The following is a 113,837-nucleotide window of genomic DNA, read 5'->3' on the forward strand; positions in this document are numbered from 1 at the left end:
CGCCAAGACCTCGGACCGAGAGCCGAACGAGGCGCAGTATCTCACCCCCACCCCCGCTGCCGTGCGCACCCTTACGGCGACGGCGGGCGCGTTGCAGGCCGACCGCCTGCCGCCGCGCGGAGACGATCCGCGCGGGCCGTACCTGAAGGAGGTCGCCGCCCCGGCGCCCGCAACCGCAGTGAAGGAACCCGCCTGACATGGATGCGACGACAGCGACACATCTCACCGAGTACGACGACCTGCACGTGGGGATCTTCGATCTCGACGGATTGTTCCGGCACAAGCTCGTGGACGCGAAGAAGGCGGCGAAGCTGATCGACAAGGGCTACAGCTTCTGCGACGTCATCCACGCCTGGGACAGCGCCGAGATGCAGTGGGAGGACGACCGCACCTACATCGACCGTCCCGCCAGGGTCTATCCCGAGACCATCCGCCACTGGCCCTTCGGCCCGCGCGCCGGGGTGGCCATCGCCGATTTCACCGGAGAGTACGGCGAGAATTCGCCCCGCAACCAGCTTGCGCGCCAGCTCGACAGGGCCGGGGCCATGGGCCTCGAGGTGACCGCGGCCTTCGAGTACGAGTTCTTCCTGCTCGACGAGACCGCCGACAGCCTGCGCGCCAAGGACTACCGGGACCTGCAGCATTTCGCCAAGGCCAACCGCACCTATTCGCTGCAATCCGCCGCCTCATACGGCGATCTCTTCGACGGGCTGCGCGCCTGCATGAAGACGCTGGGCATCGGGCTCGACAGCCTCCATACCGAGCTCGGGCCGGGCTGTTTCGAGGCCCCGCTGGCCGCCGTGCAGGGGATCCGCGCCGCCGATGACGCGGCGCTCTTCCGCAACTTCGCGCGGGCCTATTTCGCGCGCGCCGGGCTGACGACGGTGTTCATGTCGAAGCTCGATCCGGGGCTCTCGGGCCAGTCGGGGCATTTCCACGTCTCGCTGCAGCGCGCCGGTGCGCCGGTGTTCCATGATCCCGACGCCCCCGACGGGCTGTCTCAGGACGCGCGGCATTTTATCGGCGGGCTGCTGCGCCTGACGCCCGAGATGCTGGTGCTGACGGCGCACACGGTCAACGCCTACAAGCGGCTGGTGCCGGGGGCCTGGGCCCCGACCTGGGCGAGCTGGGGCGTGCAGAACCGGACCGCTGCGGTGCGCATCATCAACGACAGCCCCGAGGCGACGCGGGTCGAGTTCCGCGTGCCCTCGGCGGATTCCAACCCGCACGCGGTGATGGCCATGTGCCTCGCCGCCGGGCTCTGGGGCATCGAGAACCAGGTCGACCCCGGGCGGCCGCTCGACGGCAGCGCCTACGAGGTCACACCCGCGCCCGAGACCCGCTTCCCCCGCGATCTCGTGGAGGCGGCGGACCGGCTCGAGGCCAGCGACACTGCCCGGACGCTGTTTGGCGATGCCTTCGTCGATCATTTCGTCCGCTCCCGCCGCCACGAGGTCAAGGACTACCTCCGCCAGGTCACCGACTGGGAGATCCGGCGCTATCTCGAGCTGTTCTGACCCCTCACGACACCCCAAATCTACCGGAGTTCCCCATGCTGGATTTCTCTACCCGGCCCGACCGCAACTGGTCGTGGCCCACCGCCATCCGCTTCGGTGCCGGACGCATCGCCGAGCTGCCCGCGGCGCTGGCCGATCTCGGTGCATCAAACCCGCTCTTCGTGACCGACGCGGCGCTGGTCTCGCTCGAACCTGCGCAGCGCGCGCTCGGGGTGCTGCGGGACGCGGGCGTGCCCTTCGGCCTGTTCTCGGAGGTCCATCCGAACCCCACCGGCGCTGCGGTGGATGCCGGCGTCGCGGCGTTTCGCGCCGGGGGCCATGACGCGGTGATCGCCTTCGGTGGTGGCAGCGCGCTCGACGCGGCCAAGGCGGTGGCGCTGATGGTGCGCCAGACCCGCCCGATCTGGGATTTCGAGGACGTGGGCGACAACTGGACCCGCGTCGACACCGCCGACCCGGTGCCGGTGGTGGCGGTGCCGACCACCGCAGGGACGGGCTCGGAACTGGGGCGGTCGTCGATCATCACCGACACCGAGGCGGGCCGGAAGATGATCATCTTTCACCCGATCATGATGCCCGGCGTCGCGATCCTAGACCCCGAGCTGACCGTGGGCCTGCCGCAGGGGCTGACCGCCAGCACCGGCATGGACGCGCTCTGCCACGCGCTCGAGACCTTCATCACGCCCAACTTCCACCCGATGGCCGACGGGCTGGCGCTGCAGGCGCTGCGGATGATCAAGGAGGCGCTGCCGCGCGCCTGCGAGAACGGCGGCGATCTCGAGGCGCGGGCCGACATGCTGGTGGCCTCGGGCATGGCCTGCGTGGCGCTGCAGAAGGGGCTGGGCGGCGTACACGCGCTGAGCCACGCGCTGGGGGCGGTCTACGACCTGCCGCACGGGCTGCTGAACGCCATCCTGCTGCCGCACGTCACGGCCGAGAATATCGAGCACGCGCGCCCGCGGCTGACGGAACTCGCGCAGCTTCTGGACCTGCCGGGGCGGCAGGCGGAAAGCGTGATCGCTTGGCTCGAGGGTCTGCGCGACCAGCTCGGCATTCCGTCGGGTCTGGCCGGGCTTGGCGTCGTGGCCGAACGGCAGGACGAGGTCATCGCGCTGGCGCTCAAGGACCCCTGCGCGGCGGCGAACCCCGCGCCCTTCGACGCGGCGCTGGCGACGCGGATGCTTGCCCGCGCCATGGGCTGACGGGCTGACGGCAGCCCGCTGACATGAGGAAGGCCCCCTCGCAGCAGCGCGAGGGGGCCCTATTTCACGAAGCGGAACGCGTCACTTCACGCCGGGCGTGCCGTCGAACTTCTTCTCGAGGTGATCCCAGACTTCGATGTATTCCTCCTGCATCGGCGCCTCCCTGGCGGCGAATTCGGTGAGGTGCTGCGGGAAGCGTGTCTCGAACATGAACGACATGGTGTTGTCGAGCTTCTCGGGCTTCAGCGCCGCGTTCGACGCACCTTCGAAGGCATCCCGGTCGGGACCGTGCGGCAGCATGCAGTTGTGCAGGCTGATGCCGCCCGGCGCGAAGCCCTGCGGCTTGGCGTCGTAGACCCCGTAGATGTTGCCCATCAGCTCGGACATGATGTTTTTGTGGTACCACGGCGGGCGGAAGCTGTGCTCGGCCACCATCCAGCGCTCGCGGAACAGCACGAAGTCGATGTTGGCGGTGCCTTCCTGCCCCGAGGGCGCAGTCAGCACGGTGAAGATCGACGGGTCGGGGTGGTCGAACAGGATCGCGCCCACCGGCGAGTAGGTGCGCAGGTCGTACTTGTAGGCGCAGTAGTTGCCGTGCCACGCCACCACGTCGAGCGGCGAGTGCCCGATCCAGGTCTCGTGGAACTGGCCGCACCATTTCACCACCACGCGCGAACGCACCTCGCGGTCCTCGTAGGCGGCCACCGGGCACTTGAAGTCGCGCGGGTTGGCAAGGCAGTTGGCGCCGATCGGGCCGCGGCCGGGCAGGTCGAACTTCTGGCCGTAGTTTTCGCAGACGAACCCGCGGCAGGGCCCTTCGAGCACCTCGACGCGATAGACCAGCCCGCGCGGGAGGATGGCGATTTCCTTGGGCTCGATGTCGATGACGCCGAGCTCGGTGCAGAAGCGCAGCCGGCCCTCCTGGGGCACCACCAGGAGCTCGCTGTCGGCGGAGAAGAAGTACTCGTCCTCCATCGAGGCGGTGACGAGGTAGACGTGGCTTGCCATGCCGACCTGGATGTTGACGTCCCCGGCGGTGGTGATGGTGCGCATCCCGGTGATCCAGGTGAGCTCCTGCTCGGGCACCGGGATCGGGTCCCAGCGGTACTGGCCGAGGCTCATGATGTTCTGCCGGTTGGGATCGTGCGGCAGGATGTTGGGCGCGGTCTTCCAGTAGGGCACGTCGATCGGGCTGAAGCGGCCGGTGTGATGCACCGAGGGTCGGATGCGGTAGCACCAGGTCCGCTCGTTCTGGCCGCGCGGCGCGGTGAAGGCGGTGCCCGAGAGCTGCTCGGCGTAAAGCCCGTAGTTGCACTTCTGCGGGCTGTTCTGGCCCTGCGGCAGCGCGTCGGGCAGCGCCTCGGTCTCGAAGTCGTTGCCGAAGCCGGGCATGTAGCCCTCGTGCGTGCCGGTGGTTGCGGTGGCCCGGATCATGCCCTTGGGCAGGTCGTGTGCAGTCATCTGGCGTCCTCCTCGCGAGAGATCATTGCTCTTGCAACGAATATACCGTTGCCGATGCAACGAAGTCAATCCGGGTCTTGCCGCGACACGGTTTTTTGTTGTGATCGCAACGAAATCCTGCCTTTCATTGGGAAAGGAGCCCCGATGACGTTTCAACTCGACGATTTCCTGCCCTACCGCCTGTCGGTGGCCGCCTCTCAGGTCAGCCGCAGATTCGCCGCGCGCTACGGCGCCGAGGCGGGGCTGACGATCCCGGAATGGCGGGTGCTGGCGCATCTCAACCACTCGGGACAGGTCAGCGTGCGCGATATCCATGCGCGGGTGAACCTCGACAAGTCGATGGTGAGCCGGGCCGCGGCGCGGCTCGAGGGCGCGGGCTACCTGCGCAAGTCCGGGCACGAGACCGACCGCCGGCTGGTGGTGCTGGAACTCACCCCCGAGGGGCGGGCGCTGATGGAGCGGCTGGGGCGCATCGCCGAGGCTTTCCAGGCCGAGCTCATGGCCGAGCTGGGGGAGGGGGCGTCTGTCCTCGAGGAGGCGCTGACCCGGCTCATCGCCATGCCTGCCGCCGCCGTCCCTGACGCGGAGGACGACGGCGCGGCGCCCGCGGCATGAGCCCCGCGGCCGACAGCATCGGCGCGCTCGAGCTGATCGACGATTGCCTCGCCTGCTGCGGCCGCCCCGAGTTCCTGCCGCACCTCGCCGAACTGGTGCGCAGCCTCGGGCGGCTGGTGCTGATGCATTTCGAGGGCCTGCCGGCCAGCGCCACCCCTGCGCCGCTGGCCCTGCTCAGCGAGCGCGAGGCCCAGGTCTGCATGGGCATCCTCGACGGTCGCAAGGCCGAGATCATCGCGGGCGACATGGGCGTCACCGTCTCGACCGTCGCGACCTACCGGCGCCGGGCCTACGAGAAGCACCGAGCGTACGCCCTCACGCGCCAGCGCCAGCGCCGCGGTCATGCCGACGGGCCCGGCGCCGACGATGGCCACGGACGCGCCGGGGGCCGGGCGTCGGGCGGGTGTCTCGAACCTGGGGTAGGTGAAATAGAGCGAGTCGGTCTCGCTGCGGCCTGCCGGTCTCATCGCATGTCCTCCCTCGTGCGTCTCGCCGGAGTCATAGCGGGGCAGACGGGGTCGGGTCTGTCCCCCGAAAAGGAGGACAGACCCCTGCGTGCGTGTCCGGCTCAGGCGGCGCGGGCCGCCGGGCGGGCAAGTGCGATGGCCTGGTCGATGGCCTCGCGGTCGCCGATGTGGTTGATCAGCAGCAGCGCCAGCCGCGACCATGTGCCGAGGCTCTCGGCTTCGGTCAGACCCTCGTGCAGGCCGATCAGGGCCTCGTAGATGTCGTCGTGCCCGGTCAGGTTCGGGGTGGTGATCAGTTGAGCCATGTCTTTCCTCCCTTGGCGCGTTGCAGTGCCGCCTCGATCCGCGCCGCGTCGGGCGTCAGCCAGCGCGCCGCCACGTATTGATCGGGCCGCACGAGACAGGCCGCGCCCTCGGGCAGCGCCAGCCGTTCGGCCGCGAGCCCGTCGACCGCGAGCACGCTCACGCCCGCGGGCACCGGCCCCTGCCATGCGTGGGTGATCAGCACGAAGTCGCCGCCCAGCCGGTCGAGCAGCCAGCCGTTGCCATGCGGCGCGTCGAGCACCGGCGCGCCGGGCGCCACGCCGCCCTCCCAAACGTCCTCATCGGGCGTCGAGAGCGCGCTCTGCGGGTAGCTCACCGGGGTCGAGAGCCGTCCGGAGTTGACGAAGGGCCGCGCGAAGGCATGGTCCTGCGCCAGTTCCAGCACCGCGTCGCGCAGCGCCCGGCTGGCGTCGGACTTGGGCGTCAGGAAGTCGGTGGAGCGGGTCGAGTTCAGGATGTTCTCGTCCGCCGTCGCCACCGCCTCGTCGTTGTAGGTGGCGATGAGCGCCTCGTCTGCCTCGCCGCGCAGCACGAGGTCGAGCTTCCAGCCGAGGTTGTCGATATCGGCGAACCCGCCGTTGCAGCCGCGCGCGCCGAAGGGCGAGACCAGATGCGCGCTGTCCCCGGCAAAGATCGTCCGGCCATGCACGAAGCGGGCCATGCGGCGGCACTGGAAGGTGTAGACCGAGTACCATTCGCGTTCGAACTCGACGTCGCCGAGCATCGCACGGATGAAGGGCTCGACGTTCTCGGGCCGGGTCGCCGCGGCGCGGTCGATGTTCCAGCCGAGCTGGAAGTCGAGCCGCCAGACGTCGTCGGGCTGCTTGTGCATCAGCGCCGAGCGGCCGGGATTGAACGGCGGGTCGAACCAGAACCAGCGCTCGGACGGCATCTCCTTCTTCATGCGGATGTCGGCGATGAGGAAGTTGTCCTCGAACACCCGTTCCTCGAAGTCGAGGCCGAGCTTCTCGCGCACGGTCGAGCGCGAGCCGTCGCAGGCGATCAGCCACTCGGCCTCGAGGCTGTAGCGACCGGCGTCGGTCGACACCTCGAGCCGCGCGCCCGAGTCATGCGGCGTCACCTCTTCCACGCAATGGCCCCAGCGCAGGTCGATGCTGGGCAGCGCCTGGCAGGCATCGAGGAGATATTCCTCGATGTAGTATTGCTGGATGTTGATGAAGCCGGGGCGCTTCTGGTCCTTTACCGGCAGCATGTCGAATTGGTAGACCGGCTCCTCGCCGGTGCCCCAGAACACCTTGCCGGTGTTCCAGGTGACGCCCTTCTCGACCGCCGGATCGCCGGCGCCGAGCCGGTCGAGGATATCGAGCGAGCGCTTCGAGAAGCAGATCGCCTTCGAGGCGTGGGCGACGAAGTCGAGCCGGTTCAGCACCGTGACCTCGTGGCCGCGCCGCCCGAGGTCCAGCGCCATCGCCAGACCCACGGGGCCGGCGCCCACGATCACCACCCGGGCGTGGTCCTCGGCCCCGGACGGGGCCGGGGTCGCGCCGATCTCCTTGTAGACAGGAATGCCTGCAACGTTTGCCATGGTCTCCTCCCTTCGCTCCGCTCAGTCCTGAAGCTTTGCCCAGACCTCGCGGTCGCGCTCGGCGGTCCAGATGCGCGGGTGCTCGATGCCGTCGAACTCGTCCCAGAGCCGCTGCACGTCGAAGGGCAGGCAGTGCTCGAAGATCGGCCAGGCGCCGAACTCGGGGGCCAGCGCGTCGCGGGTCGCCTCGAAGGCTTCCCTGAGGCTGCCGCCGGCCTTGTGGACGCGGCCGACGTTGTCGATCATGCCGTTGAGGAACTTGCGGGTCTGCTCGACCGCCGCGTCGGTTTCCTCGGTGCCGCGCGACACCGCCCCGCGGCCGCCGATCAGGTTCTCGGCGCGGTAGGCCTTGACGTTGTCGAGCGTGCCGGTCGCCCAGTCGAAGTGGTAGGCGTCACCGGTGTAGAGCGCGGCCTTGGATTCCACGAGATCGCCCGCGTAGAGCGTCCGGGTCTTGTCGTGCCAGACCGCGATGTCGCCGCCGGTGTGGCCACGGCCGAGGAAGCGGAGCTCGAGCTTGCCGCGATCGCCGCCGAGCTCGATGTCGTAGCTGTCCTTGAAGGTGATGGTGGGCCAGGTCAGGCCGGGCACCTCGTCGGCGTTCTTGGCAAGGCGCGGCATCCGGCCGAACTCGCTCTTCCAGTCCTGTTCGCCGCGCTCTTCCACCAGATCGCGCGAGGCTTCGGACATGATGATGTCGCCCGCGTCGAAGGCCGAGGCGCCGAGCACCCGCACCGCGTGGTAGTGGGTCAGGATCAGGTAGCGCACCGGCTTGTCGGTCTGCTCGCGCAGGATGTTGAGCCAGTCCCGCGACGCCGAAGGGGTGGCACGCGATTCGATGGCGACGACGAAATCCTCGCCTTCGACCGCGCCCACGTTCGGATCGCCCTCGGCGGTCAGCGCGTAGACGCCGTCGCCAAGGATCTCCAGCGTATCGGTTTTCACGGCGGTGTCGGCCGAGGATGCAAAGGGTTTCGACATGGTTCTCTCTCTCCCGATAGGGCTGCTGACGTGCAGCGGATTCGAGTTCGTTTCTAGTGAAACGATCTTGACCTGTATGTCATTAGGCGTATGGACAGAGGTGGAGGAGACGGGGGAGGACGTCATGACAACGGTCGGATTGATCGACCCGGACCGTGCCGCGGTGCTGCTGGACGCGCGGGATCTTTCGGTGTTTTCAGAGCGCCTGCTGGACGCGGCGCATTCGGCGGCGGGGGTCGAGGAGCTTTACGCCTACCGCGCGGGGGAGGGCGCGCCCGAGACGCTGGCCTCGTCGAGCGATCTCGCCGACGTGGCCGAACGCGCCGCCGCCCATGCCCGGCGTTTCCACCGCAGCGACCCGGCGGTCGCGGCTTTGAAGGCGACGCCGCCGGGCAGCGGCTTTCTCTGCCGCATTCCCGCCGACAGCATCGAGCTTGCCGCCTACCGCGAGCTCTGCTTCGTGCGGCCGCGGTTCTCGGAGAAGCTCTGCTTCGGCTGGCGCTTTGCCGATCACAGCCTCGTGGTCACCTTCTACCACCGCGGCGCGAGCGGGGCCGAGATCGACATGGCGCAGCTGGGAGCTCTGGCGCAGCTTGCCATCACCGGGCTCACGCGGCTGACGCGGCGGCCGGCCGAGACGCCGTCGCTGGTGGCCGAGCTCGAGTCGCGCCTGGCCGAGTCGCACCCCATCCTCAGCCGCCGCGAGCGCGAGGTCTGCGCCCGCACGCTCGCCGGGCGCACCGCCGCCGAGACCGGCGCCGAGCTCGGGCTGAGCCACGGCACGGTGCTGACCTATCGCCAACGGGCCTACCAGAAACTCGGGCTCTCGAAGTCCAGCGACCTGCTGGCCGCCGTCCTCGGCTGATCGCGGATTTCATTTCACCTGCAACAAAACTGGTTGCAAATGAAACGAGATCGGGTAAGAGTCACGCCGGACCGGCCCCGCGCCGGCGAGCGCCCCCCGATTGGCGGGGCGCCCAGGAGGACCAGAATACAGGAGGCACGAGATGCCACAGGGCGACATGCCGCGGCGCAGCTGGGTGGCTGCGGCGAACGATCCAGAGTGCGATTTTCCCATCGAGAACCTGCCCTTCGGCGTGTTCTCCACGGGCTCCGACGCGCCGCGCTGCGGTGTCGCCATCGGGGACATGATCGTGGACCTTGCCGCCTGCGAAGCGCGCGGACTGCTGTCGGCAGAGGGCACCTTCGCGGCGCCCCGGCTCAACGATTTCATCGCGCTCGGCCGTCCGGTCTGGGACGAGGTCCGCGCCCGCCTGACCGAGCTTCTGGCCGAGGGTGGCGACGAGACGCTGCCGCTGGTGGCCATGGCCGACGCCACGCTGCACCTGCCGGTGCGGGTCACCGAATTCACTGATTTCTATGCCTCGAAGAACCACGCCTTCAACGTCGGCGCACTGTTCCGCGGCCCCGAGAACGCGCTGCCGCCGCAGTGGACCCACATGCCGATCGGCTACAACGGCCGCGCCTCGTCGGTGGTCGTCTCGGGGACCGACATCCACCGCCCGATGGGGCAGGTGAAGGGCGAGAGCGGGCCGGAATGGACCGCCTGCCGCCGCCTCGACCTCGAGCTCGAGCTTGGCGCCGTCGTCGGCATGGACAGCACCATGGGCGAGCGCGTCAGCGTCGCCGAGGCCGAACGGATGATCTTCGGCTACGTGCTGCTGAACGACTGGTCGGCGCGCGACATCCAGGCCTGGGAATACCAGCCACTCGGGCCGTTCCAGTCCAAGGCGCTCGGCACCACCATCAGCCCGTGGATCGTGACGCAGGCGGCGCTCGAGCCGTTCCGCAGCGAGGGTGCCCCCCGCGAGGTGCCGCTGCTGCCCTACCTGCAGGAAGAGCGCCCGGGCTTCTACGACATGACCATGGGCTGGACCATGAACGGCCAGCCGATGGGCGAGACCAACTACAACGTGATGTACTATTCGAGCGCCCAGCAGCTTGCGCATCACACGGGCTCGGGCTGCCCGATGCGGGTCGGCGACCTGCTGGGGTCGGGTACCATCTCGGGCCCCGCGCCCGAGCAGACCGGCGCGCTGCTCGAGATGACCGAGGGCGGCAAGAAGCCGGTGACGGTGAACGGTGAAGAGCGCGTCTTCATTCAGGACGGCGACGAGGTCGGCCTCTATGCCCATGCGCAGGGGGACGGCTACCGCATCGGCTTCGGCCCCTGCACCGGCACCATCCTTCCGGCCAGGGACTGAGCATGGCGGGGGGGATCGTTCTTCGCGACTACTGGCGCTCGTCGGCCTCCTACCGGGTGCGGATCGCGCTGGCGCTCAAGGGCCTCGCCTACGAGAGCCGGAGCGTCGACCTCGTGGCCGGGGCGCAGCGCTCGGACGCGCATCTGGCGCGCAACCCTCAGGGGCTGGTGCCGGTGCTCGAGACCGACGGCCTCCGGCTGACCCAGTCGCTGGCGATCATCGAGTACCTCGACGAGACCGTGGCCGCGCCCCCCCTGCTGCCCGCCGATCCGGCGGGGCGGGCGAGGGTGCGGGCCATCGCGCTCGCCATCGCCTGCGAGATCCATCCGGTCTCGAACCTGCACGTGCTGAACCGGGTCGGCTCGCTCGGCGGGTCCGAGGCGCGCGAGGCATGGAACCGCGACAACATCGCCGGCGGTCTTGCCGCCGTCGAGGCCCTGCTCGCCACCCCGGCGCCCGAGGGCCCCTACTGCCACGGCGCCCAGCCGACGCTGGCCGACTGCGCGCTGATCCCGCAGCTCTACAACGCGACGCGCTGGGGGGTGGCCTACGACCACCTGCCGCGCATCTCGGCGGTGGCCTCGGCCTGCGCCGGGCATCCCGCCTTCCAGGCAGCTCATCCCCGAAAATTCGATCCCTCGCGGGAGGCGAGGGAGACTGAGGAGGAAAGACCATGAAGACCCTGAAGACCGCGCTTGCCGCGCTGCTCCTGTCCTCGACGCCGCTGATGGCCGAGGAACTGATCATGTCGTCGTGGCTGCCGCCGAAGCACCCGATCGTCGTCAACGCCTTCGAGCCCTGGGCCGAAGAGGTCGAGAAGGTGACCGACGGCCGCGTCACCGTGCGCATCATGCGCAAGCCGCTGGGCAGCCCGCCGGCGCACTTCGACATGGCGCGCGACGGCATCGCCGACGTGACCTACGGCCTGCATTCCTTCACCGAGGACGACCGTTTCAACCGTGCGCGGCTGGGGCAGTTCAGCTTCCTCGGCGATGACGCCATCGCCAACTCCAAGGCCTACTGGAGCATCTACGGCGGCGAACTCGACGCGGCCGCAGAGCACGAAGGCACACACCTGCTGGGCCTGTTCATGCACGGGCCGGGCCTGCTGCACAACAACCTGCGCAAGATCGAGACGCCCGCGGATCTCGAGGGCATGAAACTGCGCGTGCCCGGCGGCTACGTGGGCGACCTGGTGTCGACGCTCGGCGCGGCACCGCTCTTCATGTCCTCGACCGAGGTCTACGAGAAGCTGTCGCGCGGCGTCATCGACGGCGTGGCCTTCACCTACGAGGCGATGACCGCGTTCAACCTCGTTGACTACATCAAGTACTCGATGACGGTCCCGGGCGGCATCTACAACACCACCTGGTTCTTCGTGGTGAACGAGGACAAGTGGAACAGCCTCTCGGAAGAGGACCGCGCCGCCATCGACGCGATCTCGGGCGAGGCCTTTGCCGAGCGCGTCGGCCAGGCGTGGAACGACGCCGACACCGCCGCACAGGACGTGGTGGGCGACAAGGTCGAGTTCTACGCCGCAGGTCCCGAGGTGGTGGGCGCGCTGCGCGACGCCGCCGGCACGCTCGAGGCCTCGTGGGCCGAAGGGCTGGGCGAAGGCTATGACGGCGCCGCGGCGCTGGAAGAGTTCCGCGCGATGACCGGGGTCTCGGTCGAATGACCCAGCCTGACGCAGGCGGCACCGCCCCGTCCCCCGCAAGCTCCGGGGGACGGTGGGGGCACCGGCGGGCGCTCTGGTACCGGCTTCTGGCCGATACCTCGGCGCTGCTGATCCTCGCATTGATCGGCGTGACCTGCGTCGACGTTGTGGGCCGCTACCTCTTCAACCATCCGTTCGGCGGCGCCTACGAGCTCACCCAGATGCTGCTCGCGGCGCTGGTCTTCGCGGCGCTGCCGCTGACCAGCATCGACGGCGGTCATGTCGAGGTCGACCTGGCGCTGCACCTGCTGTCGCGCCCGGTGCAACGGGTGCTCGGGCGCCTCGCCGGGGCGGTCTCGGCCGTGGCGCTCGCCTACTTCGCCTACCGTCTGGTGCTGATCGGCCTCGACCAGATCCACGACGGCACCCGCAGCGCCTCGCTCGCGCTGCCCATGGCACCGCTCGCCTTCCTCGCCGCCGCCAGCTGCGCAGTGTCGAGCGTTGCGATGATCCTGCGCCGGGAGACCCAATGACCATCTCGCTGATCGCCCTCGCCATCCTTCTCGGACTGGTGTTCATGCGCGTGCCGATCGCCTTCGCCATGGCCATCGTCGGCGGCATCGGCTTTGCCCTGCTGCGCGGCTGGGCCCCGGCCGGCGCCATGGTCGGCAACGCCGTGTTCGAGACCGGGCTGAACTATTCGCTTTCTGTGGTGCCGCTCTTCATCTTCATGGGCAACGTGCTCGCGGGCTCCGGCATCGCGCAGGGGCTGTTCTCGGCCGCCGACCGGATCTTCGGGCGGATGCGCGGCGGGCTCGCCATGGCCACGGTGCTGTCCTGCGGCGGTTTCTCGGCGGTCTGCGGCTCGTCGCTCGCCACCGCGGCCACCATGTCCAAGGTCGCCATGCCCTCGATGCGGCGCTTCGGCTATTCCGACAGCCTCGCCACCGGCGCCATCGCCGCGGGCGGCACGCTGGGCATCCTGATCCCGCCGTCGGTGGTGCTGATCATCTTCGGGCTGCTGACCGAGGCCGACATCGGCAAGCTCTTCCTGGCGGGGATCATTCCCGGCATCCTTGGCATTATCGGCTACCTGCTGGCGGTGATGGTGGCGGTGCGGCTGAAGCCTGAGCTCGCCCCAAAGGTCGGCGAGGTCCACCCGATGACCCGCGCGGACGCGATCAGCGTCGCCGCGGTGCTGGCGCTCTTCGTCTTCATCATGGCGGGAATCTACGGCGGCTTCTTTACCCCCATCGAGGCCGCGGGCATGGGCGCCGCCGCGGCGCTGGTCATCGCCTTCCTCACCGGCGGGCTCAGCCGCCACGTGCTGTGGCAGGCCTTCGTCGAGAGCGCCAGCGCCTCGGCGATGATCTTCGCCATCGTGATCGGCGCCGAGATCTTCAGCAACTTCGTGACCTTCGCCGGGCTGCCGGACGCGCTCGCGGACATCGTCGAGGATCAGGGCATGTCGCCCTGGCTGGTGCTCCTGCTGATCGTGCTGATCTACATGGTGCTGGGCTGCTTCCTCGAGAGCCTGTCGATGATCCTGCTCACCGTGCCGGTGTTCTACCCGCTGATCTCGGGGCTCGACTTCGGTGTCGAGATCCTCGCCGATCCGGACGCGCTGGTGATCTGGTTCGCGATCATCGTGGTGGTGGTGACCGAGATCAGCCTGATCACGCCACCCATCGGAATGAACGTCTTCGTGCTGCGCTCGGTGCTGCCGGACGTGTCGCTCGGGACGATCTTCAGCGGTGTCTACGTGTTCTGGGTCGCCGACATCATCCGGCTGGCGCTGATCATCGCGCTGCCGATCCTGTCGCTCTACCTGGTCGCATGACCTGCGGGGCAGCCCCGCCGGGCTGCCCTTCCGCCCGCGTCACGCTTGCCTTTGCGGGCCCGGGCGATCATTCAGGAAGACCATGACCCAGACGAGACAGCCAGACCCAGAAACCAGGACGACGAACCGGACATGCGCCTAGAAAAGTTCTTTCCCTACCGCCTGGCCGTCGTCGCCGAAGCGTTCTCGCGCCAGCTCGTCGCCGTCTATGGCCGCGGTCATGGCCTCTCGCGCGAGGAATGGCGGCTGCTGTTCCTGCTCGAGGATGCCGAGACGCTGGATTCCCAGCGGCTGTCGCAGCGCACCTCTCTCGACAAGGTGCAGGTCAGCCGCGCCGCCTCGCGGCTCGAGGCCAAGGGGTTCATCCTGCGCGAGGTGCTGGGCGCCGACCGCCGCAAGCGCAACTATGCCATCACCCCCGAGGGACGGGCGCAGTTCCGGGCCGTCTTCGGCGATGTCGAGACGCGCGCCAACGAGATCCTCGCGGCGATGCCCGACGAGGACCGGGCCGCGCTCGAGCAGGGCATCGCCGCACTCGACAAGGCCATCGCCACGGTGACCCAGCCCGAGACCGGCCACGGCACCTCGTTTCCCCGGCCCGACCGGGCCGAGACCCGCTGAACCGACGCCTTTGGTTTCTTCACAGGCGCCCGGGGCTCAGCCCGCCGTCCAGACCCGTCCACCCGCAGCGAGCTGCCGGTGACAAGTGCCGAGGCATCGGAGGCGAGGTAGAGCACCGCGCCCATGATGTCCTCGACCTCGCGGGTGCGGCCGAGCCTGATCTTCTCCTCGATCCACGCGAGGCGGTCGGGATCGGTCAGGGTCTGCTCTGGCAGCGGCGTGTGGACCGGGGTCGGGCAGGGCGTGTTGACCCGGATGCCGGGCGGCCGCCATTCGATGGCCATGCCCTTTACCGTGCCATCGAGCCTGTGCTTGGTGGTGCAGTTGACCGCCCGGTCGACGCCGCCGACGTGGCCCATCTGCCCCGCAGCCGCGCCGGCGGAGGGGCTCGTGAGCGCGTTGTCGTGGTGGCGGCCACCGAAAGCAGCCACGCCCGAATGTGCGTCGGTTGAGGGCGCCCGTCCGCCCCGGCCCGGGAAGAGCGTGGCTTGTTTTGACGCGTCACCCGCTCTGTCTTCGCGGATGAGGCGAAGAAATCCCGCGGAGAGCGGAGGTTTGGCGGAACCGGAACCGCTCTTGCGGGGTTCTTCCAACGGTCGGCCCCGCCGGTCCCGTTCTGTTTCTCTCTCTGCCATGACGACCTCGTCGCCTTGCCGACCCGCAGGCCTCCGCTCTCCGACACCCAGACCCCGAGACATGCCCGGCACGCATCGCGACCCAGCCCCTCATCGTGCCCCGACGTCCTGCCCGCCCGAAAGGGTGCGCGGGTGAGCCGCGTGCGCGGGGCGCCCGCGCCGCGCCCAAGAGGGCGCTGGACAGGACTCCAGCCAGGCCGCAGGCTGGCGGCGGCACTGTCCGGCTCAGGGCCGGCTCGGGACCGGCACGGGCCGGGCGCAGGGACCAAACCTGGGCCGAACCAACGGTCCCCGCACGCCCGGCCTCCCGCCGGGCGCCCGACGCAGACGCCTTCTCCCTCCGTTCCCTCATCGCTGGAAAGCTGACATGATCGACCCGCGTGACGTCACCGTAGACCCCTCGAGATCCCGGCCCGACCAGCTTGGTGCGCGCTTCGATGGCGAGGGCACCAATTTCGCGCTGTTCTCGGACCATGCCGAGGCCGTCGAGCTTTGCCTCTTCGACCCCGACGGCCGCGAGGAGCTTGCCCGGATCGAGCTGCCGCGCGCCGAGGGCGGCATATTCTTCGGCTATTGCCCCGATCTCGGGCCCGGTCAGGCCTATGGCTACCGGGTGCACGGGCCGTTCCGGCCCGGGGACGGCATGCGCTTCAACCCCAACAAGCTGCTGCTCGACCCCTACGCCATGGCGATGCGCGGCCACCTGCAGTGGGATGACGCGCTCTACGGCTACCCGGTGGGCGGCTCGGATCTCGACCTCGACCCCCGCGACAGCGCGCCCTTCATGCCCAAGGCGGTGGTGGCCGACCCGGTCTTCGACTGGGAGGCGGACCAGTGCCCCAGCGTGCGCTGGCAGGACATGGTGATCTACGAGGCCCACGTGAAGGGGCTGACCATGCGCCACCCCGGCGTGGTTCAGGCCGACCGCGGCACCTTCCGCGCGCTGGCCTCGGACCCGGTGATCGAGCACCTGCAGAAGATCGGCGTCACCACCATCGAGCTGCTGCCGATCCACGCGATGGCGCAGGACCGGCATCTCGAGGAGCAGGGGCTGCGCAACTACTGGGGTTACAACACGCTGGCCTTCTTCGCGCCAAACCGCAACTACCTTGCGTCCGAGGACGTGCGCGAGGTGCGCGCGGCGGTGAAGCGCTTCCACGCGGCAGGCATCGAGGTCATCCTCGACGTGGTCTACAACCACACCGCCGAGGGCAGCGAGCTGGGCCCGACGCTGTCCTTCAAGGGCATCGACAACGCGAGCTACTACCTGCTTTCGCCCGAGGACCGGCGCCACGGCTTCGACACCACAGGCACCGGCAACACGCTCAACGTCGCGCACCCGATGGTGCTGCGCATGGTGATGGACAGCCTGCGCTACTGGGTCGAGGCCTTCCACGTCGACGGCTTCCGCTTCGACCTCGCCTCGACGCTGGCACGCGCGCCCGACGGCTTCGAGCGCGAGGGCGCCTTCTTCAACGCCATCCGGCAGGATCCGGTGCTGGCCCATGTGAAGCTCATCGCCGAGCCCTGGGACGTGGGCGACGGCGGCTATCAGGTCGGCGGCTTCCCCTGGCCGTTCCGCGAGTGGAACGACAAGTACCGCGACGACGTGCGCGCCTTCTGGCGCCGTGACCCGGGGCTGCTGCCGAGCCTCTCGGAGCGGCTGATGGGCAGCCCGGTGCAGTTCGACCACTCGCACCGGCCCGCGACATCGTCGGTGAACTTCATCGCCGCTCACGACGGCTTCACCATGTGGGACACGGTCTCCTACGACCACAAGCACAACGAGGCCAATGGCGAGGACAACCGCGACGGCCACGACCACAACCTGTCGGACAACATGGGCCACGAGGGCGCGACCGAGGACGCCGGCATCCTCGAGGCGCGGGTGCGGCGGGTGAAGGGCATGCTGGCGACGCTCTTCCTGTCGCACGGGGTGCCGATGCTGCTTGCGGGCGACGAGATGGGCCAGACCCAGGGCGGCAACAACAACGCCTATTGCCAGGACAACGAGACCACCTGGATCGACTGGGAGGCCGCCCGCCCGGAGCTGGTCGAGGCGGTGGCGGCGCTGACCGCGCTGCGCCGGGAGTGGCGCACGCATCTTGCGCCCTACGGCTTCTGGCCGCGCCCGGAGGCCACCGAGACCATCTGGCTGCACCCCGAGGGCCGGGACATGTCGCAGCAGGACTGGCGCGACGGCGGGCTCTTCGCGGTGGGCATGCGGCATCACCAGGAGGAGGGGCCGGACATCCTGGTGCTGGTGAACGCCGGCGAGGACTGCACCTTCACGCTGCCGTCGGGCGGATGGGAGCTGATCCTCGACACCGCGCGCGACCCGGTGGCCTGCGCCGAGGATCCCGGCGCGCGGCTGACGGTCGAGGCGCAGTCGGTGGCTGTGCTGCGGGCGGTGTGAGCCGGTTGTGCCGTTTGAGCGGGTCCGGGATGAGGGTCCGGGGTGGCGCTTGTTGCGAGGTCCGGACCGGGGGTTTCACACCCCCGGACCCCCGTGGAGTTTAGGGGCAAGATGAAGCCCGGGCGTGGCGCCCTCGTGCTGGGGTTGGGTGGTTTCGCTTTGCGTCCGGGTTTGGCCTGGATGGGGCCGGGTTGCGGCGATCTGGTCTGCGGTGAGAGTCAGCCCAGCAGCGCGACGTAGGCTTGCTGGTTGGAGACCAGCGTGTCGTGGTTGCCGATCTCGACGATGCGGCCCGTGTCGAGCACGACGATGCGGTCGGCATGGCGGATGGTCTCGAGCCGGTGGGCGATGATCAGCGTGGTGCGGCCCACCGCCAGCCGGGCGAGCGCCGCCTGCACCTCGCGCTCGGTGGCGCGGTCGAGCGCCGAGGTGGCCTCGTCCAGCAGCAGGATCGGCGGGTTGCGCAGGAACACCCGCGCGATCGCCACGCGCTGGCGCTGGCCGCCCGAGAGCATCACGCCGCGCTCGCCCACCATGGTGTCGAGCCCCTGCGGCAGCTCCGAGACCAGCGTGTCGAGCCGGGCGTTGCGCACCGCCTCGAGGATCTCGTCCTCGCCGGCGTCGAGCTTGCCGTAGGCGATGTTCTCGCGCAGCGTGCCGCCGAACAGGAACACGTCCTGGCTCACCAGCCCGACCTGGCGGCGCAGCGAGGCCAGCGTCATGTCGGTGAGCGCGACGCCGTCGATGCGGATCTCGCCGCCGGTCGGATCGTAGAAGCGCGGCACCAGCGCCATCAGCGTCGACTTGCCGGCGCCCGACGGGCCGACCAGCGCCACGGTTTCGCCCGGGGCGACCTCGAGCGTCACCCCGCGGAGCACGCCGCGGGCGCCGTCGTAGGTGAACTGCACGTCCTCGAAGCGGATGCGGCCGGAGAGCGCGGGGGCGTCCTGCGCGCCGGGGGCGTCGGCGATGTCGGGGCTCTGCGCCAGCAGCTTCTGGTAGCGCTGGAACCCCGCGATGCCGCGCGGATAGGTCTCGACCACCGCGGCGATCTTTTCGAGCGGGCGGAAGAAGACGCCGACCAGCAGCAGGAAGGCCACGTAGTCGCCGGTGCTGAGGCTGCCGCCGAAGACGAAGGCGGCGCCGGCCACCATCACCACCACCTGCACCGAGCGCATCCCCATGTATTGCAGCGCCGAGACCGTCGCCATGATCCGGTAGGCGTCGAGCTTGGTGGCGCGGTAGCGGGCGTTGTCCTCGGCGAAACGGGCGCGCTCGTGGGCCTCGTTGGTGAAGGCCTGCACCACGCGGATGCCGCCGATGCTCTCCTCGAGACGGACGTTGAAGGCGCCGACGCGGGCGTAGATCGCCTGCCAGTTGCGGGTCATCCTGCCGCCGTAGACCCCCAGCAGCCAGGCCATCAGCGGCACCACCACCAGCGTCATGAAGGCGAGCGGCGGGTGCAGCCAGAGCATCAGCGCGAAGGCACCGGCAAAGGTCATGATCGCGATGAACAGATCCTCGGGGCCGTGGTGGGCGACCTCGCCGATTTCCTCGAGATCGCGGGTGACGCGGGCCACCAGCTTGCCGGTCTCGGCGCGGTCGAACCAGCCCCAGCTCAGCCGGGTGAGATGGGCGAAGGCGCGGGCGCGCATCTCGGTCTCGATGTTGATGCCCAGCATGTGGCCCCAGTAGATCACCACCACCATCAGCAGGGCGTTGACGATGTAGACGCCCACGAGCCCGGCGGAGGCCAGCACCGTGAGCCCCCAGTCGCCCTGCGGCAGCAGGTGGTCGATGAAGCCCGCGACCGCGAGCGGGAAGGCGAGCTCGAGCAGGCCCGAGAGCACGGCGCAGCCGAAGTCGAGCCAGAAGAGCCCCATGTGCGGGCGGTAGTAGTCGAAGAACTGGCGGAGCATCGGGTCTCTGACCTTTCAGGTGCGGGCAGGCGGGTGTCAGGCGGCGTGCGTCGGGTGGCGATGGGTGGTGCCAGAGCGATGGCACGCGGGGCGGTCTGTGTCACGCCCCGGCGGGACCGGGGGGCGGCGGATGGGTCGGGGCGCTTCCGGGGAACGCAGCGGGCGCCACGTGGTGCGGTGAGCGGCGCCTGAAACGGCGGAGCGGAGCGCCGCGCAGGAGGGCGCCAAGGGAGCGGAGCGGCCGCTGCAAAATGCGGCGGCCGGGGGGGGGACGGCGCGCCGGGGGTCGTGTCGCGGCAGCGGGGCAGGTCACCACTTCCACGTCAGGCGCGCCTGCACCGTGCGGCCGTCGCCGTAGTAGCAGCCGAAGGAGCCGCAGGTGGCGACATAGGTCTCGTCGAAGAGGTTCGACACGTTGACCGAGAGGCCGAGGTCCTCGGTGATCGCGTAGGAGGCCTGCAGGTCGACCAGCGTGACGTCGTCGAGGTCGTAGCTGTTGGCCGCGTCACCGTAGTGCTCGCCGATGTAGCGCAGGCCGCCGCCGAGCTGCAGCCCCGCCAGCCTGTGCCCCGGCGCGAAATCGTAGTTCAGCCAGAGGCTGGCGTTGTGCTCTGGCGCGTTGGCGAGCTGGTTGCCTTCGTTGTCGCCGTCCAGCACCTCGGTGTCGTTCCAGGTGTACTGGCCGCGCAGGTTCCAGCCCTGCGCGAGGTCGGCCGAGGCCTCGAGCTCGAGCCCGCGCGAGCGGACCTCGCCCTCCTGCCGGAAGTCGCCGACGCCGTTGGCATCGGTGTAGGCCGAGCGCACGTTGGTCTGGCGCAGGTCGTAGAGCGCCGCCGAGAAGAAGCCGTCGAAGCTCAGCGGCTGGTACTTCACGCCCACTTCCCACTGCCGGCCACGGGTCGGCTCGAAGGCCGAGCCGCTGTTGTCGGTGCCGATCTCCGGGTCGAAGGAGGTGGCATAGCTGACGTAGGGCACGAGGCCGTTGGCGAAGAGATAGGACAGCCCGGCGCGGCCGGTGGTGGCCTCGTCGTCCTGGTCGATCCCGGAGCGGTTCACGGTGCCCAGATAGTCGGTGAAGCTGGTGCCCTTCTGGCGGGTCCAGTCGTGGCGCAGCGCGAGGTTGGCGCGCCAGTTGCCGAAGGCCATCTCGTCCTGCACGTAGAGGCCGATCTGCTCGAGCGTCACGTCGGTGGCTTCGAGATACCACGGCTCGCTCAGGTTGGCGCCGTCATGGCGCGGGTTCGAGAAGCTGATGTCGTCGGCATAGAGGAAGCCGGTCCGCTCCTCGACGCCGTAGCGGCGGGCGTCGAGCCCGACCATCAGCCTGTGGTCGACGGTGCCGGTCTGCAGCCGGCCGGTGAGCCGGGCGTCGAGGTTCTGGGAATAGCTGTCCTCGTCGGTGACATTGGCGCCGCGGGTCACGGTGTCGCCGTCGGCCACGCCATTGTTGACGTAGAAGCCGGTGTAGTCCCAGTCGAATTTCTGGTGGCGGAAATTCACGTCGAGGGTCCAGTCCGGGGTCAGCTCCTGGCTCAGGTTGAAGCCGAGGTTGAGCATCTCGCGGTCGCTGTCGTCATCCTTTGGATCGCCGCCGTAGAAACTGCGCAGGTCGTCGTCGTTCTTGTCGCCGATCAGGTCGTAGGGCACGCCCGCGGGCGTGATCGGGCTGTCCTTGAGCCACGAGCCGAGGACTTCGAGCGAGGTGCGCTCGGTCGGCTGCCAGCGGGTGGCAAGGCCGAGGTAGCTGCGGCTGTTGGTAAGCTCTTCCACGTCCTCCTCGGTGTCGCGGGCGACAGCGGTGACGCGGGCGGCGAAACTGTCCGAGAAGGCGTGGTTGTAGTCGACAAAGCCTTCGGTGGCCTTGGGATCGCCCACGCCGACGCCGAACTCGCCGAAGCTGAGGAACTGCGCCCGCTTCTGGATCTGGTTGATGACGCCGCCGGGCGTGCCCGCGCCGTAGAGCGCCGAGGACGGGCCCTTCAGCACCTCGACCCGCTCGAGCGAGTAGATCTCGAAGGCCGGCGCGCCGAAGTCGCGCATCAGGCGCAGGCCGTTCAGGTACTGGGCGTCCGAGCCGTTGAAGCCGCGGATCGTCGGGCTGTCGAAGCGCGGGTCGGTGCCGAAGGGCTGCGCGGTGAGGCCGGCGGTGTAGCCCAGCGTGTCGCCGAGCGTGGTGGCGCCCTGATCCTCGATCTGCTCGCCGGTGATCACCGAGACCGACTGCGGGGTCTCGAGGATGGGGGTGCCGCTCTTGGCGGCGGTAGCGGCGGTGGTGGCGACGTAGCCCGCCACCGGGTCCGAGGGATCGGGGGCCTCGCCTTCGACGTAGAGCGTGCCGAGGTCGTAGAGGTCTGCTGTGGATTGCGCCTGCGCGGCGCAGGTCAGCGCCAGCAGGCTCGCGCCCGTGGCGAGGGCGCTGCGAAGGGGGAGGGTCATGTCACTGTCCGCGTTCTGATGGATTCCCGATGGTTTATCTCGGGATTTGCCGCGTGGCTTGAACGGAACCGGCGGGATTTGAAGGGTCCGGGACAAAACGCTGCCGCCGCCAGTCGCCGGGGCTTTGACCGTGGCGGGCGCGGAAGGCGCGGCTGAGGTGGGCCTGGTCGGCGAACCCGGTGGCGGCGGCGATGTCGGCGAGGCTGCGCCCGGCGTCGGGCATCAGCGCCTGTGCCGCGTCGAGCCGCAGCCCCATGAGCCAGCGCTGAGGCGTCTGCCCGAGGCTTTGACGGAAGCCGCGGGTGAGCCAGCTTTCCGACAGGCCCGCCAGCTCGGCCAGTTCGGCGGTGGGGATGCGCCGCCCCAGCGCCTCGCGGGCATGGGCCTCGAGCCGGCGCAGGATGCGCGGCGGCACGCCCCCGCGGTCGGCGTCGGGGGCGGGGGCGTCGCTGGGGGCGGGCAGGTCGATGACCTCGGCCAGCAGCGCCGACAACAGCCCGTCGGTGGCAAGGTCGGGCCGGCCAGGGTGCTGCACCTCGTCGGCGATCATCGCGGCCAGCGCCTCGATCCGCGCGGCGCTGGCGATCAGCCGCGGGGTGGCGAGGTCGCGCGGGGCGGCCAGCCCGTGCAGCCGCTGCGCCAGCGGGCCCGCGTCGAGATGCAGGTCGAGATGGGCATAGCCGCCGGCCCGGCCGAGCTCGCTCCAGAGCGGGACATGGGCGGGGATGTAGAACACGCCGACGCCATCGCGCCACGGCTCGGTCTCGGAGGTGCGCAGGCGCAGGCTTTCGCCGCCGCCGAGGAAGACCACCAGCCGCGGGTCGGGCGCGCTGTAGAAGCCGCCGCCGCCGGCCTCGCCATGCACATGCCAGACATCGGCGATGACGCCGGGCCAGCGCCGCCACGACAGCGGGCGCAGGGTGCGGATGGCGCGGGTTTCGGCGGTCATGCGGGGCATGAAGGTCATGAAGGACGCTCGCGTGGCAGGCCCGGGGGCAGGGGTAGGGGTGCGGAGGATCGCGGGCGGTGCAAGCTGCTGGCGGGGCATGTGCCGCGCGTGTCTCCGGGACCTGGCGGGCCGGGAGACCGGCTTGCTGAGCATCGCGGATCATGCCGCAAGGCCGCGCGGGGGTCAAGCAGGACAGGGGTTTCGCGGGTCTTGGCGACCGGCGCGGCGGTCGCGTGGACGGTTGGCACGCGGTGGGGGTTGCATTATCCGACTAAATTAGTCAGAGAAAAAGGGCGATGCCAGCCGGGGCGACCCTCGCAAGCTTTTCTTCATGTGTTCACTTGCGGGCGACGTCCCTCTGTCGCCCGCATCTTTCCTGACGAAAGGCCCTGCGATGACAGCGACAGGATCCCACGGCTGCGGCCGTCCGCACCACGGCGGCTATGACGGCATGGGCATCGGGGCGCTCGAACCCCGGATGCTCTGCACCCTCACCGTCGCCCGCTATTTCTTCCAGAGCTTCGCGGTGCCGCAGCTCGAGGGCTGGACCCGCGCCCTGAGCGGGGCGGAACACCTGCTTGGCCGTGACGCGGCCCCGGGGTTTGCCTGCGCGGTGCTGCGGGTGGTGCAGGCGATGCGGCGCAGCCGCAAGAGCGTGTTCCACTTCTCGAACCCCGATTGCAGCAACTGCGCCGCAAGGCTGAGCGGCCACGAGCGGCTGCTGCTGAACGCCCTGCGCGCCACCCTCCAGGACCGCCCCGACAATGCCGAGGGCCACGCCATGCTGCTCTGCGAGGGCAACGATACCTCGGAATTCCTCGAGGAGGTGGAGGCGCTTGCCCGGATGATGGAGGCACGGCCGCACCGCGTCCTCAACTGACGGATCCCGTGGCGGGGCCGCCGCCCGATCCTCCCCGGCGCCGGATGCCGACAGGCTGCCAACCGGCGTATCCCCCCCGCGCGGTCCGGCACCGTGCGGGGGTTTTTGCTTCGCCCCGGGGGGCCTGGCGCTCGCCGCCGCGGCGCGACAGCAGGATCACCGCCAGAAGCAGCACCACAGTCACGCCGACCGGCAGGGACGATACCGCCGCGATGGTCGGGTCGACCTGATCGCGCAGCCCGCTGAACATCCTCTCGGTGAGCGTGGTGTTTTCGCCCCCCGAGATGCAGCTCGGGATTACCACACCGTCGAGCGAGGTGATGAAGGCGAAGAGCGCCCCGAAATCACCGCCGGCCGGATCTGCGGCAGGGTGACGGTGAGAAAGGCCTGCGCCTCGGTGACGCCGAGGTTGCGGGCGGCCTTCTCGAGGTTGAGTCCGAACGGCGCCGGCGCCGGGCTCGTGGTCCCCACGACGAAGAGGATGGCCAGCACCACGACCTGCAGGAGGCGCTGCCGGAGATCCCGCTGCGGTCCGAGCTGATTCACGGCGAGCCCTGTGGCCCGCTCGAGAAGGCAGATCTCGGGCTGCGCCTCGCGGCGAGGCCCCGCGCCGGGCTCGCCATCACGCCGCTGGTGCCCGAGACGGTGATCCTGGTCTGACCCCGGTGCCCTGCGGTCAGTAGACCGGCGGCGACACCACCCAGATCGCCACGGCGGGCTCGGGCCCGTCGTTGCGCCAGCCATAGGCGCGGCCGGAGAACTGGAAGCTGTCGCCCGGGTGCAAATCGAAGCTCTCGCCATCGACGAACAGCGTCAGATGCCCCGAGACCAGCACCGCGCCGTCCTCGCGCCCCGCCCGCGGGCGCATCTCGTCGCGGCTGGCACCGGGGGCGAAGACCGACCGCATCATCTCGAAGGCGCCGTCGAGCGAGGGCGAGAGCAGTTCCTCGACCAGCCCGCTCTCGTCGGAGCCGATGGGCATCCGGTCCTCCTGCCGCAGCACCAGCCCCTGCTCGCGCTCGGCCCGTCCGGCGGAGCGGAAGAAGAACGAGATGGTGAGTCCGAAGAGCGCGGCGATCTTTTCGAGATCGCGGATCGAGGGCTCGGCCTGCCCACGCTCGATCAGGCTGAGCCAGCCCGCCGAGCGGCCGGTCGCCTCGGCCAGCGCCTGAAGCGTCAGGCCGCGCGACTTGCGCAGCGCCCGGATGTCGGTGCCGACCTGTCTGTTCAAACCGCGCGTCCCCGTCGTTCCTGTACGGGCAGACGCTAACGGCTCGCGTCGTTCTGCGCAACATTGTGGCGTTTTTTCCGGCATATCGAATTGTGACTAAAAAAATAAATTCAAATTTTAGGTGGCTGTGGAATGGTGCGGGTATCGAATCCCCGCCGGGCGCAGATGCACTCCGGCCAAGTCGAAGGATCCCCGCAGATGGTTGCCATCCCCTCCAAGGCCCGCGTCGTCATCATCGGCGGCGGCGTCTCGGGCTGCTCGGTCGCCTATCACCTCGCCAGGCTCGGCTGGACCGATATCGTGCTGCTCGAGCGCAAGCAGCTCACCTCGGGCACCACGTGGCACGCGGCGGGGCTCATCGGGCAGCTGCAGCCGAGCCAGAACCGCACACGGCTGGCCAAGTATTCCGCCGACCTCTACGCCCGGCTTGAGGAAGAGACCGGGCTCGCCACCGGCTTCCGGCAATGCGGCTCGATGACCGTGGCGCTGAGCGAGGAGCGCCGGGAAGAGATCTTCCGGCTGGCGGCGCAGGCCCGTGCCTTCGGCGTCGAGGTCAACGAGCTGACACCGGACGAGGTGCTGAGGCTCTATCCGCATCTCAACCCCGACGGCGTGGTGGCGGGCGTTCACCTGCCGATGGACGGGCAGGCCGATCCGGGCAACATCGCGCTGGCGCTGGCCAAGGGCGCCCGTCAGAACGGCGCGCTGATCGCCGAGCGGGTCAAGGTCACCCGCGTGACCGAGGCGGACGGCCGCGTCACCGGGGTCGATTACGAACAGGACGGCGCGCCGGGCCACATCACCGCCGAGCACGTGGTCAACTGCGGCGGCATGTGGGGGCGCGAGCTTGCGGCGCAGAACGGCGTGACCCTGCCGCTGCACGCCTGCGAGCATTTCTACATCGTCACCGAGGGCATCCCCGGCCTTTCCCGGCTGCCGGTGCTGCGGGTGCCGGAGGAATGCGCCTATTACAAGGAGGATGCGGGCAAGATCCTGCTGGGGGCCTTCGAGCCCAAGGCCAAGCCCTGGGGCATGGACGGCATCCCCGAAACCTTCGAGTTCGACCAGCTGCCCGAGGATTTCGACCATTTCGAGCCCATCCTCGAGGCGGCGGTCAACCGGATGCCGATGCTGGCCGAGGCGGGCATCCACACCTTCTTCAACGGCCCCGAGAGCTTTACCCCAGACGACCGCTACTATCTTGGCGAGGCGCCGGAGCTGAAGAACTACTGGGTGGCGGCGGGCTACAACTCTATCGGCATCATCTCCTCGGGCGGGGCCGGCATGGCGCTGTCGCAGTGGATGGACAGCGGCGAGCCGCCCTTCGATCTGTGGGAGGTCGATATCCGCCGCGCCCAGCCGTTCCAGCGCAACCGCCGCTACCTCAGGGAGCGGGTGACCGAGACTCTGGGGCTGCTCTATGCCGACCATTTCCCCTACCGGCAAATGGCCTCGGCGCGGGGGGTGCGGCGCTCGGTGCTGCACGATCAGCTGAAGGCCCGCGGCGCGGTCTTTGGCGAGGTGGCGGGCCACGAGCGCGCCAACTGGTTCGCCGAGCCGGGGCAGGAGCCCGAGTATCGCTACAGCTGGAAGCGGCAAAACTGGTTTGCCAACCAGCGCGCCGAGCACATGGCGCTGCGCGACGGCGTCGGGCTGCTCGACATGAGCAGCTTCGGCAAGATCCGCGTCGAGGGGCGCGATGCGCTGTCCTTCCTGCAGACGGTCTGCGCCAACGACATGGACGTGGCGGCGGGGCGCATCGTCTACACCCAGATGCTGAACGCGCGCGGCGGCATCGAGTGCGACCTGACGGTGACGCGGCTTTCCGAGACGGCGTTCTTCCTCGTGGTGCCGGGCGCGACGCTGCAGCGCGACCTCGCGTGGCTCCGGCGGCACGTGGGCGAGGGCTTTGTCGTCATCACCGACGTAAGCGCGGCCGAGACGGTGCTGCCGCTCATGGGTCCCAAATCGCGTGAGCTGCTGTCGCGGGCATCACCCGCCGATTTCGGCAACGAGCCGCATCCGTTCGGCATGGCGCGCGAGATCGAGATCGGCATGGGCCTCGCCCGTGCCCACCGGGTGACCTACGTGGGCGAGCTTGGCTGGGAGCTGTATGTCGGCACCGATCAGGCCGCGCATGTCTTCGAGACGCTGCTCGAGGCGGGCGAGGATCTCGGGCTGAAGCTCTGCGGGCTGCACGCCATGGACAGCTGCCGCATCGAGAAGGGCTACCGCCATTTCGGCCACGACATCACCGACGAGGACCACGTGCTCGAGGCCGGGCTCGGGTTTGCGGTGAAGACCGGCAAGGGCGCGTTCATCGGGCGCGAGGCGGTGCTGCGCAAGCGCGAGGAGGGGCTGTCGCGGCGGCTGGTGCAGTTTCGGCTGAAGGACCCCGAGCCGCTGCTCTTCCACAACGAGCCGGTGCTGCGCGACGGGAAGATCGTCGGGCACGTGACCTCGGGCAACTACGGCCACACGCTCGGCGGCGCCATCGGGCTGGGCTACGTGCCTTGCCGGACGCCCGGCGAGCCCGCCGCCGAGATGCTGGCGTCCAGCTATGCCATCGAGGTGGCGGGTCAGGTCTTCGAGGCCGATGCAAGCCTGCGGCCGATGTACGACCCGGCCTCCGAGCGCGTGAAGCTCTGAGCGTCCGAACCGGCGCCCCCGGAACTGACGTCCGGGCGCGCCTGAGGCGCGTCTATTCCGCCGCGGTGCCGTAGGCCACGTTGCGCCCGCCGTAGCGCCGCACCCGCAGGTTGGCCTGTTCGGCGTGGCCGACGAAGCCTTCGAGCATGCAGAGCCGCGAACAGTACTCGCCGATCTCCGCCGCCGCCGCGTCGGTGGTGACCTTCTGGTAGGAGTGGGTCTTGAGGAACTTGCCGACCCAGAGCCCGCCGGTGTAGCGCCCCGCCTTCCTGGTCGGCAGCGTGTGGTTGGTGCCGATCACCTTGTCACCGTTGGCGACATTGGTGCGCGGCCCGAGGAACAGCGCGCCGTAGCAGGTCATGTTCTCGAGGTACCAGTCGTCGCGGTCGGTCATCACCTGCACGTGCTCGGAGGCGATGTCGTCGGCCACCGCCAGCATCTCGTCGTAGCTGTCGCAGAGGATGACCTCGCCGTAATCCTCCCAGCTCTTGCGGGCGGTCTCGGCGGTGGGAAGGATCGAGAGGATGCGCTCGACCTCGGCCAGCGTTGCGGTGGCGAGGCTTTCCGAGTTGGTCACCAGCACCGCGGGCGAGTTGTAGCCGTGCTCGGCCTGCCCGAGCAGGTCGGTGGCGCACATCTCGGCGTCTACGGTGTCGTCGGCGATCACCATGGTCTCGGTCGGTCCGGCGAAGAGGTCGATGCCGACGCGCCCGAAGAGCTGGCGCTTGGCTTCGGCGACGAAGGCGTTGCCGGGACCCACCAGCATGTGCACCGGCTCCATGGTCTCGGTGCCGATGGCCATGGCGCCGATGGCCTGGATGCCGCCCAGCACGTGGATCTCGTGGGCGCCGCCGAAATGCATCGCCGCGATCACGCCGGGGTTTGGCTTGCCCTTGAAGGGCGGGGTGCAGGCGACGATGCGGGGCACGCCGGCCACCGCGGCGGTCAGCACCGACATGTGCGCCGAGGCCACCATCGGGAACTTGCCGCCGGGCACGTAGCAGCCCACCGACTGCACCGGGATGTTGCGGTGGCCGAGGATCACGCCGGGCAGGGTCTCGATCTCGATGTCGAGCATCGACGCCCGCTGCGCCTCGGCGAAGGCGCGGACCTGGGCCTGGGCGAAGTGGATGTCCTCGATCTCGCGCGGGGTGAGCTGGGCGATCAGCGCGTCGATCTCGTCCTGGCTGAGGCGGAAGCTCTGCGGTGCGTAACCGTCGAATGTCTCGCTCAGCTCGCGCACGGCGACGTCGCCGCGTGACTCGATGTCCTTCAGCGTGGCCTCGACCGTGGCGCGCACCTTCTCGTCGTCCTCGTTGCGCAGATCGGCCGGGCGGCCCGTCTTGAGATGGCGGATGGCCATGTCGTCTCCTCCGTTGGGGTATGACGCATGGAAGACCCTGCGCGGGTCCGGCTGCAATATTTCAGCGAAAAACTGAAAATCTTTCATGACCTGCGTTTTGCTGTAGGCTTCGGGTCGAATCGGAGGAGAGATGCCCAAGGTCACGGCGAAACTGGTGGCAGAGCGGGCCGGCGTGTCGGTCGCGGCGGTGAGTCGCGCCTTTCAGCCGGGCGCGCCGCTGGCGCCCGAAAAGCGCGCGCTGGTGTTGCGTATCGCGCAGGAGCTCGGCTACGTGCCGCCCGCCGCGCGCAGCCTCAGCCAGCTCGGGACGCGGAGCGTGAGCCTCGTCGCGGGCGATCTCACGAACCCGTTCTACTCGGGCGTGCTCGAACTGCTGTCGCAGGAACTGCACAAGCGCGGGCGGCGGCTGACCCTGCACGCGGTGCCCCCGGGCGAGACCGTGGACGTGGCGATGGAGCAGGTGCTGGGCTATCGCGCCGACGCCGCTATCGTGACCTCAGCGCACATGTCCTCCGAGCTGGTGCGCCGCTGCCGCGAGGCCAACCTGCCGGTGGTGCTGCTGAACCGGGTGCAGCCCGACAGCCGGATGACCGCGGTGACCTGCGACAACCACGCGGGCGGGCGGCTGATCGCGGCGCGGTTCCTGACGTCGGGTCGGCAGCGCATCGGGCACATGACCGGGGTCCCCGACACCTCGACCCATATCGAGCGGTCGCGCGGGTTCCTCGACCGGCTGGCCGAGGCTGACCGCGTGCCCGTCGTCAGTGCCTGCGGCGGCTTCTCCTACGCCGGTGCTATGGAGGCGGCGGCCGATATGCTCGACGGCGGCCCGCGGCCCGACGCGGTGTTCTGCGAGAACGACGTCATGGCGCTGGCGCTGATCGATGCGGCGCGGGCGCGGGGGCTGCGGGTGCCCGAGGATCTGGCGGTGATCGGCTTTGACGATATCCCGATGGCGGGGTGGCAATCCTACCGGCTGACCACCGTGCGCCAGCCGATCCGCCGCATGGTGGCCGAGGCGCTGACCCTGATCGAGCAGCTGCAGAGCGACGGCGCGGGCTGCGGCGCGATCCGGGTGCTGCCCGTCGACCTCGTTGCCCGCGACACCGGCTAGAGCGGCGGCCTAGCGCAGGCCGCGCCGGCGCTCCTCGAGCGTGGCGGCGGCCGAGAGGATGTGCACCCGCATCGCCGCCTGCGCCAGCGGCCCGTCGCGCAGACGGAAGGCGCGCATGAGCAGCCGGTGGTCGCCGTCGCTGCGTGCCGTGTCCTCGTCCGAGAACTGCCGGTAGGTCATCGTCAGGATCGCAAGGTCGGTCAGCTGGGTGACGATCTTCTCTGCATGCGCCACGCCCGAGATCCGCAGGATCCGCATGTGCAGCGTCCGGTTCAGGCCGCTGCGCAAGGCGGCGTCGTCGCTGGCCTCCATGCCGTCGCAGAGCTGCTCGAGCTCCAGCAGGTCATGGGCGGTGATGCGCTCGGCGCAGCGATAGGCGGCGGTGCCCTCGATGTCGGCGCGCACCTCGAAGCTGCTGTTGACCTCGTCGGGATTCCAGCGCCGCACCATGGCGCCCGCGTGGGGCCGCACCTCGATGTAGCCGTCGGCGGCGAGGTTGCGCAGCGCCTCGCGGACCGGGGTGCGGCTGACGCCGAGCTCGGCGGCGAGCGCCGCCTCTCCCAGCTTGTCGCCCGAGCGCAGCGCCCCCGAGATGATGCCGTCGCGCACGTGCAGATAGACCCGCGCCACGTTGGTGCCCTCGGTCAGGTGGGCGGGAAGGTCGGGAAGGTAATCCTCCATCGCGGGCGCTCCGTGCTCATGAAAATTTTTCACTCCCTGTATGCTGCATTGACGAGATGTATGCAATGATGCTGAAAAGACGCCAGAGGAGACCAATAATCAGCATCGTTGTATGCAATAAGGGAGGAAAGCAATGACCTACACACGCAGAACACTGCTGCGCACCGCACTGGCCGCGCCGGCGGTGCTCGGGCTCGGGACGCTGGGGGCGAACGCCTATCCTGCGCGCAAGCTGTCGCTGGTGGTGCCGTTCGACGCGGGTGGCTCGGCGGACCGCATGGCGCGCGCCATCGCGCAGTTCCTGCCCTCGGAGCTCGGCGAGACGCCGGTCACCGTGGTGAACCGCTCGGGCGGTTCGGGCGCGCTGGGGCACAGCTGGTTCGTGCGCCAGCCCGACGACGGCAGCTTCGCGCTGGTCTCGCCGGTGAACCCCTACCTGATCTCGAACGTCCTGCGCGGGCAGGGCGGCCTGAACTGGGAGGACTTCCACCACATCAACGGCCAGTGGCAGGATTACTACGCCGTCTTCGTGAACAACGAGCAGCCCTACCAGACAATGGCCGAGCTGGTGGCCGACATCCGCGACAACCCCGGCAAGGTGAGCTGCGCCATCATCCCCGGCGACGGCGGCCACATCTCGGCGCTGATCCTGCTCGAGACACTGGGCATCCCCGAGACCAACGTGAACTGGGTGACCTATGACGGTGGCGGGCCGATGCGCACCGCGATCGCCGGCAACCAGGTGACGATGACCTTCACCGCGGCACTCGGCAGCAACGTCATCAAGGATCAGGTCCGCGCGCTCGCCGTCTACCGCAACGAGCCCGATCCCGACCGCTGGGACGCGCCGGTGATCAACGAGGCGCTGACCGAGCTCGGCGTCGAGGTGCCGGTGCTGGCCGCCGACCTGCGCTGCCTCTCGGTGCAGTCGAGCTTTGTCGAGAAGCACCCGGACGTCTATGAAGAGCTGGTCGCGGCCTACAAGCGGATGCTCGAGCGCGACGACTTCAAGGCGTTCATCGCCGAGGGCCAGATCGGCGGCGACTGGCTGGGCCCCGAGGCGACCGCGGCCTCGCTCCAGCAGAGCTACGACGTGTTCTCGCGCTACATCTCGCAGATGTAATCCGATGAACCTGACTGCGAACAGAGCGGGCCATTTCGGCCTGCTCGCCCTTCTTGCAGGCTTCACCCTGTGGTTCACCGCCTCCGCGTGGGAGGCGGACGCGACCCTGGTGAACATGATCCTGATTGGTCCGGTCGCGTTCCTGGCGCTGGGGCTGATCGCCGCCATCGGCATCGGCCTGCTGCTGAACCCCGAACGCGATGCCGAGCCCGCAGAGCCCGCCGAGACCGACACGTTCCGCGAGCGCTGGGGCGTGGCCATCGGCTGCCTTGCGCTGGCGCTCTACGTGCTCAGCCTCGAGACCATCGGCTTCGACGTGGCGGGCGTGATCTTCTGCGCCGCCTGCATGGTGCTCATGGGGCGCCGCAACTGGCTGGTGATCGCGGCTTATTCGCTCTTCGTGGGGCTTGCCCCCGTCTGGATCCTCGAGGGTCCGATGGGCATCCCCGTCCACACGCTGATCCTGGAGTAGACCGATGCTGGACCTCGCCGCCATCTGGGATGCCTTCGGCATGCTCTTCGCGATGCCCATGGCCTGGGTCGTGGTGCCGCTGGGGCTGCTGATCGGGCTGGTCTTCGGCGCCGTGCCGGGGCTCTCGGTGCCCATCGCCATGGCCGTCTTCCTGCCGATGACGCTCTACATGGAGTTCACCGAGGCCATCCTCTTCCTCACCGCGATCTTCACCGGCGGCGGCTTCGGCGGCTCGATCCCGGCGATCCTGATGAACGTGCCCGGCACCTCGGCCGCCATCGCCACCTGTTTCGACGGCCACCCGATGGTGCGCCGGGGCGAGCACAACCGCGCGCTCGGCCTCGCGCTCGGCGCCTCGACGGTGGGTACGGCGGTGGGCTACCTGCTGCTCTTTCTGGTGCTCGAGCCGATCTCGGGCTTCGTGCTCCGGCTGGGCCCTTCCGAGCTGTTCCTCGTCGCCGTCATCGGCCTGCTGCTGATCGGGCTGATGACCGACGGGCGCTTCGCCCGGGCGGTGGTCGCGGGCTGCATCGGCGTGCTGCTGTCGCTCATCGGCATGAGCAGCGCCGGCATCGAGCGCGGCACCTTCGGCAGCATCTACCTGCTCGACGGAATCGACGCCAACGCCGCCATCATCGGCATCTTCGCCGCCTCCGAGCTGTTCCGGCTGGTCAAGCACGACTACCTCGTCGAGGCGCAGGACAAGCGGTCGGTGTCGATCCGCGAGATCGCCCGCGGCTTCGCCGACATCCGCCACAACCTGCCGACGCTGGGCCGCGGCTCGCTGCTTGGCGCGGGGCTGGGCGTGATCCCGGGCATCGGTTCGTCGATCGCCAACCTCGTGAGCTACACCATCACCAAGCAGCTCTCGAAGGAGCCCGAGAGCTTCGGCAAGGGCAACCCGAACGGCGTGGTCGCGGCAGAATCCGCCAATTCCTCGTCCGAGGGCGGCTCGATGGTGGGCCTGCTCGCGCTCGGCATCCCGTCAAGCGCCGCCACCGCGATCATGCTCTCGGCCTTCTCGATGCACAACATCACCGGCGGGCCGCGCTTCATCTCGGACCAGAAGGATGTGGTCTACGCGATCATCGCGGGCAACCTGATCCAGGCGGTGATGCTGGGCATCATCGGGCTGCTCTTCATCCGCATGATCGTCTACCTCGTGCGGGTGCCGCTCAGCTACCTGCTGCCGCCCATCGTGATCTGCACCGTGCTGGGCAGCTACGCGCTGACCTCGAGCCTCTCGGGGCCGGTCACGCTGGTCGCCTTCTCGTTCCTCGGCGTGGTGCTGAAGCGCTACAACTACTCGGTGGTGGCGACCGTCATCGGCCTGCTGCTGGGCCTGATGATGGAGGGCAACCTCGTGCGGACCTGGCAGCTCGGCGGCTCGAGCCTCAGCCCGATGTTCACCCGCCCGGTCTCGCTCGTGCTGATCGCGCTGATTGTCGCCTCGGTGGCGCTGGCGCTCTGGGTCACGGCCCGCCGCAAATCCTCGCAACCCTTTAGGCAAACCGGCGAACCGCACCGCGGCGACGCCTGATCCCAAGAACGGAGACAAGACACATGGCTGACGCAAGACTGAAGCAGGCCATCGCCAAGAAGGAATTCGTCGTCGCCCCGGGCGTCTTCGACCTGATCTCGGCGCTGATGGCGAACTCGATGGACTTCAAGGCGCTCTACGTTACCGGCTACGGCACCGTGGCCTCGTATCTCGGCGTGCCCGATGCCGGCATCGCCACCTACCGCGACATGCTCGAGCGCATCGCGCAGATCTGCAAGCGCACCGAGCTGCCGGTCATCGCCGACGCCGACACCGGCTACGGCGGGCTTCTGAACGTGCGCACTACCGTCGAGGGCTACGAGGCGGCGGGCGTCACCGCGATGCAGATGGAGGACCAGGAGTTCCCCAAGAAATGCGGTCACACGCCGTTCCGCAAGGTGATCCCCACCAGCGAGATGCAGCGCAAGATCGAGGTCGCCGCCAAGGCGCGCAAGTCCGACGACTTCCTGATCATCGCCCGCACCGACAGCCGCACCTCGCTCGGCATCGACGAGGCCATCGCCCGCGGCAAGGCCTATGCCGAGGCCGGCGCCGACGTGGTCTTCATCGAGAGCCCCGAGTCCGAGGTCGAGATGCTGGCCGTGGCCGAGGCGGTGAAGGCGCCGCTCTTTGCCAACATGGTCAACGGCGGACGCACGCCGCTGCTCTCCGCCGACCGGCTGGCCGAGATGGGCTATTCCATCGCCATCCACCCGGCGGTCGGCTTCCTCGCGGTGACGCGGGCGCTTCAGAAGGCCTATGGCGACCTGCTGGCCCATGGCGAGACCACCGACGCGGTGGACCTCTATTCCTTCGCCGAGATGAACAAGCTGCTGGGCTTCGAGGACATCTGGTCCTTCGAAAAGGAATGGGCCGAGGCCGTCTGATGACAATCCTGCCCCCCGAGCGGCCCAGGACGCTCTATGCAAAGCTCTGGGACAGCCACGTGGTGCGCGAACGCGAGGACGGCTCCACGCTGCTCTATGTCGACCGCCACCTGCTGCACGAGGTCTCGACCCCGCAGAGCTTCGTGGCACTGGACCGCCGGGGGCTGCGCCCGCACCGGCCTGCGGCCAATCTCGCGGTGCCGGACCACGCGGTGCCAACCCGGGGTCGCGACAAGCCCATCGCCGATCCGATGGCGCGGGCCCAGACCGCGCGGCTGGTCGAGAACGTCGACAGGCACGGCATCCCCTTCATTCCGCTCAGCGATGCGCGGCAGGGGATCGTGCACGTGGTGGGACCCGAGCAGGGCTTCACCCTGCCGGGGATCACTTTGGCCTGCGGCGACAGCCATACCTCGACCCACGGCGCCTTCGGGGCGCTTGCCTTCGGGGTGGGGGCCTCGGAGTGCGGCATCGTCATGGCGGCGCAGGCGCTGGCACAGCGCCGGGCCCGGACCATGGTGGTGCGGGTCGAGGGCACACCCGGGCCCGGCGTCACCGCCAAGGACCTCGCGCTTGCGCTGATCGCGCAGCTGGGGGCCAACGGCGCGGCGGGCCACGCCATCGAGTACCAGGGCGCGGCGATCCGCGCGCTGTCGATGGAGGCGCGCATGACGCTCTGCAACATGGCCATCGAGGCCGGCGCCCGGGTGGCGCTGATCGCCCCCGACGAAACCACCTTCGCCTTCCTCGAGGGGCGTCCCATGGCGCCCAAAGGCCCGGAATGGGACGCGGCGGTGGCCTACTGGCGCACGCTGCCCTCGGACGAGGGCGCGCTTTACGACCGCGAAGTCGTGCTCGATGCGGGCAAGGTGGCGCCCTTCGTGACCTGGGGCACCTCGCCCGAGGACGCCATCGCCATCGACGCCGCCGTGCCCGATCCCGAGGCCGTCGCCGATCCGGCCCGCGCCGGGCGGCTGCGCAAAGCCATCGCCTACATGGGGCTCGAGGCGGGCCGGCCCATCGCCGGCACCCGCATCGACACGGTGTTCATCGGCTCCTGCACCAACGGCCGGCTTGCCGACCTGCGGGCGGCGGCGCAGGTGGTCCGGGGCCGCAGTGTCGCGCCGGGGGTGCGGGCGCTGGTGGTGCCGGGCTCGGGGCTGGTCAAGGCGCAGGCCGAGGCCGAGGGGCTCGACCTCGTGTTCACCGAAGCCGGGTTCGAATGGCGCGAGGCGGGCTGTTCGATGTGCGTCGCGATGAACGGCGACAGGCTGGAGCCGGGGCAGCGCAGCGCCTCGACCTCGAACCGCAATTTCGAAGGGCGTCAGGGCCGGGGCGGGCGCACGCACCTGCTCTCGCCCGCGATGGCGGCAGCGGCGGCGGTGACCGGCGCGCTGACCGACGTCCGAACGCTGGAGGCCATGGCATGAGCGCACCGCTGATCCGACTCGAGACCCGGGCGATCTCGCTGCCCGAGACCAACACCGACACCGACATCATCTTCCCGGCGCGTTTCCTCTTGAAGATCGACCGCGACGGCATGGACGAGTGCCTGTTCCGCGACCGCCGCGTCGGGCCTGAGGGCGAGGCGCTCGACCACCCGTTCGACGACCCCGCGCTGCGCGACGCGCAGGTGCTGGTGGCGGGGCCGGGCTTCGGCTGCGGTTCCTCGCGCGAGCAGGCGGTCTGGGCGCTGGTCGACTGGGGCATCCGCGTGGTCATCGCGCCGGATTTCGGCGACATCTTCGCGGGCAACGCCGCCAAGAACGGTCTGCTCTGCGTGCGCCTGCCCGCCGATACCTGCCGCACGCTGGCGGCGCGGGCGGACGCGGGCGCGCGCTTCGGCGTGGATCTGCCCGCGCGGGTGCTGACGGTGGACGGTGCGCGGGTGGCAGGTCTCGACCTTTCCGACGCGGCGGTGCAGGCTTTCGGCGAAGGCTGGGACGAGATCGACGTGATCCTCAACCGCGAGATCGACGAGATCCGGCGCTTCGAGGACGATCACCGCGCCCGCCAGCCGTGGCTGTTTGCCTGAGGCGGGCAACCGGAAGAAGGAAAGACCATGACCGCAATCGACACCGTCGCCATCGTTGGCGCCGGGCTGCTGGGGCAGGGCTGGGCCATCGTGTTCGCCCGTGCCGGAAAGACCGTGCGCATCTTCGACGCCCGCGACGACGCCGAGGCCCAGATCCGGCCGCAGATCGTCGCCGCGCTTGCCGAGATGCAGGCGGCGGGGCTTTGCGACGCGCCTGACGACTGGCTCGCGCAGATGAGCTTTGCAAAGACGCTCGGGGACGCGGTCGGGGCGGCGGATTACGTGCAGGAATCCACCTTCGAGCGCATCGACGTGAAGCGCGAGATCAGTGCTGCCATCAGCGCCGTGCTGCCTGAGCACGCAATCTGCGGCTCGTCGACCTCGGGCTTTCCCGGCTCGGCCTTCCTCGATCATTGCGACAACCGCGCGCGCATGCTGGTCATGCACCCGGTCAACCCGCCGCACCTCGTGCCCATCGTCGAGATCGTGCCGACGCCCTGGACCGATCCCGCGGTCCCCGTCCGCGCCCGGGCGCTGATGGAGGAGGTGGGCCAGTCGCCGGTGTCGCTCGACCGCGAGATCCCGGGCTTCGTGCTCAACCGCCTGCAGGGCGCGCTGCTCGACGAGGCCTTCGCGCTGCTGGCCGAGGGCTATGCCAGCGCCGAGGACATCGACCGCACGGTGCGCGACGGGCTGGGGCTCCGCTGGGCCTTCATGGGACCGTTCGAGACCATCGACCTCAACGCGCCGAAAGGGCTCGCCGATTACGCCGAGCGGCTCGGACCGATGTTCGCGGGCTTTGCTGAGCAACGGCAGGCGGACCGCGACTGGCGCCCCGAGGCGGTGGCCCGGGCCGATGCCGAGCGGCGCGAGGCGCTGCCCGAGACCGGGCTCGCCGACCGGCGCAACTGGCGCGACGCCATGCTCATGGCGATCCTGCGGGCGAAACAGCAGGGCTGAACGCCCTGCGCTGACGACGACAAGACCGACGAAAGAGGACGGATCATGCAGGGCTTCACCTTCAACACCACGCCTTCTGTGGTCTTCCGCGATGGCGCCGCGGCAGACCTGGGCGCCATCGCGGGCGCGCGGCTTGGGCCGCGGGTGCTCTTTGTCACCGACCCGGGCCTGCGCAAGCTGGGGCTCTGCGACGGGGCCATCGCCTCGCTCGAGGTCGCGGGCGCCGAGGTGACGCTCTACGACCGCATCGAGCCCGACCCGACGCTCGCCATCCTCGACGAGGCCACCGAGGCCGGCCGGGCGGCGGCGGTCACCGGGGTCGTGGGCTTCGGCGGCGGCTCGTCGCTCGACATCGCCAAGGTCGCGGCGCTTCTGCTCGGCTCGGGCGAGCCGCTGGACGAGGCGTGGGGCGTCGGCAACGCCAGGGGCCCGCGCCTGCCGCTGGTGCTGGTGCCGACGACGGCGGGCACCGGTTCGGAGGTGACGCCGGTGTCGATCCTGACGGTGAGCGCGGTCGAGAAGCGCGGCGTCTCGTCGCCGGTGATCCTGCCGGATCTGGCGCTGCTCGACCCGTCGCTGACCGTCGGCCTTCCGGGGGCGATCACCGCTGCCACCGGCGTCGACGCCATGGTCCACGCCATCGAGGCTTATGCCTCGGCCAGCCCCAACAACAACCCGCAGAGCCGGATGCTGGCGCGCGAGGCGCTGCGGCTGCTCGGCGCCAACATCGAGACCGCCTACACCACGCCGGGCGACGTCGCCGCGCGCGGCGCGATGCTCTACGGCTCGATGCTGGCGGGGCAGGCCTTCGCCAACTCGCCGGTGGCCGCGGTGCATGCGCTGGCCTACCCGATCGGCAGCGGCTTCCACATCCCGCACGGGCTCTCGAACGCGCTGGTGCTGCCGCATGTGCTGCGCTTCAACGCGCCCGAGGCCCACGCCACCTACGCCGAGATCGCGCCCGACGCCTTCCCGGCGCTGGCGGAGATCGCCGACAGCGCCGCCCGCTGCGACGCCTTCATCGCCGCGCTCGAGGCGCTGGCGGCGCGGCTTGACCTGCCGCCACGGCTGCGCGACGTGCAGATCCCCGAGAGCGCGCTCGAGGGCATGGCGCGCGACGCGATGCTGCAGCAGCGCCTGCTGGTCAACAACCCGCGCCCCGTCACCGAGGCCGACGCGCTGGCGATCTACCGCGCCGCGTGGTGAGGCACCATGCCCTGCCCGGCTGCGACCGGTGGGGGCGGTCGTTGCGCGATGATGTCGCCGTCGTGGCCTCGGGGGACAGTTCTGTCGCCACGTTCTGAGCGCGGAACGGCTGGACGCCGCGCGTAGCGGCGGTTTCTGCTGCGTGGGCGTGCTTGGCGTGTCCGTGGCGTGGAGACAGGCGTTCATACCGCGATGATGCGCAACGGTTTGCTTCGCGAAGCCCCGAGCGGGCTTCGAGACCTCTGGCAGATTACGCTCCGGCTTCCGGCGCTGCCCAGCGACCCCTGAAAAACGCCGTCAGGGCCGTGTCACGGGCAACCCGATGCGGGCCCTGAACCGCTCCATTTCGTGCTCCGGGGGGCGCTTGCCGGTGTAGATCTCGACGTATTTCGGGAAGCGCTCGAACCGCTCGTCGAGGCTCTCGGTCACCCGCATCGAGATGTAGCCCACCTGCACCAGGTAGATCGTGCGGGCGCGGACGTCGGCGTCCTCGGCGGTGTGGCCCCAGCTTGCGAGCAACATGCGCAGCGCGTCGAGCCGTTCGGCATCGGCCTGCTGCAGCCGCGCCAGCACCGCGTCGTCCTGCTGCGCCCAGGCCCGTACCGCAAGCTCGAGCCCGGTGTCGAAGAGCCGGTCCGACAGGAACACCGAGATCACGTTCAGCATCGCCTCGGTCTCGGTCGCGGCATAATCGCGGGTCGCCGCGACGAGGGGGCGGGTGGTGCTCGCCTCCCAGCGATCGAGCAGCCCCGACAGCAGCGCCTTCCGATCCTTGAAGAACCAGTAGAAGCTGGTGCGCGACAGCCGCAGCGCCTGTGCCAGCGGCATGATCTTCACCGCGTCGACGCCGCCGCTCACCAGCGCCTCGTAGGCCGCGTCGAGCCATACATCGGGGGAGCCGCGCCAGCCCCGGTCGGGAAGATCGGTCTCGGTCATGTCGCCCCTCGCTGCGGTTCTCCCTCCCTTGTCCATAAAATGTGCGCGGCTGTCCAGTTTCTGCGATGTCCGTGAGAGACAGACCTGAACGAAATCTTGACATGAGTGCACAGTTTGGGAATCGTGACCGGAGTTCGACAGGCACCTGTCTTCCCGGAGGCACCGACATGAGCACTGATCCCCTGCTGCTGCCCTACCAGCTCAAGCACCTGACCCTGAGAAACCGCATCCTCATCACCAGCCACGAGCCGGCCTATCCCGAGGACGGCATGCCCAAGGACCGCTACCGCGCCTATCACGTGGAGCGGGCGAAGGCGGGCGTGGCGCTGACGATGACCGCGGGGTCGGCCTCGGTGTCGCGCGACAGCCCGCCGGTCTTCAACAACATCCTCGCCTGGAAGGATGAGGTGGTGGGCCACATGAAGAAGCTCGTCGGCGAGTGCCACGACGAGGGCTGCGCGGTGATGATCCAGCTCACCCACCTTGGCCGCCGCACCCGCTGGGACAAGGGCGACTGGCTGCCGGTGGTCTCGCCGGGCTACGAGCGCGAGCCGGCGCACCGGGCCTTCCCAAAGAAGATGGAGGACTGGGACATCGCCCGCATCATCGAGGATTACGGCGACGCGGCCGAGCGGATGAAGGCGGCGGGGCTCGATGGCATCGAGCTCGAAGCCTACGGCCACCTGTTGGACCAGTTCTTCTCGCCCCTGACCAACGATCAAGACGCGCCTTACGGCGGCGATCTCGACAACCGCATGCGCTTTGCCTTCGACGTGCTGCGCGAGATCCGCAGGCGCTGCGGCGAGGAGTTCCTCGTGGGCGTGCGCTACAGCGGTGACGAGTGTCTCCCCGGCGGGTTCGGCAAGGCCGAGGGGCTGGCCATGTCGCAAAAGCTCAAGGACAGCGGGCTGGTGGATTTCCTCAACGTCGTGCGCGGCCACATCGACACCGACCCGGGGCTGACCGACGTCATTCCGATCCAGGGCATGCGCAACGCGCCGCATCTGGATTTCGCCGGCGAGATCCGCGCGGCGACGAATTTCCCGACCTTCCACGCGGCCAAGATCCCCGACGTGGCGACCGCGCGCCACGCCATCGCCAGCGGCAAGCTCGACATGGTGGGCATGACCCGCGCGCACATGGCCGACCCGCATCTCGTGCGCAAGATCGTCGAGGGGCGCGAGGACGACATCCGCCCCTGCGTCGGTGCCAATTACTGTCTCGACCGGATCTACCAGGGCGGCATGGCGCTTTGTCTGCACAACCCCTCCACCGGGCGCGAGATCGAGATGCCGCACGCCATCGAGAAGGCGGCCGAGGCCAAGCGGGTGACCGTCGTGGGCGCAGGCCCGGCGGGGCTCGAGGCGGCGCGGGTGGCGGCCGAGCGCGGCCACATCGTCACCGTGCTCGAGGCGGCCGACCAGCCCGGCGGGCAGATCCGCCTGACGGCGCGGCAGGAGCGGCGGCGCGAGATGATCTCGATCGTCGCCTGGCGCTTCGAGCAATGCGAGAAGCTGGGCGTGAGCTTCCGCTTCAACACCTTCGCCGAGATGCATGACGTGCTCGCCACCGAGCCCGACGAGGTGATCGTCGCCACCGGCGGGCTGCCCCACACCGAGGTCCTGGGCGCGGGCAACGAACTGGTGGTCTCGGCATGGGACATCCTCTCGGGCGACGTGGTGCCGGGCCGGACGGTGCTGGTCTACGACGATGCGGGGGACCATGCCGGTCTGATGGCCGCGGACATGATCGCCGAGACCGGGGCCTCGGTCGAGATCGTCACCCCGGACCGCAGCTTCGCGCCCGAGGTGATGGCGATGAACCTCGTGCCCTACATGCGCAACCTGCAGAAGCGCGACACCACCTTCACGGTGACGTGGCGGCTGGCAGAGGTGCAGCGCGAGGGCAACGGGCTGCGCGCGGTGCTGGGTTCGGACTACGGCGCCTTCAGCCGCGAGCGGCAGGTCGACCAGGTGGTGGTGAACCACGGCACGCGGCCGCTGGACGATCTCTACTTCGAGCTGAAGCCGCTGTCGCGAAACCTGGGAGAGGTCGATTACGAGGCGCTCGCGACCGGCGGGGTTCAGGCGGTCGAGGCGAACCCCGAGGGGCGCTTCCGGCTCTACCGCATCGGCGACGCCGTGGCCTCGCGCAATACCCACGCGGCGATCTACGACGGGCTGCGGCTGGCGCGGGCGCTGTAGGGGGAGGGGGCGTGAGCCACAAGCCTTTGGCCCGGGGCACCCCGGGTCGCGCCCGACCCTCCCCCCGGGAGGGCGCTCTGGCGATGCTGTGCGGGGCTCGGGCGGCGTTTCTGCTTTAGGGTGCGGCGCCCAAGGTCGGCGTTCCGAATGCGCCCACCCAGGGTCGGGCGCGACCCTCCGCACGCCGTACAGCCGTAGAGGCGCTATCATGACGAAAACGGCGGCGCGGGTCGCCCCGCGCCGCCGTCGATGTCAGACGTCCGCGCTTACTCGGCGCAGGCGCGGATCTTCTCGAGATCCGGACCGTCGGGGTTCCGGCCGAGGTTGAACGGGGCCGAGGCCGAGCGCCAGCTGGAATAGTCGGCGAGGTACTCGAGCTGGCTCAGGTAGACCTTGGCCGAGGTCGGGTTCTCGCAGGCCACTTCCTCGATGACCTCGTTGGCGGTCTCCTGGATCTTGGCGAGCGACTCGTCGTCCATGCGGGTGATCTCGTTCACTTCGCCGAACTGCTTGTACGCGTCGTTGGCGCGGCGCTCGGTGAAGGCCAGGGACCAGAGCATCGTCGCGTCCGCGGCGATCTGCAGCTTCTCCTGCGTCTCGGCGCTCAGCGCGTCCCAGGACGCCTTGTTGATCATCACGCCGAAGACCGACGCGGACTGGTGCCAGCCCGGGGTCGCCCAGAAGCCGGTGACCTGCTGGAAGCCGCCCGACCAGTCGACGTTGGGGGTCGAGAACTCGGCACCGTCGATGACACCGCGCTCAAGCGACTGGTAGATCTCGCCGCCGGCCATGGAGACCTGGCTGCCGCCGAGCTTGTTCAGCAGGCGGCCCTGCTCGAGACCCGACACGCGCAGGCGCTTGCCCTGCAGGTCGGCGATCGAGCTGATGGATTCCTTGGTGTGGAAGCCGGACTCGTTGTTGGTCACGGCGTAGGGCAGGTAGACCATGCCGAACTTGCCGTAGGTCTCGTTGTAGATCTCCTTGCCGCCCCACTGCTGGATCCAGTTGACGTAGTCGACGGCGTTGAAGAGGCTCGAGGTCGTCGCGAGCGGCGAGAACGCCGGGTCGCGGCCGGCCCAGTAGCCCGGCCAGTCGGCGCCGGCCTGCACGATGCCGCCTTCGACCGCGCCGAAGACCTCGCCCGCGGGGACCAGGCTGCCGCCTTCGAAGAACTCGATGTTGAGCTCGTCACCGGCCAGCTTGTTGGCGAGGTCGACGAAGTGCTTGTCGAATTCGATGAGCTCGAGCGACGACGGCCAGGTGGTGGTCATCTGCCAGCTCTGCTGGGCGGCTGCAGCGCCGGCGGCGAGGGTCAGGGCGAAGCTGGCGGAGGCCAGGGTCTTGCCGATTTTCATGTAAGTCTCCTCCTTACTCATTTCGGTTGATACAGGGTCTCCGGCAGCCAGGTGACGAGCTGCGGGAAGAAGGCGATGGCCAGTGCCATCAGGACGATCAGCCCGATGAAGGGAAGAACGCCAAGGATGATGTCACCCGTGCTCACGTCCTTCGGTGCCAGCGCCCGCATGTAGAAGAGCGCGTATCCGAAGGGTGGCGTCAGGAACGAGGTCTGCAGCACCACGGCGGTCAGCACCACGAACCAAAGCTCGCTCACCCCCATCTCCTGCACGATGGGCAGGAAGATCGGGAAGGACAGCAGCACGATGCCGGTCCAGTCGAGGAACATGCCGAGCACGAAGACGATGAACATCATCACGGTAATCAGCATCCACGGCTCCATGTCGAGCGAGCGCATCAGTTCCTGCGCGGCGCGCAAGCCGCCGGTGATGTTGAACACGCCGGTGAAGGCGGTGGCGCCGACCACGATGAAGAGGATCATCGCAGAGGTGCGCGCGGTCTCGTAGAGCGCCGAGCGGAACGTGGCCCATTCGAAGCGGCCGCGGAAGATCACGATGCCGAGCGCCAGCGCAGCGCCGATCGCCGATGCCTCGGTTGCGGTGGCGATGCCGGCGAGCATGGTGCCGAGGATGCCGAAGATCAGCACGAGCGGCGGCATGGCCTCGAGGATCAGCATGCGGATCAGCGTGGCGCGCGACACCTTCTCGTCGATGGCGACGGAGGGCGCGAGGTCGGGACGGATCAGCGCCACCAGCGCCACGTAGGCCGCGTAGAGAATGCCGAGGATGATGCCGGGACCCATTGAGCCCGCGAACAGCTCGCCCACCGAGAGCGACGAGTTCGACGACATCAGGATCAGCATGATCGACGGCGGGATAAGGATGCCGAGGCAGCCGGACGCGGCGATGACGCCGGTCGTCAGGCGCTTGGAGTAGCCGTATTGCAGCATCGGTTTCAGCGCCATCACGCCCATCACGGTGATCGAGGCGCCGATGATGCCTGTCGTGGCGGCAAGCAGGATCGAGATGAACACCACCGCAAGGCCGAGCCCGCCGGTGACCCGCGACATCAGCAGGCGCAGGGTCTCGAACATGCGGTCGGTCACGCCGGAGTCGGACAGGAACCGCGCCATCAGCACGAAAAGCGGGATGGCGATCAGGATGTAGTTGTCCAGCACCTCGCCGAAGATGCGGTTGATGACGATGCCGAGCACCATCGGCTTGCCCGCGATGACCGCGCCGAGCACGGCGGTGCCGCCGAGGACAAAGGCCAGCGGGTGCCCCATGAACAGGCCGACCAGCAGCAGGCCGGCCATGATGAGACCGATGACTTCACCTGACATAGTGCTGCTCCGGCTTGTTGAGGACGAGTTTCAGCACTTCCGAGATCCCCTGGATCAGCAGCAGGCAGGCGGCGACGGCCATGGCGATCTTCACCGGGTAGACGGGCATCTGGATGGCGCCGTAGGTGGTCTCGTTCTGCGCGTAGGAGCGCATGGCGAATTCCCAGCTCTTGGTCACGAAGACCCAGGTGAACGGGAAGAAGAAGATCAGGTAGCCGAGAAGGTCGACGACGCGGCGCAGCTGCGGCCTGAGATTGTCGATCACGAGATCCACGCGCACATGCGACTGGTGCCGCAGGGCGTAACCGCCGAGCATCACGAAATAGAACCCGTAGAGCATCTTGGTCAGATCGAACGCCCAGAGCGTCGGCGCGTTGAAGCCGTACCGCATCACCACGTCGTAGATGATCATCCCGGCAAATATGACTGCGACAAACGAGACCGCTTTCCCGACGATCTCGTTCAACCCGTCGATCAGACGGATCAGAATCATGGTATTCCCTCCCCTGCAAAGGTGCACGCCAAAACATCGGGCTCAACCTTTCGCGAGGCAGTCTATGGACAGCCATCGGGGGTTTGACATGGACAATTTTGCAGATCATGACTGCAACCATGCAGGACGGCTTCGACTGGAACGATCTCAAGGTGTTTCTGGCGCTTCACCGGATGAAGCGCATGACCGACGCGGGCCGGGTGCTCGGGGTCGACCAGACGACCATTGCCCGGCGGGTGAAGGCGCTCGAGGCGGCGATCGGCACCCACCTATTCGTGCGCCGGGCCGACGGCTTCGAGCTGACCAGGGCGGGGCTGCGGATCCTGCCCTTCGCGCTCGAGATCGAGCACTCGGGCGAGAAGCTGCACGAGCAGATCTCGGGCGAGGACATGCGCCTCGCAGGAAGGGTACGGATCGGCGCTCCGGACGGGCTTGGAACCTTCTTCCTGCCGGCGATCCTGACGCGATTCCAGCGCGATAACCCCGAGGTCGACGTCGAGGTGGTGCCGAGCTCGCGGCAGTTCCGGGTGGCGGAGCAGGAGGTGCATCTGGCGCTCTGGCTGTCGCTGCCGGAAAGCGGCCGGCTGCTGGCGCGCAAGCTTGCCGACTACAACCTGCATTTCTTCGCCTCGCCCGACTATCTCGAGCGCCACGGCATGCCGATGTCGCTCGCGGACCTGCAGGATCACCGGCTGGTGGGCTACATCGCCGACATGCTGTTTTCGCCGGAAGTACGGTTCTTGGAGGAGCTCGGCCTGCGCCGCCTCGTGCGCTTCGCCTCGAGCTCGATGGCCGCGCAGCGCGAGGCCATCCGCGAGGGTGCGGGGCTCGGAATCCTGCCGCGGTTCATGGCCCTGAACGACCCGGGGCTGGTGCCCGTGCTGACCGACCGCTACCTGCTCAAGCGCACGGTCTGGATCGTCAGCCACCAGAGCACCGAGGACCTTGCCCGGGTGCGGGCGGTGTCCGAGTACCTTCAGCGCGCGGCCCGCTCGCGGCGGGACCTGCTGCTGTTGCCGCAGGGCACGTGAGGTGGTGGGGCGTTTGGTGTGCGGTGAGGATTGAGCGGTCGGGCTGCGCCTGTTGCGAGGGCAGGACCGGGGGTTTCACACCCCCGGACCCCCGTGGAGTTTAGGGGCAAGATGAAGCCCGGGCGTGGTGCCCCGGGGTTGGGGGTTTCCGCGGGTGGTCAGTATTGGAAGAGGGCGCCGGCGGAGCGGACCTCTTCGGTGATGAACTCCGAGCAGATCCGGATCCGGGACAGGTCGCGCAGCTCGCTGTGGACCACCAGCCAGAACGACCGGCCCAGCCGCACTTCGTCGGGGAGCACCTGTTCCAGCCCCGCGTGATCATGGGCGAGGAAGCGCGGCAGCACGCAGAGCCCGCCGCCCGCCAGCGTCATGTTCATCTGCGCGGGCAGGCTTGAGCTGGTCAGCCACGGCGCGATGTCGCGTGACAGCTGCGGGATGTAGTCGAGCTCGCGGGCGTAGATCAGGTCCTGGATGTAGCCGAGGATGCCGTGGTGGCGCAGGTCCGACAGCGTCTCGGGGCGGCCGCGCTCGCGCAGGTAGCCGTGCGATCCGTAGAGGCCGAGCTCGTAGTTGGTGAGCTTGTGGGCGTGCAGCCGGCCCTTGCTGGGGCGGGCGAGGCTCACCGCCATGTCGGCCTCGCGCTTGGTCAGGCTGAACTGCCGGGGCAGGGTGACGAGCTCGAGCTTCAGCCCCGGCTGTGCCTGCCCCAGGCGCACCAGCGCGGGGGCGAGGAAGCTGCTGCCGAAGCCCTCGGGCGCGCCGATGCGCACGGTTCCCGCGATGCGCGAGGTCTCGCCCGAGATGTCGCTGGCGGCCTGCAGCGCGATGGTCTCGACCCGCTGCGCCGCCGCGAGGAAGCGCTCGCCCTGCGGGGTCAGGCTGTAGCCCGACACGGTGCGGTCGAAGAGCCGGGCGTCCAGTGCCTCTTCCAGCGTCTTCACCCGGCGGCTCAGCGTGGTGTGGTCGATTCCCAGTTTCTGCGCGGCGAGCGTCAGCCGCCCGGTCCGGGCGATGGCCAGAAACCATTCCATCGCGCCCCAGTCGAAGTCTTGTGTCATATGCGATTCCATGCAACCCAGATGCGAGGATTTCACAGTTTACGTGCGCAGGCCACCATGCTTACGTCGCGCGGCAATCGGGCGGTGCGGGAGGCAGCCATCCGGTCTGCGCCGACGGAGGAGCGGAGCGTCGCCGTTGACAGGGCCGCTGCCCTGAGGTGACGTCGGGCGCGGAGCAGGCGACCCCGGGGAGGGGGTCGCCACTGCCATGCCATCGCCATGACAGGTGGAACAGCCGGCGCGCGCGCCGCGAGAGGAGAGAACAGCATGAAGATCGCATTCATCGGACTGGGCAACATGGGTGCGCCCATGGCCGCCAACCTTGCCAAGGCGGGTCACGAGGTCACCGGCTTCGACGTCGCGGGCGCCAGCGCCGAGGGCGTGGCGGTGGCGGAGTCCTCCGTGGCGGCCGTGGCCGGGGCCGAGGTGGTCATCACCATGCTGCCCAACGGCGCCATCCTGCGCGCCGTCGCCGACGAGGTGATCCCGGCAATGGCTGAGGGCGCGGTGCTGCTCGACTGCTCGACCGTCGACGTGGAAAGCGCCCGCGCGGTGGCGTCGCAGGCCGAGGCCGCGGGGCTGGGTGCGCTTGACGCGCCGGTCTCGGGCGGCATTGGCGGCGCGGCGGCGGGCACGCTGACCTTCATGGTGGGCGGCTCGGATGCGGCCTTTGCGGTGGGCAAGCCGCTCTTCGACATCATGGGCCAGAAAGCGGTGCATTGCGGCCCCTCGGGCGCCGGTCAGGCCGCCAAGATCTGCAACAACATGATCCTCGGCGTCACCATGATCGCCACCTGCGAGGCCTTCGCGCTCGCCGACAAGCTGGGGCTCGACCGGCAGTCGATGTTCGACGTGGTCAGCACCTCGTCGGGCTATTCGTGGTCGATGAACGCCTACTGCCCTGCGCCGGGCGTCGGGCCGCAGTCGCCCTCGGACAACGACTACAAGCCCGGCTTCGCCGCCGAGCTGATGCTCAAGGACCTTGGCCTGTCGCAGCAGGCGGCCGAGGCGGCCGATGCCGACACGCCCATGGGCCAGCGCGCGCTCGAGCTCTACCGCAGCTTCGTCGAGGATGAGAGCGGCCGCGGCATGGACTTCTCGGCCATGCTGCCCCGCTTCGAGAAGCGCGGCCGTGGCTGACGGCGCAGGTGCGGAGCTGAACGGGGTGGTGCGCTTCGAGGTGAAGGGCGCCATCGCGCTCATCACCCTCGACCGGCCCGATCAGCGCAACTGCATCAACGCCGAGGTGGCGGGCGCCCTGCGCGCCGCCATCCGGCGGCTCGAGGCGGACCCGTCGCTGCGCGTCGGCGTGCTGTGCGGCAACGGCCGGGTGTTCTGCGCGGGCATGGACCTCAAGGCGCTGTCCGAGGGCAAGGTCGAGGAGGTGCTCTTCGGCGAGGGCCGCTTCGCCGGCATCGTCAGCCTCGAGCGCCGCAAGCCGTTGATCGCGGCAGTGCAGGGCGCGGCGCTGGCGGGCGGGCTCGAGATCATGCTGTCCTGCGACATGGCCGTGGCCGAGGAGGGCACCCGCTTCGGCATCCCCGAGGCGCGCATCGGCCTCGTGGCGGCGGCGGGGGGCGTGTTCCGCCTCGCGCAGCGGATCCCGCCGGCGCGGGCGCGCGAGCTGGTGCTGACCGGCGCACCCTTCACGACCGACGAGGCGCTGGCCTGGGGCCTGCTCAACCGCGTGGTGCCCGAGGGCGAGGCGCGCGCCGCTGCCTTGGCGCTGGCCGAGGAGGTGCTGAAAAGCGCGCCGGAGTCGGTGACCGAGGGGCTGCGTCTGGCGCGTCTGCTCGAGCTGGAAGCCGAGCAGCGGGCATGGCCGGTGAGCGACGACATCATCCGCCGGCTCATGGTGAGTGCCGACGCCATGGAGGGTGCCCGCGCCTTCATCGAGAAGCGCCCGCCGGTGTGGTCGACGCCCGGAGACGTCACGGACTGACCGGATGGACCGACCGGACTCCGCCGCGTGAGTGCCGCGGGGCGGGGCCATCTGCGGCGGGAGCCTCCGGCGCAGGGCGACCGGATCGCCGCCCGGCTTTGGCACGTAAACCCTGACCGATGTTCGACCTGCAAACACCATGCCCGGGACTTCGACGGCGTTGCAATTCCGGCAACCTCTCGTGGTCCGGGCCCGGTTGAGCCGTCCGGGACATCATCCGTCCGTGATTTTTACCGCGCCGCGCCCGACGGTCCCGACGCCTTTGAAGCTGTTTTCCCGATCTCGCAGGCGCTGCCGGATGTGATCGTGGAGACGTTCATTTGCTCAGCCAGTCATGTCTGCATGGCGCCGCGATCCTGTCGCTGGCGCTGCTCACGGCCTCCGGCGCATCTGCCGAATCCGGACAGGCCTGCAAGGTCTGCAGTCTCGATCCCACGGGCGACAGTCTCCTTTCTCTGCGCAGCGGGCGGGTCTCCTCGCATGGCACGCCGATGACGCTGGATCCGGGCTCGGTGGTCGAATCCCGCGGGACGATACAGGGCAAGTGGGTGCTGGACGTCATCGAGCGCTTCGCGGCGGCACACCTCCAGCTCGACCGCAGTATCGCGGGGCGCCCGATGCGGTTGCCAGGCGAGGGCCTCGGCCATGGGCCGCCCGTCGTGAGCCCCACCGGCGACGTGATGGCCGTTGGCGGTCAGCGCCTGCCGCTCGACTGTCGGCAGACGGTCGTAGATGCGCGGGTCCTTCCGCACGGCGCCGGGGATGGTCGGGAAATTGTCGCCGTACGGCACCAGCGCGGCGCTGTCCGTGGCCACCGAGGTGCCGATGATCCCCATGGCGACGTCGATGTTGGCGCTGCGCGGCGCGGGCGGGTCACTTATCCGGTCACCGGTCGTCGCCGCGACCTCGACATTGGCCTGCATGGCGTTGACGATGGGCAGCCTGTGCCCGGGCGTGGCGCGGTCAAGGATGTCGCCTCGTCTGGCAGGGCGCGCGCGGTGGCCCTGGCGAGGGCAGGAGAATTTCTGCCGACATGGCAGGAGGTTGCGCAACCTCCCGCGTCCTGCCGCGTTGAGTTTGGCGAATAAGTGAGTCACGATGACAGAGTTTCAGGACCTACTGCAAAACCGCGAAGCCTTGATCGCACTCGGGCTGATCGTCGGGCTTTTCACCTTCTTCATGCTCGAGCTCTACCCGCCGGAGGTGCCAGCGGCGGGATTGGCGGCACTCTTCGTGGCGCTCGGCTACGTCGGGCCGGACGAGCTGCTCTCGGTGTTCTCGAACCCGGCGCCGCTGACCATCGGGGCAATGTTCGTGCTCTCGGGCGCGCTGGTGCGCACCGGGGTGCTCGAGGCGGTCTCGGACACCGTCATCCGTCAGGCGAAGGAGCGGCCGGCGCTGGCGCTCGCGGTGATCTTCGGCGTGACGCTGGTTGCCTCGGGCTTCGTCAACAACACGCCCGTGGTGCTGGTGCTGATCCCGGTGGTGATCCGGCTCGCGGCGGCGCTCGGCAAGGCCCCGACGCGGCTGCTGATCCCGCTCAGCTACGTGGCGATCCTTGGCGGCACCTGCACGCTGATCGGCACCTCGACCAACCTGCTGGTCGATGGCGTCGCACGCGGGCAGGGGCTCGAGCCGTTCTCGATCTTCGAGATCACGCCCATCGGCATCGCGGTGGCATTGGCGGGCGGGGTGACGCTTGCACTGCTCGGCCGCTGGCTGCTGCCCGACCGCGAGGCCAGCGACCCCGAGCAGATGCTGGGCGAGACCACGTTTCTCTCTGAGGCGGTGCTGGCGGACGACACCTACGCCGGTCGTCCGCTTTCGGATATCGCGCCGCTGTCGCGCGGGGGCGTGCGGGTGACCGCGGTACGCCGCCGGGGCGAGCCGCTGCCCGCGCCACTCGAGGAACAGGTGCTGCAAAGGGGCGATACGGTGATCTTCCGCGCGCCGACCTCGGAGCTGCTGACCCTGCACGACGATCCCGGCCTCAAGATCGGTCTGCGCCGTGGCGAGCCGCAGGAGGGCGAGCTGGTCACCGTCGAGGTCATCGTCTCGCCCCGCAAGTCGAGCCTCGGGCGCAGCCTCGGCAGCATGTCGCTGGGCCGGCGCTTTGGCGTGCGGGTGCTGGGCGCGCACCGGCACGAGCACATCGCCGGGCCGGATCTGGGCTCGGTGCGGCTGCGCCCGGCGGACAAGCTGCTGCTCGAGGGGCCGGCGACTGCCTTCCAGTCGCTCGAGGACGAGGCGCAGCTGGTCTCGGTGAGCCGCCCCACCGGTCGCGCCTTCCGCCGTGGCCGCGCACCGCTGGTGCTGGCGGCGCTGGCGGCGGTCGTGGGGCTCGCGGCGGTGGGGGTGCTCGACATCGCCACGCTCTCGATCCTCGCGGTCGCGGCGATCCTCGTGCTGCGCTGCATCGACGCGGACGAGGCCTGGGGGGCCGTCGACGGCTCGATCCTCGTGCTGATCTTCGCGATGCTGGTGGTGGGGCTGGGCTTGCAGAACACCGGCGCGGTGGACCTGCTGGTGAGCTGGCTCGCGCCGCCCATCGCCGGGATGCCGCCGTTCTTCGCGCTGCTGACGGTCTACCTGCTGGCCTCGTTGCTGACCGAGACGGTGACCAACAACGCCGTCGCCGTGGTCTTCACGCCCATCGCCATCGGGCTGGCCGGGAGCACCGGGCTCGACCCGCGGGCGCTGACGCTGGCGGTGATGTTCGGCGCGTCGGCAAGCTTTGCGACGCCGATCGGCTACCAGACCAACACACTGGTCTACGGCGCCGGGAACTACCGCTTCTCGGATTTCCTGAAGATCGGCATCGCGATGAATGTCGTGGCGGCATTCGCGAGTTGCGCGGCGATCCTCTGGCTCTACGGCTGACCGCGTCCGGCACGCAAAAGGGCGGCGCCATCGCTGGCGCCGCCCTTGCTGTCTTAAAGACCGTCCTGTCGGATCAGAAGTGAGCCGAGCGGGTGGTCTCCGGCGCCTGCAGCGGCGGCGCGAACTTGGTCAGGTCGATGCCTTCCACCGCGGCCTTGTATTCGTCGGTGCTGGGCGTCCGGCCGAGGACCGCCGAGAGCACCACGACCGGGGTCGAGGCGAGCAGCGATTCCCCCTTCTTCTCGGAGCTGTCTTCCACGACGCGGCCCTGGAACAGGCGGGTCGAGGTCGCCAGAACGGTGTCGCCCCTTGCTGCCTTTTCCTGGTTGCCCATGCAGAGGTTGCAGCCCGGACGCTCGAGATACAGGATGTTCTCGTACTCGGTGCGGTTCTGGGTCTTGGGGAACAGGTCGTCGAACTCGAAGCCCGAGTACTTCTGCAGGATCTCCCAGTCGCCCTCTGCCTTGAGCTCGTCGATGATGTTGTAGGTCGGCGCGGCCACCACGAGGGGCGCCTTGAACTCGACCTTGCCGTTGGCTTTCTCAAGGTTCTTGAGCATTTGGGCGACGATCTTCACGTCTCCCTTGTGCACCATGCAGGAGCCGACGAAGCCCAGGTCCACCTTCTTCTCGCCGCGGTAGTAGGACACGGGGCGGATGGTGTCGTGGGTGTATCGACGCGACGGATCGGCGTTGTTGACGTCGGGGTCCGCGATCATCGGCTCGTCGATAAGATCAAGATCCACAACCACTTCCGCGAAATACTTCGCGTTGTCATCCGGCTTCAGTGCGGGCTTCTCGCCCGAACGGATCTCGGCGATGCGCTTGTCGGCCTTGGCGATGAGACCGGCGAGCGTGCCTGACTCGTTCTCCATGCCCTTGTCGATCATCACCTGGATGCGGTGCTTGGCAAGCTCCAGCGAGCCGATCAGGGTCTCGTCGTTGGAGATGCAGATCGAGGCCTTGGCCTTCATCTCCGCGGTCCAGTCGGTGAAGGTGAAGGCCTGGTCCGCGAGCAGCGTGCCGATGTGTACTTCGATGATGCGGCCCTGGAACACGTTGTCGCCGTGCTGTTCCAGCATCTGCTTCTGCGTTGCGTGAACAACATCGCGGAAGTCCATGTAATCCTTCATTTGTCCTTTGAAGGTCACCTTCACGGACTCGGGGATCGGCATGGTGGCTTCACCGGTCGCCAGCGCCAGCGCCACGGTGCCGGAGTCGGCGCCGAAGGCCACGCCCTTGGACATGCGGGTGTGGCTGTCGCCGCCCACGATGATGTCCCAGTCGCTGACGGTGATGTCGTTGAGCACCTTGTGGATCACGTCGGTCATCGAGTGATAGACGTGCTTGGGGTCACGGGCGGTGATCAGGCCGAAGTTGTACATGAACGACATCAGCTTGGGGATGTTGGCCTGGGCCTTCTTGTCCCACACCGACGCGGTGTGACAGCCAGACTGGTAGGCGCCGTCGACGCTGGGAGAGATGACCGTGGCGGCCATGGCTTCCAGCTCCTGCGCGGTCATCAGGCCGGTGGTATCCTGCGAGCCCACGATGTTGACCTGCACGCGCACGTCGGATCCGGCGTGCAGCACCTTGCCGGGCGTGGTGCCGCGGGCGTTGGCGTTGAAGATCTTCTCGACCGCGGTCAGGCCCTGGCCCTCGTGCGAGACTTCCTTCGACGGTGCGAAGACCGCGGGCGGGGTGACGCCCAGCGTCTCGGCCGCGAAGGTCTGCAGCATCTTGCCGAAGACCACGGCGTAGGAACCGCCGGCCTTCATGAACTCGACCTTGGCGGGGGTGAAGGCGCCCGACACGTCGGTCAGCTCTTCGCCGTCCTCGCTCAGCAGCGTCTTGGACTTGGTGTTGATCTTCAGCACGGTGCCGGTGGCGACCGAGTACTTCTGATCGAGGATCGGGTTGCCCTCGTTGTTGAGGATCGGCTTGCCGTTCTCGTCAAGCTTCTTGACCCAGTTCTTCAGGTCGAGCCCGATGCCGCCGGTGACGCCCACCGTGGTCAGGAAGATCGGCGAGATGCCGTTGGTGCCTGCGACGATCGGGGCGATGTTCACGAAGGGAACGTAGGGGCTGGCCTGCTTGCCGGTCCAGAGCGCCACATTGTTCACGCCGGACATCCGCGACGAGCCCACGCCCATCGTGCCCTTCTCGGCGATCAGCATCACGCGCTTGCCCGGGTGCTGCAGCTTCAGCGCCTCGATTTCCTTCTGCGCGGCTTCCGAGATCATGCACTTGCCGTGCAGCTCGCGGTCCGAGCGCGAGTGCGCCTGGTTGCCGGGCGACAGAAGGTCGGTCGAGATGTCGCCTTCGGCGGCGATGTAGGTCACCACCTCGATCTCGTCGTCGACCTCGGGAAGCTTGGTGAAGAACTCGGCCTTCGCGTAGCTCTCGAGGATGTCCTTGGCGATGGGGTTGCCGGCCTTGTAGGCAGCGGCGAGTCGGCCGGTGTCGGCCTCGTAGAGAAAGACCTGGGTCTTCAGGACCTCGGCCGCCTGCGTCGCGGTCTCGGCGTCGTCGCCGAGCGCGAGGTCGATCAGCACCTCGACCGAGGGGCCGCCCTTCATGTGCGACAGCAGCTCGAAGGCGAAGTCGGGGGTGATCTCTTCCACCACCGCGTCGCCGAGAATGATCTTCTTGAGGAAGGCCGCCTTCACGCCCGCGGCGCTCGTGGTGCCGGGCAGGGTGTTGTAAATGAAGAACTTCAGCGAGTCTTCGCGATGCTCGTTACCGGCTTCCTCGATCTGGGCGATCAGCTCCTCCACCAGTGCGCCATCGTCGATGGGCTTGGGGTGCAGACCGTCCGCCTTGCGCGTCTCGATTTCAGTTAGGTAGTCCGTGTACAAGCTCATGACGATCCCTACGATTCAAGGTTGGAGGAAACTTGAACACCGCTACGCAGCCACGTCACGCGGGCGGCCTCAAGCTTTCAGTATGCGGATGTATACCAAGCTCCATCGAGGAGCAAGAGGCTCTCGCAGGGGAAAGCGCGCAGCGCGTCGCGTGAGCAGAATCTTCGGGTGCTCACGCGTTGGTTGCAGGTTTTTTGCACGGAATTTTCACGGGTCCGACGCCCCAGGGGGCGCCGGAGCGACCGTCGGGAAGGTTCAGCCCGCGAAGTCGGCCCAGGCGGCGGCGAAATCGCGGGCCTTGGCGGCCACGGTCGCGGCGCTGTCGCCGGGCTTGTAGAGCGCGCTGCCAAGGCCGAAGCCCGCGACGCCCGCCGGCTTGAAGGGCTCCATGGTGGTGGGCGAGATGCCGCCCACGGGGAAAAGCCGGGTGCCCGTGGGCAGGATGGTGCGGATCGCCTTGATCACGACCGGGCCCACGAGCTCGGCCGGGAAGATCTTGAGCGCCGCGGCACCGGCGTTGAGTGCGGCATAGGCCTCGGTCGGGGTGGCGATGCCGGGGATGCAGATCATGCCCTTGGCCACGGCCTGGCCGATCACCGCCACGTCGGCGTGCGGCATCACCACGAGATCGGCGCCGATCGCGTCGAGCCGGTCGACGTCGGCGATGGTGGTGACGGTGCCCGCGCCCACCAGCGCATCGGCGGGCAGCGCCTTGCGCACCGCCGCGATGCTGTCGAAGGGCTGCGGCGAGTTCAGCGGGATCTCGATCAGGCGGAAGCCCTCGTCATAGAGCGTCTGTGCGATCTCCACCGCCTCTTCGGGGCGCAGGCCCCGCAGGATGGCGACGAGAGGAAGCGCGCTGCAGGCGGCGTCGAGGCGGGTGAGGCGGTCGGTGTCAGTCATCGGAATTCCCGGGTTCTGGGGTAAGCAGGCCCGCGTCACAGGCCAGACGGAAGAGGCCCGCGGGGGCCGGGTTGTCGATCGTCGCGGCGGCGCCGCGGCCGGAAAGCTGGCGCAGCGCGGTGTCGTAGCGGGCACAGAGCGCGCCGCTGCCCACCAGCAGCACCGGCCGGTCGCCCTGCGCGGCAAGGCCCGAGACGATCTCGGAGCCAATGAGCAGGCCCGAGAGGTAGTCGGCCAGCACGCCGCCGGGCAGGCGTTTCGTGAGCCCCAGCGTCCGGCTCCCGAAAAGCTGCCGGGTGAGATCGCCCGGTCCCGCGGTCGAGGCCTGCGCCACGCCCTGCGCAAAGGCCTCGGCATGGGTGTCTTCGGGCAGGGCCTCGTCGCTCATCAGCCGCCCTAGGATCGAGTGGGCGCGCAGCACGGCGAAGAGCTCGCCGGTCATGTAGGTGGCAAAGCCGGTGACGACGCCGTCCGCGACCTCGGCCCATTTCGAATGGGTGCCGGGCAGCACCAGCGTCGCCGCCTGCTGCCAGTCGGGATTGCCGGCGATGGCCCCGGCGATCTGGATCTCCTCGCCGCGCATCACGTCGGGGGTGCCGCCCTCGGGCTCGAAGACCAGCCCGGGCGCGATCAGCACCTCCTGGCCGCCGGAGGTGGCGACGCGGGTGGCAGCGCCGGGCAGGTCGGTGAGCGCTGCCGGGCAGGGCAGGTAGGGCACTTCGGCCCAGCCCTGCGCGCTGCCCACCATGCCGCCCGCCACCACCGGCACCCGGCTCGCCGCCAGCCAGTCGCCGCAGATCGCGGCAAAGGCCGCCTCGAAGCCCGGCACGCCCGGTTCGGGCAGGTGCTGAATGCCGTGGGCCGAGGCGCGGGTGTCGAGCACCCTGCCGCTGGCCGACATCAGGAAGGCGCGCAGGCTTGAGGTGCCCCAGTCGAGCGCCACGAGCGCGGGTGGGTCATCTGTCATCGTCGGGCCTCCAGCCCAGCTCTCGGGAAATCTCATCGGCATGGGCGATCACCAGCGGGGCGAGCCGCGCCATGCGCTCGTCGGGAAGGAAGGGGGTGGCGGAGGCCACGCTGAGCCCTGCCACGATGCGGCCCTCAATGTCGCGCACCGGCGCGCCGACGCAGCGGATGCCGCGCTCGTTCTCCTCGAGGTCAAGACTGTGGCCGCGCGCCCGGGTCTCGGCCATGTCGTCGCGGAAGACCTCCCACGGCCGTGGCGGCACCCGGCCCGCAAGCGCCGCCTGGGCAGGTGCGCTGCGGTCGTAGAGGGCGCGCAGCTCGGGGTCGGGCAGGTCGCAGAGCAGGGCCTTGCCGAGCCCGGTGAAGGCGAGCGGCATGCGCTGGCCGGGCCGTGAGCGCATCTCTAGCCCGCGCGTGCCGTCGATCTTGTCGAGGTAGAGCACCTCGTCCCCGTCCGGTACGCCCAGATGCACCGTGTCGCCGGTCGCCGCGGCGAGGCGTTGCAGCACCGGTGCTGCCAGCGCCAGCACCGGTTGCTGCGCGCGGGCGCGGGCGCCGAGGTGGATCAGCTCGGGGCCAAGCACGTAGCCCTTGCCGGGAATGCGGTAGAGGCAGCCTTCGGCCACGAGGCTGGCGAGCAGCCGTTGCGCCGTGCTGCGCGGCACGTCGAGCGCCGCGGCGATGCCCGAGGCGCTGCTGGTCCCTTCTCCCACGAGCCGCAGCACCGAAAGCCCGCGGCTCAGCGTCTGGGTGCCGCGCGACCCGTCGCCGGTGGTGTCCTTCGCCATGTCCGGATGCTCCGCCTGTGCCGGACAACCGTCGCCCGACACCTTGGCACATAGTAGCGGCGCGGGTCATGTGTCAATTGTTGAGATTTATGTCCATATAGTGAGGCAATGTCAGCGGCGTGAGGTGGACTCCCGGATCATCATCTCGAAGCCGAGGTCGACGCGGCGCTCGGTCACCGAGCCGGGGTTGTCGATTTCGGCCAGCAGCATGGCGATGGCGCGACTGCCGATCTCGCGGCGCGGCGTGGCGACGGCGGTGAGCGCAGGCACCATGTGGCGGGCCATCTCGATGTCGTTGTAGCTGCAGATGCCGAGCTGCCCGGGCACGGCGATGTGGCGCCGCAGCGCCTCCATCAGCGCGCCGACGGCGAGGTCGTCGTTGTTGCACATCACCGCGTCGGTGTCGGGCGCCTGGCTCAGCAGCTGCTCGAGCAGGTGCCCGCCCATGCCCACCGAGGAGGGCTGCGGCGTGGTGATGATGCGCCGGTCGTCGAGCATGCCCGCGCCCTCGGCGAACTCGCGGAAGGCGGCCAGCCGCCGCTGCGCCCGCGGGTCCATGCGGGCGCTGAGGAAGCCCGGCCGCCTGTAGCCGCATTCCTGCAGGTGCTGCGCACCGGCGCGCACCGCCGCCAGCTGGTCGAAGCCCACGCTCATGTCCACCGCGCCCTCGGCGATCTCCATGATCTGGACCACGGGGCAGGGGGCGGTTTCCAGCAGTCTGCGCCCGGTCGGGGTCTGGTCCATGGACGACACGATGAGGCCCGCAGGGCGCTGGCTCAGGAAGTTGCGGATCAGCCCCTCTTCCTCGAGCGCGCTGTAGCGGTAGTTGCCGATCTGCACGAAGTAGCGGGTGCCCTGCACGCCCTCGTAGACGCCGCGCAGCACGTCCGAGAAGACGTTGTTGGTGAGCGACGGCACCAGCAGACCGATGGTCGAGGTGCTGCGCGAGGCCAGCGCCGAGGCCGCGGGGTCCGGGGTGTAGCCGAGCCTCCGGATCGCCTCTTCGACCTTGCGGCGCGCCTTGTCCGACACGATCCCCGGAGAGCGAATCGTGCGGGAAACCGTGATCGCGCTAACACCCGCTTCGCGGGCCACATCCACCAGCGTGGGGCGATCTGAAGAGGTCTTGGTCTTGCGGGCCATCGGGCGTCTCGGGTCCTTCGTAATGTGCGCATATTTGCTGAACTTATCGAATCCTTCAAGAAATTCCGTCCATAAGCTCAGGCACATGGCCTCACGCTTCCGACAGAGGACATCGGAGGTGCGTCTCGCAGGGCCCCGCCGGCCAAGCCTGTCTGAGCGCATGACAGACAAAATGATTGCGCTGTCATTTCCTGTCGCCTATTTTGCGGTCGACTCGGAACGCGGCAGGGAACCGCGACGAGCCTGAACGGATCAACGGGAGGAACCCCCTTATGACGACCCTGACTCGCCGCAGCCTGTTCCTTGGCACCGCCGTCGCCCTCGCGCTGGCCGGGACCGCACAGGCGCAGGAATTCACGTTCCGCATCCAGTCCTCGGACCCGGCCGGCAACACCAACTTCGTGCTGCAGAAGGAATGGGCCGAGATGGTCTCGGAGAAGACCGACGGCCGCGTTGCCGTCGAGATGCTGCCGGTGGAAACCATCGTTGCGCACTCCGAGACGATGGACGCGGTCGCCGCGGGCATCCTCGACGGCCATTTCACCGACACCTCCTATGCCTCGGGCAAGGATCCGGCCTTCGGCCTGATCGCCAACCCCGTCGGCGCATGGTCCGACCCCAGCCAGATGTTCGACTTCATGAACAACGGCGGCGGCAAGGAGCTGATGAACGAGATGCTCGAGCCCTACGGCCTGCATTTCATCGGTGCCACCACCCCGGGCCTCGAGGCCTTCGTCTCGAAGGTTCCGCTGGATGGCGTGGACGACCTCCAGGGCCTGAAGCTGCGCGCCCCCGAGGGCATGGTGCAGAACGTCTTCGCCGCCGCGGGCGCCGCTCCGGTGAACCTGCCCGGTTCCGAGGTCTTCACCTCGCTCGACAAGGGCGTGATCGACGCGGCCGACTACAACACCTTCTCGACCAACGCGGCGCAGGGCCTGCACGACGTGGCCAAGCACCCGGTCTACCCGGGCTTCCACTCGATGCCGCTGATCGAGGTCTCGGTGAACAAGGCCAAGTGGGACTCGCTGCCCGACGACCTGAAGACCGCGATGGAGGAGTCCGTGAAGGAATTCGCCGTGTACCAGTCCGAGACCGTGCACGAGCGTGACATGGAAGCCGCCGAAGAGGCCAAGGCCGGTGGCGAGATCACCATCCACGACTGGTCCGAAGAAGAGCGCGCCAAGTTCCGCGGTATCGCCCGCAGCCAGTGGGAGCAGGCCGCGAGCGCCTCGGCCAACTCGCAGAAGGTCTATGACCTGCTGACCGCCTACCTCGTCGAAAAGGGCCTGATGTCCGAGTGACGCTCTGACATCCCCAACGCCCCCGGCCGCCGAGGCCGGGGGTTTCCCGTTCCAGGACCGGAGACAGCCCGATGACCGACGCCATCGACGAAACCCTCGCCAGCCACAACGCCACGCCAGAACCCGTGCCGGAGGCCGGCGTCTTCGGCCTCGCCGTCAACGCGATCGGCGTGCTCTTCGCCATCGGCATCCTCGCCTCGGCGGGCCTGCTCTTTTACGAGGTGGTGATGCGCTACGTCTTCAACGCGCCCACCCGCTGGGTGCATGAGACCGTGGTCTTCCTCAGCGCCATCGCCTTTGTCTACGGCGGGCTCTACGCCGCCGCGATCGACAAGCACATCCGCGTGGTGCTGTTCTACGACCAGCTCTCGGCCGGGCTGAAGCGGGTCTTCGACGTGGCGATCTCGCTCACCTGCCTCGTGGCCTCGCTGTTCTTCGCGTGGGCGGCATGGCTCAGCGTCGAGCGCGCCGCCTGGACGCCGCAGGGCGACTTCCGGCTCGAGACCTCGGGCTCGGCGTGGAACCCGCCCTATCCGGGACTGCTCAAGATCTTCCTCTTCGTCATCCTGATCCTGCTGGCGGTCCAGTTCGCGATCTTCACGGTCAACTACCTGCGCAAGAAGGCCAAGTGATGGACTTTCTCCCCGACTTTCAGGCCATGGGCATCGGCGGCGCGACCTTCGCCATGTTCGTCATGCTCATGGTGCTGCTGCTCACCGGTATGCCGCTGGCCTTCGTCACCCTGCTGGTGGCGCTGATCTTCGCGCTCGGCTGGTTCGGCCCGATGGCGGTGCCGCTGATCACCTCGCGGATCTTCAGCTTCGTCAACAGCTTCGTCTTCGTCTCGGTGCCGATGTTCGTGCTGATGGCGGCGATCCTCGACCGCTCGGGCATCGCCCGCGACCTCTTCGACGCGATGAAGGTGCTCGCCGGCCGGATCCGCGGCGGCGTCGCCATCCAGACGCTGCTCGTCGCGGTGGTGCTGGCCGCCATGTCCGGCATCATCGGCGGCGAGGTCATCCTGCTGGGCCTGCTCGCCCTGCCGCAGATGCTGCGCCTCGGCTACGACCGCAACCTCGCCATCGGCGTCTGCTGCGCCGGCGGTGCGCTCGGCACCATGGTGCCGCCCTCGATCGTGCTCATCATCTACGGCCTCACCGCCAACGTCTCGGTGGGGGACCTGTTCTCGGCCGCCTTCGTCCCCGGCCTGATGCTGGCGTGCTTCTACGCCGCCTACATCCTGATCCGCGCCTACATGAACCCGGCGCTGGCCCCCGTGGCCGAGCCCGAGGACATGACCCGCGGCGAGAAGCTGCGCCTGCTCAAGGGCCTGTTCCTGCCGATCCTCGTGGTGATCTTCGTGCTGGGCTCGATCTACGGCGGCATCGCTTCGGTGACAGAGGCCTCGGCCATCGGCGTGATCGGCGTGACGCTCTCGACCATCATCCGGGGCGAGTTCAGCGTCGAGCTGCTGATCGGCGCCGCCAAGCAGACCCTGCGCACCGTCGGCATGATCGTCTGGATCGGCATCGGCGCCTCGGCCCTCGTGGGCGTGTTCAACCTGATGGGCGGCATCAATTTCGTCTCCAGCCTCATCACCGGCATCTCGGACAACCCGACCGTGGTCATCCTGTTCATGATGCTGATCCTCTTCGTCCTGGGCATGTTCCTCGACTGGGTCGGCATCGCGCTGCTCTGCATGCCGATCTTCGTTCCGATCGTGCAGCAGATGGGCTATGACCCGGTGTGGTTCGGCGTCGTCTTCGCGATGAACATGCAGGTGAGCTTCCTCTCCCCGCCGTTCGGCCCCGCCGCGTTCTACCTCAAGTCGGTGGCGCCGCCGGACATCTCGCTGGGCGACATCTTCCGCTCGCTGCTGCCCTTCATCGGAATGCAGATCCTCGCTGTCGCCGTACTGATCGCCTTCCCCGCGATCACCGGCCACTAACCTCCCGGAGCCATCCATGACCGACAGCCCCCGCAAATCCCTCCGCTCCGAGAGCTGGTTCAACGATCTCGGCGATCCCGAGATGACCGCCCTCTATCTCGAGCGTTACCTGAACTACGGGCTGACGCTCGAGGAGCTGCGCTCGGGCAAGCCGATCATCGGCATCGCCCAGACCGGGTCGGACCTGTCGCCGTGCAACCGCCACCACGTGGAGCTCGCCAAGCGTACCCGTGACGGCATCCGGGCCTCGGGCGGCATCCCGCTCGAGATCCCGGTGCACCCGATCCAGGAGACCGGCAAGCGCCCCACGGCGATGCTGGACCGCAACCTCGCCTACCTGAGCCTCGTCGAAAGCCTCTTCGGCTATCCCATCGACGGCGTGGTGCTGACCATCGGCTGCGACAAGACCACCCCCGCACTGCTGATGGCGGCGGCGACGGTGAACATCCCCGCCATCGCCTTCTCGGTCGGGCCGATGCTCAACGGCTGGCACAAGGGCGAGCGCGCGGGGTCGGGCGCGGTGATCTGGAAGGCGCGCGAGAAATACGCCGCCGGCGAGATCGACGGCGAGGGCTTCCTGAGCATGGCCGCGGCCTCGGCCCCCTCGGTGGGCTACTGCAACACCATGGGCACCGCTTCGACGATGAACTCGCTGGCCGAGGCACTGGGGATGCAGTTGCCGGGCTCGGCGTCCATTCCCGCGCCCTACCGCGAGCGCGGCCAGATGGCCTATTACACCGGCTGCCGCATCGTCGACATGGTGCACGAGGACCTCAAGCCGTCGGACATCATGACCCGCGAGGCCTTCGAGAACGCCATCGTGGTGAACTCCGCCATCGGCGGTTCGACCAACGCGCCGATCCACCTTGTCGCCATCGCCAGGCATCTCGGCATCGAGGTCAGCAACGCCGACTGGGAGACCCACGGCTACGAGGTGCCGCTTCTGGCCAACGTGCAGCCTGCCGGTGAATACCTCTCCGAGGACTTCCACCTCGCGGGCGGCCTGCCGGCGGTGGTGGCCGAGCTGCTGCGGGCGGGGCTCGTTCCGCATCCCGACGCGCTCACCGTCACCGGAGAAAGCTTCGGCGGGCTCTACGCCGATGCGCCCTGCGAGAACGCCGAGGTCATCCGCACCGTCGACCGGGCGCTGACGCCGAAGGCGGGCTTCCTGAACATGACGGGCAACCTCTTCGACACCGCGATCATGAAGACCTCGGTGATCACGCCGGACTTCCGAGAGCGCTACCTGTCGAACGACGCCGACCCGATGGCCTTCGAGGGCCCGGCCTTCGTCTTCGACGGCCCCGAGGATTTCCACAAGCGCATCGACGATCCGGCGCTCGGCATCACCTCCGACAGCATCCTCGTGATGCGCGGCGCGGGTCCGCGCGGCTATCCGGGCGGCGCCGAGGTGGTGAACATGCGGCCGCCGTCCTACCTCATCAAGCAGGGCATCCGCGGGCTTCCCTGCATCGGCGACGGCCGGCAGTCCGGGACTTCGGGCTCGGCCTCGATCCTCAACGCCTCGCCCGAGGCGGCGGCCGGCGGCAACCTCGCCATCCTGCGCGACGGCGACCGGCTGCGCGTCGACCTCAACGCGCGCGAGGTGCGGCTGATGGTGAGCGACGCCGAGATCGCCGAGCGCCGTGCCGCGCTCGAGGCGGCGGGCGGCTACAAGGTCCCGGAAAGCCAGTCGCCGTGGCAGGCGATCTTCCGCGACCGGGTGCGCCAGTTCAGCGACGGCATGGTGCTCGACGGCGCGGACAAGTTCCGCGACATCGGCAACAGCACGATGCCGCGCCACAGCCACTGACGTCACTGCGCTGCCGGGGCCCATTCCGGGCAGCGTCTCTTCGCGGGGGCGCTCAGGTGGGGGGCATCGGCGCGGCCATAGCGAGGCGCTTCGCGGCCTTGGGCGCCACGGTCGCTGCGCTCGACCTCGAAGGCATGGCACCGCTCGGCGCGGAGGGCATCAGCCTGCACGCCGCCGACCTCGGCAGCCGCGTGAGCGCCGGGATGTGCTCGAGCGCCGCACGTTCTGCTGATCGGGCGCGGTGATCGCGGTGGACCGCGATGGCAGCAGCGCCATGCGCTTCAATTGCGAGGGCATGTACCAAGGGTGCGCGCGCGAGGGCGCAGCGCCAATGGTGGCGATCTACGCCGATCCGGACACCTGAGCCAGGCAACGCGTGCGGGGACCCGTGCCTTCGGGCATTTCCCCCGGGAGCGCAGGGCGCTACACCGGCCCCGAGGCGCAGACCGCCCGGCTTCGAACAGGACCTGACATGCTGACCCTTCCCAACGACCACCCCGCACGCGGCGCCGCCCTGCATGCCCAGCTGCCCGACAGCGGCCCCGGGCGCATCGTGCGGCACATCGCCGAGGCGCTGCCCGCCATCGCGGACCGTCTGGCCGAGGGGCTGCTGACCGGTGATCCCGCCGAGATCGTCGGCGACAACGAAAGCGGCGACGCGCAGAAGGCGCTGGACGTGGGCGCGCATCACCACATGCTGAAGGCGCTGGCAGGCTGCGGCGTGCGCCACGTGCTCTCGGAAGAGGCCGAAGAGGTGGTCACGCTCGACCCCGAGGGCGCCTTCGACGTCGCCATGGACCCGATCGACGGTTCCGGCTCCATCGGCATCTGTGCGCTCTTGGGCATGCTCTTCGTGATCTACCCGGCGGGCGACGGCCGCTTCCTGCGCCCCGGCACCGAGGCTGTGGGCGCGGGCTATGCCTGCTTCGGGCACTCGGTGGATGTCGCGTGGTCGCTTGGCGACGGCGTGCACATCGCCACGCTCGACCGCCGCGCCGGGGATTTCCGCGTCACCGCCGAGCACATCCGCCTCAAGCCCACCACCTCGATGATCGCGGTCAACGCCTCGAACGAGCGGCACTGGGCACCGGGGCTCAAGGCCTATGCCAGGGACATGCGCGCGGGCAAGGACGGGCCGCTGGGCAAGAACTACAACATGCGCTGGCTGGCGGCGGCGGTGGGCGACCTGCACCGCATCATGCTCAAGGGCGGGGCGTTCCTCTACCCGCAGGACGGCCGCAAGGGCTACGAGCAGGGCCGGCTGCGGCTGGCCTACGAGGCCATTCCCATCGCCTACATGGTCGAGCAGGCCGGCGGGCGGGCGACCGACGGACGGCAGCGGATCCTCGAGCTGGTGCCGGACACCCCGCACGGTTTCTGCCCGCTGATCTTCGGCTCGACCGAAGAGGTCGAGACCATCGAGAGCTACGTCGCCGAGCACGGCTGAGCGTTTTTGCAGCGGATAAGGCGGCGCCTTCGGGCGCCGTCGCGTGCATTGGCGCAGGGATCGGGCCATCCGACACGGCGGACCGGTCGTCATCGCGCAAACCGGCGCAACAACGCTGCGGGTCTTCGAGCGTTCGGAGAGGAGAAGGGAGCGCGGCGACCCTCAGGGAGGAGGAGGGAGGGTCGCCGCTGATTTCCGGGGTTCAGGGAGGAGGAGAGAACCCCAGGAAACTCTGTGGCACATCGCTGCGCCGTTACCGCTATCTAGCGATCCCGGCCGCGCGGCTCAACGCCCGCCTCTGCAACCCCGCCTTGCCCTGAGGGAATGGCTCGGGACGCATCCGCGCGTCCGCTCGTGTCGGGCACCTCCGCGCGAGTGAAGTGGGGCGCAGCGCCTCGCAGACCGTGCGGCGGGTGGCGTCGGCGACCGGGTGGCCGCCCGCCTGCCAGAGCGACAGCCCACCGTCGAGCACGTAGCTCACGGCAAGCCCGAAGGCCTGCAGGTGAACCAGACGTGCGGGGCCCTGAAGTGGTTGTGGCTGCGGTCGTAGACCACCGCCCGCTTACTGCCGTCGATGCCGAGGGCCGCCATCTCCTGAGAGAAGGTCGCGGGATCGGGCATCATGTGGGGCAGCGGGTGGTCGTGGTCGGCGACCTCGTCGATCTCGAAAAGCCGGGCGACGGGGATGTGGGCGTCGCGGAACTCGGCCTGCGAGCGCGCGGGATCGGGCGGCAGGACATACGTGGCGCCGAGCACCCCAACCTCTGCGAGATGGTCGGCGAGCCAGTCGGCGGATACGACCGGACCGGTCATTCTGCGGGGCTCTGCCCAACAAATCCTGCAAGGGATTCATCTTGTGAATCCAGCATGGTAGCAGGGCTGCATGAGCAGAGCCCCCCGGGCTACAAGACCGGGAACTGGCCGGCCTTTAATGCAGCGCTGAGCGCCGGGGCTCGCTGACGATCCGTTGACCGACAGGGCATTCCAAAGGAATCTCCCGAGAGGTTGGTTCGACCCCGAGATGCGCTGGGATGCCGTGCCGACAGGCAGGCGTGGCCGTCAGCGGACCTACAGCGACTCCGCCAATCAGACTGCCTTTCAATGAAAGCGCTGTTAAGCATGGCGCGCCGCCAGACGACCGGCCTAGTCGAGAGCCTGTTGCGGCTGGTCGGCCTCGCCTGGGCGGTGCCCGTCTTCAGCACGCTGCGCCGACGCCAGAAGGCGCTGGCAGTAAACATCCCGTATCGAGGGTCGAAAGGCCCGCTGGACCTGCTCATCGATAGCACTGGCATCAAGGTCGAGGGCGAAGGCGAGTGGCACGCGCGCAGGCACGGCGGTCCCAAACGGCGGGTCTGGCGCTAGATCCATCTCGGGATTGACGAGGAAACACTGGAGATCGGGGCCGTCCATTGCCCGGCAGGCGATTTGCAAGGCAAATCTGCCGAGAGGGGAGATCACCGGGAGCCACATCGGCCCCTCTCGGCAGCATCCTGCGGATGCGTCTGCGGGCAGTGGATGGATCGGATACCACCGCCGGAGCCAAGTCGAGGAGCCGCGTCGAGGCGAAAACTCCCGGGATCATGCTGCGCATGACCCTGCCGGTCAGTGGATGCATTGTGTGAATCTGCTGGGCCGCGCCTCATGGCGCGGGACTTCAGTCGCCAGGTCGCAGAGCTTCAGCTCCGTATCGCCGCGCCGAACGGCACCACCACCCGTCTTGCGCAGGGCGCCTTCCCGGGTGCCGATGAGGTCCACCTGCGCTGTCTGGCCTCGTTCGGCGCGGAAGACGGGCTTAGCGCCGCGGCCGCCGCCGGCGAGATCAACGACCTGCCCTCGCTGATCCTGATGACCTCCGTCTGTTACGGCGCCATGTACGGGGGGCGGATCAGCACGATCCTGCTCGACATCCCCGGTGATGAACCGGAGATGATGACCTGCCTCGATGGCTAGCCCATGGCCCGCAGGGGCATGGCCAGCGAGGCGCTGTCGCTCCCTTTATCGGGGCCATCGCGGTCACCTTCGGGCGGGCGCCCCGCCGGGCTCGCGGCGGTGCGCTTCGGTATCGTGGGCTTCGGCTGCACCACCTGCATCGCAAACTCGGACCCGCTCCCCGAGCGGGACGAAGCCGCGACCGGGCCGCCAGGGGCGCGGCGCTCCTGCGCCTGCCGGCCGAGCAGCCCGGGCCGCTTGTCCCATGGGTCAGGGCTTCGGTCGGGGCGCTGCTCGGGGCGTCGATCACGCCCTTGGTGCTGGGCGGTGCCGTGCAATGGCGACCGTCGCACCTGTGCATGTTCGTGGTCAAAGGGCCGGGCGGGATGCCGCACTTCGTGCTGCTGTCGCTGGGCGCCTCGGCGCCGCCGGTGCGCCGGGCCGCCCGCGACACGGACTGACCCGGCAGGGGCCTCAGGCCGGGACGATGGCGCAGTCGCGGGACACGCCGTGGCGCTCGAGGATGTCGCCGACGGTGCCGTCGCGGAGCGCCTCGCTCAGGAAGGCCTGCAACCGGGCCGAGGCTTCGGGCCGGCCCTGCGGCATCGCCATGGCCTGCCGGATCTCCATGAAGGGCGGGGCGAGCAGGCGGCTGCCGGGGCGGGTCTCGGCTTCGTGCATCATCGCCTGCCGGATGCCCGCCAGCGCCTGCACCTCGCCACGGTCGAGCGCTTCGAGCGCCATCTGCAGCGTCTCGTAGAGCTCCAGCGCCTCGGCCCCGGGCTTGCGCTGCAGGGTCAGCGAATAGGCACTGCCGCGCACCGCCCCGACCTTCTCGCCCGAGGCCACCAGCGCGTGCGCGTCCTCGGCCGTGCAGTCGGGACCGGCGAGGTAGCTGCCGTCGATGCGGACGTAAGGCTCGGTAAAGGCAATGGTCCGGGCGCGCTCGGGATCGACGGCGAGGAAGCAGACGTCCCAGGCGTCATCCTCGGCCGAGGACGAGACGTCGACCGCGCGGTTGTAGTCCACGAAGACCGGCTCACGGCCCTCGGAGGCGGCGAAGGCATGGGCGAGATCGACGCTGATGCCCTTGGCGGCACCGGCCTCGTCGCGCCCGACCAGCAGGAAGTTGCCATGGTTCAGCGCCACCCGGAGAGGCGCGGCGGTCGTGGAGTCGTGCGGCATGTCTGATCCAATCGAAAATGGGTTGTGGTGTATATAAAAGCCAATTGGGCCCACGCAACGCCGCTCAGGGTGGGCTTCGGTTCGGGGAAGCGGTGCGCTGCACGCTCGGGCGGCGGAGCGTTGGCAGAGACTCGGCGGGCGGACAGCGCGGTCTGCCCGACCTTGCCGACATGTGATGCGCTGCGATGCCGGGGCTGCGCCGGGATACTGCCTAATGCATGTGCGTTGTTGCGTCTGCTTCGAGAAAGGCGATTGTGACGAAGGAGGTTTCGGGGATTCGTTCGGAACGTCAGGAATGCCGCGTAGGATTTTAAAATAATTCCATAATTTTTGAAATGGCCGCGCTGTATTTTCCCGCTTCAGCGCCCGATAATACTGACTCTCTGATACAAGATTTCATTTGCGTGCATGCAAATTCCGTGCCGAGCATCCTGCATTCCCCTGCGTCAGGTGGCGCGTGGGGATGCAGATGACAGGCGTCCGGTTCCATGTCCGAGAGATCCCCGAAGCGGCAGATGCACCTTGTCGCCTACCTCAAGACCGGCCCCACCGCGCGGCACGTCGGCGGCTGGCGGCACCCCGAGGCGCGGCTCGACGATTTCCTCCGACCCGACCGCTACGTCGACACGGCCCGGATGCTCGAGGCGGCGAAATTCGACGGCTGTTTCTTCGCCGATCTCTTCGGGCTTTACGACATCCATGGCGGCAGCCACGACGCCTACGTGCGGCGCGGCGGGCAGATCAGTTGGCTCGACCCCAAGGTGGTGCTGCCGGTGATGGCCGCGGCCACCACGCGGCTGGGGCTTGGCGCGACGCTCTCGAGCACCTTCCACATGCCCTACGAACTGGCCCGCTGGCTGGGCTCGCTCGACGTCATGAGCGGCGGGCGCGTCGCGTGGAACGTGGTGACCTCGGCCACCGATCTCGAGGCCCGCAACGCCGGCCTGCACGAGCTGCCCCCGAAGGAAAGCCGCTACGACCGCGCCGACGAGGTGCTCGAGGCCTGCTGCGCGCTCTGGGACAGCTGGGACGAAGACCCGTTCGTTCTGGACAAGGAGGCGGGGGTCTTCGCCGACCCCGACAAGGTCCACTACGCGAATTACGAGGGCAAATACGTCCGCACCCGCGGTCCGCTGTCGATCCCGCGCAGCGCGCAGGGGCGGCCGGTGCTGATGCAGGCGGGCAGCTCGGACCGGGGCCGTGCGTTCGCAGCCCGCTGGGCGGAGGTGATCTTCACCGCGCAGCGCGGCATCGGCGACATGCGCGACTTCGCCGCCGACATCCGCGACCGGATGCAGGCGCGGGGCCGGGCGCCCGGGGACTGCGCCATCCTGCCCGCGATCTCGGTGGTGCTGGGCGAGACCGAGAGCATCGCGCGCGAGCGGGCCGAGTACCTCCAGAGCCTCATCGACCCCGAGCTTGCCACGGCGAACTCGTCGAGCCGTCTCGGTGCCGATCTTACCAGGGTGAGCGACGGGCGCACGCTGGCGGCGGCGCAGGGCAACCAGGGCATCCGCGGCGCCGAGCTGGTGCTGGAGCAGGCGATGAAGGCCGAGGGGATGACCCTCGCCGAGGCCGCGCGCAGGGGCGGCGAGCGCGAGATCGTCGGCACCGCGACCACGGTGGCGGACCGGCTCGAAGAGATGTTTACCTCCGGCGCCTGTGATGGTTTCGTGGTTGCCCCGACGTATCATCCGGGGATGTTGGAACAGTTTTGCCGCTCGGTTGTGCCCGAGCTTCAGCGCCGGGGGCTCTTCCGGCAGGATTACCGCGCGACCACCTTGCGCGGGCATCTGCGCGACGGCTGAGACCGTCCGCAACCAACAGGGGAGCGGCCCATGGCCGCGCGACATAGGAAGACGACATGATTTCATTTTCGCTGAAGAAAGCGATCGCCGCACTGGTCATCGGCCTTGCGGCGGGGACGGCGGCACAGGCGCAGGACGTGGTGCAGGAAGCCCGCGACGCCCTGCCCGAAGCGGTCCGTGACAGCGGCGTGCTCAGCATCGCCACCTCGCTGCAATGGGCGCCGTTCGGCTACGTCGACGAGGATGGCAACCCCGAGGGCATCGACCTGCGGCTGATGAAGGTGCTCGCCGCCAAGCTCGGGCTCGAGGCCGAGTTCGACAACATCAAGTTCCCCTCGATCGTGCCGGGCGTGCAGACCGGGCGCTACGCGGCGGGCGTGAACCAGATGGGCATCACCGCCGAGCGCGCCGAGGTCGTGGCCTTCGTGCCCTATTTCAACTCGAAATACGGCCTGCTGGTACCGACCGGCAAGACCGACATCGACATCAACGACCTCTGCGGCGTCAAGCTTGCGCTGACTCAGGGCAGCTCGCAGATCGCCGTGGCCGAACAGCTCTCGGCCAAGTGCGAGGCCGACGGCAAGGAGCCCATCGGCATGGACTTCTACCCCAACAGCGCCGACACCTACCTCGCGGTCGCCAACGGTCGCGGCGACGGCTTCCTGACCGCCCGCGCCGTCGGGGTCTACACCGCGCAGATGAACGACAAGCTCGAGATGACCGACGGCATCCTGGACGGGCGCAGCTCGATCTCGGGCATCGTGGTCAGCAAGGAGGACCCGGCGATGCAGGAGGCCCTGACGCTGGCGCTGGTGAGCGCGGTCGAGGACGGCTCGTATTCCGAGATCCTCGAGCATTTCGGCGTGCCCGAGGGCATGCTGAGCATCGAGCAGATCCAGACCCCGCCAAGCTTCTGAGCCCGGCGAAAGCGACGCACCGGGTGGCGGCCTCCGCCGTCCGGGCAAGCCAACAGAAAGTGATGCGATGAGGATGGCAAGCATGTCCGACAGCGTGCCGGCGGGCCGCGGCGCAAGCGCCCGCGACAGCGCCCCGGTGATGCGCGAGCGCCGCTCTCCCTGGCGCTGGCTGGGGATTGCCGCGGTGGTGATCGGACTGGCGTGGATCGCCTTCCAGATCCTGACCAACCCGGGCTTCGAATGGGACGTGGTGGGCAAGTACATGCTGCACCCGCAGGTGCTCAGGGGCGTGGGCATGACGCTCTGGCTGACCCTGCTGGTCATGGTCATGGGCACCGTCATCGGCATCATCGTCGCGGTGATGCGCCTGTCGAACGACCCCATCCTCAACGGCACGGCGGTGGCCTTCGTCTGGTTCTTCCGCGGCACGCCGGTGCTGGTGCAGCTGGTGTTCTGGTACAATCTCGCGGCGATCTTTCCGGACGTCTCGCTGGGCATCCCCTTCGGCGGCCCCAAGCTCTTCGAGATCTCCGCCACGGTCGCCATCTCGTCCTTCACCGCGGCGCTGCTGGGCCTGGGCTTCAACGAGGGCGCCTACATGGCCGAGATCATCCGCGCGGGCCTCACCTCGGTCGATCACGGCCAGACCGAGGCATCGCGGGCGCTCGGGCACCGGCCGGCGCAGACCTTCCGCGTCATTGTGCTGCCGCAGGCGATGAAGGCGATCATCCCGCCCACCGGCAACCAGGTGATCGGGATGCTGAAGTACACCTCGCTCGCCAGCGTCGTGGCTCTGGGAGAGCTGATGCACTCGGTCGAGACGATCTACTCGCGGACCTTCCAGACCATGCCGATGCTGATCGTGGCGGCGCTCTGGTACCTGATCCTCGTCTCGATCCTGTCGGTGGTGCAGTATTACATCGAGCGGCATTACTCGCGTGGCTGGAAGACCCAGGCCAATGCGGCGCTCTGAAGGGGAAGAGAGAGGCATGTTTGACGTGAGCACAGGCGCTCCCTTAGTGCGGGCCACCGACATCTGGATGAACCGCGGCAGCAACACCGTCCTCAAGGGCGTGTCGATCGAGGCGCGCAAGGGCGAGGTGATCGCACTGCTCGGGCCCTCGGGTGCCGGCAAGTCGACGCTGCTGCGCTGCCTCAATGCCATCGAGATGGCGGACCGCGGGCTGGTCGAGGTCGAAGGCGAGATCATCGGCTGCGAGAAGGTGGGCGAGGACTACGTGCGCCTGCCCGAGAAGCAGGTCGCCCGGCAGCGGGCCGAGATCGGCATGGTGTTCCAGAACTTCAACCTATTCCCGCACTTGTCGGTGCTGCAGAACATCATCGACGCCCCGATGCGGGTGCGCGGGATGAAGAAGGCCGACGCGGTGAAGCTGGCGCATGACCTGCTGGCGCGGGTGCGGCTCTCGGACAAGGCCGACGCCTATCCCCGGCACCTCTCGGGTGGCCAGCAGCAGCGCATCGCCATTGCCCGCGCGCTGGCGATGAACCCCAAGGTGATGCTCTTCGACGAGCCGACCTCGGCGCTCGACCCGCATCTCACCGACGAGGTGCTCGACGTGATCCGCGAGCTGGCCGAGACCGGCATGACGATGATCATCGTCACCCACGAGGTCGCCTTCGCCCGCGATGTGGCCCACACGGTCGCGGTGATGGGCGAGGGCACGATCATGGAGATCGGACCGCCCGACGAGGTGCTGCGGGCGCCCAAGGACCCGCGGGTGCAGACCTTCCTCGCCCGCGCGCTCAAGGAGATGGCCCGATGAGCCGCCACGCGTCCGGAGACTGGCTCTTCGTCATCGACGTGCAGCCCGCGTTCAGCGACCCAGTGAGCCCGTGGTACTGCGCCGCGCTCGGCACCGCCAAGGAGAACATCGCCCGGCTGCTGCCGCGCTACGAGGGGCGGGTGCTGTTCTCGCGCTTCGTGCCGCCGCCCGAGATCTTCGGCGCCTGGCACGATTACTACGCCCGCTGGGGCTTTGCGCTGGAGCCGGGGGCCGAGCCGCTCTGGCCGGTGGACCCCGAGTGGGCGCACTACCCCAGCATGCAAAGCCACACCTTCTCGAAATGGGTGCCCGCGGCGCAGCAAACCCTGCCGCCCGACGCCACCATCGCGCTCTGCGGTGTCTCGACCGACTGCTGCGTCATGGCGACGGCGCTCGCCGCCATCGACGACGGGCGCCGGGTGCGGCTGATCGCGGACGCCTGCGCCGCCGGCAGTCCCGAGATCCACGGCTCGGCGCTGGGGCTCATGGGGCTGCGCGCGCCGCTGCTGACCCTCACCGACACGGAAACCGAACTGGCGCGGGCGGCAGAGGCCGCCTGAGCGACATCAGGACATTCAAGGACAGACCATGACGCGTATGATGCACCTGGGAACCATCGTCGGCGCCGCCGGGCACCATGTGGCGGGCTGGCGGATGCCGGACGCCGAGTTCGGGTCGCAGAACCTCGAGCTCATCACCCGCATCGTGAAGACATGGGAGGACGCCAAGTTCGACCTGATCTTCTTCGCCGACGCGGTGAACACCGGGCTCGATGCGCATCCCACGCACATGCTGCGGCTCGAGCCGCTGACGCTGCTGGGGGCGCTCTGCATGACGACCTCGAAGATCGGGCTCGTGGCGACGGTCTCGACCACCTATTCGCAGCCCTACAACGTGGCGCGGATGCTGGCCTCGATCGACCACATGAGCAAGGGCCGGGGCGGCTGGAACGTGGTCACCGGCTCGAGCCCCGACGCCGCCGCTAACTTCGGCACCGATCCCCACCCCGAGCACGCCTCGCGCTACGCCCGCGCCGCCGAGCACGTCGAGATCTGCAAAGGGCTCTGGGACACCTGGGAGGACGACGCCTACATCGCCGACAAGGCGACGGGGCGCTACGTCGACGGCGACAAGATGCACGTGCTGAACTACCGCGGCGCGCACCTGTCCTCGAGCGGACCGCTCAACATCACGCGCCCGCCGCAGGGCTACCCGGTGATCATGCAGGCCGGGGCCTCGCCCACCGGCAAGACCTTTGCCGCCGCCAGCGCCGAGGTGGTCTTCGCCACCCAGCAGCTGGTCGACGATGCCGTGGCCTTCGCCGAGGACCTCAAGGACCGGACCGAGGCCGCGGGCCGTCCGCGCGACGCCATCCGGCTGATGCTGGGCGTGTCGCCGGTGATCGGCCGCACCCGCGAGGAGGCGCAGGAGAAGCTGGCCGAGCTTGCCGCGCTGGTCGACCCGGTGGCGGCGCTGCGGGTGCTCTCGGACCGGATCGGCACCGACCTCTCGGCCTATGACCTCGACGGGCCGGTGCCCGATCTGCCGCCCTCGGGCATGATGCAGGGCCATGCGGTGGTGCTGCAGGCGGTGGCGAAGAAGCACAACATGACCATCCGCCAGCTGCGCGACTATGCTGCCGTGTCCTCGGGGCACCGGCTGGTCTTCGGCACCGCCGAGGACATCGCCGACGATCTCGAGGCCTGGTGGCGGGCAGGGGCCTGCGACGGTTTCATCATCCTGCCGCCCTACTACATGCGCCCGCAGGAGGAATTCTGCGAACAGGTGGTGCCGATCCTGCAGGAGCGCGGACTCTTCCGGACCGAGTACGAGGGCAGCACCCTGCGCGAGCACCTCGGCCTCGAGCGTCCGGCGCATCCGGCAGCGCAGGCGCGCTCCGAGGCGATGGCCTGAGACCGGACCCGGGCTGGGCGCGCGCTCAGCCCGCGCCCGCCCGTGACAACGGGTCGATTGCAGGCGGCTGCGGGAAATGCCGGCCGCGCTGGCCCGAGAGCCCGCGGTTCTACGGTGTGTCGAGCGTCGGCGTCTCGACCGCCGGTTGCCCGGCGCACCCCATCAGGTGCGCCGGCACTGGTCCACGGTGATGAACGGGACACTCGGGCGGTGGGCCTTCACGCGTCGTTTTCGCGTCGGGGAGGCGCAGGCCTCCATCATCCGCGCGCGGACGTGGCGCGTGCGGCAGGCGCTCTCGTGGTGCCACCGCCCGAGCTCGGCAAGCAGCGCGGCCTTGACCGGCACCGCCTCGGGCATGTCCCAGAGGTCGTCGGTCTCGCCCGGGTCGGCCCGAGGACGAAGAGATGCACCAGCCCGTCGAAGCGCCGCGCCGGGAGGCGCCCGGGCTGGCTGATCATCATCGGCACCCGCGTGACCTGCTCGCAGGGCGCCCATTTCTGGCTGAGCCCGTGGTCGCCCAGGGTGTCGCCGTGGTCCGAGGTGAAGATCACCACGCGGTTGTCCGGCCGCCCGCGCCGCTCGAGTGCGACGAGGATGCGGCCGACCTCGCGGTCGATCATCTCGACGTTGGCAAAGTAATAGGCGCTTGTGCAGATCGGCCTCGGAGGGCTCGAGGTTCCAGTGCACAGCGTCATGGTCGAACTCGGAACCGTGGCGGCGCTTTTCCTTCCACGACGGCGGCAGGCGGTCGATCTCGTCCTGCGTGGCATGCGGCAGGGGCACGTCACGCGCCATGTATGTCCCGGGGTATTCCGGCGTCGGATCGCAGGGCGGGTGCGGGCCGGGGAAGCCGATGGACAGAAACAGCGGCTCTTCCCTGGGCCTGTTGTCGAGCCGCCACCCGGTGAAGCCGCCAATGAAGCTGTCGGAATGCAGCTTGTCCTCGAGCGTCCACTCGAAGGCGCCGAGCGTGTGCCGGTAATCCTCGCTTGCGGTCGCTGAGGCGGCCGGGCTTGGCGTGCCCGGCGTTCAGGATCGCCTTGTCCCATTCGTCTGTGAACCAGCGCGCATCGACGACGAAACGCTCGAGGAAGCCTGCCTTGGCATCGTATGGAATGGTGTACATCTTGCCGATGTTGACGCAGTGATAGCCCGCGTGCGCAAGATCCGAGACCCAGGTGCGGCTCCACTCGGTGCCGTTGGCCAGCACGCCGTTGGTGTGCGGGGGGTAGCCCAAGAACAGGCTGGCGCGCGACGGCACGCAGAAGGGTGCGGTGACGTGGCAATGCTCGAAGCTCACGCCGTGCGCGACCAGCCTGTCGATGTTGGGCGTGTCCATCTGCGACGCGCCGAGCGCGCGGATGAGGTCGTAGCGCTGCTGGTCGGTGACGATGAGAATGATGTCGGGACGCTGGTCGTCCGAGGGGTCTCGCCGTGTCTATTCCATGACAAGCGCGAAGAAGCGCTCGTTCACCTGGTCCATGTGGGCCTGCATGGCGGTCCGGGCGATGTCGGGCATGCCGCGCTGGAGCGCCGCGAGGATGCGGCGGTGGTCGAGCACGGTATTGCGCCGGTTGGTGATCGAGCGGGTCTGGCTGTACCAGAGCGACCCCATCTCGCCGTAGCGGTAATCCCAGAGCTGGCGCATCAGCGCCTGCAGGAGCTGGTTGCCGCGATGGCGTGGAAGCGGGCGTCGGCGATGTTGTAGCGGGTGACGTCGTCGAGGCTGACCTCCATCTCGGCCAGCGTCTCTTCGAGCGCCTTGAGCTGGTCCTCGCTGATCCGCTGGGCGGCCATGAAAGCGGTCTCGCCCTCGGACAGCTCTGCGAGACGCCGCGATGGGACCTGAGGAGAAAGCGGTCACATGTCGTGAGAGAAACAGCCCAACATCGTCTTCCTCATCACCGACCAGCAGCGCCACGACACCATCGGCGCGGTGGAATGGCATAGCGCCGCCGCCGAGAGGTGTGGCCAGCGCGCGCTTGCGTCACGGTCGCAACTGCGGCGCAGGCGTGGTAGCGCTGGACCGCCCGACGCGGTTCGGGCAGAGATCCGCACGCCGTCCGGGCCATGGTCCCGTGGCGGGCGCTGCACCCCGGCGGGCCTGCTCGGCCCGTCCCCGTCCCGGAGGAGCCATGACCCAGTCCGATACCCCTGCGACCGACGCGCTCTGCGCCGAGACCCCGCGCTGCTGCGGTGGCGGTGGCCGCGCGCCCTCGGATCTCGACCACATGGCGGTGGCAGAGGCGGTGCAGCCCGCCCCCGAGGCGATGCAGGACGAGATCCGCGCGGGTCTTCGCGAGATCCCGGGCGGCTTCTTCGACATGGGCGCGCGCAAGTCGACATTTGCCGAGGACCTCGACAGCCCGCGCCGCAAGGTCTTCGTCTCGCCGTTCCGGATCTCGCCCTACACGGTCACCAACGCCGATTTCGCCCGCTTCGTGGAGGCGACCGGCTACCGCAGCGTCGCCGAGCGCGAGGGCTGGAGCTACGTCTTCCACCTCCTGCTCGAGACCCCCGCCGACTGGCCGGTCTCGCCTCCGGGCCTGCGCTGGTGGCGCCGGGTCGACGGCGCCTTCTGGGCCCAGCCCGAGGGGCCGGGGACCGACGTGGCGGATCGTGGCGACCACCCGGTCACCCATGTCGCATGGTATGATGCGCTGGCCTATTGCCGCTGGGCGGGCGTGCGACTTCCCCGCGAGGCCGAGTGGGAACGGGCCGGGCGCGGCGGGCTGGCCCACCTGAAATTCCCGTGGGGCAACACGCTGGTCCCCGGGGGGGAGTTTGCGATGAACACCTGGCAGGGCCGCTTCCCCGACGAGAACAGCGCCGAGGACGGCTACGTCGGCACCGCGCCGGTGGGCTCCTACGCGCCGAACGGTTACGGGCTCTACAACATGACCGGCAACGTCTGGGAATGGGTGCATGACTGGTTCGGACCTCGGGGCGCGCCGAAGGGCGTGCCGCGCGATCCGCGAGGCCCCGAGAGTGGCACCGCGAAGGTGCAGCGCGGCGGGTCGTTCCTTTGCCACGTCAGCTATTGCGACCGCTACCACGTGCATTCCCGCACCCGCAACGACCCCGACAGCTCGACCTCGAACAGCGGTTTCCGCGTCGCCGCCGACGCCGCCTGATCGCGATGGGGGCGGGGGCGTTTCTCCGTCTTTGCCGGCGCATTCCAAACCGGGTTGCGACACGTCCCCTAGCTTGCCGGACAGCAACGGGAACGTGCGATGGCACACGCAGAGCCGGAGCTGCGTGAGGGGCGCCGGATCGACAACCTGATGATCCGCGGCACAGCCGGACAAGTGCCATGGGGGGACGACCGCGGCTGCCCGTGACGCCGGATTCGTGGCCGTCCTCTCAGGCCTCGGGCTCGGGGCGGGCGTGGCCGAGGCGTGCGGGAGCCGACGACGCGGTCGAGGGGGGCGTTCCCGGCGGGATGTCCGTTCCCGGTGGATTCCGGAGACGCGATCCACCGGGCACCGGGGCGGGGCACGGTGCCTTCCGTTGGTTCAATGCGTGACAGTTGGCGGGACGTCGTCCCGTGCGATCACGCGCGGGGGAGAGGGCTCAGGCCTTGCGCGCCCAGGCGCCCTCCGGCACCTCTTCGAGCGCGGTGCGCCAGGCGTCGGTGCGCTCGACCGGAAGCGCCGCAAGCTGCAGCGCCGCCTGTGCCAGTTGCGCCATGTGGGCGGCGCGGGCCTCGGGCGAAGTGCGGGGCACGCCGTAGGCCACCTGCAGCGGCGCCACCTCGAAGCCCATGTATTCCAGCGCCAGCTTGCGGATCGGCATCAGCAGCGGGTCGATGGGGCCGTAGACCCCCGCGTCCGAGAACCGCTCGGGCGTGCCGCCGGTGGTGACGCTGATCATCGCGCGGCGGCCCCGGAAGAGGCCGGTCTCGAAGCGCCGCCCGTCCACGTAGGCAAAGCCGTAGCTCAGCACCCGGTCGACCCAGCCCTTCATCAGCGCTGGCGGGCCGCCCCACCAGACCGGGAATTGCAGGATCACGTTGTCGGCCTCGGCCACCCGCGCCTGCTCGCGACGGATGTCCTCGGCGTAGGCGCCTTTGCGGGCGGCGTTGGCCTGCTCGGCCTGCACGTGGAAGCGCCCGGTGTCGGCGCGCAGGGTCACGTCATGCGGCCCCACGTCGGCGCGGAAGCCTTCGCCCGCGAGGTCCGAGACCGTGACCCGGTGCCCGGCCTGCCGCAGCGCGTCGGCGGTGCCCGCCGCGAGCGCGTGGTTGAACGAGCCCGGGTCGGGGTGGGCCACGACGATGAGGATGTTGCGTGCGGTCATGTCGGCCCTCAGTTCAGGAAGCTCGGGAAGAACAGCGACACCTGCGGCACCAGCGCGATCACCGCGAGCACCAGCAGGCAGATGCCCACCAGCGGTATCGCCTCGCGGATCACCTTGCCCACCGGCTCGCCCGAGATTGCCGAGGCGATGAACAGCAGGATCCCCACCGGCGGTGTCGCCATGCCGATGACCACGTTCAGCACCACCACGGTGCCGAACTGCACCGGGTCCATGCCGATCAGCGCCTGGAACTTCATCAGGATCGGCATCGTCAGGATGAGGATCGAGATCGGCTCGAGGAACATGCCCAGCACCAGCAGGAAGATGTTGAGCAGCAGCAGGATCATCCACGGGTTCTCGGTCAGCGAGAGCATGGCGTCGGCGATCAGCTGCGGCACCTGCTCCAGCGTGAAGACGAAGGAGACGATGCTGGCCATCGAGGTGATGAAGAGGATCGAGGTCGACACCAGCGCGGTGGCGATCAGCGCGTCCCAGACCCGCGTCAGCGTGAGGTCGCGGTAGACGAAGCCGATGATGAGCGCATAGCCCACCGCCACGGCGGCGGCCTCGGTGGGGGTGAAGATGCCGGCCTTGATGCCGACGAGGATGATCAGCGGCAGCAGCAGCGCGGGCAGGGTGCGGCGGGTGGCGGCGAGGCGCTCGCGCCCCGTCATCCGCGGCGTGACCGGGAAGCCGTCGCGTTTGGCGCGCCAGCTCGCGTAGATCAGCAGGCCCGAGGCGATGCCGATGCCCGGCATGATGCCCGCAAGGAAGAGCTGCCCGATGGAGGCGCCCGAGAGCACCCCGTAGATGATCATGGTGATCGACGGCGGGATGATCGGCCCCATCACCGAGCTCACCGCGATGAGGGCGGCGGCATAGGCGGGGGGCATGCCCTGCTTGGCCATCGACGGGATCAGGATCGAGCCGAGCGCCGAGGCCTCGGCGGTGGCGCTTCCCGAGATCCCCGCGAAGAAGCCCGAGGACAGGATCGAGACCGACGACATGCCGCCGCGGCGGTGGCCGACCATGGCGCGGGCGAAGGTCACGATGCGCGTCGTGACGCCGCCCACGTTCATCAGCGCGCCCGCCAGCAGGAAGAGCGGGATGGTCAGCAGGACGAACTGGTCGACCCCCGCGATCATCCGCTGTGGCAGCATCAGCGCCATCATGCCGTTGCCCGAGAGGTAGAGATAGGCGGTGCCCGCGATGCCGAGCGCCAGCGCGATGGGCACGCCGGTGGCGAGGAAGCCCGCGAAAAGGAGGAAGAAGCTGCTCATGTGGTTCCGGCCGATGTCCTGTCGGCGTCAGACGCCGTATCTTCGAGATTGTCGACGACCTGCCGGCGGAAACTGACCGCCAGGTCTGCGAGCACGTGCAGCGCCAGCAGCGCGAGGCCCACGGTCACGCTTACGTAGACCCAGCGGATCGAGAGCCCGAGGGCCTCGCCCGAAAGCGCGGTCCAGATGAAGTCGAGCGCGGGAATGGTCTGGCGGTCGAAGCGCGAGGCGAAATCCCAGCCATACCAGGCCATGAGCCCGAGAAAGACCACGATGGGCACCGCCATCACCGCCTTCAGCAGCCAGCGCAGGCGCGGGTTCAGCAGCGAGGGCACGAACTCCAGCGCCACGAACTCGCCCTTCGAGAAGGCAAGGCCCAGCACGAGGAAGGTCTGCCAGATCAGCAGGTAGCGGCAAAGCTCTTCGGCCCAGATCAGACTGCCTCCCAGAATGTAGCGCCAGAACACCTGCGCCAGCATGATCGCGACGATCAGCAGCATGCTGACCCCGGCGAGGGTGCGCACGAGCCACACGTAGCCGGTGACGAAGCGGGCGAGGGGCCCGGTTCTGTCCTGCATCGGTTTCATCCTTCCTGTGGGGTGTCCCGCGGCGGCGCCCTGGCCCTCGCGGGACGGATGCGTCAGGCGGGCGCGCCGGCGGCCGCGACCAGCTCGGCGATGAGGGGGTCCTTGCCGGACCACTCCGCCGTCAGGTCGGACACGCGGTCGCGCATCTGGTCAAGCTCGCTCAACTCGACGATCTCGACGCCCTTGGATTTGAGCTCCTCGCGGCCCTCGAGATCCTGCGTCTTGGCATAGTCGAGCGTCGCGGTGACCGAGCGCCGGCCGGCCTCGGTCACGGCGGCCTTCTCCTCGTCGTGGAGCCCCTCGAAGAAGCGCTCGGACATCACCGTCGACATGTGCCACGGGTAGTGGCCGGTCAGGGTGAAGTGCTTGCCGACCTCCCAGAGGTTCTCGCCCAGCATCGACGAGACGTTGATCTCGACCGCGTCGATGACCCCGGTCTCGAGCGCGCCGTAGACCTCGCCGTAGGGCAGGCCGACCGGGGCGGTGCCGACGGTCTCCCAGATCTGCTGGTGCAGCGGCACCGGCACGATGCGGGTCTTGAGCCCGGAGAAATCCGCCAGCGTGGTGACCGCCTTGTCGATCGACAGGAAGTTGCGCTGGCCGGTGTCGGCGACCGCGAGCCCCACCAGCCCCGCCGGACGCAGGTCGTCGAGGATCTTCTGCCCGATGTCGCCGAGCGCCAGCTCGCCGAAGTGGTCGTAGTCGCGGATGAGGAAGGGCATCTGCCAGCCGTTCATCGCCGGCCGGCCGGTGACCAGCGGCAACAGCACGCCCGAGACCGAAACCACGTCCATGAGACCCGCGACGCTGCCCTCGAGCAGCTGCTTGTCGTCGCCGAGCTGGCGGTTCGGGAAGATCTGCACCTCGAAGGCGCCAGGCATCAGCTCTTCCAGCGCCTCGCTGAAGCTGGTGGCCATGCGGTGGCCCGGGTGCACCTCGTTGGCGGCATGGGCAAAGCGCATCCGGCGGGCGGCGGCGCGGGCGACATGGGGTGCGGCCAGCGCGACGCTCATGGCGGCGGCGCCTTTCAGCAGGGTTCGTCTGTGGATGGTCATTCTGGGCTCCTCCCTCGGTGACGTGATGTGCGGGCCGGCGCTGCGTTCAATCCTCTCGCAGGGGCCGGCCGCCGGGCCGGTCAGGCCGGTATCGGGTAATCATCGGCGTTCAGCACCCAGCCCGGTTTCGCCGAGAAATCCTCGCGCGGGGGGCTGAAGATATCGACGAGCAGGTTGCTGCCCGCCCCGGTGGCGCGGGTGGTGTGGATCACCGGCGGCGGGATCACGAGCATCGACGGCGCGCCCATCTCGAGCGCCTTGTCGTCCTTCCAGTCCGCCATGTCGCTGGTCCAGGTCCAGCGCAGGTAATGCGTGAATGTGCCCGACAGGGCCAGCGAGCCCTGCTCGAAATCGTCGTGGTGGTGCGGCGACATCTTGGACGGGTCGCGCGGACCGTCGAACGGGTCGAGCACGTTCACCATCAGTGTGGTGCAGCGGAAGATGCGGCCGAAGCGGCCCGGTTCGGGGGCCACGTCGAGCGAATAGTGCCGGACCTTCCAGCCGCCGGTGGGGGCGGGCCAGTCCTGAAGCGGCGGGATGTGGCTGCGCGGCACGTCATAGCCCCGCGCATTGCCGCAGAGCGCGACGAGGTCGGCGCTGCGCGTGGTGAAGAGCCGCACGAGCTCGCCGCCCTCGGGGCTGGTGACGCGGCTGGCGCCGGCGGGCACGAAGGCGATGGAGTTGCCGGGGACCTGCACGGTCTCGCCGTTCCATAGGATCTCGGCGCCGTTCTGTGGCAGCAGCACGCAGTACTCGTCTTCCTGCGCGTCGCGGGCGAACTCGGCGCCCGGCTCGGCAAGGCTGTAGGCCACGAGGAAGTTGTGCCCCCGGTGCAGCCACGTGCGGCCTGACGCGTCGGTGAGCTGCGGCGCGCTGTCGTAGAAGGTTGCGGCCTGTTCCTCGGCCACGAGGCCGGTCTGGTTCAGCATGCTCGCCGGTTTCGACGCGGCCAGCGATGCGCGCGGATCGGACTTGTCGTACATCGTCTCCCTTTCCCGGCGGCCCCTCCGACCGCCTGTCTTTCGTATCTTCCGCGTTCTCCGGACGGTGCCGTGAAAGCGTCATGCCCGTTGGGCAAAGCCCCTTCAGGGGCCTGTATTCGCGTCCCGGCGGCGGTCTCGCGGCCCTGTTTCGGGGGCGTCCTTGCCGTGACCCGGAAGTGTGTGTGTTTCTTTTAGCGGAACAGTGTTCTCATAAACGGAACATACGGATCCACCCTCGGGGCTGTCAAGTCCTCGCGTTCGCGCAGCCTGCCACGGCGCCTGACGGCCCTTGTCGGCCCTTGTCGGTCAGGCGGAATGCCATCTCCGCCCGGCCGCCTCGGGGTGGCGGCCGGAGGGAAATTCCTGCTCTCAGGGTCGGGGGATAGCGGGTGTCAGCCGAAGGGGAGCGGGCCGGAATGGCCCATGAGGACCGAGATCCGCCGCGCGGTCTCCATCACCGCGGCCGTGTGCTCGGGGCCGGGCTCGGCAGCAAGCGACTGGGTCAGGTCGACGATCCCCACGGTGCCGCAGACCGCGCCGGAGCCGTCGAGAATCGGGCTCGCCAGCGTGTTGAGCCCGAGCGCCGCCTGGTTGGGCGCGGTGGCCCAGCCACGGCGGCGGATCTCGTCGAGCTCGGCCGAGAGCTTGGCGGGGTCGGTGATCGTGTGCTCGGTGAAGGCGGTCAGATCGCCGGTCAGGACGCGGCGCTGGAAGGCCTCCGAGGAAAACGCCGTCGCCGCCTTGCCCTGCGCCGAGCCGTGGAAGGACAGCAGCGAGCCCACCCGTACGCCGATCTCGATGGGCGAGCGGCCGGGGACAGTGGCAATCACCAGCATCCCGTCCGGCGTCAGCTGCGAGGCCACGGCGGAATGCCCGAGCCGGTCGCGCAGCGCCAGCAGAGAGTCGCGGGTCGAGCCGATGAGCCCGCTGTTGTCGAGCACGGCCTGACCCAGAGACACCAGCTGGTGGCCGATCTCGTAGCGTTCGGAATCCTCGTGCTGGAACACGTAGCCCTGCTGCACCAGCGTCTGCAGGTGCCGGTGGATGCGGCTCTTGGAGGTGCCGAGCGCAGTGGCGAGGCTGGTGACCCCGACGCCCTTGCCGGTCCGCGCCACCTGGTCGACGATCTGCATCGTCAGAATGACGGACTGAAGCCCCTCGGCCATTTTCTTGTCGTCTTCCGGCATCCCTGCCTCCTCCCGGTTCTGGCCGCGTCAAGGGGTTCTACAACCGCCCCGCGCAAGGCTGCAACCGACTGCGCCGCGGCGAGCCGGAACGGGGGCTTGGGAACTTCGCCGCTTGACATGGGCGCAATCTGAAAAATAATAGAACACAGTTCCGCTGAACGGGACAAGCCTAAAGTCACTTCGGCCCGGCACCTGTCGGGGGCCGATGACCGGGCGCGGGGCAGTTGCCCCGGGCAGAACACATGGGAGGCACTACGATGACATCTGCGGACACGGCTACGCTGGACCAAGAGGCGCGCATTTCCGAGATCCTGCAGGGGGCGGTGGACCCTCATGTCCACAGCGGGCCGTCGATCGCTCCCCGCGCGGTGGACCATCTCGAGCTGGCCCGCGAGCTGTCGGGGGCGGGCTTCTCGGCGGTGGTCACCAAGGACCACGACTATTCCGGCGTGATGTGCGCCGCGCTGATCAAGGCCCACCACCCCGAGCTCACCACGCAGGTGTTCTCGGGCATCGTGCTGAACAACGTGGTGGGCGGGCTCAACCCCTACGCGGTGGAACACACCGCCGCGATGGGCGGCAAGGTGGTCTGGCTGCCGACGCTCGCCGCCGAGAACCACCTTGCGTGGGAGGCCTCGTCCGACTGGTCGCACCCGGCCTCGACGCAGAAGATCCGCCCGGCGAGCGCCGTGCCGCTCTTCGACGCGGACGGCGCGATGCTGCCCGAGCTGCTCGACATCCTCGACGTCTGCGCCGCCACCGGGCTGGCGCTGGCCAGCGGCCACATCCACGTCAGCGAGACCAGGAAGGTCTTCGCCGAGGCGAAGAAGCGCGGCGTCGAGCGGCTGATCTTCACCCACCCCGAGGACATCGTCGGCGCCTCGATGGAGGACACGCTCGAGATCGCCGACATGGGTGCCCAGGTCGAGCATTCGCTGGCCTTCTTCGTCGAGGGCTCGAAGTTCCGCAACCGCTCCAACGAAGAGCTCAAGGCCTACATCGACCTCGTCGGTCCCGAGCGGACGATCCTGTGCTCGGATCTCGGGCAGGTGGGCACGCTCACGCCGCTGCAGGGCTTCCGCAAGGCGGTCGAGACCTGTCTCGACCTCGGCTACACGGAGGCGCAGATCAAGCCGATGGTCTCGGCGAACGCGGCGCAGGTGATCGGCCTCGACGGCTGACGCGCCGCGTCAGGACACTCAATCATCGGACAAGGGACCGCGCAGCCGGGCAGGGCGCCTCGCTGCGCGCAGACAAGGACATGCCATGCAGGACGTATTCATTCTCGGCGCCGCGCGGACGCCGATCGGCAGCTTCGGCGGCGCGCTGTCGTCGCTCGGGCCAGACGAGCTCGGCATCATCGCTGCCACCGAGGCGATCCGCCGGGCCGGCGTCGAGGCGCAGGAGATCGACAACGCGGTGGTGGGCAACGTCATCCCGACCAGGCCCCGCGACATGTATCTCGGTCGCGCCATCGGCATCGGGGCGGGACTGCCGGACAGCTCGCAGGGGCTGACGCTGAACCGGCTCTGCGGTTCCGGCGCGCAGGCCATCGCGACCGCGGCGGGGATGATCCGGGCGGGCGAGAGCCGCCTGTCGCTGGCCTGCGGTGCGGAGGCCATGAGCCGTGCGCCCTTCTCGGTCGACGGCATGCGCCACGGCATCAAGATGGGGGACGCGGGCGCCACCGACTGGATGATGGGCGCGCTCACCGACCCGTTCGGCTGCGGCCCCATGGGCGTCACCGCCGAGAACGTGGCCGAGCGTCACGACATCTCGCGCGCCGATCAGGATGCCTTCGCCGCCGAAAGCCAGCGGCGCGCCGGGGTGGCGCTGGCCGAAGAGCGCTTCGCCGCGCAGATCGTCCCGGTGCCGGTCCGGTCGCGCAGGGGCGAGACCTTCGTGAGCGTCGACGAATACCCGCGCCCCGGCACCACCGCCGGGCAGCTTGCCGGGCTGCGCCCGGTGTTCCGCAAGGATGGCAGCGTGACCGCGGGCAACGCCAGCGGCATCAACGACGGCGCCGCGGCGCTGGTGCTGGCGGGCGAGGACGCGGTCACGGCCCGCGGCCTGTCGCCCGTGGCGCGGCTCCTGTCCTGGGGCGTGGCCGGTGTGCCGCCCGAGGTCATGGGGCTCGGCCCCGTCGAGGCGGTGCCGCTGGCGCTGTCGCGGGCGGGGCTCACGCTTGCCGACATGGACGTCATCGAATCCAACGAGGCCTTCGCGGCGCAGGCCATCGCGGTGAACCGGCTGCTGGGCCTCGACCCGGAGAAGGTGAACCCCAACGGAGGCGCCATCGCGCTCGGCCACCCGCTGGGCGCCACCGGGGCGATCCTCGCGGTGAAGGCGATCCACGAACTGCAGCGCATCGGCGGTCGCCACGCGCTGGTCACCATGTGCATCGGCGGCGGTCAGGGTATCGCGCTGGTCATCGAGGCGCTCGGCGCCTGACGTCAAGGAGCAGGGAGGAACACCACCATGACCACCACTTTCAGGGACAGGGTGCGGGCGGGCGAGCTGCTCGTGGGCACCTTCGTCAAGACGCCCTCGCCGCATGTGGTAGAGATCCTCGGCCACGCCGGGCTCGACTTCGCGGTGATCGACCAGGAACACGCACCGATCGAGCTGGGGCAGATGGACATGCTCTCGCTCGCCGGGCGCGCCGTCGGCCTGCCGCTGCTGTCGCGGCGCTGGGGCAAGGGCACCGACTGGATCGCGCCGCTGCTCGACCTCGGGCTCACCGGGGTCATGGTTCCGCACGTGCTGGACGCGGAAGGCGCCGAGGCGGTCTGCGACTCGGTCCGCTTCGCGCGCAACAAGCGCGGGCTCTCGCCCTCGCCGCGGGCGGGCAACTATGGCGGCATGGGCATCCCCGCCTACCGCGAGGCCAGTGACCGGACCAGCGTCACCATGGTGCAGATCGAGGACGAGAGCGCGCTTGAGCATCTCGACGCCATTGCCGCCATCGACGACGTGGACCTTCTCTTCGTGGGGCCCGCGGACCTGTCGCAGTCGATGGGCGTGGCCTTCCCGTCGCCCGAGCTAGACGCCGCCATCGACCGGGTGGTCGCCGCCTGCCGCAAGGCGGGCCGCGCTGCGGGGCTCTTCGTGGGCGACCCGGCGCAGATCCCGGCGTGGCATGCCAAGGGCGTGACGGTCTTCGTCTGCGGCTCGGACCAGGCGCTGCTGCGCAAATCCGCCGCCGCCCTGATGGCTTCGCGCAACGCCTGACCCGGCCCGCCACCTGACCACAGGCCGCGCCTCGTCTCGGGGCGTGGCCTTTTCCGTGGCCTCCTCTTTCGTGACGCCATCTCCCGTGGGGGGGGTGTCCGGCCCGGGCCGGGCCTGTCCCGACACGGTCTCGTTCGTGCGCCCTTACCCGATGGGCCAGCAGGGGCGGGGCGGCGTGGCGCTGCTGATGACTGCGGTGGCGTCGTTCTTCGGGGGCGGCCTCTGCGGCGCCTGCCGGCTGCGCTGGCTCGAGGGCGAGCCGATCCACGGCGATCTCGTGTTGCGGCCGGACGAACGCAAGACCGAGCTGATGGCCTGCACCGCGCAGTCGGCCTCGGACGAACTGATGGTCGATCTTTGAGGGGAGAGCCGGGGACGGTGGCGGAACAACTTGGCGGCGAAACGCTTTCGGCAGAGGCGCTCGGGATGCGTCTCCGGGTCCTGCGCAGAAGCGGCAGATGACGCTGGACGCGCTGGCGGCACAGACCGATCTCGACAAGAGCTAAATCTCGCGCGTCGAGCTGGGCAAAAGTCGGCCTCCCTCGCCACGCTGATGCGGCTCTCCTGCGCGCTCGGCGTCAGCGTCAGCGAGTTCTTCGGCGGCAGTGTCGGCTCCGAGGACATCCAGGTGGCGCGCGCGGGCGAGCGGGTCACCGTCACCCCCACCGGCAGCGGCGCGCCCCATCTCGAGGCACTCGGGATCAAGAGCGACAAGCTCTCGACCTTCGTGCTGCACCCGCAGGAGGAGTCGCAGGCCGTAGGCCACGGCTCGGTCCCCACCCGCGAGGAATGCGCCTACGTGCTGAAAGGCGAGGTCGAGGTCTCGTTCGAGGGCCGCAGCGAGCGTCTTTCGGCGCAGGATTGCGTGCATTTCCCCGGCATCGTCCCGCACAAGATCCGCCGCATCGGCAGCGCCGAGACGGTTGTGCTGGTGATCGTGGTGAACGGCGATCTCTGACGGGTCGCCCGGGCCGTGGCCCGCAGGCGTCCCCCCGGCGATCAGGTCGCGGTTTGGGGCAAAAGCGGGCAGTCGGGGCGTATCCGTGCTAGGCTGGCCCCGTCTTCATAGGCGAAAGCTTGCCTGAACACCGCTTTTCGGTCAGGAGCGATGGAATCGGACGCGCAGCGGGCCGAGCCATCGCCCCGGTATGCCCGGGTCCTGTCGGCGACGCCGGGGGCCGGTCGCCTGCGACCATCCGGGGCACTGGGTCGGCGGTCGCCACCGGCGGGGAGGGACATGCAGAAACGCGTCACGCAACGGGATGTCGCCGCGCGCGCAGGTGTCAGCCAGGCCGCCGTGTCGCGGGTCATGGCCGAGCATGGCTACGTGGCCGAGGACGTCCGGGCGCGGATCATGGAAGCGGCGGCGGCGCTTGGCTACAGGCCCGATCCGGTGGCGCGGACGCTGATCACCGGGCGCTCCAACATCGTCGCCGTGGTGGTCGGCAACGTCGTGAACCCGTTCTTCCCGGTGGCGCTCTCGGCCCTGACCGAAGCGCTGCGGCAGGAAGACCGCGAGGTGCTGCTGTTCAACGCGGCGCCCGGTCAGAATATCGACGACCTCATCCCCGGCGTGCTGCGCTACAAGGTGGCCGGGATCATCGTGATGACCGTTGCGCTGGGAAGCCGCGCCGCCGAGTTCTGCGCCGACGCGGGCGTGCCCTACGTGCTTTTCCATCGCTACGCCGAACAGGGCGGGGCCTTTGCCGTGGCCTGCGACAGCGGGGCCGGCGGGCGCGAGGCGGCGCGCCATCTCGTGGCGACGGGCTGCCGGACCATGGCCTATGTCGGCGGGCTCGAGGATTCCTCGCCCAACCGCGACCGCGCCAACGGCTTCATCGCCGGGCTGCGCGAGGCTGGGCTCGCGCCGGTCGAGCACCTGAACGGTGCCTTCACCTATGACTGGGGGCGCGAGGCCATCAACGGGCTGCTGTACCGCCATCCCGATCTCGACGCGGTGTTCTGCGGGGACGATGCCATCGCCTGCGGGGTCGTGGATGCGCTGCGCTACGACCTCGGGCGCAAGGTGCCCGACGAGGTCTCGGTCATCGGTTTCGACGATGTGCCGCAGGCGAACTGGGCCGCCTACCGGCTCACCACCGTGCGCCAGCCGCTCGAGGCGATGATCGCGCAGACGCTGACCCTGCTGAAGCATCCCGAGGACGAGGCGCGCAGGCTCCACCTGCTGCCGGGCGAGATGATTATTCGGGCAACCACGCGGCGCTAAGGCGCCGTTGCAGAAACCGATCCCACCGGCTTGCTTGACAGGCAAAGGGGGCGGAGTCCAACCTTGTGATTACGTATTCACACATTGATGGATATGTCATCACATCGAAGTTGGAGTCCTGAATGTCCGCCTTGCTGAAGAACGATCTCGCCAAACCCTACCAGACGGTGGCGCGGGGCAAGGGGGTCTGGCTCTGGGACACCGAGGGCCGGGACTACATCGACGGCTCCTCCGGCGCGATGACCGCCAACATCGGCCACGGCGTTGAGGAAATCGCCGACGCGATGGCCGCGCAGGCCCGCGAGGTGGCCTTTGCCTTCACCGCGCAGTTCACCAACGCCCCCGCCGAGGAGCTCGCCCGCAGGCTGACCGCGCTGGCGCCCGGGGATCTTGACCACGTGTTCTTCGTCAACAGCGGCTCCGAGGCCTCGGAACATGCGATGCGTCTCGCGCTGCAGGTCTGGCGAGAGCGCGGACGGCCCGGCAAGACGCGCTTCATCAGCCGCCAGCGCAGCTACCACGGCATGACCATGGGGGCGCTGTCGATGTCCGGCCACGACGGGCGGCGCGGCGATTTCGGCGACTACCTGCACGCCTTCCCCGAGGTGCCGCCCGCCTATGCCTTCCGGTCGGACTGGGGCGATCTGCCCGAGGAGGAGCAGGGCGCGGTGGCGGTGGCGGAGTGGGAGACGGCGATCCTCGCCGCGGGCGGGGCCGACAAGGTGGCCGCCGTCATCGCCGAGCCCATCGTGGGCGCCGCGGGCGGGGCGCTGGTGCCGCCGCCGGGCTACTTCACCGCCCTGCGCGAGATCTGCGACCGCCACGACGTGCTGCTGATCGCCGACGAGGTGATCACCGGCATGGGGCGCACCGGCAGCTGGTTCGCCAGCGGATTCGAGGGCATCGTCCCGGACATCCTGAACACCGCCAAGGGGCTGAGCGCGGGCTACACGCCGATGGGCGCCGTCATCCTGCGCGCGCCGCTGGTCGAGACCATCCGGCAGGGCTCGGGGCTCGCGCCCTACGGCCACACCTTCTCGGGCAACCCGCTCAGCGCCGCGATCTGCCTTGCGGTGCTCGACTACATGGAGACGCACGACGTGCTGGGCAACGTCGCCGCCCGCGCCGCCGAGATGGAGGCGGGGCTGAAGGCGCTTCAGCAGCGCTATGCCCACGTCGCCGACGTGCGGGGCAGGGGTCTGCTCTGGGGCTTCGAGTTCGTCATGGACCGGCAGGGCAAGACCCCGCCGCCCGCCGAATTCAACGCCACCGGCACCTTCGTCGATCTCTGCTGGGAAGAAGGGCTGGTGGTCTATCCCGCCGGCATCAAGCCGCTCAACAACGCGTGCCTGATCTCGCCGCCGCTGGTCATCACCGCCGACGAACTGACCGAGCTTCTGACCCGCATGGACCGGGCGCTGGCGAAAATGGAAACGCGCCTGCTGGCGCTCGGCCAGGGTCAGGACGCCCTCGCCTGACATCATCGGAAGACCTGAGACATGACTGACCAGACCGCCCCGGCCGTGCCGCCGCTGACCGGCTATCTCGACCGCCTTTCCGCCCGGCCGGGCGAACGCATCGCCGTCAAGACCTCGAGCCAGATCCCCGGCGAGATCGCCGCCCGCGTGGTGCGCATCTGGAACGCCGACGCCAACCCCGAGGGCATGGGGATGCACATCGAAGACGTGGCGGGGCTCGACCTCGGCAGGTTTGCGGCGCAGGAACAGCCCGCCCGGCTGGGCAGCTGGGGCTGGGTGCCGACCGCGGGTCTTTTCGACACCGCGCGTCTCGTGGTGAGCCTGCGCGTGCAGCCCTGGCTGGTGCGCGAGAGCGGCGGCACCATCCTCGCCCTCACCGGGCCGGACGGCGCCAGCCTCTGGACGCTGACCGCCTATCCCGACCGCATCGAGGCCGTGGCGGGCGAGGCCGTCATCACCGCCGCGATCACCCCCAAGCGCAAGGTCTGGTACGACCTGACCCTCGCGCTCGACCTGCGCGGCGGCGCGGCCGAGCTTTCGGTCACCTCGCTCGACGGCTACCAGGAGGCCGCGTCGGGTGGCGCCTTCACCTTCGCACCGGTGGACGGCGCCCGCCTGAGCTTTGCCGCCCGGCCCGAGGGCTGTGGCGCCACGGCACATTTCAATGGCCGGCTCGAGGACATCACGCTGCGCGAACAGGGCCCCGAGGGCCCGGTGCGGGCGTTCTGGGATTTCAGCATCGCGATGAACAGCGCAGGCGTCGTGGACACCGGGCCGCTGGCGTTGCACGGCCAGCTCGTGAACCTGCCCACCCGCGCGGTGCGCGGCTCGCACTGGGACGGGACCGAGATGGTCTACACCCACGCGCCGCGCCAGTACGCCGCGATCCATTTCCACGAGGACGACATCTACGACTGCGGCTGGGACACCAGCCTCGAGCTGGCGATCCCCGAGGGCCTCGCCAGCGGCGTCTACGGCGTGAAGCTGACGCAGGACGGGCACGAGGACATCATCCCCTTCTTCGTCCTGCCGCCCAAGGGCACCCGCAACGCCAAGGTCTGCTACCTCGCCTCGACCTTCACCTACATCGCATATTGCAACCACGCGCGCGGCAACCTCGACGACGCGATGGAGGCGCGCATCACCGACTGGGGCACGCCGCGCGGGCCCGACAACTTCCCGGGCTTCGGCACCTCGACCTACAACTACCACCCCGACGGCGCCGGGCATTGCTTTTCGTCGCGGCTGCGACCGATGCTGACGATGCGCCCTGGCTTCCAGACCTTCGCCATCCACGAGGGCTCGGGGCTGCGGCACTTCCCGGCGGACGGCCATCTCGTCGAGTGGTTCCGCCGCATGGAGATCGACATCGACGTGATCACCGACGAGGACCTGCACCGCGAGGGGCTGGAGCTCATCGCGGGGTACGACGCGCTCGTCACCGGATCGCACCCGGAATACCACACGCCCGAGACCCTGAACGCGCTGCGCGACTACACGCGGCAGGGTGGCAACTTCTGCTATCTCGGCGGCAACGGCTTCTACTGGAAGATCGCGGTCAGCGACGCGCTGCACGGCGTGATCGAGGTGCGCCGCGCCGAGGGCGGCATCCGCGCCTGGGCCACCGAGGCGGGCGAGGGCTACCACATGCTCGACGGCCAGTACGGCGGGCTCTGGCGCCGCAACGGGCGCGCCCCGCAGGAGATCGGCGCGGTGGGCTTCTCGGGGCAGGGCTTCTTCGAGGGCTCGCCCTACGCGCTGACCCCCGAGGCGTCCGACGCGGATGTCGCGTGGATCTTCGAGGGCGTCGACGAGGACCCGCTGGGCGATTACGGCTTCTCCGGCGGTGGCGCCGCGGGCTTCGAGCTTGACCGGGTGGACTTCGCGCTCGGCACGCCCGAGGGCACCAAGGTGCTTGCACGCAGCTTCGGCCACGGCCCGAGCTTCATGTGCGTCCCCGAAGAGGTGCTGAGCCACTTCGCCACGCTCACCGGCGAGCCGCCCAAGGATCTCGTCCGGGCCGAGATCGCCTATGCTAGGCTTCCGGGCGGCGGGCAGATCTTCACCACCGGCTCCATCACCTTCTGCGGCAGCCTGCCGTGGAACGACTTCGACAACGGCTGTTCGCGGATGCTCGAGAACGTCGTGCGCCGCTTCGGAGGGCTCGAGGCATGACCACCGCACCCGCGATGACCGAAACCGAAACCGAGCTGCGCCGCGATCTCGCGGCGGTGTTCCGCGCCATGGCCCGGCTCGGGATGACCGAGCAGATCGCCGGGCACAACTCGATGATGCTCCCCGAGGAAGCCACCGACGGCGAGCCGATGTTCCTCATCAACCCGCGCGGCCTGCATTTCTCGGAGGTGCGCGCCAGCGACCTGCTGCTGTGCAAGCTCGACGGCACCGTCGTGCGTGGCGGGGGCGAGTTGCGCCGGGTGGCCTTCCACATCCACGCCCGTGTCCACCTCATGCACCCGGGCGCGCGCTGCGTCCTGCACACGCACCCGCAATACCTCACCGCGCTGTCGCTGATCGAGGGCGGGCGCATGGCTTTTGCCCACCAGAACGACATGGCGCTGGCCGAGCGCATTGCCTACGACGACGAGTTCGGGGGCATCGCGCTCACCGACGAAGAGGGCGACCGCATCGCCGAGAAGCTCGGCGACCGCACCATCCTCGTGATGGCCAACCACGGGGTGACGGTGGTGGGGCCGACGATCCACGACGCCTTCGACGAGCTCTACATGGCCGAGCAGACCTGCAAGTACCAGATGACCGCCAGGGCCACCGGCCTGCCGCTGCGCAAGCTCAACGAGCAGTTCCGCATGCACCACCGCGGCGCCTGGTCCGACTATTTCGATGCCCGCCTGCACCTCGACAGCTGGCGCCGGCGGCTCGACCGCGAGGAGCCCGACTACGCGCAATGATCGCGCGCCGACGGCCCGGGTCATGTGCCTGATCCGCGCCGGCCAACAACCAAAGGGCACATCCAACAGAGAAGGAAGACCCATGCAAATCAAACGAGCGACCGCGGCGATCGCGGCCCTGATCACGTCGACCGCGATCGCCACCACAGCCCAGGCGCAGAGCGTCGAGGCGACCTTCGGCATCCTGTTCGGACCGACCACCCCCTTCGTGGCCTGCGGTGGCCTCCCGATGGCCGAGGAACTGGCCGACGCCGGTTTCGACATCAGCGTGGTGCACTCGGCGCAGCTCGGCTCCGAGAACCAGATGGCCGAGCAGGTCTCGTTCGGCGAACTCGAGATGGCGGTGATCACCTCGTCGATCTTCGCCGCCTGGAGCGAGAACATCTCGGTGCTCGAGACCTATTACCTCTATGACAACGTCGACCAGGTGATGAAGGTCTACACCACGCCGACCGCGCAGGCGCTGATGGACGAGCTGCTCGAGGTCGCCAACGTCCGCGTCGTGGGCTCGCCCTGGCTCTACGGCGTGCGCAACGTCTTCGGCATGAAGGAAATCCACGGCCCCGACGACTTCTCTGGTATGCGCCTGCGCGTCCCCGAAACCCCGGTGTCGATCGAGGGCGCCAAGTCGCTGGGCGCGCAGCCCACGCCGGTCGCCTATTCCGAGCTCTACCTCGCGCTGCAGCAGGGCATCGTGGACGGGGCCGAGGCGCCGATCCCGATCATCGGGCTCGAGTCCTTCGACGAGCCAGCCGAGTACGTCGCGATGACCCGGCACCTGATCACCGCCGCGCCCTTCGTGGTCAACGAGGACTTCTGGCAGTCGCTCAGCGCCGAAGAGCAGGAGGCGCTCACCACCGCCGCCACCAGTGCCTCGGAGCGCGTGCGCGAATGCGTCGACACCGCCGAGGCCGAGACGCTGGCCAAGTGGAAGGAGAACGGCGAGGTCACGGTGATCGAGGATCTCGACGTCGAGGCGATCAAGGCCAAGGCGCGCGAGCATTTCTCCTCGGGCCTGCCCTATTCCGAGGCCTACGTGAAGCTGCTCGAAGACCTGAAATGAGCGGATCCGTCCAAACGGAGGAGGGCGCGCGTGACAGCGCGCCCTTCGTCCTTCCCGCACCGTTGCGCTGGCTCGACCGGATCGAGGAATGGATCAGCGTGGGCTTCCTCAGCCTCGTGCTGATCGCCGTCTCGACCCAGGTCATCGCCCGCTACGTCTTTGCAGCGCCGCTGTTCTGGGGCGACGAGCTGGCACGCTACAGCTACGTCTGGATGTCCTTCGCCGCCGCCGCCTTCATCACCGGGCGCCGGTCGCACGTGACCATCGGGCTTCTCGACGGCAGGCTCTCGGCGCGCCACCTGCGGGCGCTGGAATGCCTGGCCCAGGTCATCGTGGCGATCACCTGCCTTTGCGTGGTGGTGTTCAGCTACAGCTGGCTGATGAAGACGGCGGGGCCCAAGTCCTCGGCGCTGCGCATGCCGATGATCTATCTCTACGGCGGCGCCTGGATCGCCTTCGGCCTGATGGCCCTGCACAGCCTCGTGAGCGCCTTTTACGTCGCCACCGGCCGGATGCCGGCCCTGCCGCCCGCCGGCGACACCTACGAATAGGACCCCGCCATGGAACTGATGATGATGCTGGGCGGCATGGCCGTCCTCCTGATCCTGCGGGTGCCCGTCGCCTTCGCCATGCTGCTGCCGTCGCTGGGCTACATCGCCATGGCGCCGCGCATTTCGATGGGCGTGGCGGTGCAGCGGGTGACGGCGCTGCTCGACAGCTTCCCGCTGCTGGCGGTGCCGCTCTTCATCTTCGTAGGCTTCCTCGCCAACTCGGCGGGCCTTGCCGACAAGCTGATCAACGCGCTGCTTGTGGTGACCGGGCGGGTGCGGGGCTCGCTGGCCTACGTGAACGTCAACGCCTCGCTGGTATTCTCGTGGATGAGCGGCTCGGCGCTGTCGGATTCCGCGGCGCTCGGCTCGGTGCTGCTGCCGACCATGCGGCGCAACGGCTACGACCCGCATTTCGCCGCCGCCATCACCGCCGCGTCTTCGACCATGGGCCCGATCATGCCGCCGTCGATCGCCGCCGTGCTCTACGCGGTGCTGACCAGCACCTCGGTGGCCGCGACCTTCCTCGCGGGGGTGATCCCGGCGCTGATGATCTTCGTGGCGCTGACGCTCTATATCTACCTCTACGCCCGCAACCGCACCGAGCTTACCGCCGAGGCCATCCCACGCTCCGAGGCCGTCCGCACGCTGATCGGCGCGCTGCCGATCTTCCTCGCGCCGGTGGTGCTGCTGGGCGGCATCCTCGGCGGCATCTTCACGCCCACCGAGGCCGCAGCGGTCACCGCCATGTACCTGCTGGTGCTGTCCTTCGCCTGCCGCTGGATCACCCTGCGCGGGCTCTACGACACGCTGGCGGGCACTGCGGCCACCACCGGGCGGGTGATGCTGATCGCCAGCGTCGGCGCGCTCTTCTCCTACATTATGGCGCGCGAGCAGATCCCGCAGCAGGCGGCGGATTTCCTGACCTCGCTGACCGAGAACAAGTGGGTCTTCCTGCTGCTGCTCAACATCTTCCTGCTGCTGATCGGCATGGTGCTCGAGCCCGCCTCGGCGCTGCTGGTGACGGTGCCGATCTTCTACCCGATCGCGCAGCGCTACGGCATCGACCCGGTGCAGCTTGGCGTGGTGGTGATCTTCAACCTGACGCTCGGGCTGATGACGCCGCCGGTCTGCCTCGTGCTGCAGATGCTGGCGCAGGTGGGCAACCTCAACTTCGGCCGGGTGCTGAAGGCGACGCTGCCGTTGCTGGGGATCCTGTTCATCGTGCTGCTGATCGTGACCTATGTCCCGGCGCTGACCCTGACGCTGCCGCGCCTGCTGGGCGTGTGACAGGCCTGCAATCTGGCGCTGCCCGGGCGGGAAGGAACCGCCCGGGCAGCCCGCATGGAGCGCACCTGAGGGGCGTTTCGATAGCCGGACAACTTCGCACGCGAAGCTGAACCGAACCTTAAGAATTGCGGCTCTCAAAACAAAAAGAATTCGCTTGATACCCCGGTGATTTCGCCTCATTTTGCGGCGCAGCGAAGACGGGGTGACGGGGCGTAAGGCCCGTCGCATCCGTCAGCCGCATCGACCCACGCCGCATGCATTCGCCCGGGCCGGTGTCTCCCCCCCAAAGATCGACCGCCGCAGGAGACCGCCGACACGGTTGCGCGCGCCGTCCTTCCGTTATGTGCCCTTGTCTGGCGCAACCGAGGGATATTCGCGCGGGACCATCGTGACATTCATCCGGACACTCTCCGGGACCCCGTAAAGAGCGATTTCTCGAATTCGCCAACCATTTGCCGTGACGCGGCAAATGGCAGGGAATGTTTGTTCCGAAAAAGTGTAATGGGATGTCCCGAAAATCCACCCGAACCGTGCAAATGAGGATCATTTGCGGCGGAAATTCATCTTGCGATATTAATCGGCTATCTGAATGTTAATAAACGATTTTAATTCAATTATTCCGCAGCATCATATTTGTCACATCATCGTTATTACGATTTGACCAATATCGGGAATCATGGTTTTCCCGACCACAGGCAAGCCGACGCCAGCTCAAAAACTCCGCAACCAATAATGACGAGAGGACTGTGCATGGCGACCGCGCGCGCACGGTTGGCCTCCGGGTCGGCCATATTCCTGCTTTCAATCACCTCTGCGATTCCAGCCTTGTCGCAGACCCTGTCCATTGAACCCACCGAGACCTTCGATCTCGGCACCATCGTGCTGACCGCCGAAGAGCAGATCAAGCAGGCGCTCGGCGCCTCGACGATCAGCGCCGAGGATCTCGAGAAGCAGCCCGTCGTCAACGATGTGGCCGAGATCATCCGCAAGATGCCCGGCGTGAATCTCAGCGGCACCTCGCCCTCGGGCCAGCGCGGCAACCAGCGTCAGGTCGACATCCGCGGCATGGGCCCAGAGAACGTGCTGATCCTGATCGACGGCCGCCCTGTCCTGTCGCGTACCTCGGTCAAGATGGGCCGCTCGGGCGAGCGTGACACCCGCGGCGACACCAACTGGGTGCCCGCCGAGATGGTCGAGCGTATCGAGGTTATCCGCGGCCCGGCGGCGGCACGCTACGGCTCGGGCGCTGCGGGCGGGGTGGTGAACATCATCACCAAGGCCCCCGACAGCGACCTGTTGCAGCTCGGAATGTTCTTCGACGCGCCGGAAAGCGACCTCGAGGGCTTCACCCAGCGCTACAACGTGCTCTGGGCCAAGCGCCTGAACGAGGATTTCGCCCTGCGCCTCAGCGGCAGCTACAACCGCACCGAGGCCGACGACCCGGATCTCAACTCCGATGTCGAGACCTGCGAGACCGACGATGACGGCGTCGAGAGCTGCTCGCGCGACGCGGGCAACGAGGGCGTGGTCAACAAGGACGCCACCCTGCTGCTGAGCTGGGAACCGAGCGACCGCAACAAGTTCGACTTCGAGCTCGGCTGGTCGCGGCAGGGCAACCTCTTTGCCGGCGACACCCAGCTTGGCGGGCGCCTGACCGACGATCCCGACTCCATCGTGGGCCAGCTTGCCGACGACGGCGAAGAGACCAACGTGATGGAGCGCAGCGTCGCCGCGATCACCCACACCGGCACTTACGGCTGGGGCTCGACGCGGAGCTACCTTCAGTACGAGTACACCGACAACAGCCGCCTCTCCGAGGGCCCCGCAGGCGGCGGCGAAGGCTCGATCAACTCGACCTCGGACTGGGACACCGCGATCCTGCAGGCCATCGCCGCCAAGTCCGAAGCCTATATCGACCGCAGCTTCTTCGGCCGTCCGGCGGCGATGACGCTGGGGGCGGAACTGCGCTACGAGACGCTCGACCTGTCGGACTACGGCTCGTTCTCGTCGATCACCACCGACGACGGCAGCCGCGACTCCTCGGATGCGGACGACACCACCGAGCAGCTTACCTTCGGCATCTACTACGAAGAGAACATCGAGTGGACCGACCGCCTGACGCTCACGCCCTCGGTCCGCTTCGACCACGCGGACACCTTCGGGAGCAACTTCTCGGGCGGCATCAACGCGACCTACGACATCAACTCGGAATGGACCGTCAAGGGCGGCGTGGCCAAGGCCTTCAAGGCGCCGACGCTCTACCAGCTCTCGGACACCTACGTCTACACGACGCGCGGCAACGGCTGTCCCTATCCCTATTACCGCAACGGTCCGTGCTACGTGCTCGGCAATGACGATCTCGACCCCGAGACCTCGATCAACAAGGAGATCGGCGTCAGCTACAACGGGCTCGACAACGGCATCGTCGCCACGCTGACCTATTTCCACAACGACTACCGCGACAAGATCCAGTCCGGCACCGACCAGGTCGGCACCACGCTGGTCAACGGCAGCCCGGCGCGTCTCTACCAGTGGCAGAACGTGCCCGAGGCGCGGGTGCAGGGTCTCGAGGGCAGCTTCGCCAAGACCTTCAACGACCAGTTCTCGCTGGCGGTGAACGGGACCTACATGATCGAGTCGGTGCAGCAGCTGAAGATCAAGGGCGGCACCAACACCAGCACCGGCGAGACCTTCGGTAGCGAGTCGATCGAGGTGCCGCTGTCGCTCGTGCCGGAATACACGATCAACGCCGCGCTGACCTGGAACGTCAACGACCAGTTCGCGATCGTGCCCTCGCTGACCCACTACGGCAAGACCGAGGCTTCGGACTACAGCGCCCACTCCGGCTACGCGAACGACGACACCGACAGCCGCGATCCCTACACGCTGGTGAACGTCGGGATGACCTACCAGTTCAACAACGGGTTCAACCTGAAGGCCGGTGTCACCAACGTCTTCGACAAGTCGATCCAGCGCTCGGGGGACGGTGCCGAAACCTACAACGAGCCCGGCCGGGCCTATTACTTCGGCCTGACCAAGACCTTCTGATCCTCCCCGATCGGAGAGGTCTTCGGAAGACGCCCCGCCGCCCCACTGTCCCCGGCGGCGGGGCAAACGCACCTCAAGGACCAGACCCCACGTGACACGGACGAGCTCCCGGTTTCCCACCCTGCGCCGCCTCGACGCGCGGCTTGCCGCGGCCGAGCTGCGGATCGCCGCGGCGCTTCTGGCGGCGATGCTTCTGTGCATGGCCGCGGGCGCGGTGATGCGCAGCGCCGGGCGGCCGCTCGTGGGCGCCGACGAGCTTGCCGTCCTGCTCATGGTCTGTGCCGCCTTCTTCGGCGCCTCCGCCAATCTCGCCAGCGGCGACCACGTCGCAGTGGACCTGCTGGCCCGGCGCCTGCCGCCCGCGACGCGGCGGTTGACCGGGGCGGTTCTGCTGGCGCTCCTTGCGGGATTTGCCGCCTGTCTTTGGGTCTGGCTCGACCCGGTGGGGCTCTGGCGCACGGGCTCGGGCGCGGCACTGGCGCGCGATAGCGGCAATTTCACCTATACCGAGCCAACCATGACGCTGGGCCTTGCCAAGGCGTGGTTCTGGCTGCCTATGGTGCCCGCCACTCTTGGCGCCATGCTGCACGTCACGGTGCGGCTCGTCTCGCCGGCAGAGGCGCCGCGATGCTGAGCTTTCTGGCCTTCCTCCTGCTGCTCGCCGCCGGTCTGCCCGTGGCCTTCGCGATGATCGCGGGCGCGGTGCTGCAGATCGTGCTCGGCGGAAACGGCGTGCTGCTCTTGAGCCTGCCGCAGCAGCTCTACCAGGGGATGGAGAACTACGGCCTCCTCGCCCTGCCGATCTTCATCCTGCTGGGCGAGCTGATGAGCGCCAGCGGCGCCGGGAGGCGGCTGTTTGCGCTGGCCGGGCTCTGTGCGGGGCGGGTCCCGGGCGGGCTGGCGCAGGCGACGCTTCTGGCCAACGCGCTGATGGCCGCGGTGCTGGGCTCGACGGTGGCGCAGATCACCCTGATGTCGCGGCTCGCCGTGCCCGAGATGGAGCGCGCGGGCTACCCCCGCGACGCCGCCGCGGCGCTCACCGCCGCCGGGGGCCTGCTGGCGCCGGTGCTGCCGCCCTCGATGCTGCTCATCGTCTTCGGGGTCATCGCGGAGGTGCCCATCGGCGACCTCTTCCTCGCCGGTATCGGCCCGGGGCTGGCGATCCTTGCGGTGCTGTCCGGCGTCACGGTCTGGCAGGGCCGGGGAGGGCGCTTCCCCGCCGCCGCACCCGCGACCGGGCCCGCGCGCAGGGTCCTGGCCGAGGCGCTGCCCGCGCTCGCCATCCCCGCCGCGATGATCGCCGCCATCCTCACCGGCCTCGCCACCCCCGCCGAGGCGGGCGTCGTGGCCATCGCCGCCGTCATCGTCGTCGGCCGGCTGGTCTATCGCGAGCTCACGCTGGCGCAGATCGGCCCGGCACTGATCGCCACCGCCCGCAGCAGCGCGGGCATCCTGTTCCTGATCTCCGCCGCCAGCCTCTACGCCTGGGTCGCCGCGTGGGAGAACCTTCCCGCCATGGCCGCCGCGCGCATCGCCGCGATCTCGGAGGATCCGCTGGTATTCCTGCTGCTGCTGAACCTGCTGCTTCTGGGCCTCGGCATGGTCACCGACCCGCTGCCCGCGCTGATCCTCGTGGTGCCGGTTCTGCTGCCGGTGGCCACCGACATCTACGGCATCGACCCGATCCACTTCGGCCTCTTCGCCTGCATCAACCTCACCGTGGGCCTGCTGACGCCACCCGTAGGCGTTGGCCTCTTTACCGCCGCGCTGCAGACCGGCGTCGGTGCGGGGCGGCTGGCGCGGCTGGTGCTGCCCTACCTCGCCGGCGTGCTGCTGGTGCTTGCCCTTCTGGTGCTCTGGCCGGGGCTGGCGCTTGGCCCCCTCCGCTTCCTGCAATGACCCGAAACGACCTGACGGAGCCCTTCATGTCCCTTCGCCCCGCCGCCCTGAGCCTCTCCCTCGCGCTGCTCGCGGCGCTGCCCGCCGCCGCCGAGCAGTACCGGCTCGGGCTCATTACCCCGCCGCCGCACCAGTGGACCCAAACCGCCGTCAGCATCGCCGCCGAGATCGCCGAGGCCACCGAGGGCCGGGTCGAGATCCTCGTGATGCCCTCGGGCCAGCTCGGCAACGAGGCGCGGATGCTGCAGCAGCTGCAGACCGGGGCCATCGACTTCGCCATGCTGACAGCGGCGGAATTCGCCAACCGCGACGCCAATTACGGCGTCTTCTACGCGCCCTTCATCGCTGCCGACACGCAGGCCGCCGCTGCCCTGCTGCGCGGCGAGGTGGCGCGGGAGCTGCTGGGCGGCATGGACCTCTTCGGCCTGCAGGGCCTGGCGTGGGGCATGGCCGGGATGCGCCAGATCGTGACCTCGGGCGAGGTCACCGAGGCGGCGGAGCTCACGGGCCTGCGGGTGCGCACCGTGCCGCTGGCGCCCGAGATGGACTTCTGGACCGGGCTCGGCGCCGCGCCCACGCCGATGCCGCTTCCGGCGCTCTACGATGCCTTCGCCAATGGGCAGGTCGACGCCATGCAGATCGACCACGAGGGCACGTGGAATTCCGGCTACTGGAAGCACGCGGGCACGATCATCGACTCGCGCCACATGATCTTCCCGATGGCCGCCGTCGCCTCCTCGCGGAAATGGCAGGGCATCGACGCCGCCGACCGCGCCGTGGTGGCCGAGGTCTTTGCCCGGCAGGTGGCCGCGATGGTCGACCTCTACGGCGAGATCGACGCCATCAACCTCGCGAGGCTCGAAGAGACCGGCGTGCCGGTGATCCCGGCCGACCGCGCGTGGTTCGGCGCCTCCGTGGACAGCTGGTACGAGGACTGGCGCAACCGCGCACCGCTGCTCGCAGCACTCGAGGCCGAGGCGGGGGCGCTGGAATGAGGTGGCTGGTCCTGCTCATCGCCATGACGCTGCCGATCGCCGCTGCCGCGCAACCCGCGCCGGTGCCGCTGGGGCCGACGATCCTCGACACCGGCTCTCAGGTGGTCAGGGTCGAGAGCTTCACGCTGTCCGCGCCGGGGCAGGGTGCGGACTACCGCATCGGCGTGCTGATCCCGCGCCGCCCCGCGCCCGAGGCAGGGTTCCCGGCGCTCTACCTGCTCGACGGCCAGGCGGCGGCGGAGCTGCTGACCGACGAGGTGCTGGGCGCGCTCGATCCCGACACGCTGCCGGTGATCGTGACGCTGGGCTACACTGGCGACGCGCGTTTCGCCGGGCCCGAACGCACCCGCGACTACACCCCGCCCGGCCCGGACGGCACCGAGGTCATCGACCCGCGCGGCCGTCCCGGTGGCGGGGCCCCTGACTACCTCACCCTCCTCAGCGACGAGATCCTGCCACGGGTGGTCGGGATGGCGCCGCTCGACCCGGACCGCAGCCTGATCTGGGGACACAGCTACGCCGGGCTCTTCGTGCTCTGGTCGGCGAGCACGCCCGCGTCGCCCTTCGCCCGATACGTCTCGGCGAGCCCGTCGCTCTGGTGGGATGGTGCGGCCTACTTCGACCGGGCGAAGGCGCGGGCCAGGGCCGGAGACTGGCCGCCGCGCCCGCTCGACCTGCACAAGGGCGGGATGGAGCGCGAACGCGCCAGCACCCCCGACACGCCCGACGCCCGGAAGCTCGTGCGCGAGCGCGCGGCCGCCCCCGCGCGGGCCTTCGAGGACCTCGACGCCGCGCTCCGGGCCGCGGGCATCCCGGGCGAGACGACGGTCTTTCCCGGGCTCAGCCACGGCGAGACCTTCCGCGCCTCGCTGCGTCAGGTGCTCGCAAACGCTGCCCGGCTGACCGAGCGCCCGCGATGACCCGCAGGGCGCCCGGCACCGAGACCGACGAGACACGAGGCGGCACCCGGCCTCGCGCGGGGGAGGTTCCCGCGACACCAGCCACAGCCTTGCTGCAGCCGATGGGTATCCCTGACCTGACCGGACGGAGGTCCGGCAATCGAAAGGCTATGACATGACCAAGACCAACCGTACCGGCCGCCTGCTGCGCTGCGTCGCGCTCTCGGCGCTGCTGATCGCGCCCGCGGGCCTCGCCGGCGCCGAGCCCTTTGCCGGGCTCGGGGCGTTCGACGGGCGCATCGGCGCCTCGGGGCCGGAGCGCGGCCCCATCGTCGCGGGGGGTGAGGCGCAGATCTCGGCGCGCGGCTTCCAGCCGGGCCAGAGCGTGGCGCTGCGCCAGGGCGGCGGCGCGCTGCCGGGCTCGCCCTTCACCGCCGATGACAAGGGCACGCTCAATGCCACTGTCGCCATCCCCGAGGGCGCGGCCCCCGGCGTCTACCCGGTGGTGGCCGAGCTTGGCGGCGACGCGCCCTTCGCCACGATCTTCGATCTCAAGGTCTCGAAGGTGCTGGGCCCGCTCAACACCGAGCGCTACGCCACCCAATCCGCCGAGATCGTGCGCAACCCCTATCAGGTCGCGGTGACCGGGGACGCGATCTTCGTCACCGGCGCCGTCGGCCGCCCGCCGGTCAGGGACTCCGAGCTTGCCAAGCTCGACCCCGAGACGCTCGAGATCGTGGCCCGGGTCTCGCCCCCCGCGGCGCCCGCCCGCGCCGACGGCAGCGACGGCGGCGTCTTCGCGGTCTACGGCATCGGCGTCGATGCCGAGGCCGGGCAGGTCTGGGTCACCAACACCCGGCAGGACACCGTCGCGGTCTATTCGACCGAGGACCTGAGCCTCATCAAGCAGTTCGAGCCGGGCACCGTGGCGCACTCGCGCGACGTGGTGGCCTTTGGCGGCAAGGCCTATGTCACCGCCACATTCGAGCCGCGCGTGCACGTCTTCGACACCGAAACGCTCGAGGAACTGGCGCCCATCGAACTGACCTCGGCCCGCCGCGGCGAGGACTTCACGGCAGCGAGCCTGTCGCTGGCGCCCGAGGCGGGCAAGCTCTTCGTCTCCTCCCTGCGCAGCGAGGAGGTCGCGGTGATCGACCTCGCCACCGGCAGCCAGTCCGGCGGCTTCCCGGTCGAGAATTCATCCAGCACCATCGGCCTCGCCGCCAGCCCCGACGGGTCGCGCGTCTACACCGTGGCGCAGGGCAATGACGCCGTGACCATCCTCGACGCGGTCAGCGGCGAACAGCTGGGCCAGGTGAACGCAGGTGCGGGCCCGCTCAACGCCGTGGTCGAGCCCGAAAGCGGCAACGTCTTCGTCGCCCTGCGCGTGGCGGATGCGGTTGCGGTGATCTCGCCCGAGGGCGAGATCCTTGCCAACCTCGAGATCGGCTCGACGCCCAACCACCTCACCCGCGACGCCGACGGCAACGTCTGGGTGGTGAACAAGTCCGGCGGCGAGGGCGATGACACCGCCAATCGTCTGACCCGCATCACCGCTCAGTAACGCGCCGCGGGGTCGCGCCCTGCGTGGCCCCGCGCTCCTGATCCCGAGAGCCCCATGACCGACCCGATCCAGACCTGGCCCGCCGATCTTGCCGCCCGCTACCGCGCGCGCGGCTACTGGCGGGGCGAGACCTTCCCCGCCATGCTCCGCGACCGCGCCGCCGCCCATCCCGACCGCGTCGCGCTTGTGGCGGGCGACGCGCGGCTCAGCTACGCGGCGCTGAACGACCGCGCCCGCAGCCTTGGCGCCGGGCTGCTGGCGCTGGGGCTGCGGCCCGGCGACCGGGTGCTGATCCAGATGGGCAACGTGCCCGCCTTCTTCGAGGCGGTGTTCGGCGCCTTTGCCGCCGGGCTGATCCCGGTCTACGCGCTTCCCGCCCATCGCCGCACCGAGCTTCTGCATCTCGCGGGCAAGGCGGCGGCGCGGGCGATCCTCGTGCAGGACCGCATCGAGCGCTTCGACCACGCCGCCATGGTGCTGGGCCTGCGCGGCGAACTGCCCGGGCTAGCCCATATCATCGTCGCGGGCACCGCGCCCGAGGGCACGCTTGCGATGGACAGCATCGCGGGCGATGCCGCGACGCTTCCCGCCGATCCCGACCCGCAATCGGTGGCCTTCTGCCAGATCTCCGGCGGCTCCACCGGCCTGCCGAAGCTGATCCCGCGCACCCATGACGACTACATTTACTCGCTCCGGGGCAGCAACGAGATCTGTGGCATCGACGCCGAGAGCGTCTACATGGCGACCCTGCCGGTGGCGCACAATTTCACCATGTCCTCGCCCGGCCATTTTGGCGCGCTCTATGCCGGGGCCCGCGTCGTGCTCTGCCCGGCGCCGCTGCCGCAGGTGGCCTTCGAGCTGATCCGCCGCGAGGGCGTGACGATCACCGGCCTCGTGCCGCCGCTGGCGCTGCTCTGGCTTGACGCCGCCGAAAAGACACCGCCCGCGCTGCCGAGCCTGACGCTGCTGCAGGTGGGCGGCGCCAAGTTCCTTCCCGAAAGCGCCCGGCGCGTCGCGCCGCTGCTCGGCTGCCGGCTGCAACAGGTCTTCGGCATGGCCGAGGGGCTGGTGAACTACACCCGCAACGACGACCCCGACGAGATCGTCACCGGCACGCAAGGCCGCCCGATCAGCCCCGACGACGAGGTGCTGATCCTCGATGATGCCGGCGCGCCCGTGCCCGAGGGCACCCCGGGCAACCTGCTGACCCGCGGGCCCTACACCATCCGCGGCTACCACGACGACGCCTCGGCCAATGCCCGCAGCTTCACCGAGGACGGCTTCTACCGCACCGGCGACATCGTGCAGCGCCTGCCCTCGGGGCATCTCGTGGTGATGGGCCGCGCCAACGACCAGATCAACCGCAATGGCGAGAAGATCTCGGCGGAAGAGGTCGAGGACCTGCTGCTCGGCCACCCGCAGGTGTTCGACGCGGTGGTGGTCTCGATCCCCGACGCGCGGCTGGGCGAGCGCGCCTGCGCCTTCATCCAGCCCCGCGAACCGGCGCCCACGCCCGCCGAGCTTCGCCGCTACATGCGTGGCCGCGAGGTCGCCGCCTTCAAGGTTCCCGACGAGATCCGCATCGTCGACGGTTTCGCTACCACCGCCGTCGGCAAGATCAGCCGCCGCCAGCTGCGCGAGATCCTGCGCGCCGATGTGCTGGCCGAAGAGGAGAAAACCCCATGACCCTGAGCCTCGACCGGATGCGCGCCGACATCGCCGCCGCCCTCGACATCGGCCCCGACGAGGTGGCGACCGACGAACATCTCGGCGATCTCGGGCTCGATTCCATCGCGCTGATGCGGCTGCTGATGGGCTGGGAAGAGCTGCAGCCGACGCTGCCTTCGGAAAGGCTCTACGAATGCGAGACGCTGGACGAGTTCTGGGCCATCGCCCGGGCCGCGCAATGAGCTGGCAGCCGCTGACCGAGGCGCAGGCGGGGATCTGGTACGCGCAGGCCCGCGACCCGGGCAGCCCGGTCTTCATGACCGGGCAGGCGCTGCACATCCATGGCCCGCTCGACGCCGGCGCCATGACGCGCGCGGTCGACCGGCTGGGGCAGGAGGCAGAGAGCCTCTCCCTGCGTTTCCGCGTGGGCGATCACGGCCCGCAGCAGCGGCTCGAGCCCCGCGGCGCACCGCGGCTGGTGCTGCGCGCAGATGTCGGGCCCGATGAAATCCAGGCGGCCCTGCTGGCCGAGGCACGGGTCCCGGTCGACCTGCTCCAAGGGCCGGTCGCGGGCTTCACGCTCTGGCGGCTCGGGCCCAGGCACCACGTGCTCAGCGAGCGCATCCACCACATCGCCGCCGACGGGCAGGCTATGGTGCTGATCACCCGGCGGCTGGCTGCGCTCTACGAGGCCGAGCTCATCGGCACCGACGCGGGCGAAGGGCCCACACCCTTTGCCCGGGCGCTGGACGAGGACGCGCGTTTCGCCGCCGCCCCCGCCCGGTCCCGCCAGCGCGACTTCTGGCACGACCGGCTTGCGGATCTTCCGCCGGTCGAAAGCCCCGCCGTGCGCGCCGCGGATGGCTGTGGACGCTGGTTCCACCGCGCCGAGGCGCCGCTGCCCGAGGGCACGGGCGCCGCAATCGCGCAACTGGCCGAGGCCGCGGGCGCCCACTGGACCGACGTGCTCACCGCCCTCACCGGCGCCTACGTGGCGCGGCACCTTGCATCCGTGGCAAGCGGCGCCGCGTCGGACGTGGTGCTTGGCATCCCGCTGCAGAACCGCATGGGCCGGGTGGCCCGGACCCCCTCGACGCAGGTCAACGTCCTGCCGTTGCACCTCGTGATCGACGAGACCGCGCCGCTCGCCGACTGGCTGCGCGGGGCCGCCGCGCGGCTCGCAGCCATGCGCCGCAACAGCCGCTATCGGGGCGAGGCGCTGCAGCGCGAGCTTGGCCGGATCGGGGCAGGGCGCAGGCTCTGGGGGCCGCTCGTCAACATCCTGCCCTTCGACGCCTGCCCGTCGCTTTTCGGCTGCGATACGCGGTTGCAGATCCTCGGCGCGGGGTCGGTCGATGACATCACCTTCTGCTTCCGCGGCGACCCCGGGGCAGGCCTGCTGGTGCAGGTCGACGGCAACGACGCACGCTATACCGCCGCCGAAACCGCAGCTCATGGCGCCCGGCTCGCGCAGTTCCTGGCGCAGGCCGTCACCGCCCGGACGCTGGCCGCGGTGCCGACCCTGACGCCCGCCGAGACCGAGGCCACGACGCTTGCCCGCAATGCCACGACCCACCCGGTGCCGCGCACCACGCTCACGGCGCTGATCGAGGCCCAGATGCGCGCCACCCCGGACGCCCCGGCGCTGGTCTTCGGAGACACCCGGCTCAGCTACGCCGAGCTCGATACCCTGAGCGCCGCGCTCGCGCGGCGGCTGGCGTCGCGCGGCATCGGGCCGGGCGCGGTCGTCGGCGTGGCGCTACCGCGCTCGGTGGCGCTGATCGTGGCGCTTTTGGGCGTGCTCCGCGCCGGTGCCGCCTACGTGCCGCTCGACCCCGAGGACCAGAGCGCCCGCCGCGCCGACATGATCGCCCGCGTCTCTCCCGCCGTCCTCCTTGGCGAGGACGGCTTCGATGCCGGATCCGTGCCCGTGCTCCACCCGCTCGCGCCCGAGGTGACGCCCGGCCGGCATGACGTCCCTCCCGACGACGCCACGACCGACTTGCCCGAAAGGTGTCCCCTCGCGACCACACCTCACCCGCAGGGCGCGACGCCGCCCGAAGCGACGCACGGGGCTCCCGACCGCACTCGGCTCGAAACCAGACGCGCCCCGTCCGACAACCCTCCTGTCGCGCTCGTGCGCGCCCCATCCGAGAGAACGTCCGTCGCCACCACGCGCCCCCAGTCAGACAGTCCGCCCCCCGAAGCGACGCGCCATCTTCTCGATAGCTCTATCCCCACGACCACACCGCATCCGCCCGCCCCCGAAGATGCCGCCTACGTGCTCTTCACCTCGGGCTCCACGGGGCGGCCCAAGGGCGTGGTCATCGAGCACGACGCCATCGTCAACCGTCTGCTCTGGATGCGCGAGACCTACGGCTTCGGCCCCGGCGACCGCATCCTGCAGAAGACCCCCGCAACCTTCGACGTCTCGGTCTGGGAGTTCTTCCTGCCCTTCCTCTCCGGCGCCACGCTGGTGGTGGCGCCCCCCGGCGCGCAGCGCGACCCGGTGGCGCTGGCGGCGCTGGTGCGGGCACAGGGCATCACCGCCATGCATTTCGTGCCCTCGATGCTCGAGCTCTTCCTTCAGGCGACGGCCTCCGAAGGGCTCGCCATCGCCCGGGTCTTCGCCAGCGGCGAGGCGCTGCCGCAGCGGCTGGTCGACCGTTTCCACCACCGCATCAGGGGGCGGCTCTTCAACCTCTACGGCCCGACCGAGGCGGCGGTGGACGTCACCGCGCACGAGGCGCTGCCCGGCCAGCCCGGGGCTTTCGTGCCGATCGGGCGGCCGGTCTGGAACACCCGCACCCATCTGCACGATGCGCAGGGGCGGCCGGTTCCGGACGGCGTGCCGGGGCGGGTCTTCCTCGGCGGGCGGCAGATCGCACGCGGCTACTTAGGCCGGCCCGAACTGACCGCCGAGCGCTTCCTCCCCGATCCCTGCGACCCCGGGGGACGGCTTTATGACACCGGCGATCTTGCGGTGAGCGACGGGGACGGCGTGCTCACCTTCGTCGGCCGCGTCGATCACCAGGTGAAGATCCGCGGCGTCCGCATCGAGCCCGCCGAGATCGACCGGGCGCTCGACGACAGCGGTCTCGTCCGGCAAGCCGCGGTGATCGTGACCGAGGGCCCCGACGGCGGCGCCCGGCTGCTGGCCTACGTGGTGCCCCGCCCGGGCGAGACCGCGGCCTCGATCCGCGCCGCGCTGGCCGCGCGGCTGCCGCAGGCGATGGTGCCGTCGCAGGTGGTGCCGCTCGACGCGCTGCCGCTGACCCCGAGCGGCAAGCTCGACCGCAAGGCGCTGCCCGCGCCCGAGACCGACCATCCCGGCGGCGCCGCGCCCGACAGTCCGACCGAGCGGCTGCTCGCGGTGCTCTACGCCGAGATCCTCGGCCTGCCGGCGCCCGCCACCACGGGGACGGATTTCTTTCTCGCGGGCGGCGACTCCCTTGGCGCGGTGCGGCTCTGCCTGCGCCTCGAGGACGAGCTGGGCGCCGATCCCGGCCTCGGCGCCGTGCTCGAAACCCCGGTGCTGGCCGACCTTGCGCGGCGGCTCGACGCCAGCCGCCCCGGCGCCGGGGCGCCCGACCTCGGGCTCGGGCCGGTGCTGCAGCTGTCGCAGGGCGAGGGCGCGCCGCTCTTCGCGGTGCACCCGGCGGGCGGGCTTGCGTGGTGCTACCGCAGCCTCGCGCTGGCGCTGCCGGGGGTGCCGGTGGTGGGGCTGCAATCGCCGCTGCTCGACCCCGACACGCCATCGCCCGCGAGCCTCGGCGCGCTGGCGCAGCGCTACATGGACCGCGTCGAGGCGCTGCAGCCGCAGGGACCGCTCACGTTGCTGGGCTGGTCGCTGGGTGGCATCATCGCCCACGCCATGGCCGCCGAGGCCGAGCGGCGCGGTCGCGAGGTCGCGCGGCTGGTGCTGCTCGATGCCTACCCCTCGGACTGCTGGCGCAACGAACCCGAGCCCGACGACGGCGCCGCCCTGCGCGCGCTGCTGGCCATCGCGGGCTTCGACCCCGAGGCCCATGCGAACCTCGCGACCCGCGCCGAGGTGATGGGCTTCCTGCGCCGCAAGGGCAACGCGCTGGCGCTGCTGCCCGAGGCGGTGCAGACGGGCGTGATCCGCAGCGTGCAGGCCACCAACGCGCTGGTGCGCGGCCACCAGGAGCCCCGCGTCGCGGCGCCGCTCCTGCACGTCACAGCGACCCGCGATCAGGAGGGCAGCGGCCGCCATGCGGGGCTCTGGCAGGCTTTCGCGGGCGGCGTCGAGCGGCTCGAGCTCGACTGCCGTCACCAGGACCTGATCGCGCCCGACCGGGTGACCGAGGTTGTGGCGGCGATGGCGGGCCGCCGCCTGCCGTCGCTGACGCCGGTGCGCTGAGCACAGCGCAGAAGCGCGGGCACGAAGGCGTGCGCCCCCGGGTGCTCGACCTTCGGCGCCCGGGCGGCTATCTCCCTGTGGTCAGCCCACCGGCCGCCGGAGATACCCCCTTGAGCCAGCACGACACCGCCGCCCCTGCCGATCCCTTCGCGGGCGATGCCTACCCCGAGATCGGCTACAACCGCGTGTGGTTCAACCTGATGCGGATCCAGCGGTCGCTCGGGCCGCGGATCGCCCGGGCGCTGCGCGAGGCGGGGCTCGAGGACCCGGTCTGGTACGAGATCCTGCTCGAACTCGAGGCGGCGGGCCCCGAGGGCATGGCGATGGCGGATCTCGAGGCCAAGCTCTACATGCCGCAATACGCGCTTTCTCGGCAGGCGCGGCGGCTCGAGGAAACCGGCTGGATCCGCCGCACACCGCGTCCCGGCCCCGGGCGGGGCCAGACCCTCGCGCTGACCGAGGCCGGCAAGGGGCTCGAGACGCAGGTCTGGAAGATCTACGAGGACGCGATCCGCACCCACCTGCAGGACCGGCTCAGCACCGACGAGGCCTACGCGCTGGCGCGCACGCTCATTCGCCTCTACCCTTAGCGGGGGGGGCGCAGGGCGTGGTCAGAACCTCGCCACGGCCACCAGCGAGACGGTGCGTCCCGGCTCCTTGAGCGTGGTGACGTCGCCGTATTCGCCGCCATACGTGCCGCGGTCGGCGTATTCCTTGTCGAAGAGGTTGGTGATCTCGGCCCGGACCGTCATGTTGTCGAACCGCGGCGGCACGTATTCCGCGAAGAGGTTCACCACCGCGTAGCCGTCGAGATCGTCGAGCCCCGAGGGCATCTCGTAATCCAGCGCCGCGTCCAGCCCGCCGCCGACGCGCAGCCCGTCGATGCCGGTCGTCTGGTCCAGTTCGAAAGCCATGACGGTGCCGAGCGGGGCGCCGAAGTCGAGCGCGTCGTAGCTCTGGGTCCGGTCGCCATCGACGAAGGCGTCGCTCTTCGACAGGGTGAAGCGCGCGAAACCGCTGTCCCAGCCGTAGGTGGCGCCAAGGTTGAAGCCGCGGCTCTCGAAGTCGAAGTTGTCGCTGCCGCCGCGCGCGTCCTCGATCCGGCTCACGAAGAGCTCGCCGCCGATCTTGAGCGCGCCACGCTCCCAGTCGAAGCCCAGCGTGGCGTTGCGCGCCCGGCTGGCCTCGAGCGTGCCGTAATCAAAGGGCGGCAGGAACAGGGAGAAGGTGTAGTTGTCCTCGATGTCGACGCCGCCGAACACCGACGACACGCCGCCGCGCAGGGTGAGGCTGTCGGTCAGCTTGTAGCTGGCCGAGAGGTTGGCCGAGGCCCCCTCGTGCGAGACCTCCTTGCCGGTGACCCCCTCGAAGGTCTGCCAGTCGTAGCGCGCGCCGAACGAGAGGCCGAGCCGGTCGGTGGGCGTCAGCCGGGCCTGCGCGAAGATGCCGTTCGTGCGGCTGGTCTCGGTCTGGTACTCGGCGTTGTCCGGGCTGTCGTATTCACCGAAGCTCTCCTGCCAGTCGACGCCCGCGTCCACCGTGCCCATCGAGAGGTTGAAGGTGTTCTGCAGCGTCGCGGACTTGGTCCAGGACAGGCCGTTGCTGTCCCAGGGCTCATTGATGATCACGTCGCTTTCTGAGTAGCCGATGCGCACGGAGGGATCCCAGAGCCCGGTCGCCATGGTGTTCTCGTAGCGCAGGGAATAGCTGCTGCGGGTGGTCTCGTAGCGTCGAAGGGTCTCGCCCGGGTTCACCGGCCCGCCGAAATTGGCCCGCCACTGGCGCAGCGCGTCGTCGCGCAGCTGCTGGGCCGAAAGCTCGAACCGGTGCCCCGAGGGCGCCTCGTAGACCACCTTCCCGAGCAGGCTGTCGAGATCCGCCGCGGTGCCGCCGATGGTGTCGCCGGCGCCGGAATCGTAATCTTCACCGCTGGCACGCTTGGCATAGCCCAGCACCGACAGGCCGCCGCTGCGCCCGGCAAGGGTCAGCGCCCGCTGGAAGGTCTCGCCGTTGTCGCCGTAGCTGAGGCGGACGTTGCCGCCGAATTTGCGCCCGTCCTCGAGAATGCTGTCCGGATCCACGGTCTCGAAGACCACCGAGCCCGCCAGCGCATAGGGCCCGGCATCGGCGGGCGAGACGGTGGCATCGACCCGCACCTGCTCGAGCAGACCGGGGTCTATGGCATTGGCGGTGACGTGGTGGAAGGCGCGGTTGTTCTGCGGCGTGCCGTCGACGGTGACGCCGAGGTTGAGCATGTCGACGCCGTTGACGAAGATCTTCTGCGCGATCGGAATGCCGCCGCCGACCGAGACCGAGGCGATG

The 113,837-nt window shown here is 69.2% G+C and carries 95 protein-coding genes and 6 pseudogenes (2 of these 101 running past the window's edge); 65 read left to right on the forward strand and 36 right to left on the reverse strand.

From position 1 onward, the window contains the following. The 3 genes in view from BLQ77_RS13405 to BLQ77_RS13415 are tightly spaced (at most 35 nt apart) and all read left to right on the forward strand, a layout consistent with a single transcriptional unit that may run on beyond the window. Positions 1 to 196, forward strand: partial view of an ATP-binding cassette domain-containing protein gene (locus BLQ77_RS13405; protein WP_242661722.1) — the end only. 476 nt of this gene lie to the left of the window's left edge; the window shows 196 of its 672 coding nt (coding positions 477-672); its start codon lies off the left edge, out of view; it ends in the stop codon at positions 194 to 196. A 1-nt stretch (position 197) separates the two neighbouring features. Beyond that, positions 198 to 1,517, forward strand: a complete 1,320-nt coding sequence (locus tag BLQ77_RS13410) for a glutamine synthetase family protein (protein ID WP_089959936.1) — start codon at positions 198 to 200, stop codon at positions 1,515 to 1,517. A 35-nt stretch (positions 1,518 to 1,552) separates the two neighbouring features. Further along, positions 1,553 to 2,719 (forward strand): iron-containing alcohol dehydrogenase, encoded by a 1,167-nt coding sequence (locus BLQ77_RS13415; RefSeq protein WP_089959939.1) that lies wholly within the window; start codon positions 1,553 to 1,555, stop codon positions 2,717 to 2,719. An 81-nt stretch (positions 2,720 to 2,800) separates the two neighbouring features. On the opposite strand, the gene hmgA is transcribed toward BLQ77_RS13415, so the two are convergent. Continuing rightward, entirely contained in the window at positions 2,801 to 4,180 is a 1,380-nt protein-coding gene (hmgA, locus tag BLQ77_RS13420; RefSeq protein WP_008887782.1) for a homogentisate 1,2-dioxygenase, read from the reverse strand. 144 nt (positions 4,181 to 4,324) lie between these two features. Between hmgA and BLQ77_RS13425 the strand changes: the two genes are divergently transcribed. Next, positions 4,325 to 4,795 (forward strand): MarR family winged helix-turn-helix transcriptional regulator, encoded by a 471-nt coding sequence (locus tag BLQ77_RS13425; protein ID WP_089959945.1) that lies wholly within the window; start codon positions 4,325 to 4,327, stop codon positions 4,793 to 4,795. A 122-nt stretch (positions 4,796 to 4,917) separates the two neighbouring features. Further along, positions 4,918 to 5,082, forward strand: a pseudogene (locus tag BLQ77_RS29850) (LuxR C-terminal-related transcriptional regulator); the annotation flags it as partial. Between the two features lie 18 nt (positions 5,083 to 5,100). Here the strand turns inward: BLQ77_RS29850 and BLQ77_RS29855 are convergent. The 4 genes and pseudogenes from BLQ77_RS29855 to BLQ77_RS13440 form a co-directional block, all read right to left on the reverse strand. Next, positions 5,101 to 5,262, reverse strand: a pseudogene (locus BLQ77_RS29855) (FAD-dependent monooxygenase); the annotation flags it as partial. Between the two features lie 101 nt (positions 5,263 to 5,363). Beyond that, positions 5,364 to 5,567 (reverse strand): DUF2783 domain-containing protein, encoded by a 204-nt coding sequence (locus BLQ77_RS28185; RefSeq protein ID WP_008887614.1) that lies wholly within the window; start codon positions 5,565 to 5,567, stop codon positions 5,364 to 5,366. Next, positions 5,555 to 7,132: an FAD-dependent oxidoreductase gene (locus BLQ77_RS13435; protein ID WP_089959950.1), complete on the reverse strand. Its 1,578-nt coding sequence runs from the start codon at positions 7,130 to 7,132 to the stop codon at positions 5,555 to 5,557. The genes BLQ77_RS28185 and BLQ77_RS13435 overlap by 13 nt, the downstream gene beginning before the upstream one ends. Positions 7,133 to 7,153: 21 nt before the next feature. Then, positions 7,154 to 8,113 carry an MBL fold metallo-hydrolase gene (locus tag BLQ77_RS13440; protein WP_089959952.1) on the reverse strand — a complete coding sequence of 320 codons (960 nt, stop codon included), beginning with the start codon at positions 8,111 to 8,113 and terminating at the stop codon, positions 7,154 to 7,156. A 124-nt stretch (positions 8,114 to 8,237) separates the two neighbouring features. On the opposite strand from BLQ77_RS13440, the gene BLQ77_RS13445 reads away from it, so the two are divergent. From BLQ77_RS13445 to BLQ77_RS13475, 7 genes are all read left to right on the forward strand, one after another. Then, positions 8,238 to 8,978, forward strand: coding sequence for a helix-turn-helix transcriptional regulator (locus BLQ77_RS13445; RefSeq protein WP_242661723.1), 741 nt, complete (start codon positions 8,238 to 8,240; stop codon positions 8,976 to 8,978). 142 nt (positions 8,979 to 9,120) lie between these two features. After that, complete coding sequence (gene fahA, locus BLQ77_RS13450) at positions 9,121 to 10,338, forward strand: fumarylacetoacetase (protein WP_089959956.1); 1,218 nt, start codon at positions 9,121 to 9,123, stop codon at positions 10,336 to 10,338. Between the two features lie 2 nt (positions 10,339 to 10,340). Next, the gene (gene maiA, locus BLQ77_RS13455; protein WP_089959959.1) at positions 10,341 to 11,015 is read left to right on the forward strand and encodes a maleylacetoacetate isomerase; all 675 of its coding nucleotides are present in this window, start codon (positions 10,341 to 10,343) and stop codon (positions 11,013 to 11,015) included. Next, positions 11,012 to 12,016 carry a TRAP transporter substrate-binding protein gene (locus BLQ77_RS13460; RefSeq protein WP_089959961.1) on the forward strand — a complete coding sequence of 335 codons (1,005 nt, stop codon included), beginning with the start codon at positions 11,012 to 11,014 and terminating at the stop codon, positions 12,014 to 12,016. The genes maiA and BLQ77_RS13460 overlap by 4 nt, the downstream gene beginning before the upstream one ends. Next, positions 12,013 to 12,528, forward strand: a complete 516-nt coding sequence (locus BLQ77_RS13465) for a TRAP transporter small permease (RefSeq protein WP_089959963.1) — start codon at positions 12,013 to 12,015, stop codon at positions 12,526 to 12,528. The genes BLQ77_RS13460 and BLQ77_RS13465 overlap by 4 nt, the downstream gene beginning before the upstream one ends. Beyond that, positions 12,525 to 13,835 (forward strand): TRAP transporter large permease, encoded by a 1,311-nt coding sequence (locus tag BLQ77_RS13470; RefSeq protein ID WP_089959964.1) that lies wholly within the window; start codon positions 12,525 to 12,527, stop codon positions 13,833 to 13,835. Before BLQ77_RS13465 ends, BLQ77_RS13470 begins: the two co-directional genes overlap by 4 nt. A 132-nt stretch (positions 13,836 to 13,967) precedes the next feature. Beyond that, a complete protein-coding gene (locus BLQ77_RS13475; RefSeq protein ID WP_008887852.1) occupies positions 13,968 to 14,456 on the forward strand; it encodes a MarR family winged helix-turn-helix transcriptional regulator in 489 nt (162 codons plus the stop codon). A 36-nt stretch (positions 14,457 to 14,492) separates the two neighbouring features. Here the strand turns inward: BLQ77_RS13475 and BLQ77_RS29955 are convergent. Then, a pseudogene (locus BLQ77_RS29955) lies at positions 14,493 to 14,824 on the reverse strand (SDR family NAD(P)-dependent oxidoreductase); the annotation flags it as partial. A 634-nt stretch (positions 14,825 to 15,458) separates the two neighbouring features. Between BLQ77_RS29955 and glgX the strand changes: the two are divergent. After that, positions 15,459 to 17,507 (forward strand): glycogen debranching protein GlgX, encoded by a 2,049-nt coding sequence (gene glgX / locus BLQ77_RS13485; protein WP_089959967.1) that lies wholly within the window; start codon positions 15,459 to 15,461, stop codon positions 17,505 to 17,507. A 218-nt stretch (positions 17,508 to 17,725) separates the two neighbouring features. Here the strand turns inward: glgX and BLQ77_RS13490 are convergent, their stop codons facing one another. The 3 genes from BLQ77_RS13490 to BLQ77_RS13500 all read right to left on the reverse strand — a co-directional run bounded on the left by BLQ77_RS13490 (position 17,726) and on the right by BLQ77_RS13500 (position 22,829). Then, complete coding sequence (locus BLQ77_RS13490) at positions 17,726 to 19,426, reverse strand: ABC transporter ATP-binding protein (protein WP_089959969.1); 1,701 nt, start codon at positions 19,424 to 19,426, stop codon at positions 17,726 to 17,728. Positions 19,427 to 19,735: 309 nt separating this feature from the next. Beyond that, positions 19,736 to 21,862: a TonB-dependent siderophore receptor gene (locus tag BLQ77_RS13495; protein ID WP_089959972.1), complete on the reverse strand. Its 2,127-nt coding sequence runs from the start codon at positions 21,860 to 21,862 to the stop codon at positions 19,736 to 19,738. 34 nt (positions 21,863 to 21,896) lie between these two features. Further along, on the reverse strand, positions 21,897 to 22,829 hold the full coding sequence (locus BLQ77_RS13500; RefSeq protein WP_089959975.1) for a helix-turn-helix domain-containing protein: 933 nt from the start codon (positions 22,827 to 22,829) through the stop codon (positions 21,897 to 21,899). A gap of 376 nt (positions 22,830 to 23,205) precedes the next feature. On the opposite strand from BLQ77_RS13500, the gene BLQ77_RS13505 reads away from it, so the two are divergent. Continuing rightward, on the forward strand, positions 23,206 to 23,691 hold the full coding sequence (locus BLQ77_RS13505; protein WP_242661724.1) for a hypothetical protein: 486 nt from the start codon (positions 23,206 to 23,208) through the stop codon (positions 23,689 to 23,691). A 297-nt stretch (positions 23,692 to 23,988) separates the two neighbouring features. On the opposite strand, the gene BLQ77_RS13510 is transcribed toward BLQ77_RS13505, so the two are convergent. Together BLQ77_RS13510 and BLQ77_RS13515 are read right to left on the reverse strand one after the other, a co-directional pair. Next, the gene (locus BLQ77_RS13510; RefSeq protein WP_089959981.1) at positions 23,989 to 24,237 is read right to left on the reverse strand and encodes an ABC transporter permease subunit; all 249 of its coding nucleotides are present in this window, start codon (positions 24,235 to 24,237) and stop codon (positions 23,989 to 23,991) included. A 130-nt stretch (positions 24,238 to 24,367) separates the two neighbouring features. After that, a complete protein-coding gene (locus tag BLQ77_RS13515; RefSeq protein ID WP_089959983.1) occupies positions 24,368 to 24,922 on the reverse strand; it encodes a helix-turn-helix domain-containing protein in 555 nt (184 codons plus the stop codon). 198 nt (positions 24,923 to 25,120) lie between these two features. Here BLQ77_RS13515 and BLQ77_RS13520 point away from each other — a divergent pair, with 198 nt between their 5' ends. Then, positions 25,121 to 27,571, forward strand: coding sequence for a GcvT family protein (locus BLQ77_RS13520; protein ID WP_089959986.1), 2,451 nt, complete (start codon positions 25,121 to 25,123; stop codon positions 27,569 to 27,571). 52 nt (positions 27,572 to 27,623) lie between these two features. On the opposite strand, the gene hisD is transcribed toward BLQ77_RS13520, so the two are convergent. Beyond that, entirely contained in the window at positions 27,624 to 28,934 is a 1,311-nt protein-coding gene (gene hisD / locus BLQ77_RS13525) for a histidinol dehydrogenase (protein WP_089959988.1), read from the reverse strand. Between the two features lie 130 nt (positions 28,935 to 29,064). On the opposite strand from hisD, the gene BLQ77_RS13530 reads away from it, so the two are divergent. After that, on the forward strand, positions 29,065 to 30,048 hold the full coding sequence (locus BLQ77_RS13530; protein ID WP_089959991.1) for a LacI family DNA-binding transcriptional regulator: 984 nt from the start codon (positions 29,065 to 29,067) through the stop codon (positions 30,046 to 30,048). A gap of 9 nt (positions 30,049 to 30,057) precedes the next feature. Here the strand turns inward: BLQ77_RS13530 and BLQ77_RS13535 are convergent, their stop codons facing one another. Next, entirely contained in the window at positions 30,058 to 30,729 is a 672-nt protein-coding gene (locus BLQ77_RS13535) for a GntR family transcriptional regulator (protein ID WP_089959992.1), read from the reverse strand. A 133-nt stretch (positions 30,730 to 30,862) separates the two neighbouring features. Between BLQ77_RS13535 and BLQ77_RS13540 the strand changes: the two genes are divergently transcribed. From BLQ77_RS13540 to BLQ77_RS13575, 8 genes are read left to right on the forward strand one after another with little or no spacing between them, the layout of a single operon-like run. Then, positions 30,863 to 31,852 (forward strand): Bug family tripartite tricarboxylate transporter substrate binding protein, encoded by a 990-nt coding sequence (locus BLQ77_RS13540; RefSeq protein ID WP_008887735.1) that lies wholly within the window; start codon positions 30,863 to 30,865, stop codon positions 31,850 to 31,852. A gap of 4 nt (positions 31,853 to 31,856) precedes the next feature. After that, positions 31,857 to 32,324, forward strand: a complete 468-nt coding sequence (locus BLQ77_RS13545) for a tripartite tricarboxylate transporter TctB family protein (RefSeq protein ID WP_089959993.1) — start codon at positions 31,857 to 31,859, stop codon at positions 32,322 to 32,324. A gap of 4 nt (positions 32,325 to 32,328) precedes the next feature. Further along, positions 32,329 to 33,864 (forward strand): tripartite tricarboxylate transporter permease, encoded by a 1,536-nt coding sequence (locus BLQ77_RS13550; RefSeq protein WP_089959996.1) that lies wholly within the window; start codon positions 32,329 to 32,331, stop codon positions 33,862 to 33,864. A gap of 23 nt (positions 33,865 to 33,887) precedes the next feature. Next, the gene (locus BLQ77_RS13555) at positions 33,888 to 34,751 is read left to right on the forward strand and encodes an isocitrate lyase/PEP mutase family protein (RefSeq protein ID WP_089959998.1); all 864 of its coding nucleotides are present in this window, start codon (positions 33,888 to 33,890) and stop codon (positions 34,749 to 34,751) included. Beyond that, entirely contained in the window at positions 34,751 to 36,181 is a 1,431-nt protein-coding gene (gene leuC / locus BLQ77_RS13560) for a 3-isopropylmalate dehydratase large subunit (protein WP_089959999.1), read from the forward strand. Before BLQ77_RS13555 ends, leuC begins: the two co-directional genes overlap by 1 nt. Then, the gene (gene leuD, locus BLQ77_RS13565; RefSeq protein WP_089960000.1) at positions 36,178 to 36,786 is read left to right on the forward strand and encodes a 3-isopropylmalate dehydratase small subunit; all 609 of its coding nucleotides are present in this window, start codon (positions 36,178 to 36,180) and stop codon (positions 36,784 to 36,786) included. The genes leuC and leuD overlap by 4 nt, the downstream gene beginning before the upstream one ends. 27 nt (positions 36,787 to 36,813) lie before the next feature. Beyond that, complete coding sequence (locus BLQ77_RS13570; RefSeq protein WP_089960003.1) at positions 36,814 to 37,746, forward strand: 3-hydroxyacyl-CoA dehydrogenase; 933 nt, start codon at positions 36,814 to 36,816, stop codon at positions 37,744 to 37,746. A gap of 45 nt (positions 37,747 to 37,791) precedes the next feature. Next, positions 37,792 to 38,952 carry an iron-containing alcohol dehydrogenase gene (locus BLQ77_RS13575; protein ID WP_089960005.1) on the forward strand — a complete coding sequence of 387 codons (1,161 nt, stop codon included), beginning with the start codon at positions 37,792 to 37,794 and terminating at the stop codon, positions 38,950 to 38,952. Between the two features lie 297 nt (positions 38,953 to 39,249). Here BLQ77_RS13575 and BLQ77_RS13580 read toward each other — a convergent pair whose 3' ends face one another. Then, on the reverse strand, positions 39,250 to 39,888 hold the full coding sequence (locus BLQ77_RS13580; protein WP_089960010.1) for a TetR/AcrR family transcriptional regulator: 639 nt from the start codon (positions 39,886 to 39,888) through the stop codon (positions 39,250 to 39,252). 167 nt (positions 39,889 to 40,055) lie between these two features. On the opposite strand from BLQ77_RS13580, the gene hpbA reads away from it, so the two are divergent. Next, positions 40,056 to 42,092, forward strand: a complete 2,037-nt coding sequence (gene hpbA / locus BLQ77_RS13585) for an N-methyl-L-proline N-demethylase HpbA (RefSeq protein ID WP_089960013.1) — start codon at positions 40,056 to 40,058, stop codon at positions 42,090 to 42,092. Positions 42,093 to 42,358: 266 nt separating this feature from the next. Here hpbA and BLQ77_RS13590 read toward each other — a convergent pair whose 3' ends face one another. The 3 genes from BLQ77_RS13590 to BLQ77_RS13600 are packed head-to-tail and all read right to left on the reverse strand — an operon-like array spanning position 42,359 to position 45,283. Beyond that, positions 42,359 to 43,447 (reverse strand): type 2 periplasmic-binding domain-containing protein, encoded by a 1,089-nt coding sequence (locus BLQ77_RS13590; RefSeq protein WP_089960015.1) that lies wholly within the window; start codon positions 43,445 to 43,447, stop codon positions 42,359 to 42,361. Between the two features lie 17 nt (positions 43,448 to 43,464). Then, positions 43,465 to 44,790: a TRAP transporter large permease gene (locus tag BLQ77_RS13595; protein ID WP_089960019.1), complete on the reverse strand. Its 1,326-nt coding sequence runs from the start codon at positions 44,788 to 44,790 to the stop codon at positions 43,465 to 43,467. After that, on the reverse strand, positions 44,780 to 45,283 hold the full coding sequence (locus BLQ77_RS13600; protein ID WP_089960020.1) for a TRAP transporter small permease subunit: 504 nt from the start codon (positions 45,281 to 45,283) through the stop codon (positions 44,780 to 44,782). The genes BLQ77_RS13595 and BLQ77_RS13600 overlap by 11 nt, the downstream gene beginning before the upstream one ends. Before the next feature lie 107 nt (positions 45,284 to 45,390). Here BLQ77_RS13600 and BLQ77_RS13605 point away from each other — a divergent pair, with 107 nt between their 5' ends. After that, positions 45,391 to 46,314, forward strand: a complete 924-nt coding sequence (locus BLQ77_RS13605) for a LysR family transcriptional regulator (protein ID WP_083791906.1) — start codon at positions 45,391 to 45,393, stop codon at positions 46,312 to 46,314. Between the two features lie 158 nt (positions 46,315 to 46,472). Here BLQ77_RS13605 and BLQ77_RS13610 read toward each other — a convergent pair whose 3' ends face one another. After that, entirely contained in the window at positions 46,473 to 47,372 is a 900-nt protein-coding gene (locus BLQ77_RS13610) for a LysR family transcriptional regulator (protein ID WP_089960021.1), read from the reverse strand. A gap of 267 nt (positions 47,373 to 47,639) precedes the next feature. On the opposite strand from BLQ77_RS13610, the gene mmsB reads away from it, so the two are divergent. Both mmsB and BLQ77_RS13620 read left to right on the forward strand, forming a co-directional pair. Next, positions 47,640 to 48,512, forward strand: a complete 873-nt coding sequence (mmsB, locus tag BLQ77_RS13615) for a 3-hydroxyisobutyrate dehydrogenase (RefSeq protein WP_089960024.1) — start codon at positions 47,640 to 47,642, stop codon at positions 48,510 to 48,512. Further along, positions 48,505 to 49,314 (forward strand): enoyl-CoA hydratase-related protein, encoded by an 810-nt coding sequence (locus BLQ77_RS13620; RefSeq protein ID WP_207545841.1) that lies wholly within the window; start codon positions 48,505 to 48,507, stop codon positions 49,312 to 49,314. Before mmsB ends, BLQ77_RS13620 begins: the two co-directional genes overlap by 8 nt. A gap of 332 nt (positions 49,315 to 49,646) precedes the next feature. On the opposite strand, the gene BLQ77_RS13625 is transcribed toward BLQ77_RS13620, so the two are convergent. Beyond that, entirely contained in the window at positions 49,647 to 50,366 is a 720-nt protein-coding gene (locus BLQ77_RS13625; RefSeq protein WP_089960029.1) for a hypothetical protein, read from the reverse strand. Positions 50,367 to 50,412: 46 nt separating this feature from the next. Between BLQ77_RS13625 and BLQ77_RS13630 the strand changes: the two genes are divergently transcribed. Then, positions 50,413 to 52,194, forward strand: coding sequence for an SLC13 family permease (locus BLQ77_RS13630; protein ID WP_089960031.1), 1,782 nt, complete (start codon positions 50,413 to 50,415; stop codon positions 52,192 to 52,194). Positions 52,195 to 52,267: 73 nt separating this feature from the next. Here BLQ77_RS13630 and BLQ77_RS13635 read toward each other — a convergent pair whose 3' ends face one another. From BLQ77_RS13635 to gntR, 5 genes are all read right to left on the reverse strand, one after another. Continuing rightward, complete coding sequence (locus BLQ77_RS13635; protein WP_089960033.1) at positions 52,268 to 55,057, reverse strand: bifunctional aconitate hydratase 2/2-methylisocitrate dehydratase; 2,790 nt, start codon at positions 55,055 to 55,057, stop codon at positions 52,268 to 52,270. Between the two features lie 255 nt (positions 55,058 to 55,312). Further along, positions 55,313 to 55,960: a 2-dehydro-3-deoxy-6-phosphogalactonate aldolase gene (locus BLQ77_RS13640; RefSeq protein WP_089960034.1), complete on the reverse strand. Its 648-nt coding sequence runs from the start codon at positions 55,958 to 55,960 to the stop codon at positions 55,313 to 55,315. Continuing rightward, on the reverse strand, positions 55,953 to 56,927 hold the full coding sequence (locus BLQ77_RS13645; protein WP_165617096.1) for a 2-dehydro-3-deoxygalactonokinase: 975 nt from the start codon (positions 56,925 to 56,927) through the stop codon (positions 55,953 to 55,955). Before BLQ77_RS13645 ends, BLQ77_RS13640 begins: the two co-directional genes overlap by 8 nt. After that, positions 56,917 to 57,714 carry an IclR family transcriptional regulator gene (locus BLQ77_RS13650; RefSeq protein ID WP_089960037.1) on the reverse strand — a complete coding sequence of 266 codons (798 nt, stop codon included), beginning with the start codon at positions 57,712 to 57,714 and terminating at the stop codon, positions 56,917 to 56,919. Before BLQ77_RS13650 ends, BLQ77_RS13645 begins: the two co-directional genes overlap by 11 nt. Before the next feature lie 111 nt (positions 57,715 to 57,825). Continuing rightward, the gene (gntR, locus tag BLQ77_RS13655; RefSeq protein WP_089960038.1) at positions 57,826 to 58,857 is read right to left on the reverse strand and encodes an HTH-type transcriptional regulator GntR; all 1,032 of its coding nucleotides are present in this window, start codon (positions 58,855 to 58,857) and stop codon (positions 57,826 to 57,828) included. 272 nt (positions 58,858 to 59,129) lie between these two features. On the opposite strand from gntR, the gene BLQ77_RS13660 reads away from it, so the two are divergent. The 5 genes from BLQ77_RS13660 to BLQ77_RS13685 all read left to right on the forward strand — a co-directional run bounded on the left by BLQ77_RS13660 (position 59,130) and on the right by BLQ77_RS13685 (position 65,366). Next, positions 59,130 to 60,158 carry a TRAP transporter substrate-binding protein gene (locus BLQ77_RS13660; RefSeq protein WP_008887563.1) on the forward strand — a complete coding sequence of 343 codons (1,029 nt, stop codon included), beginning with the start codon at positions 59,130 to 59,132 and terminating at the stop codon, positions 60,156 to 60,158. Positions 60,159 to 60,229: 71 nt separating this feature from the next. Beyond that, positions 60,230 to 60,790, forward strand: coding sequence for a TRAP transporter small permease subunit (locus BLQ77_RS13665; RefSeq protein WP_008887823.1), 561 nt, complete (start codon positions 60,230 to 60,232; stop codon positions 60,788 to 60,790). Beyond that, positions 60,790 to 62,106: a TRAP transporter large permease gene (locus BLQ77_RS13670; RefSeq protein ID WP_089960039.1), complete on the forward strand. Its 1,317-nt coding sequence runs from the start codon at positions 60,790 to 60,792 to the stop codon at positions 62,104 to 62,106. The genes BLQ77_RS13665 and BLQ77_RS13670 overlap by 1 nt, the downstream gene beginning before the upstream one ends. A 16-nt stretch (positions 62,107 to 62,122) precedes the next feature. Beyond that, complete coding sequence (locus BLQ77_RS13675; protein ID WP_008887783.1) at positions 62,123 to 63,919, forward strand: IlvD/Edd family dehydratase; 1,797 nt, start codon at positions 62,123 to 62,125, stop codon at positions 63,917 to 63,919. A gap of 472 nt (positions 63,920 to 64,391) precedes the next feature. Then, positions 64,392 to 65,366, forward strand: coding sequence for a class 1 fructose-bisphosphatase (locus BLQ77_RS13685; RefSeq protein ID WP_089960045.1), 975 nt, complete (start codon positions 64,392 to 64,394; stop codon positions 65,364 to 65,366). 477 nt (positions 65,367 to 65,843) lie between these two features. On the opposite strand, the gene BLQ77_RS13690 is transcribed toward BLQ77_RS13685, so the two are convergent. Further along, positions 65,844 to 66,179: a hypothetical protein gene (locus BLQ77_RS13690; RefSeq protein WP_089960046.1), complete on the reverse strand. Its 336-nt coding sequence runs from the start codon at positions 66,177 to 66,179 to the stop codon at positions 65,844 to 65,846. A 66-nt stretch (positions 66,180 to 66,245) separates the two neighbouring features. On the opposite strand from BLQ77_RS13690, the pseudogene BLQ77_RS29355 reads away from it, so the two are divergent. Then, a pseudogene (locus BLQ77_RS29355) lies at positions 66,246 to 67,076 on the forward strand (IS5 family transposase); the annotation flags it as partial. 117 nt (positions 67,077 to 67,193) lie between these two features. Further along, positions 67,194 to 67,313 (forward strand): annotated as a pseudogene (locus BLQ77_RS29360) (tripartite tricarboxylate transporter permease); the annotation flags it as partial. Between the two features lie 456 nt (positions 67,314 to 67,769). Here the strand turns inward: BLQ77_RS29360 and BLQ77_RS13705 are convergent. Beyond that, complete coding sequence (locus tag BLQ77_RS13705) at positions 67,770 to 68,480, reverse strand: transporter substrate-binding domain-containing protein (RefSeq protein WP_089960050.1); 711 nt, start codon at positions 68,478 to 68,480, stop codon at positions 67,770 to 67,772. Between the two features lie 488 nt (positions 68,481 to 68,968). On the opposite strand from BLQ77_RS13705, the gene BLQ77_RS13710 reads away from it, so the two are divergent. The 6 genes from BLQ77_RS13710 (at position 68,969) to BLQ77_RS13735 (ending at position 74,903) form a co-directional block, all read left to right on the forward strand. Continuing rightward, the gene (locus tag BLQ77_RS13710) at positions 68,969 to 70,288 is read left to right on the forward strand and encodes an LLM class flavin-dependent oxidoreductase (protein WP_089960052.1); all 1,320 of its coding nucleotides are present in this window, start codon (positions 68,969 to 68,971) and stop codon (positions 70,286 to 70,288) included. 56 nt (positions 70,289 to 70,344) lie between these two features. Then, complete coding sequence (locus BLQ77_RS13715) at positions 70,345 to 71,205, forward strand: ABC transporter substrate-binding protein (protein ID WP_089960055.1); 861 nt, start codon at positions 70,345 to 70,347, stop codon at positions 71,203 to 71,205. Between the two features lie 82 nt (positions 71,206 to 71,287). After that, complete coding sequence (locus BLQ77_RS13720; RefSeq protein ID WP_089960058.1) at positions 71,288 to 72,178, forward strand: amino acid ABC transporter permease; 891 nt, start codon at positions 71,288 to 71,290, stop codon at positions 72,176 to 72,178. A 16-nt stretch (positions 72,179 to 72,194) separates the two neighbouring features. Further along, complete coding sequence (locus BLQ77_RS13725; protein ID WP_089960061.1) at positions 72,195 to 72,989, forward strand: amino acid ABC transporter ATP-binding protein; 795 nt, start codon at positions 72,195 to 72,197, stop codon at positions 72,987 to 72,989. Next, complete coding sequence (locus BLQ77_RS13730; protein ID WP_089960064.1) at positions 72,986 to 73,549, forward strand: cysteine hydrolase family protein; 564 nt, start codon at positions 72,986 to 72,988, stop codon at positions 73,547 to 73,549. The genes BLQ77_RS13725 and BLQ77_RS13730 overlap by 4 nt, the downstream gene beginning before the upstream one ends. A gap of 28 nt (positions 73,550 to 73,577) precedes the next feature. Continuing rightward, positions 73,578 to 74,903, forward strand: a complete 1,326-nt coding sequence (locus tag BLQ77_RS13735) for an LLM class flavin-dependent oxidoreductase (RefSeq protein ID WP_008887658.1) — start codon at positions 73,578 to 73,580, stop codon at positions 74,901 to 74,903. A gap of 257 nt (positions 74,904 to 75,160) precedes the next feature. On the opposite strand, the gene BLQ77_RS28195 is transcribed toward BLQ77_RS13735, so the two are convergent. The 3 genes and pseudogenes from BLQ77_RS28195 to BLQ77_RS29365 all read right to left on the reverse strand — a co-directional run bounded on the left by BLQ77_RS28195 (position 75,161) and on the right by BLQ77_RS29365 (position 76,700). Next, positions 75,161 to 75,598, reverse strand: a complete 438-nt coding sequence (locus BLQ77_RS28195; protein ID WP_165617097.1) for a sulfatase-like hydrolase/transferase — start codon at positions 75,596 to 75,598, stop codon at positions 75,161 to 75,163. 89 nt (positions 75,599 to 75,687) lie between these two features. Then, a complete protein-coding gene (locus tag BLQ77_RS13745) occupies positions 75,688 to 76,305 on the reverse strand; it encodes a sulfatase-like hydrolase/transferase (protein ID WP_110476904.1) in 618 nt (205 codons plus the stop codon). Between the two features lie 36 nt (positions 76,306 to 76,341). Continuing rightward, a pseudogene (locus BLQ77_RS29365) lies at positions 76,342 to 76,700 on the reverse strand (FadR/GntR family transcriptional regulator). A 338-nt stretch (positions 76,701 to 77,038) separates the two neighbouring features. Between BLQ77_RS29365 and BLQ77_RS13755 the strand changes: the two are divergent. Next, positions 77,039 to 78,037 carry a formylglycine-generating enzyme family protein gene (locus BLQ77_RS13755; protein ID WP_089960071.1) on the forward strand — a complete coding sequence of 333 codons (999 nt, stop codon included), beginning with the start codon at positions 77,039 to 77,041 and terminating at the stop codon, positions 78,035 to 78,037. A gap of 439 nt (positions 78,038 to 78,476) precedes the next feature. Here the strand turns inward: BLQ77_RS13755 and BLQ77_RS13760 are convergent, their stop codons facing one another. The 6 genes from BLQ77_RS13760 to BLQ77_RS13785 form a co-directional block, all read right to left on the reverse strand. Further along, a complete protein-coding gene (locus tag BLQ77_RS13760; protein WP_089960073.1) occupies positions 78,477 to 79,202 on the reverse strand; it encodes an NAD(P)H-dependent oxidoreductase in 726 nt (241 codons plus the stop codon). An 8-nt stretch (positions 79,203 to 79,210) separates the two neighbouring features. Continuing rightward, positions 79,211 to 80,482: a TRAP transporter large permease gene (locus BLQ77_RS13765; RefSeq protein ID WP_008887715.1), complete on the reverse strand. Its 1,272-nt coding sequence runs from the start codon at positions 80,480 to 80,482 to the stop codon at positions 79,211 to 79,213. Next, a complete protein-coding gene (locus BLQ77_RS13770; protein WP_008887736.1) occupies positions 80,479 to 81,060 on the reverse strand; it encodes a TRAP transporter small permease in 582 nt (193 codons plus the stop codon). Before BLQ77_RS13770 ends, BLQ77_RS13765 begins: the two co-directional genes overlap by 4 nt. Positions 81,061 to 81,122: 62 nt before the next feature. After that, a complete protein-coding gene (locus BLQ77_RS13775) occupies positions 81,123 to 82,124 on the reverse strand; it encodes a TRAP transporter substrate-binding protein (RefSeq protein WP_089960076.1) in 1,002 nt (333 codons plus the stop codon). Between the two features lie 80 nt (positions 82,125 to 82,204). Next, the gene (locus BLQ77_RS13780; protein WP_089960079.1) at positions 82,205 to 83,107 is read right to left on the reverse strand and encodes a cupin domain-containing protein; all 903 of its coding nucleotides are present in this window, start codon (positions 83,105 to 83,107) and stop codon (positions 82,205 to 82,207) included. Positions 83,108 to 83,499: 392 nt separating this feature from the next. Next, positions 83,500 to 84,294, reverse strand: coding sequence for an IclR family transcriptional regulator (locus BLQ77_RS13785; protein WP_089960081.1), 795 nt, complete (start codon positions 84,292 to 84,294; stop codon positions 83,500 to 83,502). Positions 84,295 to 84,551: 257 nt separating this feature from the next. On the opposite strand from BLQ77_RS13785, the gene BLQ77_RS13790 reads away from it, so the two are divergent. The 22 genes from BLQ77_RS13790 (at position 84,552) to BLQ77_RS13895 (ending at position 112,105) form a co-directional block, all read left to right on the forward strand. Next, a complete protein-coding gene (locus tag BLQ77_RS13790) occupies positions 84,552 to 85,475 on the forward strand; it encodes a DUF6282 family protein (protein WP_089960083.1) in 924 nt (307 codons plus the stop codon). Positions 85,476 to 85,560: 85 nt separating this feature from the next. Then, the gene (locus tag BLQ77_RS13795) at positions 85,561 to 86,745 is read left to right on the forward strand and encodes an acetyl-CoA C-acyltransferase (protein WP_089960087.1); all 1,185 of its coding nucleotides are present in this window, start codon (positions 85,561 to 85,563) and stop codon (positions 86,743 to 86,745) included. Between the two features lie 27 nt (positions 86,746 to 86,772). Then, positions 86,773 to 87,525, forward strand: a complete 753-nt coding sequence (locus tag BLQ77_RS13800; protein WP_089960089.1) for an HpcH/HpaI aldolase family protein — start codon at positions 86,773 to 86,775, stop codon at positions 87,523 to 87,525. Between the two features lie 136 nt (positions 87,526 to 87,661). Beyond that, positions 87,662 to 87,886 (forward strand): hypothetical protein, encoded by a 225-nt coding sequence (locus BLQ77_RS13805; protein WP_131822017.1) that lies wholly within the window; start codon positions 87,662 to 87,664, stop codon positions 87,884 to 87,886. Positions 87,887 to 88,078: 192 nt separating this feature from the next. Next, positions 88,079 to 88,483: a cupin domain-containing protein gene (locus BLQ77_RS13810; protein WP_089960094.1), complete on the forward strand. Its 405-nt coding sequence runs from the start codon at positions 88,079 to 88,081 to the stop codon at positions 88,481 to 88,483. Positions 88,484 to 88,762: 279 nt separating this feature from the next. Continuing rightward, a complete protein-coding gene (locus BLQ77_RS13815) occupies positions 88,763 to 89,752 on the forward strand; it encodes a LacI family DNA-binding transcriptional regulator (protein ID WP_165617100.1) in 990 nt (329 codons plus the stop codon). 122 nt (positions 89,753 to 89,874) lie between these two features. Then, the gene (locus BLQ77_RS13820; RefSeq protein WP_089960101.1) at positions 89,875 to 91,230 is read left to right on the forward strand and encodes an aminotransferase family protein; all 1,356 of its coding nucleotides are present in this window, start codon (positions 89,875 to 89,877) and stop codon (positions 91,228 to 91,230) included. Between the two features lie 21 nt (positions 91,231 to 91,251). Next, on the forward strand, positions 91,252 to 93,405 hold the full coding sequence (locus BLQ77_RS13825) for a N,N-dimethylformamidase beta subunit family domain-containing protein (RefSeq protein WP_207545842.1): 2,154 nt from the start codon (positions 91,252 to 91,254) through the stop codon (positions 93,403 to 93,405). Further along, positions 93,402 to 94,157, forward strand: coding sequence for a class II aldolase/adducin family protein (locus tag BLQ77_RS13830; protein WP_089960104.1), 756 nt, complete (start codon positions 93,402 to 93,404; stop codon positions 94,155 to 94,157). Before BLQ77_RS13825 ends, BLQ77_RS13830 begins: the two co-directional genes overlap by 4 nt. Positions 94,158 to 94,239: 82 nt before the next feature. Then, the gene (dctP, locus tag BLQ77_RS13835) at positions 94,240 to 95,220 is read left to right on the forward strand and encodes a TRAP transporter substrate-binding protein DctP (protein ID WP_008887609.1); all 981 of its coding nucleotides are present in this window, start codon (positions 94,240 to 94,242) and stop codon (positions 95,218 to 95,220) included. Beyond that, positions 95,217 to 95,771, forward strand: a complete 555-nt coding sequence (locus BLQ77_RS13840) for a TRAP transporter small permease (RefSeq protein WP_165617101.1) — start codon at positions 95,217 to 95,219, stop codon at positions 95,769 to 95,771. Before dctP ends, BLQ77_RS13840 begins: the two co-directional genes overlap by 4 nt. Before the next feature lie 9 nt (positions 95,772 to 95,780). Further along, the gene (locus tag BLQ77_RS13845) at positions 95,781 to 97,058 is read left to right on the forward strand and encodes a TRAP transporter large permease (RefSeq protein WP_008887663.1); all 1,278 of its coding nucleotides are present in this window, start codon (positions 95,781 to 95,783) and stop codon (positions 97,056 to 97,058) included. Between the two features lie 825 nt (positions 97,059 to 97,883). Then, positions 97,884 to 100,106 (forward strand): FepA family TonB-dependent siderophore receptor, encoded by a 2,223-nt coding sequence (locus tag BLQ77_RS13850; protein WP_242661725.1) that lies wholly within the window; start codon positions 97,884 to 97,886, stop codon positions 100,104 to 100,106. Between the two features lie 91 nt (positions 100,107 to 100,197). Next, positions 100,198 to 100,740 carry a TRAP transporter small permease gene (locus tag BLQ77_RS13855; protein ID WP_089960109.1) on the forward strand — a complete coding sequence of 181 codons (543 nt, stop codon included), beginning with the start codon at positions 100,198 to 100,200 and terminating at the stop codon, positions 100,738 to 100,740. Then, on the forward strand, positions 100,734 to 102,005 hold the full coding sequence (locus BLQ77_RS13860) for a TRAP transporter large permease (protein ID WP_089960111.1): 1,272 nt from the start codon (positions 100,734 to 100,736) through the stop codon (positions 102,003 to 102,005). The genes BLQ77_RS13855 and BLQ77_RS13860 overlap by 7 nt, the downstream gene beginning before the upstream one ends. A 26-nt stretch (positions 102,006 to 102,031) precedes the next feature. After that, positions 102,032 to 103,000, forward strand: a complete 969-nt coding sequence (locus BLQ77_RS13865) for a TRAP transporter substrate-binding protein (RefSeq protein ID WP_089960114.1) — start codon at positions 102,032 to 102,034, stop codon at positions 102,998 to 103,000. Further along, positions 102,997 to 103,920 carry an alpha/beta hydrolase gene (locus BLQ77_RS13870; protein ID WP_089960117.1) on the forward strand — a complete coding sequence of 308 codons (924 nt, stop codon included), beginning with the start codon at positions 102,997 to 102,999 and terminating at the stop codon, positions 103,918 to 103,920. The genes BLQ77_RS13865 and BLQ77_RS13870 overlap by 4 nt, the downstream gene beginning before the upstream one ends. A 154-nt stretch (positions 103,921 to 104,074) precedes the next feature. After that, positions 104,075 to 105,463, forward strand: coding sequence for a YncE family protein (locus BLQ77_RS13875; protein ID WP_089960119.1), 1,389 nt, complete (start codon positions 104,075 to 104,077; stop codon positions 105,461 to 105,463). Between the two features lie 54 nt (positions 105,464 to 105,517). Then, a complete protein-coding gene (locus BLQ77_RS13880; RefSeq protein WP_089960122.1) occupies positions 105,518 to 107,149 on the forward strand; it encodes a (2,3-dihydroxybenzoyl)adenylate synthase in 1,632 nt (543 codons plus the stop codon). Next, complete coding sequence (locus BLQ77_RS13885) at positions 107,146 to 107,373, forward strand: acyl carrier protein (RefSeq protein ID WP_008887634.1); 228 nt, start codon at positions 107,146 to 107,148, stop codon at positions 107,371 to 107,373. The genes BLQ77_RS13880 and BLQ77_RS13885 overlap by 4 nt, the downstream gene beginning before the upstream one ends. After that, positions 107,370 to 111,515, forward strand: a complete 4,146-nt coding sequence (locus BLQ77_RS13890; protein WP_165617102.1) for a non-ribosomal peptide synthetase — start codon at positions 107,370 to 107,372, stop codon at positions 111,513 to 111,515. Before BLQ77_RS13885 ends, BLQ77_RS13890 begins: the two co-directional genes overlap by 4 nt. A gap of 110 nt (positions 111,516 to 111,625) precedes the next feature. Next, positions 111,626 to 112,105 (forward strand): MarR family winged helix-turn-helix transcriptional regulator, encoded by a 480-nt coding sequence (locus BLQ77_RS13895; protein WP_089960128.1) that lies wholly within the window; start codon positions 111,626 to 111,628, stop codon positions 112,103 to 112,105. Positions 112,106 to 112,126: 21 nt separating this feature from the next. Here BLQ77_RS13895 and BLQ77_RS13900 read toward each other — a convergent pair whose 3' ends face one another. Beyond that, positions 112,127 to 113,837 carry the 3' portion of a TonB-dependent receptor plug domain-containing protein gene (locus tag BLQ77_RS13900; protein WP_089960133.1) on the reverse strand. It continues 230 nt past the right edge of the window, so only the last 1,711 of its 1,941 coding nucleotides appear in the window; its start codon lies off the right edge, out of view; the stop codon is at positions 112,127 to 112,129.

Source organism: Salipiger thiooxidans, from assembly GCF_900102075.1.
GTDB classification, from domain to species: Bacteria; Pseudomonadota; Alphaproteobacteria; order Rhodobacterales; family Rhodobacteraceae; genus Salipiger; species Salipiger thiooxidans.

Coding starts and splice junctions, on each gene's coding strand:
- BLQ77_RS13410 (WP_089959936.1), top strand. CDS start 198: ATGGATGCGACGACAGCGACACATCTCACCGAGTACGACGACCTGCAC.
- BLQ77_RS13415 (WP_089959939.1), top strand. CDS start 1,553: ATGCTGGATTTCTCTACCCGGCCCGACCGCAACTGGTCGTGGCCCACC.
- hmgA (WP_008887782.1), bottom strand. CDS start 4,180: ATGACTGCACACGACCTGCCCAAGGGCATGATCCGGGCCACCGCAACC.
- BLQ77_RS13425 (WP_089959945.1), top strand. CDS start 4,325: ATGACGTTTCAACTCGACGATTTCCTGCCCTACCGCCTGTCGGTGGCC.
- BLQ77_RS28185 (WP_008887614.1), bottom strand. CDS start 5,567: ATGGCTCAACTGATCACCACCCCGAACCTGACCGGGCACGACGACATC.
- BLQ77_RS13435 (WP_089959950.1), bottom strand. CDS start 7,132: ATGGCAAACGTTGCAGGCATTCCTGTCTACAAGGAGATCGGCGCGACC.
- BLQ77_RS13440 (WP_089959952.1), bottom strand. CDS start 8,113: ATGTCGAAACCCTTTGCATCCTCGGCCGACACCGCCGTGAAAACCGAT.
- BLQ77_RS13445 (WP_242661723.1), top strand. CDS start 8,238: ATGACAACGGTCGGATTGATCGACCCGGACCGTGCCGCGGTGCTGCTG.
- fahA (WP_089959956.1), top strand. CDS start 9,121: ATGCCACAGGGCGACATGCCGCGGCGCAGCTGGGTGGCTGCGGCGAAC.
- maiA (WP_089959959.1), top strand. CDS start 10,341: ATGGCGGGGGGGATCGTTCTTCGCGACTACTGGCGCTCGTCGGCCTCC.
- BLQ77_RS13460 (WP_089959961.1), top strand. CDS start 11,012: ATGAAGACCCTGAAGACCGCGCTTGCCGCGCTGCTCCTGTCCTCGACG.
- BLQ77_RS13465 (WP_089959963.1), top strand. CDS start 12,013: ATGACCCAGCCTGACGCAGGCGGCACCGCCCCGTCCCCCGCAAGCTCC.
- BLQ77_RS13470 (WP_089959964.1), top strand. CDS start 12,525: ATGACCATCTCGCTGATCGCCCTCGCCATCCTTCTCGGACTGGTGTTC.
- BLQ77_RS13475 (WP_008887852.1), top strand. CDS start 13,968: ATGCGCCTAGAAAAGTTCTTTCCCTACCGCCTGGCCGTCGTCGCCGAA.
- glgX (WP_089959967.1), top strand. CDS start 15,459: ATGATCGACCCGCGTGACGTCACCGTAGACCCCTCGAGATCCCGGCCC.
- BLQ77_RS13490 (WP_089959969.1), bottom strand. CDS start 19,426: ATGCTCCGCCAGTTCTTCGACTACTACCGCCCGCACATGGGGCTCTTC.
- BLQ77_RS13495 (WP_089959972.1), bottom strand. CDS start 21,862: ATGACCCTCCCCCTTCGCAGCGCCCTCGCCACGGGCGCGAGCCTGCTG.
- BLQ77_RS13500 (WP_089959975.1), bottom strand. CDS start 22,829: ATGACCTTCATGCCCCGCATGACCGCCGAAACCCGCGCCATCCGCACC.
- BLQ77_RS13505 (WP_242661724.1), top strand. CDS start 23,206: ATGACAGCGACAGGATCCCACGGCTGCGGCCGTCCGCACCACGGCGGC.
- BLQ77_RS13520 (WP_089959986.1), top strand. CDS start 25,121: ATGGTTGCCATCCCCTCCAAGGCCCGCGTCGTCATCATCGGCGGCGGC.
- hisD (WP_089959988.1), bottom strand. CDS start 28,934: ATGGCCATCCGCCATCTCAAGACGGGCCGCCCGGCCGATCTGCGCAAC.
- BLQ77_RS13530 (WP_089959991.1), top strand. CDS start 29,065: ATGCCCAAGGTCACGGCGAAACTGGTGGCAGAGCGGGCCGGCGTGTCG.
- BLQ77_RS13535 (WP_089959992.1), bottom strand. CDS start 30,729: ATGGAGGATTACCTTCCCGACCTTCCCGCCCACCTGACCGAGGGCACC.
- BLQ77_RS13540 (WP_008887735.1), top strand. CDS start 30,863: ATGACCTACACACGCAGAACACTGCTGCGCACCGCACTGGCCGCGCCG.
- BLQ77_RS13545 (WP_089959993.1), top strand. CDS start 31,857: ATGAACCTGACTGCGAACAGAGCGGGCCATTTCGGCCTGCTCGCCCTT.
- BLQ77_RS13550 (WP_089959996.1), top strand. CDS start 32,329: ATGCTGGACCTCGCCGCCATCTGGGATGCCTTCGGCATGCTCTTCGCG.
- BLQ77_RS13555 (WP_089959998.1), top strand. CDS start 33,888: ATGGCTGACGCAAGACTGAAGCAGGCCATCGCCAAGAAGGAATTCGTC.
- leuC (WP_089959999.1), top strand. CDS start 34,751: ATGACAATCCTGCCCCCCGAGCGGCCCAGGACGCTCTATGCAAAGCTC.
- leuD (WP_089960000.1), top strand. CDS start 36,178: ATGAGCGCACCGCTGATCCGACTCGAGACCCGGGCGATCTCGCTGCCC.
- BLQ77_RS13570 (WP_089960003.1), top strand. CDS start 36,814: ATGACCGCAATCGACACCGTCGCCATCGTTGGCGCCGGGCTGCTGGGG.
- BLQ77_RS13575 (WP_089960005.1), top strand. CDS start 37,792: ATGCAGGGCTTCACCTTCAACACCACGCCTTCTGTGGTCTTCCGCGAT.
- BLQ77_RS13580 (WP_089960010.1), bottom strand. CDS start 39,888: ATGACCGAGACCGATCTTCCCGACCGGGGCTGGCGCGGCTCCCCCGAT.
- hpbA (WP_089960013.1), top strand. CDS start 40,056: ATGAGCACTGATCCCCTGCTGCTGCCCTACCAGCTCAAGCACCTGACC.
- BLQ77_RS13590 (WP_089960015.1), bottom strand. CDS start 43,447: ATGAAAATCGGCAAGACCCTGGCCTCCGCCAGCTTCGCCCTGACCCTC.
- BLQ77_RS13595 (WP_089960019.1), bottom strand. CDS start 44,790: ATGTCAGGTGAAGTCATCGGTCTCATCATGGCCGGCCTGCTGCTGGTC.
- BLQ77_RS13600 (WP_089960020.1), bottom strand. CDS start 45,283: ATGATTCTGATCCGTCTGATCGACGGGTTGAACGAGATCGTCGGGAAA.
- BLQ77_RS13605 (WP_083791906.1), top strand. CDS start 45,391: ATGACTGCAACCATGCAGGACGGCTTCGACTGGAACGATCTCAAGGTG.
- BLQ77_RS13610 (WP_089960021.1), bottom strand. CDS start 47,372: ATGACACAAGACTTCGACTGGGGCGCGATGGAATGGTTTCTGGCCATC.
- mmsB (WP_089960024.1), top strand. CDS start 47,640: ATGAAGATCGCATTCATCGGACTGGGCAACATGGGTGCGCCCATGGCC.
- BLQ77_RS13630 (WP_089960031.1), top strand. CDS start 50,413: ATGACAGAGTTTCAGGACCTACTGCAAAACCGCGAAGCCTTGATCGCA.
- BLQ77_RS13635 (WP_089960033.1), bottom strand. CDS start 55,057: ATGAGCTTGTACACGGACTACCTAACTGAAATCGAGACGCGCAAGGCG.
- BLQ77_RS13640 (WP_089960034.1), bottom strand. CDS start 55,960: ATGACTGACACCGACCGCCTCACCCGCCTCGACGCCGCCTGCAGCGCG.
- BLQ77_RS13645 (WP_165617096.1), bottom strand. CDS start 56,927: ATGACAGATGACCCACCCGCGCTCGTGGCGCTCGACTGGGGCACCTCA.
- BLQ77_RS13650 (WP_089960037.1), bottom strand. CDS start 57,714: ATGGCGAAGGACACCACCGGCGACGGGTCGCGCGGCACCCAGACGCTG.
- gntR (WP_089960038.1), bottom strand. CDS start 58,857: ATGGCCCGCAAGACCAAGACCTCTTCAGATCGCCCCACGCTGGTGGAT.
- BLQ77_RS13660 (WP_008887563.1), top strand. CDS start 59,130: ATGACGACCCTGACTCGCCGCAGCCTGTTCCTTGGCACCGCCGTCGCC.
- BLQ77_RS13665 (WP_008887823.1), top strand. CDS start 60,230: ATGACCGACGCCATCGACGAAACCCTCGCCAGCCACAACGCCACGCCA.
- BLQ77_RS13670 (WP_089960039.1), top strand. CDS start 60,790: ATGGACTTTCTCCCCGACTTTCAGGCCATGGGCATCGGCGGCGCGACC.
- BLQ77_RS13675 (WP_008887783.1), top strand. CDS start 62,123: ATGACCGACAGCCCCCGCAAATCCCTCCGCTCCGAGAGCTGGTTCAAC.
- BLQ77_RS13685 (WP_089960045.1), top strand. CDS start 64,392: ATGCTGACCCTTCCCAACGACCACCCCGCACGCGGCGCCGCCCTGCAT.
- BLQ77_RS13690 (WP_089960046.1), bottom strand. CDS start 66,179: ATGACCGGTCCGGTCGTATCCGCCGACTGGCTCGCCGACCATCTCGCA.
- BLQ77_RS13705 (WP_089960050.1), bottom strand. CDS start 68,480: ATGCCGCACGACTCCACGACCGCCGCGCCTCTCCGGGTGGCGCTGAAC.
- BLQ77_RS13710 (WP_089960052.1), top strand. CDS start 68,969: ATGTCCGAGAGATCCCCGAAGCGGCAGATGCACCTTGTCGCCTACCTC.
- BLQ77_RS13715 (WP_089960055.1), top strand. CDS start 70,345: ATGATTTCATTTTCGCTGAAGAAAGCGATCGCCGCACTGGTCATCGGC.
- BLQ77_RS13720 (WP_089960058.1), top strand. CDS start 71,288: ATGTCCGACAGCGTGCCGGCGGGCCGCGGCGCAAGCGCCCGCGACAGC.
- BLQ77_RS13725 (WP_089960061.1), top strand. CDS start 72,195: ATGTTTGACGTGAGCACAGGCGCTCCCTTAGTGCGGGCCACCGACATC.
- BLQ77_RS13730 (WP_089960064.1), top strand. CDS start 72,986: ATGAGCCGCCACGCGTCCGGAGACTGGCTCTTCGTCATCGACGTGCAG.
- BLQ77_RS13735 (WP_008887658.1), top strand. CDS start 73,578: ATGACGCGTATGATGCACCTGGGAACCATCGTCGGCGCCGCCGGGCAC.
- BLQ77_RS28195 (WP_165617097.1), bottom strand. CDS start 75,598: ATGACGCTGTGCACTGGAACCTCGAGCCCTCCGAGGCCGATCTGCACA.
- BLQ77_RS13755 (WP_089960071.1), top strand. CDS start 77,039: ATGACCCAGTCCGATACCCCTGCGACCGACGCGCTCTGCGCCGAGACC.
- BLQ77_RS13760 (WP_089960073.1), bottom strand. CDS start 79,202: ATGACCGCACGCAACATCCTCATCGTCGTGGCCCACCCCGACCCGGGC.
- BLQ77_RS13765 (WP_008887715.1), bottom strand. CDS start 80,482: ATGAGCAGCTTCTTCCTCCTTTTCGCGGGCTTCCTCGCCACCGGCGTG.
- BLQ77_RS13770 (WP_008887736.1), bottom strand. CDS start 81,060: ATGCAGGACAGAACCGGGCCCCTCGCCCGCTTCGTCACCGGCTACGTG.
- BLQ77_RS13775 (WP_089960076.1), bottom strand. CDS start 82,124: ATGACCATCCACAGACGAACCCTGCTGAAAGGCGCCGCCGCCATGAGC.
- BLQ77_RS13780 (WP_089960079.1), bottom strand. CDS start 83,107: ATGTACGACAAGTCCGATCCGCGCGCATCGCTGGCCGCGTCGAAACCG.
- BLQ77_RS13785 (WP_089960081.1), bottom strand. CDS start 84,294: ATGCCGGAAGACGACAAGAAAATGGCCGAGGGGCTTCAGTCCGTCATT.
- BLQ77_RS13790 (WP_089960083.1), top strand. CDS start 84,552: ATGACATCTGCGGACACGGCTACGCTGGACCAAGAGGCGCGCATTTCC.
- BLQ77_RS13795 (WP_089960087.1), top strand. CDS start 85,561: ATGCAGGACGTATTCATTCTCGGCGCCGCGCGGACGCCGATCGGCAGC.
- BLQ77_RS13800 (WP_089960089.1), top strand. CDS start 86,773: ATGACCACCACTTTCAGGGACAGGGTGCGGGCGGGCGAGCTGCTCGTG.
- BLQ77_RS13810 (WP_089960094.1), top strand. CDS start 88,079: ATGCGGCTCTCCTGCGCGCTCGGCGTCAGCGTCAGCGAGTTCTTCGGC.
- BLQ77_RS13815 (WP_165617100.1), top strand. CDS start 88,763: ATGCAGAAACGCGTCACGCAACGGGATGTCGCCGCGCGCGCAGGTGTC.
- BLQ77_RS13820 (WP_089960101.1), top strand. CDS start 89,875: ATGTCCGCCTTGCTGAAGAACGATCTCGCCAAACCCTACCAGACGGTG.
- BLQ77_RS13825 (WP_207545842.1), top strand. CDS start 91,252: ATGACTGACCAGACCGCCCCGGCCGTGCCGCCGCTGACCGGCTATCTC.
- BLQ77_RS13830 (WP_089960104.1), top strand. CDS start 93,402: ATGACCACCGCACCCGCGATGACCGAAACCGAAACCGAGCTGCGCCGC.
- dctP (WP_008887609.1), top strand. CDS start 94,240: ATGCAAATCAAACGAGCGACCGCGGCGATCGCGGCCCTGATCACGTCG.
- BLQ77_RS13840 (WP_165617101.1), top strand. CDS start 95,217: ATGAGCGGATCCGTCCAAACGGAGGAGGGCGCGCGTGACAGCGCGCCC.
- BLQ77_RS13845 (WP_008887663.1), top strand. CDS start 95,781: ATGGAACTGATGATGATGCTGGGCGGCATGGCCGTCCTCCTGATCCTG.
- BLQ77_RS13860 (WP_089960111.1), top strand. CDS start 100,734: ATGCTGAGCTTTCTGGCCTTCCTCCTGCTGCTCGCCGCCGGTCTGCCC.
- BLQ77_RS13865 (WP_089960114.1), top strand. CDS start 102,032: ATGTCCCTTCGCCCCGCCGCCCTGAGCCTCTCCCTCGCGCTGCTCGCG.
- BLQ77_RS13870 (WP_089960117.1), top strand. CDS start 102,997: ATGAGGTGGCTGGTCCTGCTCATCGCCATGACGCTGCCGATCGCCGCT.
- BLQ77_RS13875 (WP_089960119.1), top strand. CDS start 104,075: ATGACCAAGACCAACCGTACCGGCCGCCTGCTGCGCTGCGTCGCGCTC.
- BLQ77_RS13880 (WP_089960122.1), top strand. CDS start 105,518: ATGACCGACCCGATCCAGACCTGGCCCGCCGATCTTGCCGCCCGCTAC.
- BLQ77_RS13885 (WP_008887634.1), top strand. CDS start 107,146: ATGACCCTGAGCCTCGACCGGATGCGCGCCGACATCGCCGCCGCCCTC.
- BLQ77_RS13890 (WP_165617102.1), top strand. CDS start 107,370: ATGAGCTGGCAGCCGCTGACCGAGGCGCAGGCGGGGATCTGGTACGCG.